Source organism: Pseudomonas sp. LB3P31 (genome assembly GCF_054897945.1).
Genome location: NZ_CM142710.1, coordinates 2,977,277 through 3,092,619, shown reverse-complemented (window position 1 = coordinate 3,092,619; position 115,343 = coordinate 2,977,277). Strand labels below are relative to the sequence as shown.

The 115,343-nt window shown below is 58.6% G+C and carries 102 protein-coding genes, 2 tRNA genes and 2 pseudogenes (2 of these 106 running past the window's edge); 52 read left to right on the top strand and 54 right to left on the bottom strand.

Annotated features, from left to right (window positions below):
* The 6 genes from ACYZTK_RS14005 to ACYZTK_RS13980 form a co-directional block, all read left to right on the top strand.
* On the top strand, positions 1-267 hold the 3' end of the coding sequence (locus tag ACYZTK_RS14005; RefSeq protein WP_462010436.1) for a hypothetical protein. The gene continues 510 nt to the left of window position 1, outside the view; only the last 267 of its 777 coding nucleotides appear in the window; the start codon falls outside the window, past its left edge; the stop codon is at positions 265-267.
* On the top strand, positions 264-869 hold the full coding sequence (locus ACYZTK_RS14000; protein ID WP_462010435.1) for a hypothetical protein: 606 nt from the start codon (positions 264-266) through the stop codon (positions 867-869). Before ACYZTK_RS14005 ends, ACYZTK_RS14000 begins: the two co-directional genes overlap by 4 nt.
* Positions 870-2,182: 1,313 nt before the next feature.
* Complete coding sequence (locus ACYZTK_RS13995) at positions 2,183-3,748, top strand: recombinase family protein (RefSeq protein ID WP_462010434.1); 1,566 nt, start codon at positions 2,183-2,185, stop codon at positions 3,746-3,748.
* Complete coding sequence (locus ACYZTK_RS13990; RefSeq protein WP_462010433.1) at positions 3,745-4,656, top strand: ParB/RepB/Spo0J family partition protein; 912 nt, start codon at positions 3,745-3,747, stop codon at positions 4,654-4,656. Before ACYZTK_RS13995 ends, ACYZTK_RS13990 begins: the two co-directional genes overlap by 4 nt.
* Entirely contained in the window at positions 4,656-5,558 is a 903-nt protein-coding gene (locus ACYZTK_RS13985) for a plasmid partitioning protein RepB C-terminal domain-containing protein (protein ID WP_462010432.1), read from the top strand. The genes ACYZTK_RS13990 and ACYZTK_RS13985 overlap by 1 nt, the downstream gene beginning before the upstream one ends.
* 40 nt (positions 5,559-5,598) lie before the next feature.
* On the top strand, positions 5,599-5,802 hold the full coding sequence (locus tag ACYZTK_RS13980) for a hypothetical protein (protein ID WP_462010431.1): 204 nt from the start codon (positions 5,599-5,601) through the stop codon (positions 5,800-5,802).
* 223 nt (positions 5,803-6,025) lie between these two features.
* Here ACYZTK_RS13980 and ACYZTK_RS13975 read toward each other — a convergent pair whose 3' ends face one another.
* A complete protein-coding gene (locus ACYZTK_RS13975) occupies positions 6,026-8,482 on the bottom strand; it encodes an SIR2 family protein (protein WP_462010430.1) in 2,457 nt (818 codons plus the stop codon).
* A 367-nt stretch (positions 8,483-8,849) separates the two neighbouring features.
* On the opposite strand from ACYZTK_RS13975, the gene ACYZTK_RS13970 reads away from it, so the two are divergent.
* The 3 genes from ACYZTK_RS13970 (at position 8,850) to ACYZTK_RS13960 (ending at position 14,313) form a co-directional block, all read left to right on the top strand.
* Positions 8,850-9,068, top strand: coding sequence for a hypothetical protein (locus ACYZTK_RS13970; protein WP_462010429.1), 219 nt, complete (start codon positions 8,850-8,852; stop codon positions 9,066-9,068).
* 115 nt (positions 9,069-9,183) lie between these two features.
* The gene (locus ACYZTK_RS13965; RefSeq protein WP_462010428.1) at positions 9,184-9,801 is read left to right on the top strand and encodes a recombinase family protein; all 618 of its coding nucleotides are present in this window, start codon (positions 9,184-9,186) and stop codon (positions 9,799-9,801) included.
* Between the two features lie 810 nt (positions 9,802-10,611).
* On the top strand, positions 10,612-14,313 hold the full coding sequence (locus ACYZTK_RS13960; protein ID WP_462010427.1) for an SIR2 family protein: 3,702 nt from the start codon (positions 10,612-10,614) through the stop codon (positions 14,311-14,313).
* Positions 14,314-14,690: 377 nt separating this feature from the next.
* Here the strand turns inward: ACYZTK_RS13960 and ACYZTK_RS13955 are convergent.
* The 7 genes from ACYZTK_RS13955 to ACYZTK_RS13925 all read right to left on the bottom strand — a co-directional run bounded on the left by ACYZTK_RS13955 (position 14,691) and on the right by ACYZTK_RS13925 (position 20,217).
* Positions 14,691-14,766 (bottom strand) — tRNA-Thr (locus tag ACYZTK_RS13955).
* A 77-nt stretch (positions 14,767-14,843) separates the two neighbouring features.
* On the bottom strand, positions 14,844-15,668 hold the full coding sequence (locus ACYZTK_RS13950) for an FkbM family methyltransferase (protein WP_462010426.1): 825 nt from the start codon (positions 15,666-15,668) through the stop codon (positions 14,844-14,846).
* A gap of 345 nt (positions 15,669-16,013) precedes the next feature.
* Positions 16,014-17,243 (bottom strand): methyltransferase, encoded by a 1,230-nt coding sequence (locus tag ACYZTK_RS13945; protein WP_462010425.1) that lies wholly within the window; start codon positions 17,241-17,243, stop codon positions 16,014-16,016.
* Positions 17,224-17,913 carry an ABC transporter permease gene (locus ACYZTK_RS13940; RefSeq protein WP_462010424.1) on the bottom strand — a complete coding sequence of 230 codons (690 nt, stop codon included), beginning with the start codon at positions 17,911-17,913 and terminating at the stop codon, positions 17,224-17,226. The genes ACYZTK_RS13945 and ACYZTK_RS13940 overlap by 20 nt, the downstream gene beginning before the upstream one ends.
* Complete coding sequence (locus ACYZTK_RS13935; protein WP_462010423.1) at positions 17,910-18,605, bottom strand: ABC transporter permease; 696 nt, start codon at positions 18,603-18,605, stop codon at positions 17,910-17,912. Before ACYZTK_RS13935 ends, ACYZTK_RS13940 begins: the two co-directional genes overlap by 4 nt.
* A gap of 78 nt (positions 18,606-18,683) precedes the next feature.
* Positions 18,684-19,430: an ABC transporter substrate-binding protein gene (locus tag ACYZTK_RS13930; protein ID WP_462010422.1), complete on the bottom strand. Its 747-nt coding sequence runs from the start codon at positions 19,428-19,430 to the stop codon at positions 18,684-18,686.
* Positions 19,431-19,443: 13 nt separating this feature from the next.
* Positions 19,444-20,217, bottom strand: coding sequence for an ABC transporter ATP-binding protein (locus ACYZTK_RS13925; RefSeq protein WP_122841427.1), 774 nt, complete (start codon positions 20,215-20,217; stop codon positions 19,444-19,446).
* A gap of 561 nt (positions 20,218-20,778) precedes the next feature.
* On the opposite strand from ACYZTK_RS13925, the gene gabP reads away from it, so the two are divergent.
* The gene (gene gabP / locus ACYZTK_RS13920; RefSeq protein WP_462010421.1) at positions 20,779-22,170 is read left to right on the top strand and encodes a GABA permease; all 1,392 of its coding nucleotides are present in this window, start codon (positions 20,779-20,781) and stop codon (positions 22,168-22,170) included.
* A gap of 73 nt (positions 22,171-22,243) precedes the next feature.
* On the opposite strand, the gene ACYZTK_RS13915 is transcribed toward gabP, so the two are convergent.
* Genes ACYZTK_RS13915 through ACYZTK_RS13905 form a run of 3 tightly spaced genes read right to left on the bottom strand, consistent with a single transcriptional unit; the run spans position 22,244 to position 24,119 of the window.
* On the bottom strand, positions 22,244-22,696 hold the full coding sequence (locus tag ACYZTK_RS13915; RefSeq protein ID WP_462010420.1) for a hypothetical protein: 453 nt from the start codon (positions 22,694-22,696) through the stop codon (positions 22,244-22,246).
* A 6-nt stretch (positions 22,697-22,702) separates the two neighbouring features.
* Positions 22,703-23,119, bottom strand: coding sequence for a hypothetical protein (locus tag ACYZTK_RS13910; RefSeq protein ID WP_462010419.1), 417 nt, complete (start codon positions 23,117-23,119; stop codon positions 22,703-22,705).
* 37 nt (positions 23,120-23,156) lie between these two features.
* On the bottom strand, positions 23,157-24,119 hold the full coding sequence (locus ACYZTK_RS13905; protein ID WP_462010418.1) for an alpha/beta hydrolase family protein: 963 nt from the start codon (positions 24,117-24,119) through the stop codon (positions 23,157-23,159).
* Positions 24,120-24,367: 248 nt separating this feature from the next.
* On the opposite strand from ACYZTK_RS13905, the gene ACYZTK_RS13900 reads away from it, so the two are divergent.
* A complete protein-coding gene (locus ACYZTK_RS13900) occupies positions 24,368-24,817 on the top strand; it encodes a carboxypeptidase regulatory-like domain-containing protein (protein WP_462010417.1) in 450 nt (149 codons plus the stop codon).
* Positions 24,818-24,944: 127 nt separating this feature from the next.
* Here ACYZTK_RS13900 and ACYZTK_RS13895 read toward each other — a convergent pair whose 3' ends face one another.
* The 6 genes from ACYZTK_RS13895 to panM form a co-directional block, all read right to left on the bottom strand.
* Complete coding sequence (locus ACYZTK_RS13895) at positions 24,945-25,382, bottom strand: hypothetical protein (protein WP_462010416.1); 438 nt, start codon at positions 25,380-25,382, stop codon at positions 24,945-24,947.
* A 231-nt stretch (positions 25,383-25,613) separates the two neighbouring features.
* Positions 25,614-25,689, bottom strand: a tRNA-Phe gene (locus ACYZTK_RS13890).
* A 103-nt stretch (positions 25,690-25,792) separates the two neighbouring features.
* On the bottom strand, positions 25,793-26,065 hold the full coding sequence (locus ACYZTK_RS13885; RefSeq protein WP_010464608.1) for an oxidative damage protection protein: 273 nt from the start codon (positions 26,063-26,065) through the stop codon (positions 25,793-25,795).
* Positions 26,062-27,129, bottom strand: a complete 1,068-nt coding sequence (gene mutY, locus ACYZTK_RS13880) for an A/G-specific adenine glycosylase (RefSeq protein WP_462010415.1) — start codon at positions 27,127-27,129, stop codon at positions 26,062-26,064. The genes ACYZTK_RS13885 and mutY overlap by 4 nt, the downstream gene beginning before the upstream one ends.
* Positions 27,126-29,345 carry an AsmA family protein gene (locus ACYZTK_RS13875; RefSeq protein WP_462010414.1) on the bottom strand — a complete coding sequence of 740 codons (2,220 nt, stop codon included), beginning with the start codon at positions 29,343-29,345 and terminating at the stop codon, positions 27,126-27,128. The genes mutY and ACYZTK_RS13875 overlap by 4 nt, the downstream gene beginning before the upstream one ends.
* A gap of 78 nt (positions 29,346-29,423) precedes the next feature.
* The gene (gene panM, locus ACYZTK_RS13870; RefSeq protein WP_462010413.1) at positions 29,424-29,828 is read right to left on the bottom strand and encodes an aspartate 1-decarboxylase autocleavage activator PanM; all 405 of its coding nucleotides are present in this window, start codon (positions 29,826-29,828) and stop codon (positions 29,424-29,426) included.
* A gap of 222 nt (positions 29,829-30,050) precedes the next feature.
* Between panM and ACYZTK_RS13865 the strand changes: the two genes are divergently transcribed.
* The 7 genes from ACYZTK_RS13865 to ACYZTK_RS13835 all read left to right on the top strand — a co-directional run bounded on the left by ACYZTK_RS13865 (position 30,051) and on the right by ACYZTK_RS13835 (position 35,880).
* Positions 30,051-31,712, top strand: coding sequence for an OFA family MFS transporter (locus tag ACYZTK_RS13865; RefSeq protein WP_462010412.1), 1,662 nt, complete (start codon positions 30,051-30,053; stop codon positions 31,710-31,712).
* A 285-nt stretch (positions 31,713-31,997) separates the two neighbouring features.
* Entirely contained in the window at positions 31,998-32,591 is a 594-nt protein-coding gene (gene hisB, locus ACYZTK_RS13860; RefSeq protein WP_007897437.1) for an imidazoleglycerol-phosphate dehydratase HisB, read from the top strand.
* Complete coding sequence (gene hisH / locus ACYZTK_RS13855; RefSeq protein ID WP_462010411.1) at positions 32,591-33,229, top strand: imidazole glycerol phosphate synthase subunit HisH; 639 nt, start codon at positions 32,591-32,593, stop codon at positions 33,227-33,229. Before hisB ends, hisH begins: the two co-directional genes overlap by 1 nt.
* A complete protein-coding gene (locus ACYZTK_RS13850; protein WP_008024930.1) occupies positions 33,230-33,487 on the top strand; it encodes a DUF2164 domain-containing protein in 258 nt (85 codons plus the stop codon). It abuts the gene before it with no gap.
* A gap of 42 nt (positions 33,488-33,529) precedes the next feature.
* On the top strand, positions 33,530-34,267 hold the full coding sequence (gene hisA, locus ACYZTK_RS13845; RefSeq protein WP_462010410.1) for a 1-(5-phosphoribosyl)-5-[(5-phosphoribosylamino)methylideneamino]imidazole-4-carboxamide isomerase: 738 nt from the start codon (positions 33,530-33,532) through the stop codon (positions 34,265-34,267).
* A 9-nt stretch (positions 34,268-34,276) separates the two neighbouring features.
* Positions 34,277-35,047, top strand: a complete 771-nt coding sequence (hisF, locus tag ACYZTK_RS13840) for an imidazole glycerol phosphate synthase subunit HisF (protein WP_007972752.1) — start codon at positions 34,277-34,279, stop codon at positions 35,045-35,047.
* A gap of 77 nt (positions 35,048-35,124) precedes the next feature.
* Entirely contained in the window at positions 35,125-35,880 is a 756-nt protein-coding gene (locus tag ACYZTK_RS13835) for a substrate-binding periplasmic protein (protein ID WP_462010409.1), read from the top strand.
* Here ACYZTK_RS13835 and ACYZTK_RS13830 read toward each other — a convergent pair.
* The 5 genes from ACYZTK_RS13830 to gpmI form a co-directional block, all read right to left on the bottom strand.
* A complete protein-coding gene (locus tag ACYZTK_RS13830; protein ID WP_462010408.1) occupies positions 35,861-37,177 on the bottom strand; it encodes a Vps62-related protein in 1,317 nt (438 codons plus the stop codon). The two genes, ACYZTK_RS13835 and ACYZTK_RS13830, sit on opposite strands and share 20 nt — an antisense overlap.
* Before the next feature lie 115 nt (positions 37,178-37,292).
* On the bottom strand, positions 37,293-38,069 hold the full coding sequence (locus tag ACYZTK_RS13825) for a divergent polysaccharide deacetylase family protein (protein ID WP_462010407.1): 777 nt from the start codon (positions 38,067-38,069) through the stop codon (positions 37,293-37,295).
* Between the two features lies 1 nt (position 38,070).
* Entirely contained in the window at positions 38,071-39,390 is a 1,320-nt protein-coding gene (locus tag ACYZTK_RS13820) for a S41 family peptidase (protein ID WP_462010406.1), read from the bottom strand.
* 31 nt (positions 39,391-39,421) lie between these two features.
* Positions 39,422-40,717: a murein hydrolase activator EnvC family protein gene (locus ACYZTK_RS13815; protein ID WP_462010405.1), complete on the bottom strand. Its 1,296-nt coding sequence runs from the start codon at positions 40,715-40,717 to the stop codon at positions 39,422-39,424.
* Between the two features lie 241 nt (positions 40,718-40,958).
* A complete protein-coding gene (gene gpmI / locus ACYZTK_RS13810; RefSeq protein ID WP_462010404.1) occupies positions 40,959-42,488 on the bottom strand; it encodes a 2,3-bisphosphoglycerate-independent phosphoglycerate mutase in 1,530 nt (509 codons plus the stop codon).
* Positions 42,489-42,641: 153 nt separating this feature from the next.
* Between gpmI and ACYZTK_RS13805 the strand changes: the two genes are divergently transcribed.
* The 3 genes from ACYZTK_RS13805 to secB are packed head-to-tail and all read left to right on the top strand — an operon-like array spanning position 42,642 to position 43,843.
* A complete protein-coding gene (locus ACYZTK_RS13805) occupies positions 42,642-43,055 on the top strand; it encodes a rhodanese-like domain-containing protein (protein ID WP_462010403.1) in 414 nt (137 codons plus the stop codon).
* 1 nt (position 43,056) lies between these two features.
* A complete protein-coding gene (gene grxC / locus ACYZTK_RS13800; RefSeq protein ID WP_462010402.1) occupies positions 43,057-43,311 on the top strand; it encodes a glutaredoxin 3 in 255 nt (84 codons plus the stop codon).
* A 40-nt stretch (positions 43,312-43,351) separates the two neighbouring features.
* Positions 43,352-43,843, top strand: a complete 492-nt coding sequence (gene secB, locus ACYZTK_RS13795; protein WP_027922165.1) for a protein-export chaperone SecB — start codon at positions 43,352-43,354, stop codon at positions 43,841-43,843.
* A gap of 149 nt (positions 43,844-43,992) precedes the next feature.
* Here secB and ACYZTK_RS13790 read toward each other — a convergent pair whose 3' ends face one another.
* Entirely contained in the window at positions 43,993-44,448 is a 456-nt protein-coding gene (locus ACYZTK_RS13790; protein ID WP_150579568.1) for a tRNA (cytidine(34)-2'-O)-methyltransferase, read from the bottom strand.
* On the opposite strand from ACYZTK_RS13790, the gene ACYZTK_RS13785 reads away from it, so the two are divergent.
* On the top strand, positions 44,447-44,887 hold the full coding sequence (locus ACYZTK_RS13785) for a hypothetical protein (RefSeq protein WP_462010401.1): 441 nt from the start codon (positions 44,447-44,449) through the stop codon (positions 44,885-44,887). The two genes, ACYZTK_RS13790 and ACYZTK_RS13785, sit on opposite strands and share 2 nt — an antisense overlap.
* A gap of 553 nt (positions 44,888-45,440) precedes the next feature.
* Here ACYZTK_RS13785 and ntrC read toward each other — a convergent pair.
* The 7 genes from ntrC to glnA form a co-directional block, all read right to left on the bottom strand.
* A complete protein-coding gene (gene ntrC / locus ACYZTK_RS13780; RefSeq protein ID WP_045061995.1) occupies positions 45,441-46,877 on the bottom strand; it encodes a nitrogen regulation protein NR(I) in 1,437 nt (478 codons plus the stop codon).
* Complete coding sequence (gene glnL / locus ACYZTK_RS13775; RefSeq protein WP_462010400.1) at positions 46,874-47,959, bottom strand: nitrogen regulation protein NR(II); 1,086 nt, start codon at positions 47,957-47,959, stop codon at positions 46,874-46,876. The genes ntrC and glnL overlap by 4 nt, the downstream gene beginning before the upstream one ends.
* Positions 47,960-48,189: 230 nt before the next feature.
* Positions 48,190-48,810 carry a DUF4124 domain-containing protein gene (locus ACYZTK_RS13770; protein ID WP_462010399.1) on the bottom strand — a complete coding sequence of 207 codons (621 nt, stop codon included), beginning with the start codon at positions 48,808-48,810 and terminating at the stop codon, positions 48,190-48,192.
* Positions 48,807-49,316: a DUF4124 domain-containing protein gene (locus ACYZTK_RS13765; RefSeq protein ID WP_462010398.1), complete on the bottom strand. Its 510-nt coding sequence runs from the start codon at positions 49,314-49,316 to the stop codon at positions 48,807-48,809. Before ACYZTK_RS13765 ends, ACYZTK_RS13770 begins: the two co-directional genes overlap by 4 nt.
* 24 nt (positions 49,317-49,340) lie before the next feature.
* Complete coding sequence (locus tag ACYZTK_RS13760) at positions 49,341-49,766, bottom strand: cupin domain-containing protein (protein WP_462010397.1); 426 nt, start codon at positions 49,764-49,766, stop codon at positions 49,341-49,343.
* A 161-nt stretch (positions 49,767-49,927) separates the two neighbouring features.
* On the bottom strand, positions 49,928-50,284 hold the full coding sequence (locus ACYZTK_RS13755) for a hypothetical protein (protein ID WP_462010396.1): 357 nt from the start codon (positions 50,282-50,284) through the stop codon (positions 49,928-49,930).
* A 402-nt stretch (positions 50,285-50,686) separates the two neighbouring features.
* Entirely contained in the window at positions 50,687-52,093 is a 1,407-nt protein-coding gene (gene glnA, locus ACYZTK_RS13750; RefSeq protein ID WP_462010395.1) for a type I glutamate--ammonia ligase, read from the bottom strand.
* A gap of 328 nt (positions 52,094-52,421) precedes the next feature.
* On the opposite strand from glnA, the gene thiI reads away from it, so the two are divergent.
* Positions 52,422-53,876, top strand: a complete 1,455-nt coding sequence (gene thiI, locus ACYZTK_RS13745; RefSeq protein WP_462010394.1) for a tRNA uracil 4-sulfurtransferase ThiI — start codon at positions 52,422-52,424, stop codon at positions 53,874-53,876.
* A gap of 139 nt (positions 53,877-54,015) precedes the next feature.
* Positions 54,016-55,836, top strand: a complete 1,821-nt coding sequence (typA, locus tag ACYZTK_RS13740) for a translational GTPase TypA (protein WP_462010393.1) — start codon at positions 54,016-54,018, stop codon at positions 55,834-55,836.
* Positions 55,837-55,994: 158 nt separating this feature from the next.
* On the opposite strand, the gene ACYZTK_RS13735 is transcribed toward typA, so the two are convergent.
* The gene (locus ACYZTK_RS13735; RefSeq protein ID WP_462014904.1) at positions 55,995-56,435 is read right to left on the bottom strand and encodes a YkgJ family cysteine cluster protein; all 441 of its coding nucleotides are present in this window, start codon (positions 56,433-56,435) and stop codon (positions 55,995-55,997) included.
* Positions 56,436-56,694: 259 nt separating this feature from the next.
* Between ACYZTK_RS13735 and ACYZTK_RS13730 the strand changes: the two genes are divergently transcribed.
* The 5 genes from ACYZTK_RS13730 to ACYZTK_RS13710 all read left to right on the top strand — a co-directional run bounded on the left by ACYZTK_RS13730 (position 56,695) and on the right by ACYZTK_RS13710 (position 66,167).
* Positions 56,695-59,145, top strand: a complete 2,451-nt coding sequence (locus tag ACYZTK_RS13730; RefSeq protein ID WP_462010392.1) for a glycogen/starch/alpha-glucan phosphorylase — start codon at positions 56,695-56,697, stop codon at positions 59,143-59,145.
* A 164-nt stretch (positions 59,146-59,309) separates the two neighbouring features.
* Positions 59,310-62,879 (top strand): DUF2339 domain-containing protein, encoded by a 3,570-nt coding sequence (locus ACYZTK_RS13725; protein ID WP_462010391.1) that lies wholly within the window; start codon positions 59,310-59,312, stop codon positions 62,877-62,879.
* The gene (locus ACYZTK_RS13720; RefSeq protein WP_462010390.1) at positions 62,876-64,249 is read left to right on the top strand and encodes a DUF3999 domain-containing protein; all 1,374 of its coding nucleotides are present in this window, start codon (positions 62,876-62,878) and stop codon (positions 64,247-64,249) included. Before ACYZTK_RS13725 ends, ACYZTK_RS13720 begins: the two co-directional genes overlap by 4 nt.
* A 302-nt stretch (positions 64,250-64,551) precedes the next feature.
* Positions 64,552-65,562 (top strand): class 1 fructose-bisphosphatase, encoded by a 1,011-nt coding sequence (locus ACYZTK_RS13715; protein WP_462010389.1) that lies wholly within the window; start codon positions 64,552-64,554, stop codon positions 65,560-65,562.
* A gap of 2 nt (positions 65,563-65,564) precedes the next feature.
* The gene (locus tag ACYZTK_RS13710; protein ID WP_462010388.1) at positions 65,565-66,167 is read left to right on the top strand and encodes a DUF924 family protein; all 603 of its coding nucleotides are present in this window, start codon (positions 65,565-65,567) and stop codon (positions 66,165-66,167) included.
* A gap of 117 nt (positions 66,168-66,284) precedes the next feature.
* Here ACYZTK_RS13710 and ACYZTK_RS13705 read toward each other — a convergent pair whose 3' ends face one another.
* Both ACYZTK_RS13705 and ACYZTK_RS13700 read right to left on the bottom strand, forming a co-directional pair.
* A complete protein-coding gene (locus tag ACYZTK_RS13705; RefSeq protein WP_416236011.1) occupies positions 66,285-67,049 on the bottom strand; it encodes a methyl-accepting chemotaxis protein in 765 nt (254 codons plus the stop codon).
* A 141-nt stretch (positions 67,050-67,190) separates the two neighbouring features.
* Positions 67,191-68,042 (bottom strand): annotated as a pseudogene (locus ACYZTK_RS13700) (cache domain-containing protein); the annotation flags it as partial.
* A 473-nt stretch (positions 68,043-68,515) separates the two neighbouring features.
* On the opposite strand from ACYZTK_RS13700, the gene ACYZTK_RS13695 reads away from it, so the two are divergent.
* Positions 68,516-68,770 (top strand): hypothetical protein, encoded by a 255-nt coding sequence (locus tag ACYZTK_RS13695; RefSeq protein WP_462010387.1) that lies wholly within the window; start codon positions 68,516-68,518, stop codon positions 68,768-68,770.
* Positions 68,771-68,801: 31 nt separating this feature from the next.
* Positions 68,802-69,371 (top strand): lipocalin family protein, encoded by a 570-nt coding sequence (locus ACYZTK_RS13690; RefSeq protein ID WP_462010386.1) that lies wholly within the window; start codon positions 68,802-68,804, stop codon positions 69,369-69,371.
* 132 nt (positions 69,372-69,503) lie between these two features.
* Here ACYZTK_RS13690 and ACYZTK_RS13685 read toward each other — a convergent pair whose 3' ends face one another.
* Positions 69,504-70,868, bottom strand: coding sequence for a formimidoylglutamate deiminase (locus tag ACYZTK_RS13685; protein WP_462010385.1), 1,365 nt, complete (start codon positions 70,866-70,868; stop codon positions 69,504-69,506).
* Positions 70,869-71,056: 188 nt separating this feature from the next.
* On the opposite strand from ACYZTK_RS13685, the gene hutC reads away from it, so the two are divergent.
* The 18 genes from hutC (at position 71,057) to ACYZTK_RS13595 (ending at position 93,654) form a co-directional block, all read left to right on the top strand.
* Positions 71,057-71,725, top strand: coding sequence for a histidine utilization repressor (gene hutC / locus ACYZTK_RS13680; RefSeq protein WP_236713266.1), 669 nt, complete (start codon positions 71,057-71,059; stop codon positions 71,723-71,725).
* 9 nt (positions 71,726-71,734) lie between these two features.
* Entirely contained in the window at positions 71,735-72,304 is a 570-nt protein-coding gene (locus ACYZTK_RS13675) for a HutD/Ves family protein (RefSeq protein WP_462010384.1), read from the top strand.
* Positions 72,305-72,772: 468 nt separating this feature from the next.
* Positions 72,773-74,470 carry a urocanate hydratase gene (gene hutU / locus ACYZTK_RS13670; protein ID WP_462010383.1) on the top strand — a complete coding sequence of 566 codons (1,698 nt, stop codon included), beginning with the start codon at positions 72,773-72,775 and terminating at the stop codon, positions 74,468-74,470.
* Positions 74,471-74,614: 144 nt separating this feature from the next.
* Positions 74,615-76,087 (top strand): purine-cytosine permease family protein, encoded by a 1,473-nt coding sequence (locus ACYZTK_RS13665; RefSeq protein ID WP_462010382.1) that lies wholly within the window; start codon positions 74,615-74,617, stop codon positions 76,085-76,087.
* A gap of 69 nt (positions 76,088-76,156) precedes the next feature.
* Positions 76,157-77,125 carry an ABC transporter substrate-binding protein gene (locus tag ACYZTK_RS13660; RefSeq protein WP_462010381.1) on the top strand — a complete coding sequence of 323 codons (969 nt, stop codon included), beginning with the start codon at positions 76,157-76,159 and terminating at the stop codon, positions 77,123-77,125.
* A gap of 69 nt (positions 77,126-77,194) precedes the next feature.
* Positions 77,195-78,046 carry an ABC transporter permease gene (locus ACYZTK_RS13655; protein WP_053153259.1) on the top strand — a complete coding sequence of 284 codons (852 nt, stop codon included), beginning with the start codon at positions 77,195-77,197 and terminating at the stop codon, positions 78,044-78,046.
* Complete coding sequence (locus ACYZTK_RS13650; RefSeq protein WP_149416766.1) at positions 78,043-78,873, top strand: quaternary amine ABC transporter ATP-binding protein; 831 nt, start codon at positions 78,043-78,045, stop codon at positions 78,871-78,873. Before ACYZTK_RS13655 ends, ACYZTK_RS13650 begins: the two co-directional genes overlap by 4 nt.
* Before the next feature lie 162 nt (positions 78,874-79,035).
* Positions 79,036-80,559, top strand: coding sequence for a histidine ammonia-lyase (gene hutH / locus ACYZTK_RS13645; protein WP_462010380.1), 1,524 nt, complete (start codon positions 79,036-79,038; stop codon positions 80,557-80,559).
* Between the two features lie 117 nt (positions 80,560-80,676).
* A complete protein-coding gene (hutH, locus tag ACYZTK_RS13640) occupies positions 80,677-82,209 on the top strand; it encodes a histidine ammonia-lyase (RefSeq protein WP_462010379.1) in 1,533 nt (510 codons plus the stop codon).
* 159 nt (positions 82,210-82,368) lie between these two features.
* Positions 82,369-83,574 carry an imidazolonepropionase gene (gene hutI / locus ACYZTK_RS13635; protein WP_462010378.1) on the top strand — a complete coding sequence of 402 codons (1,206 nt, stop codon included), beginning with the start codon at positions 82,369-82,371 and terminating at the stop codon, positions 83,572-83,574.
* 10 nt (positions 83,575-83,584) lie between these two features.
* Positions 83,585-84,388 (top strand): N-formylglutamate deformylase, encoded by an 804-nt coding sequence (gene hutG / locus ACYZTK_RS13630; protein ID WP_462010377.1) that lies wholly within the window; start codon positions 83,585-83,587, stop codon positions 84,386-84,388.
* Positions 84,389-84,650: 262 nt separating this feature from the next.
* Positions 84,651-85,622, top strand: a complete 972-nt coding sequence (pip, locus tag ACYZTK_RS13625; protein WP_462010376.1) for a prolyl aminopeptidase — start codon at positions 84,651-84,653, stop codon at positions 85,620-85,622.
* Entirely contained in the window at positions 85,619-86,056 is a 438-nt protein-coding gene (gene dtd, locus ACYZTK_RS13620; RefSeq protein ID WP_462010375.1) for a D-aminoacyl-tRNA deacylase, read from the top strand. Before pip ends, dtd begins: the two co-directional genes overlap by 4 nt.
* 321 nt (positions 86,057-86,377) lie before the next feature.
* Positions 86,378-88,201 carry a glucan biosynthesis protein G gene (locus ACYZTK_RS13615; protein ID WP_462010374.1) on the top strand — a complete coding sequence of 608 codons (1,824 nt, stop codon included), beginning with the start codon at positions 86,378-86,380 and terminating at the stop codon, positions 88,199-88,201.
* Positions 88,194-90,764, top strand: a complete 2,571-nt coding sequence (gene mdoH, locus ACYZTK_RS13610; RefSeq protein ID WP_462010373.1) for a glucans biosynthesis glucosyltransferase MdoH — start codon at positions 88,194-88,196, stop codon at positions 90,762-90,764. The genes ACYZTK_RS13615 and mdoH overlap by 8 nt, the downstream gene beginning before the upstream one ends.
* Positions 90,765-91,022: 258 nt before the next feature.
* The gene (locus ACYZTK_RS13605; protein ID WP_462010372.1) at positions 91,023-91,820 is read left to right on the top strand and encodes a transporter substrate-binding domain-containing protein; all 798 of its coding nucleotides are present in this window, start codon (positions 91,023-91,025) and stop codon (positions 91,818-91,820) included.
* A 147-nt stretch (positions 91,821-91,967) separates the two neighbouring features.
* Positions 91,968-92,927 (top strand): amino acid ABC transporter permease, encoded by a 960-nt coding sequence (locus ACYZTK_RS13600; RefSeq protein WP_462010371.1) that lies wholly within the window; start codon positions 91,968-91,970, stop codon positions 92,925-92,927.
* Positions 92,920-93,654, top strand: coding sequence for an amino acid ABC transporter ATP-binding protein (locus ACYZTK_RS13595; RefSeq protein WP_462010370.1), 735 nt, complete (start codon positions 92,920-92,922; stop codon positions 93,652-93,654). The genes ACYZTK_RS13600 and ACYZTK_RS13595 overlap by 8 nt, the downstream gene beginning before the upstream one ends.
* A gap of 63 nt (positions 93,655-93,717) precedes the next feature.
* Here ACYZTK_RS13595 and ACYZTK_RS13590 read toward each other — a convergent pair whose 3' ends face one another.
* From ACYZTK_RS13590 to ubiE, 12 genes and pseudogenes are all read right to left on the bottom strand, one after another.
* Entirely contained in the window at positions 93,718-96,042 is a 2,325-nt protein-coding gene (locus ACYZTK_RS13590) for a fibronectin type III domain-containing protein (RefSeq protein WP_462010369.1), read from the bottom strand.
* Between the two features lie 482 nt (positions 96,043-96,524).
* Positions 96,525-97,229, bottom strand: a complete 705-nt coding sequence (locus ACYZTK_RS13585) for a methyl-accepting chemotaxis protein (protein WP_462014903.1) — start codon at positions 97,227-97,229, stop codon at positions 96,525-96,527.
* A gap of 198 nt (positions 97,230-97,427) precedes the next feature.
* Positions 97,428-98,312, bottom strand: a pseudogene (locus ACYZTK_RS13580) (methyl-accepting chemotaxis protein); the annotation flags it as partial.
* A 307-nt stretch (positions 98,313-98,619) separates the two neighbouring features.
* On the bottom strand, positions 98,620-99,327 hold the full coding sequence (locus tag ACYZTK_RS13575) for a 16S rRNA (uracil(1498)-N(3))-methyltransferase (protein ID WP_462010368.1): 708 nt from the start codon (positions 99,325-99,327) through the stop codon (positions 98,620-98,622).
* A complete protein-coding gene (gene tatC / locus ACYZTK_RS13570; RefSeq protein ID WP_462010367.1) occupies positions 99,324-100,118 on the bottom strand; it encodes a twin-arginine translocase subunit TatC in 795 nt (264 codons plus the stop codon). Before tatC ends, ACYZTK_RS13575 begins: the two co-directional genes overlap by 4 nt.
* A complete protein-coding gene (tatB, locus tag ACYZTK_RS13565) occupies positions 100,115-100,585 on the bottom strand; it encodes a Sec-independent protein translocase protein TatB (RefSeq protein ID WP_462010366.1) in 471 nt (156 codons plus the stop codon). Before tatB ends, tatC begins: the two co-directional genes overlap by 4 nt.
* Before the next feature lie 10 nt (positions 100,586-100,595).
* A complete protein-coding gene (locus ACYZTK_RS13560) occupies positions 100,596-100,874 on the bottom strand; it encodes a twin-arginine translocase TatA/TatE family subunit (RefSeq protein ID WP_462010365.1) in 279 nt (92 codons plus the stop codon).
* A 25-nt stretch (positions 100,875-100,899) separates the two neighbouring features.
* Entirely contained in the window at positions 100,900-101,232 is a 333-nt protein-coding gene (locus ACYZTK_RS13555) for a phosphoribosyl-ATP diphosphatase (protein ID WP_008047820.1), read from the bottom strand.
* Entirely contained in the window at positions 101,225-101,626 is a 402-nt protein-coding gene (hisI, locus tag ACYZTK_RS13550; protein WP_160390647.1) for a phosphoribosyl-AMP cyclohydrolase, read from the bottom strand. The genes ACYZTK_RS13555 and hisI overlap by 8 nt, the downstream gene beginning before the upstream one ends.
* A gap of 91 nt (positions 101,627-101,717) precedes the next feature.
* Positions 101,718-103,322 (bottom strand): ubiquinone biosynthesis regulatory protein kinase UbiB, encoded by a 1,605-nt coding sequence (gene ubiB / locus ACYZTK_RS13545; protein ID WP_462010364.1) that lies wholly within the window; start codon positions 103,320-103,322, stop codon positions 101,718-101,720.
* On the bottom strand, positions 103,319-103,942 hold the full coding sequence (locus ACYZTK_RS13540; RefSeq protein WP_462010363.1) for a ubiquinone biosynthesis accessory factor UbiJ: 624 nt from the start codon (positions 103,940-103,942) through the stop codon (positions 103,319-103,321). Before ACYZTK_RS13540 ends, ubiB begins: the two co-directional genes overlap by 4 nt.
* Complete coding sequence (gene ubiE, locus ACYZTK_RS13535) at positions 103,942-104,712, bottom strand: bifunctional demethylmenaquinone methyltransferase/2-methoxy-6-polyprenyl-1,4-benzoquinol methylase UbiE (RefSeq protein WP_007948968.1); 771 nt, start codon at positions 104,710-104,712, stop codon at positions 103,942-103,944. Before ubiE ends, ACYZTK_RS13540 begins: the two co-directional genes overlap by 1 nt.
* A gap of 154 nt (positions 104,713-104,866) precedes the next feature.
* On the opposite strand from ubiE, the gene ACYZTK_RS13530 reads away from it, so the two are divergent.
* From ACYZTK_RS13530 to ACYZTK_RS13520, 3 genes are all read left to right on the top strand, one after another.
* Complete coding sequence (locus ACYZTK_RS13530; protein WP_462010362.1) at positions 104,867-105,142, top strand: polyhydroxyalkanoic acid system family protein; 276 nt, start codon at positions 104,867-104,869, stop codon at positions 105,140-105,142.
* A 242-nt stretch (positions 105,143-105,384) separates the two neighbouring features.
* Entirely contained in the window at positions 105,385-105,807 is a 423-nt protein-coding gene (locus ACYZTK_RS13525) for a phasin family protein (RefSeq protein ID WP_462010361.1), read from the top strand.
* Positions 105,808-105,817: 10 nt separating this feature from the next.
* On the top strand, positions 105,818-106,693 hold the full coding sequence (locus tag ACYZTK_RS13520) for a phasin family protein (protein ID WP_462010360.1): 876 nt from the start codon (positions 105,818-105,820) through the stop codon (positions 106,691-106,693).
* Positions 106,694-106,867: 174 nt separating this feature from the next.
* Here the strand turns inward: ACYZTK_RS13520 and ACYZTK_RS13515 are convergent, their stop codons facing one another.
* The 8 genes from ACYZTK_RS13515 to ACYZTK_RS13480 form a co-directional block, all read right to left on the bottom strand.
* Positions 106,868-107,488, bottom strand: a complete 621-nt coding sequence (locus ACYZTK_RS13515) for a TetR/AcrR family transcriptional regulator (protein WP_462010359.1) — start codon at positions 107,486-107,488, stop codon at positions 106,868-106,870.
* A gap of 27 nt (positions 107,489-107,515) precedes the next feature.
* Complete coding sequence (gene phaC, locus ACYZTK_RS13510) at positions 107,516-109,198, bottom strand: class II poly(R)-hydroxyalkanoic acid synthase (protein WP_462010358.1); 1,683 nt, start codon at positions 109,196-109,198, stop codon at positions 107,516-107,518.
* Positions 109,199-109,323: 125 nt separating this feature from the next.
* Positions 109,324-110,178, bottom strand: coding sequence for a poly(3-hydroxyalkanoate) depolymerase (gene phaZ, locus ACYZTK_RS13505; protein ID WP_150713581.1), 855 nt, complete (start codon positions 110,176-110,178; stop codon positions 109,324-109,326).
* A 129-nt stretch (positions 110,179-110,307) separates the two neighbouring features.
* A complete protein-coding gene (phaC, locus tag ACYZTK_RS13500) occupies positions 110,308-111,987 on the bottom strand; it encodes a class II poly(R)-hydroxyalkanoic acid synthase (RefSeq protein WP_462010357.1) in 1,680 nt (559 codons plus the stop codon).
* A 256-nt stretch (positions 111,988-112,243) separates the two neighbouring features.
* A complete protein-coding gene (locus tag ACYZTK_RS13495; protein WP_462010356.1) occupies positions 112,244-112,615 on the bottom strand; it encodes a gamma-butyrobetaine hydroxylase family protein in 372 nt (123 codons plus the stop codon).
* A 154-nt stretch (positions 112,616-112,769) separates the two neighbouring features.
* Positions 112,770-114,110 (bottom strand): ATP-dependent protease ATPase subunit HslU, encoded by a 1,341-nt coding sequence (gene hslU / locus ACYZTK_RS13490; protein ID WP_462010355.1) that lies wholly within the window; start codon positions 114,108-114,110, stop codon positions 112,770-112,772.
* A 55-nt stretch (positions 114,111-114,165) separates the two neighbouring features.
* Complete coding sequence (gene hslV, locus ACYZTK_RS13485; RefSeq protein WP_007948954.1) at positions 114,166-114,696, bottom strand: ATP-dependent protease subunit HslV; 531 nt, start codon at positions 114,694-114,696, stop codon at positions 114,166-114,168.
* 282 nt (positions 114,697-114,978) lie between these two features.
* On the bottom strand, positions 114,979-115,343 hold the 3' portion of the coding sequence (locus ACYZTK_RS13480) for an SPOR domain-containing protein (protein WP_462010354.1). It continues 343 nt past the right edge of the window; only the last 365 of its 708 coding nucleotides appear in the window; its start codon lies off the right edge, out of view; it ends in the stop codon at positions 114,979-114,981.

The window sequence follows — 115,343 nt, the reverse complement described above, 5'->3', positions numbered from 1 at the left end:
GACGCGATCCGCACCAGCCTGGCCTGGGTCAACCGGCCGCAGCGGGTCGAGCAATCTGCCGAGGTCCATGCAGCTGAGGAAATTCAATCGCAGCACACCGTCCTCACTGCTGCTACGGCGTCAAATGCGTGGCGACAGGCTAACGCGGCATACATCAATCATCTGATGAGCTGCTGCGCCTGCCATGCGGCAACGAGCCGTTACTGTGAGGTTGGAGTCGATCTGCGCCAGCGTTATAACAGCACCCCGATGGAGGAGAGCGAATGAGCGATGCCTTGAAGGTAAATTTGTCCCAGGAGGAAACAGAGGAGCAGGTATTCGCGCGCAACTGCTTGACCCCTGAGAACCTGAGTGCAGCAATGCTTGTCAGCGGCAACCTGCTCGGCACGACGCTGGTCACCGATGTTGTCTATGAACTGAAGCGGCAGACGGCTGCAATTAACAGCGGCGACATGACCCGAGCAGAAGACATGCTGGTTGCGCAGGCGCACTCTCTGGACACTCTTTTCGCGCAGCTCGCGAGTCGGGCACTGAGGGCCAAGCACATGGAGGGACTGGAGTCCTATATGCGTCTCGCACTCAAGGCCCAGAACCAAGCCCGGGCTACCTTGCAAACACTGGGCGAACTCAAAACTCCCAAGCAGGTCGCTTTCGTGAAGCAGGCGAACATTGGCAATCAGGTCCAAGTCAACAACGGTATCCAAGAGAAGCCCGCGCGCACGCGGAAATCCAAAAAATCGCAGAACGAACTATTGGAGGTTGAGCATGGCGAATGGCTGGACACCCGAGCGACGGGCGCGGCAGGCGGAGCTGATCCGGCAATGGCGACCATGGGACCGAAGCACCGGACCACGCAGCACCGAGGGTAAAGCGGCTTCATCGCGCAATGCCTGGACTGGCGGGATGAGGCCGCTGCTGCGAGAACTGGCCGAAGAGCTGCGCGAGCAGGACAAGATTCGTCGCGAGATCCTGGATTGAGCGAAACGCCACGGATGGCGATTATCAGGTGCTTATCCGACCGAATTCATTGGCGCGTATCACTTTGAGTTGTCCCGACAAAGTGCAACGAAAAACATCTTTCCTAAGCCCAGAAATCAAGAACCGTCTGCTCCGTTTTGTACGATTCAGTGTTGCACGTGAGGTGCACCTAAAAAAACTACGACGGGGATACGACAGAGCCTCTGATGACGTCGCCCCTTGAGAGAAGTTGCGGTCAAATGAATGGGCAATCTGTAGGCAAAAATTGGCTTGATACTGACATCGTTTACACCTGCCCGGACCAATGCAGCGCCGTATTGCGAGACGTACAACCACACTCCCTTATGCACCCCATCCTGCGTAACTCCTCGCCGCAATCGTGGGGGACCGGACTTGAAGTGGTTCGATTTCACAACCAGTGAAGTGATTCCGTCAAAAGGAGATGAAGAAATCTGAAAGCTTTAGGCAAAAATTTTGATGATTTTCGGACCAATACACGCGCGCATTCGCGCGCGCTAAAAGGTCAATACCAGATCGTTTATCAAGTTAAAAATCCAACCGTCGCCATCTTTTTTTGGGTCGAATAACGCACTGGCGATTTAGCCCTTCGTTAGGAGGCAGCAACCGTCCAAAAGCTGACACTCCGCCGAGCAAAAGCTACGCCGTCCAGCATGCGTTTAGTAATAGAGTGAACTGCTAACGTTAAATTGATAACTTGGAGCCCCCCCCCGACACGAACCTACTGAGCTAGATGACAGTGGTCAGGCAAGAGTCAATTCCCTCAATTACAGCCTGAAGCCTCTGTCTAAGTACAGGGAGCTCCGACACAGTCAGCGCGTGTGGCCTGCCCGCCATGCTCAGAAATGCAGCCAGCGCTAAGTCAGAATGCTTCACCAACGCCACCAAATGCTTACCACTCGGCCCGCTGCTCCCAGCCATCCAGTTTTTCACCGTTTTCTCGTTCGCATTCGTCCAACGCATCAAAGTCTTCGTCGCCTGGTGCGACCCTCCGAGTTCCATATGTAGTGCCCTAGCGATGCCGTCTGCGTACTGTTGTTGAGCCAGAAAAGAATTGCCCGTTTTCGTGAACATTTTTCCCTCCCCGGTCTTCTACCTTGTTTAGAGCCACTTTTTAAAAAACGACGTCACTGATCATGGCTCCGCGTTGCTTTCAGTGGCTGCTGATCTGATTGAGGACATGCCGATGCAAACTCTCATTGGCGCGTACAACACTAGCAATGCCTCAACCGCAGCCATGGCGGCGGCGTATGTGCGCATGTCCACAGAGCACCAGCAGTATTCGACAGAAAATCAGCTCGATACGATCCGCTTATACGCAGCAACCCATGCGCTGGAAATCAACAAGGTTTACACCGACGCGGGCAAAAGCGGCTTGCGCTTGGAAGGTCGTGATGCCCTCAAACAGCTTTTCTTCGATGTAGAGAAAGGGCTGGCCGATTACTCGACAGTCCTGGTCTATGACGTCAGCCGTTGGGGGCGCTTCCAAGATCCTGATGTCAGCGCCAGTTACGAGGTGCGCTGCCGGCAAGCTGGAGTATCGGTTCAGTATTGCGCAGAGCAGTTCACCAACGACGGCTCTCCGGTCTCCAATATCGTCAAAAGCGTTAAGCGCATGATGGCAGGCGAATACAGCCGAGAGCTCTCGGTGAAGGTATTTGCTGGCCAATCGCGCCTGATTGAGCTGGGGTATCGCCAGGGCGGCCCAGCGGGATACGGTTTGCGCCGGCAATTGGTCGACGGTCACGGCTCGCCAAAGAACGAATTGGGTCTTGGAGAACATAAAAGCATCCAAACAGACCGTGTGATTTTAGTTCCTGGCCCTCCAGCCGAAATTGAGATGGTGCATAACATCTACCATCTGTTCGTTGAGGAAGGCAGAAGTGAGCGTGAAATCGCGAACTGGCTGAACTCGCAGGGGGTGCTAAATGATCGCGACAAATCGTGGTCGCGAGGTACGGTTCATCAAGTGCTGATTAATGAAAAGTACATCGGCAACAACGTGTGGAATCACACATCTTTCAAGCTGAAACAAACGCACACGCAGAACCCACCTGATGAATGGATACGAGCGAACGAAGCCTTCTGCCCCATCGTGAGTGTCATTCTCTTCAAGGCTGCTCAGTCAATCATCCAAACGCGCTCCTACCGAATGCCCGACGAGGAAATGTTGCACGCCTTGAAGGCCATTTATCAGCGCACGGGTTATCTGTCGGGAATCGTCATCGACGAGTCTGAAGGGTGTCCGTCGAGCAGTGCCTACCAGCAGAGATTTGGAAGCTTGCTTCGATCTTACTCCCTGATCGGATACTCCCCTGCACGCGACTACCGGTACATCGAAGCCAACAAACGCCTGCGTCAGATGCACCCGCTTCTCCTACAACAAACGACTCAGAAGATTGCGGATGTTGGTGGGAAGGTCACTGTAGATCCATGCACCGACCTCATGGTGGTCAACCAGGAGATTTCGATTTCTCTGGTGCTGAGCCGTTGCCATGTGTCACCTACCGGCAGCAAAAGATGGAACGTCCGATTCGATTATGGATTGAGCTCAGACCTGACAATCGCGGTTCGAATGAAAGAGCAGGAAGAGGCGGCTCTGGATTACTACATTCTGCCAACGATCGACATTGAAACCCCTAGGCTCCGCCTTGCCGAAAGCAACCAGGCGAACCTCGAAATTTACCGGTTCGACACCTTGGAGGTCCTGTCTGAACTGGCACGCCGCAGTGAGTTTAGGAGGGTCGCATGACAGCTATCGAGACCCATCGCAGAGCGCTGATGCACATCGCCGAAGAGACGAACATTCAGCTCATTCCCATTGAAGAAATTCGGGTGCTTAATCCACGGGCACGTAATAAGCAAGTGTTTGCCAGGCTGGTTGAGAACATATCGGCGTTAGGCCTCAAGCGGCCGATCACGGTCGCCCCTACGATGGGCGGCACCGAGCCCTATGAAATCGTCTGTGGCCAAGGTCGCTTCGAAGCGTTGCAGGCACTGGGAGAGAAAAAAATCCCGTGCATCGTGGTAAGCGCCAGCGAAGCGGATCGATATCTGATTGGTTTAGTTGAAAACCTCGCACGTCGAAAACATTCCAATCGAGAGCTTTTGTCCTCAATCCAGCTCCTCTCAGATCGTGGTTATACCTGCCCGCAGATTGCTGAAAAAACCTGTTTGGATGCAGGTTATGTACATGGGATTTTGGTGCTGTTGCGTCAGGGCGAAGAGCGACTGATCGCAGCCGTGGAAAAAGGCTGGTTATCTATAAAATTGGCGATGGAAATTGCCCGTTCGAAGGATGTCGATCTTCAAAAAGCCATGATGGAGGCCTACGAAAGCGGTGTGCTCAAAGGCGAACAACTGATGAGGGTTCGCCGCCTCGTTGATAGGCGCAAAACCTTCGGAAAGCGGTACGGCCAGCAAGCACCTCGCGCCGAGAAACACACGCCCCAAAAGCTTCTAAAGGCTTATCAAATAGAAGTTCGCCGTCAGAAAGTCATGATCAAAAAGTCAGATATCAATGAGCAGCGGCTACTGATCATAGTCACCGCGATGCGCAAATTGCTCGCCGATGATTACTTTAAGACGTTGCTTCGTAACGAAGATATTCCGGATATGCCCAAGCCGCTGGCCGACCGGATCTTTGGAGAGACGCCGTAATGTCAGAGGTCAAGCAGGCATTCGAGAGTCGTGTAATCGCCATCCCCCTAAACCGAATCCTTCCATCGCGGAAGGTCGATCAACTGAAAACTGGCAGCAAAAAGTACGCAAGTATTTTGAGCTCGATTAGAGAGCTGGGCGTCGTTGAACCTTTGGTGGTTCATCCCAAGCCCCTCATCGCAGGTGGAGTATCTTCGTTCATGCTTCTGGACGGACATTTTCGTTTGGAGGCACTCAAGGCGTTAGGGGCGACTGAGGCGCTATGTTTGATTTCTACCGACGATGAAGCGTTTACCTACAATCGGCAAATCAACAGGCTGACGCCGATCCAAGAACACAAAATGGTCGTTACCGCTCTGAAAAAGGGTATTGAAGCTGCTCGGATTGCATCCGTGCTTGGGATCAATGTGGTTCGAGTTCACGAAAGAGAAACCTTGCTGAAAGGCATCGCACCTGAGGTAGCGGAGATGCTGAAGGTTCGCATGGTATCGCAGGACGTGTTTCGCGCTCTTCGACTCATGAAGCCTATCCGTCAAATCGAAACGGTTGAAATGATGATTTCAGCCAACTGCTTCACGCGAAATTATGCGCGGATGGTCTTGGCAGCATCTCGCCCTGAGATGCTGGTCGAAACAAAGAAAAAACCGAGTGACGTCAGTGCCGTCGATATTGCGCGCATGGAGCGCGAAATGGAAAACCTGCAGCATGATTACAAGCAGGTTGAGGACACCTTGGGCGAGACGATGTTGGTTCTGGTTGTGGCCAAAGGTTATCTGGTGCGCATTCTGCGCAATGAAGCGATCGCGGGCTATCTAACTCGCTATTACGCTGATTTGCTGGAAGAGCTCGTGTCCATAATGGAGGCAGTGACTTCTGACGCTAGGCAGCTTGAACGAGAATAGAAACCGCCAGCTACGCTTTCCTGTTCCACGGAGGAATACCATGCCCGACTCTGACCTACGCCCGTCTCTGCTATTCAAGATCAACGAAAACCAGCTCGCCCTGGAAGCCGCCATCATGGAGCTCATGATCTGGGACGAGCAGCGCGGTTCAGTTTTAGTCCGAGCAATGCGCGCGGCTGCAGACGATCGACGAAATGAGGACTTCATCAAGATGACGCTAGCCGTGCTCATGCCCCCCGAATGACTGCAATCGGCCAGAAGCGGACATTCGGCTTGAGTGTCTTTCGGGCAATTCTGACTGCGAGATATGACCGACAGCAACGGGGGGGAAGTTGACAGGGCTAGGTTGGCGGCGTGGGTGGACAGGATATACTGCGTGAGTAACGTACAAATTATCACGTATTAATACGATTGAATGAGTGGCGATAAAATAATACTTCTATCGCCACTCAGACGAACTCATATGCTCACTTGACTTTTCTAAAGTCCTTTATTAATGCGATTGTCTTATTTAGCCTCTCTAATGCTCTGAGCATAAAAGGTGTATTGAAGGTGGTATCACTCAATTCATTGATCAATCGCTCTGCATCAGTAGCCATCCGCTTGCATGCGTGTTCAAATTCCGTTTGATGGCGCTTAGATATTTTTGAATAACAAATATCATAATACTCCGAATACAATCCAAGCTGTCTGAACTTAAAAATATCATTGTCTATCTTGCAAAAAAGCTGATGTCCTTTAGAAAACAATTCAGGAGCTCTACTTAGAGTTGCAGGCTCAAGAGCCATCAGCAGGTACAGTCGGCCTTGCTGAGTATCGTGATGATTGGTGTGATAGTTTAATTTTTTCTTTGCGAGGGCGTAACTTTGATCAATATATTGCTGCGCCTTCTCATACTCTTTAAAAGGAATATGCGCCATCGCGTATTGCAGCCAAAAATGTGGGTCTGACTTCAACCAGTCAACGTTGGTTTTGAGTTTTTCATAGTAGTCGCGTATATTGGATTTCTTGTTAGCGTCTGGCAAAAGCCGTTCAATAAATGAAAATTTTACGAGAGAGCGAAATGCTTCGTTTTCTTCTTGGGATTTCTTGTCGAGCCTTCCATACTTCTGCGCTATTCGTAATAACTGCTCTTTGATATACGTTGATGGGAAATGATTTTTAATGAGGGACATACAAAACAGACTCGATCTTGTTTGCACTCCACCACTTGCTGGCTTGAAAAGCTGTTTGAAGGACTCATTGCTGCGTAACTTATCTGAGTAAATCTCATCGTTTAATGCTATTTCCGAAATAAAGCTATTTGTTGTCTGAAGCCCGATCACTTCTATTAATGCGATAGCGAACGCAGTATCGCGATAACTCTTGTGGACGCTAGAACTTAAATCAGGAAAAAAATTAAGTAGATTCTTAACTCGATCTTTTATTTGCGGTGAATCGAAAAGAGCGAGTAGTGCAAGAGATATCTGTGCATCATTTTCTTGGAGTACATATGAGATTTTTTGCTGCCTCGACATGTAAGCTTTATCGCCCCATGCCCCCAAGTTATCAAATATAGCGATTAGCTGTTCAATCTCCTCGATGGATAGCTCATCAATGCTCAGCTCTTGGTAGGAGAAGTTATGCTGCTTCAACTCATCACGAAGGCGCTCGTGGGCATGGAAGCGGGTTGACGTGATAGTCAGGATGTTCTCCGGCTGAAGAAGTCCAATTGTTTTAATTAGGTCCGGATGATGAGAATAATCGTCGATAATTATTACCGATTTTCGATTGCCTCTGATTTTCTCTATGTCTCCTTCAAAGTCTCCGGAAGGATCAGCTATCGTGTACACGTCATAGCCACGGGTAGACAAGAAAGGAAGTGCTTCCTTTAGCAATAAAGTTTTACCGTTACCGAAAGAACTACTAATCACCGTGTGCCGGTTAGCAAGCAAGAATCTATCTAGAATTTCCAGCTCCTTTCGCTTTATCATATAAGGAACTGGTTGCTGAGTTAATATACTTAAATCGACAAGATCTTGCTCTGTAGATCCATGAAGGATCAAACCGTCCACATCTTTGTCTCTAATTGTTCGCGATGCTTGGCTAGGCTCGTACCGCTCTAGAGCAGACAGTATATCCGGGTCAATAAGTTGCGTGGTTACTTGGCCTGCTATTTGCTCGCCAAAGTAATCCACGCCAACAGGAAGTACTGTTCCGTAATCTTCCAACACAGAAAGACTTTTCTCTGAAGGATCGATTTGAGTAACAAAATAGGTTTTCCGTTTCAGATCGGAGTTTTCATAAAGAATTTTTTGTATTTCTATATCGTACAAAGAATACCCAATAAAAACTAAGGCCGTGCATGTATCAAGGTCCCTTTTGAACTGGTAACTCCAGGGAGAATTTAAAAAGCCATCTGCGCTTATGTATGATGCCGCGCTTAACTTGAACGTCGTATTAAGCGTATCTGGGGTTAGAGAAGACGTTGAGCCGTTTAGATGAATACACAGATTTGATTTTTTAACATAATTGTGTGGAGAGCAGGAAATATCAACTGTCTCGACAAGCTTTGAGGTCTGGAGACCTGCTTGCTCTATTGCGTTATCGTAATTCGTCGTGTATATCCGACGCCAAGGTGCAGCGACAATCGATTCCTGCGCTGGAGTGGTTTTTTTGCACGTAAATGTGGTTTTTAGTAAATTGATTAGCTGCTCAATACTTTTATTTTTCTTTATGTAGTGCTGAGAAGCGTACCGAAGGTCGTCGTCCTCTCCAAATTCCCCGAGAGCACAAATTTTACGAGCAAGCGCAGAAGCTCGGGGCAGTTCTATATTTTCAATATTTATTGTATCGGAGGAAAAACCAGCCCCAGCAAATAGAATGGCTTTTCCAGAATTAATTAAACTAGCTACTTCTGAAATCGTCGTCGCGTGCGTTGACATTTTATCCTCCTGGTTATTTTAATCATGGCTCTATGCCGTCGATCTTTTACCACAGAATTGAGGATTTAGCCGCTGACTGATGGCAATTTGAGAGCATTGCTCTACTATTGCCTTGCGCTTCGGAGGCTTGAAGGGCACGCCTGCAGCGGGAGCGGGCCTCGCCTGAACGTCTGCTTATGGCGGTTCACTGCCGGTCATGATTGCTGAGGGCGCGGGGCAAATCCAGCGCAGATGACTGGCTAGGTTGAATGCAAATGAGTGGTCAAGGCATTGTAAATGCCCAGGTGTCAGCGGATCTGGAGAAGTGGCTAGAGCCAGCAGCGAATTCAGCTAGTCTTGCCGCACCAATTACTCAAGGACGGTACCCATGACGGACAACTCTGAAGCTAACATAGCCACAGCAGACGCACTCACACTGCTCCTGCACAACCAGCACGCCATATGTGCGGCCATGGAGGAAGTAACCAAGTGGCTTTCTGAGAATGGAGTGGGGAGCATTGCCGCTAACGCCATTGCTGCCATGGAAACGCTGGACCGTAACGCTCAAGAGATCACAGGCGCCATCATGCGACTGCGGCAGTTATAGGTATGCTTTAGCTGATACGCGCATCTTTAAATTTATTTGCCCTTTCCGCTTGATAAGTGACACCCATAGTGCAACAGTATTAGTAGAGCACCCTAACTGATACGTGAGGCACATCATGTTCATCCGCGCATATCTCCGAGCATCAACCGAAGAGCAAGACGCCAGCCGCGCCCAGGCCTCGCTTGAACAGTTCGCCAGCGACCGTAACAAGGACATTGCGAGCGTGTATCTGGAGAATGCCAGCGGCGCCTCCGCAGACCGGCCCGAGTTGCTGCGTCTGCTCAAAGATGCGCGCAAGGGTGATGTGCTGCTGGTGGAGTCGATAGACCGGCTTTCTCGCTTGCCGGTGGAGGACTGGCAGAAGCTCAAGACCACGATTGATTCCAAGGGCCTCCGCATCGTCGCGCTCGATCTGCCGACCAGTCACCAGGGAATGCAGGACACGAAGGGAGACGAGTTCACCGGGCGGATGCTGGGCGCTATCAACTCGATGCTGGTGGAAATGATGGCCGCCATTGCCCGCAAGGATTACGAGCAACGCCGCGAGCGCCAAGCCCAGGGTATTGAGAAGGCCAAAGCTGCCGGTAAGTATCAGGGCCGGCCGATCGATGAAGATCTGCACAAGCGCGTTACGGAACTGCTCGGTGCCGGCCTTGGCATCCGTGCAACAGCCAGGCACGCCAACTGCTCGACCACTACAGTCCTTAGGATCAGGGACTTGGCCAGTGCCTGAAAGCACCAATAAAAAGGCTTTACGGCCACTTGTCGGGACTGGAAAGTTAGCACTGCGCTGAGCTTCGATCTGCGTTGGCGATTTGGCAACACAACCAATTGGGTCACCACGAGCAAATCACTCACAATTTTCCAATGCGATGGAACGCCAGTTGGGGAACCCGCGTAGCACTCGCTCCGGAGTGCCTAAGCACCGTCGTGCTGATCACCTTCAAGAAAAAGCATGAGCATGACATGGTTCGAATCCAGAACCATTGAGCTGCTTTCAACAGTCTCTAAAGAAATCGATGATTTCCTAATCCTTAAAAGGCGAGAAAACTTCATAGTTCTTAAACAGTACACGCGTGGATCACTAGGCGGTAAGTTCACGGCGTAGCCAATTGTACGAACCGGCCTATTACCTCGGTGCTGACCATCGTGTACACCCAGGTTGAACCAATGCGCTCCGATAAAGGGACCGGTAGAGAGCAACCGTTGCAGCCCTTTGCGACAGAAAGCGGTTCCGAACGAGCAGCCATATCGAAGAATGCTTAAGTGCCGATACTTTTCATGGTATGAACAAGAGTTACTTGACGACAGGGTCGGCAGGCACTATTGATGCGCGCCAATACTGTGCGCTCGGTATCTGTTGAGCCACTGGCGGAGCAGGCATGTTCGCTGATGCGGCATTAGAATCTATGAACAGCATTGATAAATAGAGCTTATGAGATTCCATTCCGACGGCCCCTCTATACCAGATATCCTCCTACAGCGCTGTGATGCTGGTCGCGTCGTCTTTCTATGCGGCGCTGGGGTTTCGAAGCCATCTGGTATGCCTGATTTCGTCGAACTGACTCAGTACGTCATAGAGTTTTTCGACCCGCCAGCCGACTCAGAAATTATGACCGCATTTCGGCCATGGCTGGACAGTCAATCTGAAGCGAATGTCCCGCTCGACCAAATCTTCAACCTGCTCCATCTTGAATACGGCAAGGATGAAGTTAACGCTTTGGTCACAGAGCGGTTGAGTACTCCTCAACAAACCCAAGTTGTTGGACGCGAGCACGGTCTGATCAAGCGAATTTCTTCGAGTCAGAGCGGCGTGCCACAAATTGTCACGACAAACTTCGATCGATTGTTCGAGACAGGGCTGGGGGGAGAGCATCTGGTTTGGCATGTGCCGCCTGCTTTTCCCGATCTGAACTTTGGATCGAAGATTGAGGGGATCACTTACCTTCACGGACGACTGGTGGGCGCCGCCTCTGAAAATCATCCTTACGTGCTGAGCAGCGCCGACTTCGGGCGTGCCTACCTTTCAGAAGGATGGGCCACCAACTTTATCAGGCTCCTCCTCGAACGATATACAGTCGTTTTAGTCGGTTATCAGGCGGAAGACCCTCCAGTCAAATATCTCCTTCAGGGTCTCAACCATGACGGGCAGTTTGACCGGTCTAGACTCTATGCCTTTGACCGTGGGCTTTCCGAGGAAATTGAAGCTAAATGGAGGGATCGAGGTGTAACAGCAATAGCCTATTCCGATCATTCGGACCTGTGGAATAGCATGGAAGCCTGGGCAAGCCGCACCGACGATCCGCGCAGATGGCGTGCATCCATAATTGCTAAAAGCCAGCATGATCCGAAGGATCTATCACCTCATGAGCGCGGCCAAGTTGCTCATACTCTTCGCACGGTACAGGGGGCGAGATTGTTTTCGGAGACTGATCCAGCACCGCACCCTGAGTGGGTATGTGTGATGGATGCGAATGTCCGATCAGCTAAGCCGAGTAGCGGATATGGCCGTGACATAGAAACCTTCGACCCTCCAGCCGCTTACGGTCTTGATGACGATCTGGGGGATATCTCTGAGGAAGATCGCAGGCAGGGTGTTAGCAATGACAATCTCCTAGTGTGGCGCGAAGAAGACGACAATCCGCATGAATCTCATCGGTTGGGCGGGCGACTTGCAGAAGGTTTCGAAGTGACGCCGATAAGGCTTCGTCACCTTATTACCTGGATCAGCAAGTGCATCGACAGTCCTGTGTTGGCCTGGTGGGCCATTCGACAGAGCGGACTGCATCCACGATTGCTACAACAGCTTGAGTGGCAACTGGAGCAGTCAAAGTCTCTCAACGAGCGTGCTCGTCATATCTGGAACCTTATCCTCGAACACCATCGAGACCCTCGCAATCTTAAGTGGAATGGCGAATGGTTCGACTTGGAGGCGCGGGTTCATGCGGAGGGGTGGACGGCTAGTGTTCTACGAGAATTTCGGAGGGTTGCGACTCCCCGATTGGAGATTAAGCTGCCGCTTGGATTGAAGAAATCCAGACCGCCGTCGGTATCTTGGGAGGAAATTCATCTCGGCGACCTTGGTCAGTACGAAGTCGTGTTCCCTGATCGGCACGACGTAGATTTAGACGTCCCCGATAGTCAATTGCCGCAGGTATTTGGAATTATTGAGGAGCAGCTAACCGTGGCCTCAGGGCTACTGGGCGATATCGAAACCTCCTACTTCCATACCCCGACCTGCTATCCGGGCCGTGATGTCGATGGGGGTGACCGCATCACGGACGCCGCGGAGGTCGTGACTTGGTTCGTACAACTTTTTGACCGGATGGCTGCCAAATGGCCAGAACTGGCAAACGCACATGCAACGACTTGGCCCGCGACAGACCAGTTCTTCTTTCGAAAGCTCAAACTGTATGCGTTTAGTAAAGTAAACGTCTTCGAGGCAGACCACGTTGCTAAGGAAGTCTTGTGCTTAGATCAGGATACATTCTGGGACATCCGTGTGCTTCGAGAGCTTCTTTTCCTATTAGTGGATCGTTGGAGAGAGTTCTCTCAAGAAAACCGAAATCGACTCATCGACCGTATCTTGATAGGCCCCGATCAGCTATCTCATTGGCCTGATGAGGAGTTCCATGGGCTGCGGGATAACTTGGCCGTCAGATATGCTCGGTATCTCGAATTACGAGGATGTGAACTGACGGCAGATCGAAGTGAACGCCTTTCCATTTTGGCTAAAGGCATTCTTGAGTGGAACGACGCTTGGGCAACCTCAATGGTGATCGAGCGCGGTTCTTGCTCGGGGTGGGTTGCTACGGATGAGAAACCCGATGCAGTTTTGGACCTTCCTGTAACCGAGGTAATCTCCCAGGCAAAGGAAGACTTGAAGCGTGATTTTGACAGCCTCACTGAGAAGCGCCCCTTTACTGGTTTGGTAAAAGCCAATCCGCGGAAGGCCTTGTCTGCGCTTACGATTGCAGGAAGGGCTGGCGATTATCCAGAGGCGTTCTGGTCGCCCATGATCAATGAACTTCCCGCAGACGTCGCGCCTAGGCTGAGACGGGTATTCCTGCTCCGATTAACTCGACTTCCAAATGAGGTTATTGAAAAACTGCGCCATACCTTGGGCCAATGGCTCGAAAAGAACTTAGCCGCGGTTCTTGAGTTTGATGATGATCTCGGGTGGGCAGTCTACGATCATATCGTCGATGGCATCTTGAGCGGTGTAGCAGATGCAATGGGTCACGGTCTTGGTGAAGACCGCCAAGGTGGAGAAGTCATTCAACGGTCCCTGCGCACCCTCTACCATGCGAACAGCAGCCCAGTTGGTATGTGTGCTGCAGCCCTTCTCGATGCAGTACCCGGAGAGAAGCAGGAGGCCTTTTCACTGATCCCAGATCACATAAAGTCTCGTGCCGAACGCCTCTTCGCGGCACCAGGCGAGGGTTCTGATCATGCTGTGTCGGTCGTGTGCAAAAAGCTGAACTGGTTGATGTTCGTCGACCCTGCTTGGACTAAGGAACACCTAATTCCAATGCTGGCGTTCGAGCATCCAGCTTCGGAACCTGCATGGAACGGTTTTCTTCATAGCGGGCGGGCGCCTTGGTCGCCGTTGGCAGAGATCATCAAACCGCTCCTGCTTGAACTCTTTCCGCGGATAGAAGGATTTTCTTGGGAGCGTGAACTCTCAATCGTGGCGGCCCAATGGCTAGGCTCTATGCGGGTGTTTCATTCGACTGAGCCGAGCGGTCTTTCACAAAGCCAAATTCGTTCGGTCTTGCGAGCGATGACTGACGATACTCGGAACAGGTTCATTACCTGGCTGGGCCAAGTTGGGCAGGCAAACGAGAACGGCTGGGCCAAATACGTCATCCCCTTAATCAACGAGGACTGGCCGAGAGAGCGCCGATTTAGGACTTCCGCATCGATGAGAGCGTGGATCGGCTTGCTGGGTGGAACTGGCAATAGTTTCGCCGCCGTCTACGAAGCGGTGAAGAAATTCCTCGTGCCAGTGGAGACAAGTGACCACCCATTTTATAGGTTTACCCGAGAGATTAGTGATGAAAAGCCAATAACCGCTCTTTTTCCAGAGTCGACGCTGGATTTGATGAACAGAGCTACACCTCAGGTACTCAACCGCCCGACATCCGAGTTACCAAAAGTGCTAGCACTGATTGCGGAGACCGAGCCTGGCCTGACGTCAGATCCTCGCTATTTGCGCCTAATCGATCTTGTTGAACGAAGCTAGATTCCGGTCATACGTGATCGAACTTCCTAGACGAGCCTAGATCTCCTCTCCCATGGTGGGGGAGCACTTTTCCAGATCCGCTGACACCTAGGTAATTTCATTGGCTGCTTCGAGGGCAAGTCGGTTTCCTCAGTGAAGAGGCAAGGGCGGTAGGAGTTTGGGTCGGTGAATAAGAAGCGAGTGTCGGTTTTGCTGCGGGATATGGAAGTCCTTCCAGCCTGAACAAGCACAAAAGGTTACTCGGCAGGCCAGTCAAAAAGGCTGCAAGCAATTCCAGTCAACTGAGAAGCTGTGACCAAAGCTGTGACCAAATTGGGCATCAAACCTCAGAAACAAAAAAGGCCCACCTTTCGGTGAGCCTAAGTTGTTGATCTATATGGTGCCGGCACCAGGAGTCGAACCCGGGACCTACTGATTACAAGTCAGTTGCTCTACCAACTGAGCTATACCGGCGTGTTGGGCGACGATTATAGCGATTGGATTGGTTCTGTAAACCCCTGAATTCAGACTATTTTTGCGCAGGCCTTGGGTCAGGCGCGGCGCAGGGCTTTCTTGAGTTTGTGCAGGGCTTTCCAGGTGCGGCTGTTCTGGATGGCGTGCAGTTGCGCTTCGGCCTGTTCGGCGCGTTGTAGAGCGGCGGCGAGGTGGGGTTCTGGGTCGTTGAGGGGGTGGCTGAATTTGTGGCCGCGGCAGAGCTGGAAGTTGTCCAGGTTGCACGGCGGGATGTCGAAGGCGGGTTTGAGGTTGAGGTGTTCTTCGGCGAGGTAGTAGGTGTTAAGGCCGTCGAACAGGATGGCGTGGTAGCCGGCGTTGGTGACCAGGGGGTCCCAGGTCTGGTTGCGCTCCCACGGGGTCTCGATGAGGATGATCCAGGGGCGCCACTGGCTGAAGTCCATGCCGCGCAGCACGGTTTCTTCGTGGCCTTCGACGTCGATTTTCAGGAAGTGGATGGGTCGGCCGTGGGCGTGTTGTTCGCAGATGGAGGTCAGGGTGCGCGATTGCACGGTGTGGCTGCGCACGTCCATGCCGGCGTCTTTGTGCTGCTGGGCCACGGTCGGTTCGAGGGTCGACAGGCCGGTGCCGGCGATGCCGTAGAACGTGAGGTCCTGGGCGTTTTCGCCAGCGACGCATTGCAGGTTGGTGTCTTTGGGGCGTTGTTCGCACAGGGCCTGGTAGTAATTGGCCACTGGTTCGACGTTGATGCCGGTCCAGCCGTGATCATAGAACGCCTTGGTGACTGAGTCGTGGGCTGGATGGTTGGCGCCGATGTCGATGTAGAAGCCGTTTTCGACGTTGCGCAGCGCGCGCCACAGGCGGATGTCTTCGAAGTTCTGTGCGTAGGAAATAAACGTCACGGTCACATCCTGTCGTTCGTTTTTATTCTTGATGATGGCCGCGCGGTCGGCGTGCTGTTTGTCTGTATAGCAAGGGTCGCGGGCGGGGTGCAAATGTCTGTTGGTGGGGTCCCGTATTCGGCGGTTATGTCCTTTTCGCCGATTGCTTATGCACAACTCGCGTGGTGGCCGTTAGCATCCATCCGCGATTTTGTGGAGTTGTTCTCATTTGCTCGCAAATGCCTGTTTTTTGGGTTTTTTATTCATGTGTACGAAAAATGAACACAGGTGTTTCAGGCGGGAAACACGTGTAAACATTGGATCCAGGATAATTTCATCAACAGAGTTATCCACAGGCTGCGAGCTCTAGGAACGTTCGCCAAGGATCAGCAGATTACGCGGAGTCAGGGGGCTGTCGCAGAAGGTTCCCAGCTGAACGGTGTAACCCTGCTCGCACAGGAAAAGTGCCCGATCAAGCACCAGCCACAACTCCAGTGGACGTCGGAAAAGTCCGCGCAAGAGCTCCAGATTGCGCACGTTTGCCAGGCGCTGCCAGCCGGCGGCTTCCAGGGCGCGCCAGTCTTGAGGACCGATTGTGGATAAGTCCTTGAGTGCGGCCAAATGATGGCAGTACTCGGCGAACGATTTTTCCAGCCAGGCGGTGGGGAGGGAACGGGTGGGCAGGTATTCGTCGACTCCGCGCAGTTGCCGTTGCAGCAGGTCGAAGCCCAGGCGGCGTGCCATGGAGGTATCCCGCTGGTGGCGCACGCGGGCGCCAGCTGTGACGGTTTCGCTCGCGGGCAGCGCCAGGTCGTCGAGGGAGAGATGCAGGGTGGAGCGCTTGCCCGGGGACGAAATCGCCTCATGGGCGTCAAGGCTGATGCGGTTGTAGCAGCAGGGTGCGATGGCCAGTTGTTTGCACCCCGCAGCGCTGGCGAGCTGGATCAGCCTGACGTGCAGATCACCGCAGGCGTGCAGTGCTACTGGCGTATGGCCGCTGTTCAGCAGGGAAGCGGCTTCGGCGGCGAGTACATCTTGTCCCACGTGTAGCGCGTGCAAGTGATGACGCTGGCTGAGGGCCTGGCCGCTGGCGACCAGGGCCGGGTCGTACTCCAGGCAGGTGAGTTGCTGTCCGGCCTGCAACAAACGTCGGCCCAGGTGTCCCTTGCCAGCGCACCAGTCGAGCCAATGCTTTGGCTGCTGGGTGAATTTCAATCGGCTGGCGAACGCTTCGATCTGTTGCCATTTGCGCCCCGGCACATCGACATTAAGCCGGTGCCCGGCCTCTTCAAGCGTATGGGCCGGCAATTCGCCGATGGCGCTCAATTGCAGTGATTGTTCCGCCAGCGAAGCGAAAGGCTCCGGCGCGTCCAGCAGGGCGGGGTGGTTGTGTGCGAGTTCTGCATCTTCAAGTGAACGGCTGCGTAGCCAAAGCGCCAGTTCCGCGTAGGACGCTTCCCAAGGAAGTTGCAGATGGGTGAACGGTCGCGGCTTCCACAGCGCTTGATGCTCGATCAGAAAAGCATCCAGCGCAGCGAAACGGGCGAGCAGGTCCTCGCCCGTCAGTACGGGGCGATCAACGCCCTTGGCAGGCATCGACGCGCAGCCAGCGTTCCAGCAGCTTGAAGCCGCGCACCAGGACGAAGGCCATGAGCAGGTAGAACATGCCTGCCGCGAAGAAGATCTCCACCGGCAGGTAGGTGCGGGCAATGATGGTGCGGGCCATGCCGGTCAGTTCCAGCAAAGTCACGGTGCTGGCCAGGGCGCTGGCCTTGAGCATCAGGATCACTTCGTTGCTGTAGGCCGGCAGGCCGATGCGCGAGGCGCGGGGCAGGATGATGTAGAACATCGCCTTGGCGCGGGACATGCCCAGCGCCCGCGCAGCCTCGATTTCGCCCTTGGGAATCGCCTGGATCGAACCGCGCAGGATCTCGGCGATGTAGGCCGCGGTGTGCAGGGTCATGGTCGCGGTAGCGCACCAGAACGGATCACGCAGATACGGCCACATTGAACTGTTGCGCACCGCGTCGAACTGCGCCAGGCCGTAGTAGACGAGGAACAATTGAACCAGCAGCGGCGTGCCACGGAAAAAGAAAATGTAGGCGTAGGGGAATGCGCGCACGTACCACAGGCGTGACGAGCGGGCGATGCCCAGCGGAATCGCCAGCAGCAACCCGGCAATCACGGCGATGGCCACCAGTTCCAGGGTCAGGGTTGCGCCCTGGGCCAGCTTCGGCAGCCACTTGATGATGACTTCCCAGTTCATTGGGTGCTCCTTGCGAACCCGCGACTGGCGCGTTTTTCCATGAAATGCATGCCGATCATGGCGAGAATCGTCAGGCCCAGGTACATGAACGCGGCAACCATATAGAAGGTGAACGGTTGCTTGGAGACGGTTACGCCGATTTGCGCATGGCGCATGATTTCTTCCAGGCCGATGACAGACACCAGTGCCGTGTCTTTCATCAGGATCATGAACAGGTTGCCCAGGCCCGGCAGGGCGATGCGCCACATCTGCGGCATGATCAGCTTGGTGAAGATGCGAAATTTCGACAGGCCCAAGGCTACGCCGGCTTCACGGTGGCCCTTGGGAATGGCCAGGATCGCGCCGCGAAATACTTCCGTGGCGTATGCGCCGAAGCACAGGCCAAGGGCAATCACGCCAGCGGCGAAGGCATTGAGTTCCAGGTCGGGGTTACCGAAGAACTCGCCCAGTTCGCGCATCAGGTTGACCGTACCGAAGTAGATCAACAGCACCCAGAGCAGCTCCGGGATGCCACGCACCAGGGTCGAATAAGTGCCGCCAAGCCATTGCAACGGCTTGTACGGGGAAGTCTTGGCCAAGGCGCCGAGCAGACCGAGCACCAGCCCCAGGCACAAGGCCGAGAGTGCCAGTTTTACAGTCATCAGCGCGCCAGCGGCGAGCGCCGGGCCGAATCCGTAGAGATCGATAGTCATGGATTTCTTTTCAAATCGCGGCAGGCAATGCCAGGGGCTGGCGCCGTCAGTGAACGGCACCCGCCAGGCAAGTCAGAATCAATAGATGCTGAAAGGGAAATACTTGTCGTTGATCTTCTTGTAGGTGCCGTCGGCAACGATTTCTTTCAGCGCGACGTTCAGCTTCTCGCGGATCGGGTCGTTTTTACGCACAGCGATACCGATCTTGTCGCTTTCTTCCACTGGGTCACCCTTGAACTCGTAAGGACGGCCGGCGTCGCTTTTCAGCCACTCGTAGTTGACGTACTTGTCCGCCAGGATGCCGTCCAGACGACCGGAGGTCAGGTCCAGGTAAGCGTTTTCCTGGGTGTCGTAGAGTTTGACTTCAACGCCTTCCATGTTGTCTTCCATCCAGGTGCCGGCGAGGGTCGCACGTTGTGCGCCGATCACTTTGCCTTGCAGGGAAGCCTTGTCGGTCTTGAACTCTGCGTCTTTCTTGGCGATGAACTGCAGCTTGTTGGAGTAGTACGGGTCGGTGAAGTCCACTGCCTGCTTGCGCTCGTCGGTGATCGACATCGAGGAGATCAGGAAGTCGAACTTCTTGGCGTTCAGGGCCGGAATGATCCCGTCCCAGTCGGAGGTGACCACCGTGCACTCGACTTTCATCTTGGCGCACAGGGCGTCGCCGATTTCCTTGTCGAAGCCGACCACATTACCGCTGGCATCTTTGTTATTGAACGGCGGATAGGCCGCTTCAATGCCCATCTTCAGGGTTTCGGCCATGGCACCGGCGCTGAACGCCAGGGAAACGGCGGCAGCCAGGAAGACCTTTTTGTAATTCTGCATGCGGGTAGCTCCGTTAGCGGTTGCTGGACATGAATTGTTTGCAGCGCGCCGAAAGCGGGTTTTCGAACACCTGCTGTGGCGATCCTTGCTCTTCTACCAAGCCTTGGTGCAGGAACACCACTTCGCTGGACACCTGGCGGGCGAAACCCATTTCGTGGGTGACCAGCAGCATGGTACGGCCTTCCTCGGCCAATGCGCGGATGACATTAAGTACTTCCTGAACCATTTCCGGGTCAAGGGCGGAGGTGGGCTCGTCGAACAGAATCACCTTGGGCTGCATCGCCAGCGTGCGGGCAATGGCCGCGCGCTGCTGCTGGCCGCCGGACAATTCGGCGGGGTAGGCATGGCGCTTGTCCGCGATGCCGACCTTGGCCAGCAAGGCTTCGGCGACTTCGGTGGCTTCGGCCTTGCTCTGGCCGAGCACCCGGCGCGGCGCTTCGATGATGTTGTCGAGCACGCTCATGTGCGGCCACAGATTAAAGTTTTGAAACACAAAACCAATCTCGCTGCGCAGGCGATTGATCTGCTTGCCGTCGGCAGCGACCAGTTCGCCGTTCTTCGCGGCCTTGAGCTTGAGTTCTTCACCGGCTACCAGAATCTGGCCCTGGTGCGGGTTTTCCAGCAGGTTGATGCAGCGAAGGAACGTGGACTTGCCGGAACCGGAGGAACCCAGGATCGAGATCACATCGCCGTCGCGGGCGGTCAGCGAGATGCCTTTGAGCACCTCAAGCGAACCGTAGCGTTTATGCAAGTTGCGGATTTCAAGCGCGGGCGCGGCCTCAGCCATGTGCGTTCCTCATTAAGTGTTGCTCCTGCTGTTGGCGGCCTTCCTGGCGAGGCGGCCAAGCTAGCATAGCGTCTGAATGGCAGCCAACAGCACTACGGGCAGTAAACGGATGTCATGTGGCAGGTTGTCGCATCGTCAAAGCAGACTGTCGCGCTGCTATCAACCGAACAGGTGTTTGAACACGTCCGTTAAGGAGAAAACGATAGGCCTGCCGCAAAAAAAGGCGCGATGTTGCCAGCTTTGCCGGGGGGTTGGAAGCGTTAACCGGACAAACGTTCCTGATCTGCACTTTTATTGTGCGACTGGCATTTTTTGTTGTGTTTCTGGTGCGGCAAATTGTCCAGAAAGTGAGTCGGAGGGTAACGCTCTGGCGAATTGCCATTAATCTCAAGGACTTGCGATGACCGTCCGGTCAGCATGAGAGCCCCGGAGCCGGGGAGTTCGTAACATTTTGGCGCAATTATTGCGTGCGGAATAAGGAACGCTCCGTTGGTTTCTTTTTACGAGAGAGAGCCAGCGGCGAACTCAATGCTTGCGCTTTTCCTTACAAAGGTAGTTTTAATGAGCAGTACCGCAGATTCCAATGGCCTCGAACAGGGGCTCAAACCGCGTCATGTGACCATGCTGTCGATCGCCGGGGTTATCGGTGCCGGGCTGTTCGTCGGCTCCGGTCATGCCATCGCTGCAGCGGGCCCGGCCGTGCTCCTGGCCTACGCCGCCGCCGGTACCCTGGTGGTATTGGTAATGCGTATGCTGGGTGAGATGGCCGTTGCTTCGCCGGACACCGGCTCGTTTTCAACGTATGCAGATCGGGCGATCGGTCACTGGGCCGGTTTCACTATCGGCTGGCTGTACTGGTGGTTCTGGGTCCTGGTGATCCCGCTGGAGGCCAACGCCGCTGCGACCATCCTGCATGCCTGGTTCCCGAACATCGCGATCTGGGCGTTTACGTTGATCATCACCCTGCTGCTGACAGCGACCAACCTGTTCAGCGTGAAGAATTACGGTGAATTCGAGTTCTGGTTCGCGCTGATCAAGGTCATCGCCATCGTCGGCTTCGTGGTACTCGGCATCATGGCCATTTTCGGCTTCCTGCCGACCAGCCAGGTCAGCGGTGTTTCTCACCTGTTCGATACTCAGGGCTTTATGCCTAACGGGATGGGCGCGGTACTGGCGGCGATCCTGACCACCATGTTCTCGTTCATGGGCACCGAGATCGTGACCATCGCCGCTGCGGAATCGAAGAACCCTGGCCAGCAAATCTCCAAGGCCACCAATTCGGTGATCTGGCGGATCGGCTTGTTCTACCTGGTGTCGATCTTCATTGTGGTTTCCTTGGTGCCGTGGAACGATCCGGTCCTGGCCAGCGTTGGTTCCTACCAGACCGTACTTGAGCGCATGGGCATTCCAAATGCCAAGATGATCGTCGATATCGTGGTGCTGGTTGCGGTCACCAGCTGCCTGAACTCGGCGCTGTACACCGCCTCGCGCATGATGTTCTCCCTGGGCAAGCGTGGCGATGCGCCAGCCGTGTCCAAGCGCACCAACGGCAGCGGCACGCCGTACTGGGCAGTGATGCTGTCGACTGCTGCAGCGTTCCTCGCCGTTTTCGCCAACTACGTCGCGCCTGCGGCGGTGTTCGAATTCCTGCTGGCCAGCTCCGGCGCAATCGCCTTGCTGGTATACCTGGTGATCGCGGTTTCGCAACTGCGCATGCGCAAGCAGCGCGCGATCACCGGCGAGAAAATTGCCTTCCGCATGTGGCTGTTCCCTGGCCTGACCTACGCGGTGATCGTGTTCATCGTTGGCGTGCTGACGATCATGCTGTTCCAGGAAGCCCATCGCGTGGAGATCCTCGCGACCGGTTTCCTCAGTCTGATGGTGGTAGGCGCCGGCTTGTTCGTGGCGCGCCGTCGCAAGCAGCAGAAGCTGGGTGCTGCAGTGCTGAACTGATGTGTAGCGGGTAAAGCAAAACGACCGCTGTCAGTGATGACAGGCGGCCGTTTTTGTTACCGCGGGCGCTGCGTTACTCGAGCTTTTCTTCCTGCGCATCCAGCGCCTGGCCATATTGGTCCAGTGCAGCGCTGAAGTCGGTGATGAACTGTGGCTCGGTTATCCAGGCCTGGGCGGTTTCGCGGTCCATGCCGTCGGCCCACATGCGGTAGTCGATCAGCATGTCGGCGGCCAGGTGGGTCGCGGCCATGCCTTCGTTGTCGGCGTTTTCCATGTCGAGCAGGTCGGGATGCTCGGAAATGATGACAGCCAGCTCGGCCAGCAGGGTCTGCAGCATGTCGCTGCGGCTGACTGCTTCGGCTGCATGCATTTTGCTGAACATGGCCAGGGTGTATTCCGGGATCGGCTCGCCCAGTTCGCCCAGGTCATCGTCCAGCGCGGCGGGTTTGCGGCCGTGGATGTTGATTTGTTTGGCTTTGATTTTTGCGCGCTTGGCGCGTTTTTGCTGCTTGTTCAGGGAGGCCATGAGAACTCAGTTCGGTTTCTGTGGGTTTTGGGCTGCGATGGCTTCGGAGGCCGCCACGTAATCAACCTGGAAGGCTGGGGACTCGATCCACGCCAGCGCACCGGCTTCGTCGGTTTCGGTGGACCATTGGCGAAACTCGATCAGCGCACCAATGATGAAATCGGTCGCGATTTCCTCGCCTTCCTGCTCCAGCACCAGTGCGAGCAACGGGTGCTCGAGGAAGGCCGTGCACATGGCCTGCTGGCTGATTTTCTGGGCGTCGAGCATTTCCTTGAACAGTTCGGTCAGGTCTACCGAGTCAAAGTCGATGCGATCGTCGTTCGGGTCCAGTTCGACCGGCGCGGTGGCCCGCTGGCTGCGGTTCTGCTTGGCCTTGGCTTTGGCACGGGTGGCGCGTTTTTGCTGCTTGTTGGCGGAGGCCATGGGCGTCGTTCCGTATTTCGTTGAGGAGGCGCATCAGTCAGCTGCGTGGCACTAGCCGCCCGGGAGTATCGGGGGCCAGTTCGCCGCTCTGCAGCCAGGTCAATGCAATGGGCCATAGTGTGGCTTGGTATGCGCTGCGAAAAAAGGCGAAATGTCCGACTTCTGCTTGCCCGATGTCTTCGGGGGCGATGCGCAGGTGGGTTTTGCGGCTGTGGGTGAAGTAGCCAAGCAGGCGTTCGATGGCCGGGATGGTGCCGTAGGGATCGTCGCTGACGCTGATGGCCAGCACTTGCGCCCTTACCGCAGAAAAGCTTGTCACATGAATGTCCCGGCCACTCGGGCGCGTTTCATACCGCGCGGTGGGTGTGCTCCAGTCACGGACCACGCCGGCGGGGGTGTCTTCCAGCCAGCCCAGGCGTTTGCCCGGAAAATAACCGCAGAGCATCGTCAGAAATGGCATAACCACGTGCCACTTGCCGAACATCCGCCACCGATGCGCGGGCGCATAGTCGCGCCAGTAAGCGAATTGCGCTCCAACCGTAACCAGGCGTCGAATTACCTGCCCCGAGGCTCCCAGGCCTGCTGCACAGCCTCCAAAGCTGTGAGCCACGACATCGATGGGCTGGCCGGGGAAATCGCGCTGTGCGCGCTTGAGCATCGCCTCGAAATCCAGGGTGCCCCAGTCGGACCATGTCGCCTTGAGACCTTTCAGCGAAGCAGGGCGCGATTCGCCGATCCCGCGGTAGTCGTAAGTGATGACATCGAAGCCATTGGCGTGCAAGAAGTCGGCAAACCGCGAGTAGTGGCGGCAGCGTACGGAGGTGGCAGCGTTGATGATTACCACCGGGCGGGCGCTGTCATGGGAGGCATGACGCCAGGTGAAACCGCCGAGGGTGAAGCCGTCTGCGGCAAGCTCCCTGAACGGTGCGCCGGGAGCGGAGGCGGGCAGCGGCAACTCGATTTGACTGGGGGCCAGTGAAGGCATGTCCTGCAGATTCATCGGCGTCTTACCATTGCGGATAGCTGCCAACGATAGTCTTTGGGAGGGAGTTGGACAATCCACTTGGATGCATCAAAACGGAAATGGGTCCAGCTCAATTCGGGGCGCAGCGCGTTCCAAATTGGGGACGTCGCGAATACAGCATGTAGTCCAATTCGCAGTGGACCCAAGGGCTAATCGTTCTGAAACTTGAGCACCCACCAGCAAATCCAATCTCTACAGGCTTCAACCGAAACCGGGAGTTACCCATGAAATCTGCATTCCTGTTTCCCTTCGCTCTGGTCTCCCTGCTGATGCTGATATCCCCGCTCGTGGCGCAATCCGCCACTGTCGAGCCAGTGGACAGTTCAGGCGTACAGATCCAGCGCGAACAGCAAAACGGCATTGCTTACCTGTCTGGCGGTATCGGGGAGGATGAGGCGAAAGCAATCCAGCAGGCGACGGGCTACAACCTGCACATGACCTTTTCCGTCGGCGCGGAGGGCAAGTACGTACCTGACGTCGATGTAGTCATCCGGAAGGGCGAAGGGCAAACCGTGCTGACTCTGAATCAGGCGGGGCCGCTGGTGTACGTCCAACTTCCGCCGGGCAAGTACACGGTCATCGCGACACGTGGGGGCGAGGAGCGGCGCAATACCACGGATGTGGGCAGTGCTGGCGCGCGAAATCTGGTGTTCAACTGGAATGGCAGTGAGTAGCTGTGCTGTCAGCTGGGGGCAATCCGCAAACAGCGGGTTCAGAGCTGTCTGCGGCCGCACCGCGCCCAGGTTATAGGTTTGCCAGGGCGCGATGGATGGTTTGCTGAAGAATCACCTGGGGAATGACTTAGCGGATGCTGCGAATGTTGCCCTTGTTGCCAGTGACCGTGACGGAAACGGTCTTGAAGAGGAAATAGTTTTCTTCGTTCACTTCATAGCGAGGAGCAACGATCAGGTCAGCTCCTGAGGATTTCACCGCTTTATAGGCCGCTGCGGATTTGACCGCGCTTACAGGATCCAGACCCAGGCCGCTGAGGCCACCGCTCTGACCGCCGTAGCTGACGCCTTCGGCAAACTGCGAGTCGCCGCCGAACTTGAACAAGCCGAACAGGACCTTGACCGAAGATTGACCGGAGATGGTATCGCCAACAGCGATGTCTGCTTTCAGGTCTGCCTTGACGGTGCTGTCGATTGGCGAGGATGGCTGGCTGTTGTTGTAGCTGACGCAGCCGCTGGCGGTGGCGATGAGAGTCGACAGAGCGATGAACTTCACGATCGTATTCAAGAATGCTTCCCTTATTTTGAAACCTTAAATGCGGGCAGATTTGCCGCTGCAATAGTTTCGCTTTGTAAGGAGAGCCCACACTATAAGACCGGTCCTCAAACCCTGTATGAAAAGGGGGGTAGGACTCGAAGAAAAGGGCGTGGCAGGCGTAGGAAATTTCATCGATGCCCGGCGGGTCAAATCCCGGGCATAAAAAAACCCTGAATCTTGCGATTCAGGGTTTTCGGTATTTGGTGCCCAGAGACGGAATCGAACCGCCGACACGGGGATTTTCAATCCCCTGCTCTACCGACTGAGCTATCTGGGCAACGGGGCGCATTAAACTGGTTTTTCAGGGGGTCGTCAAGCAAGTTTTCAAAAAATATTTAATTATTACCGTCGCTTACGATCCGACCCCCGGGAAATCGGGATTATTCAGCCGGCGGAACGTAGCCGTCAGCCTTGGCGTATTCTTCGCCGGAGAAGTACTTGTCCATTTCGCCCTGAAGATACTTGCGGTCTTCGGCGTTCATCATGTTCAGGCGTTTTTCGTTGATCAGCAGGGTCTGGTGTTTCTGCCAGTCCGCCCAGGCCTTGGCCGAGACGTGGTCAAAAATGTCCTGGCCTTTGGCGCCGGGGAACGGAGCGCGCTCCAGGGCGGGCAATTCTTCTTTGTACTTGCGGCACATGATGGTGCGGGTCATGACGACTCTCCTGCGTTCAATACGGCGGCCGCGCGTTCGAGCAAGGTTTTGACCGGGGCGGCAAGGCCCAGGCGCGGCGGGGTGGCGAGGTTATACCAGAGCCAGTCGGCCTCGGCCACGTGATGGCCGGCCTCCTGGACCTGAACCAGCCAGGGTTCGATGGATAACTGGAAGTGACTGAAAGTGTGCAGCAGGCTGGGCAGGGCTTGTTGCTGGCCCAGCTCCAGCGAGTGTTGAGTCGCCAGATGTTGCAGGTCGCTCAGGTGGTCGAGCTCTGGAAGGCTCCACAAACCGCCCCACAAGCCCGTGGATGGGCGACGGTAAAGCAATATCGCGCCTTCGCCGTTGGCCAGCATCGGCATCAGCGTGCGTCGCTGTGGCACGGCTTTGCGCGGCTTGGGGATCGGGTAGCGGGTTTCCAGGCCGAGCATGTGCGCTTCGCAGCCCTTTTCCAGCGGGCACAGCAGGCAGCTCGGTTTGCTGCGGGTACAGAGCGTGGCGCCCAGGTCCATCATGGCCTGGGTGTAGGCGTTGACCCGGTCATGGGGCGTGAAGCGCTCTGCGTTGGCCCACAGCTGCTTGGCCACCTTCGGCTCCCCCGGATACCCTTCCTGGGCGGTAAAGCGCGCCAAAACGCGTTTGACGTTGCCGTCGAGGATCGGCGCGCGCATGCCCATGCTCAGGCTGGCGATGGCACCGGCGGTGGACAGGCCGATGCCTGGCAGGTCGACCAGTTTTTCAACGTCCCGGGGAAATTCGCCGGCGTATTCGGCGACGATGATCTTCGCGGTCTTTTGCAGATTGCGCGCCCGGGTGTAGTAACCCAGGCCGGTCCACAGGTGCAGCACTTCGTCTTCCGGCGCCGCGGCCAGGGCTTCCACCGTCGGCAACGAAGCCATGAAGCGGTCGAAGTAGTTCAGCACTGTGCTGACCTGAGTCTGCTGCAACATGATTTCCGAGACCCACACCCGATACGGCGTAATGCCCTGCTGCCAGGGCAAATCGTGGCGCCCGTGGCGGTCGTACCAATCCAGCACCGCCGCCGAAAACTGCTCGGATCTCATCGCTTGAACAGCCCCTTCAGTGCGTTTTTCAGTTCAGGACTGACTTTGTCGCCAAGTTTTTCGTCGATCTTTTCGCTGAGCTTGTCACCGGCAAGCCGGGTGGCGACCTGGCCCATGCGTTCGTTGTCGAGGCGGCAGGCTTTGGCGCCAAGTTCCAGAGGGCCACGGCAGCGCAATGGCCACTCGATGCCGACGAACTTCTCGCCGACCTGGCAGGCCGGGTCGGGCATATCGCTCTTGTCGCCTTCGACAACGATGCCGACCCGGTAATCCATGCCCAGCACTCGCAGATCGACGTCGCCGTCGCCATTGACGGTCATGCCCGGGATGCGCACTTTCAGGTCGGGATTGCTGGCGACGCCGTTACGGAAGGTCAGGTTGCCCTTGAGTTCCTGGAATGGCGTGTCCTTGCCTCGCGGCTCGCCGCTAAGGGTTTTGCGGTTGAGCGTGGCGATGCCTTTGCACAACTGCTGTTCGAGGTTGGCATTGAGCAGCACGCCATTGTTGATCACGAAACTGGCGGTGCCGTTGAGCGTGTCGATCAGCGCTTTCTGGCTGTTGCCGCTGCCAGTCAGGTTGCTGTTGAGGGTGACCAGCCCTTTGACCGGCGGATTTTTACCCTGGCTTTCGAGGATTTTCTCTACCGGCACCTTGCTGATCTGCGTCTGCAGGTTCAGCGCCGGCACCTGCTGGCGTACATCGAGCGTACCCTTGGCTTCGAAGTTGCCTTGGTACAGATCACCGCGCAGATTTTCCAGGGTCAGCAGGCCGTTTTGGCCGGTAGCCTTGAGGGCCGCGTTGTTGATCGGCAGCTTGTCGAGGGTGAGCTGGCCAAACGTCAGGTCGGCATCGATATCCAGTTTGCTCAGGCGCTCAACCGGTAGCAGGCGGTCGTTGCTCCAGGCAGTCTTGGTCGGCGCATCCGGCAGTGGCGTGCTGCCTGCACCGGCCATGGCGCTGGCTTCGGTACTGGCCACTTCGGCCTGGCGGACCTGAGTGGTGCTATTGGCTTCGGCGGATTTCGGCTTCAGGTAGCGGTCGACGTTGAAGGTGTCGGCCTTGAGCACTGCGCGCAGCGACTGCTTGGCGAAGTCCTCGACGGCGATGCGGCCGCTGAAGCTGCTGTCATCGACTTTCAGGTTGATGTTGTCGAAGGCCACGCTGGTCGGAGTGCCGGCGATGCGGCTGACCAGTTCGACTTTGCTCAGGCTGCCCTCGGCCATGGCGGGTAACGTCTGGCCAATACTGTCGACGAACTTCGCCAGATCGAACTGGGCGACCGACAGCGCACCATTGATCTGTGGAGTCTTGTCGAGGTCGTTTACCTTCAGCTCGCCGAGTGCGCGCATTTGGTTGGCAGAGATCTTGATGCCGGTCCATTCGGCGACGTTCGCCGCTTTATCCAGCAGAAGCTGGCCTTGCGCTGCGAAGGTCATGGTCTTGCCTTGCAGCGGATCGCCAGCAACTTCCCCGGAGAGTTTCATGTCTTCGAATTTGTAACGCTGCAGCGCGCGCTCGAAGCGCAGTTCGCCGTTGAGCTCGGTACGAACTCGCAGCACCGGCTGATTGGTGCCGAGGAATGCGGTGAGCTTGACCGGGATATTCGTCGAGTCATGCACGGCACCGGTGCTGAGCTGGATGCTTTCGGCGCTGAACTGCTTGCCGGTCTTCTCGTCGTTATATTCCACACGTGCGTTGTTGACGGTCAGGCTGTCGATGTCCAGGCGGATCGGCTGGGCAGGTTTTTCCGCCTGGGCCGTAGTTTCGCTGGCAGGTTCGCCGGGGGTGGCAGTGGGTGCGGTCGTTGCAGCGGGGACCTTGCCTATGTCTTCCCAGTTGCCGTGGCCGTCCTTGTCGCGGTTCAGGCGCAGGTTCAGGCCTTCGACACGCACGTCGCTCATCTGAACTTCGCGACGCAGCAGCGGCAGCACGCGCACGGACAGGCCGAGCATCTGCAGGTCGGCGAAGGGTTCGGTGGGTTTGGCCAGGGTCGCGACACTGGCTTCGTGCAGTTCCAGGCCGAGCCATGGGAACAGGCTCCAGCCGATATCGCCATTGAGCGTCAGCTCGATGTGGGCCTTGTCGCGGGCGATCTGGCGAATCTCGTCTTTGTAGTCATTGGGATCAAAGAGGTGGGTCAGGGCAAAACCCAGGGCCACAATGATCAGCAATAGCCCGAGAAGTACCAGACCCAGGATTTTGCCGAACGCTTTCATGGGCGAGTCCTTGTAGTTAGTCAAATTCGAAATTCAGCCGGGGAGTATAGCGCCCCGGGGAGGACGATCGGTCGGCGATCACACTGTCAGTTCATCCAGCGCCAGTTTCAGCTTGGCAGCAAGTGCCCGGGCTTCAAGATGCCCGGCGGGAGCCAGCAGGCGCAAGGTTGCGCCGGCGTCAGTGGCCATTCTGCGTGCCTCGTCCACCAGGCGTTCGGCCACGCCGCGTCGACGGGTGATCTTGCGCACGCATAATTGCGACAGGTGCCAGACGTCCTGCTGCCGTTGCAGGCGAGCCGCGCCCAGCAGTCGATCATTGAAGCGCCCGGCGATCAGCGAGCCATCGTTCAGGCAGGCTTCGATCAATTGCAGATCCGAGCCAAAAGGGGCGAACAGCCAGGTCGGCGCATCCCGATAAATTTTCTGCAGGTCTTGCTGATCCTGATACGTGGCTTCTTTCAGCGGCTCGACAACGATCGGCATGGCGGCTCCAGCGGGGAAGAGAGCAGATGACTTGCAAAAGGTGATATCAGATTGATTTTTCTGTCACGCGCAGATGTTAACCTCTGCTGGTACGCCCGTCCTTCTGCGACTTGTCGTCGCATCTAAAATGGAGCTTCACCTGACAAGACAGTCATGCCTGCGTGCATAAAGGCTGGGGTGAGGAGTGGCTGGCGCACAATACTAATAATTGGGGGATACACAATGACCACGAGCATCACGGCTGACGGCTATGCCGACCAGCCTGCGTTCCTGTCCAAGGAACGCATCATCGCCAAGCCCGGTTTCAACCGCTGGCTGGTACCGCCCGCCGCACTGGCGATCCACCTCTGCATCGGCATGGCCTACGGCTTTTCGGTGTTCTGGCTACCGTTGTCCAAAGCGCTGGGTGTGACCGCGCCAGTGGCCTGCGCGCCGGACATGAGCTTCATTTCGCAAGTTTTCTCGTCCCAGTGCGACTGGCCGATCTCGATGCTCGGCTGGATCTACACGTTGTTCTTCATTTTCCTCGGTTGCTCGGCAGCCATCTGGGGTGGCTGGCTGGAACACGCCGGGCCGCGCAAGGCCGGCGTGGTGTCGGCACTGTGCTGGTGCGGTGGCCTGCTGATCTCGGCGCTGGGGATTTATACCCACCAGATCTGGTTGATGTGGATCGGTTCCGGAGTGATTGGCGGTATCGGTCTTGGCCTGGGTTACATCTCGCCGGTCTCGACCCTGATCAAGTGGTTCCCGGACAAGCGCGGCATGGCCACCGGCATGGCGATCATGGGCTTTGGCGGCGGCGCGATGGTCGGTGCTCCACTCGCTGCAGCGCTGATGAGCCATTTCGCCTCGCCAACGGGCGTGGGTGTTTGGCAGAGCTTTCTGGTCATGGCCGCGATCTACTTCGTGTTCATGATCGGCGGCGCACTGTCCTACCGCGTCCCGCCAACTGGCTGGAAGCCTGAAGGCTGGACCGCCCCGGCCAAGAAGGCCGCGAACGCGATGATCACCCATCGTCACGTGCACGTGAATGTGGCGTGGAAAACCCCGCAGTTCCGTCTGGTGTGGCTGGTACTGTGCCTGAACGTGTCCGCCGGTATCGGCATCCTGGGCATGGCGTCGCCGCTGTTGCAGGAAGTTTTTGGCGGCAAATTGATTGGAGTTGACCTGCCATTCGGCCAGCTGAACGCCGGGCAACTGGCTTCCATTGCTGCGATTGCCGCAGGTTTCACCGGTTTGTTGAGCCTGTTCAACATTGGTGGCAGATTCTTCTGGGCCTCGTTCTCCGATTACCTGGGGCGCAAGAACACCTATTTCGTGTTCTTCGCCCTGGGTTTCGCGCTGTATGCGCTGATCCCGAATCTGGGCCACCTGGGCAACGTCTCGCTGTTCGTGGCGGCCTTCTGCATCATCCTGTCGATGTACGGCGGTGGTTTTGCGACTGTTCCGGCTTACCTGGCTGACCTGTTCGGTACGCAGATGGTGGGTGCGATTCACGGTCGCCTGTTGACCGCATGGGCCGCGGCGGGCGTATTGGGCCCGGTGCTGGTGAACTATCTGCGTGAGTATCAACTGAGCATCGGCGTAGAGCGGGCCGCAGCGTACGACATTACCCTGTACATCCTGGCCGGCCTGCTGGTGTTGGGTTTCCTGTGCAATCTGCTGGTGCGTCCGGTGGCTGACAAGTACTTCATGACCGATGCTGAACTGGCTGCCGAACAGGCGCTGGGTCATGACAAGGGTGCAGACAGCACTACCGTGCTGGAGTGGAAGGCGGACCCGGGGACCAAGCCGTTGGCAGTTGCTGCCTGGCTGGTGGTGGGGATTCCGTTGGCGTGGGGTGTTTGGGTGACTCTGCAGAAAACCGCAGTCCTGTTCCACTAAGCAACTGGCCTGAAAACCTCTGGCTCAACGCCGAACCCTGTGGGAGCGGGCTTGCTCGCGAAAGCGATGTGTCAGTCGACCGAGATGTTGACTGACCCACCGCCTTCGCGAGCAAGCCCGCTCCCACATTTGGTTTGTGTGTGTTCACAAATGGCTTGTATGGACATGTCTACCCGCAACACCCCCGAATTCACTCCGTCAGCCATATCACCTCTCATGTTTCTGTTTCCCGTCCGCGCCCCTATAATGATTGCCTTTTTCGCCCAATGATTTGCGGAGCTGGTGATGGCCGAACGTATGGCGTCAGTCGAGCGCGACACTCTGGAAACCCAGATTAAAGCCTCGATCAACCTGGATGGCACCGGAAAGGCCCGATTTGATATCGGTGTACCTTTTCTTGAGCACATGCTGGACCAGATCGCCCGTCACGGGCTGATCGACCTGGATATCGTCAGCAAGGGCGACCTGCATATCGACGACCACCACACGGTGGAAGACGTCGGTATCACCCTGGGCCAAGCCTTTGCCAAAGCCATCGGCGACAAGAAAGGCATCCGTCGCTACGGCCACGCCTACGTGCCGCTGGATGAGGCGCTGTCGCGTGTGGTTATCGACTTCTCCGGCCGTCCCGGCCTGCAGATGCACGTGCCTTACACCCGCGCCACCGTGGGTGGCTTCGATGTCGACCTGTTCCAGGAATTCTTCCAGGGCTTCGTCAATCATGCCCTGGTCAGCTTGCACATCGACAACCTGCGTGGCACCAACACCCACCACCAGATCGAAACCGTGTTCAAGGCTTTCGGCCGCGCATTGCGCATGGCCGTAGAGCTGGATGACCGCATGGCCGGCCAGATGCCGTCGACCAAAGGCGTTCTGTAATGCAGACGGTCGCGGTTATCGATTACGGCATGGGCAACCTGCACTCGGTGGCCAAGGCCCTCGAGCACGTCGGTGCCGGCAAGGTCCTGATCACCAGCGATGCCAATGTGATTCGCGAAGCCGACCGGGTGGTATTCCCCGGCGTCGGCGCGATTCGCGACTGCATGGCGGAGATCCGTCGCCTGGGCTTCGATTCGCTGGTGCGTGAAGTCAGCCAGGACCGTCCGTTTCTCGGCATCTGTGTCGGCATGCAAGCCTTGCTCGACAGCAGCGAAGAGAACGACGGCGTCGAATGCATCGGCCTGTTTCCCGGCGCGGTGAAGTTCTTCGGCAAGGACCTGCATGAAGATGGCGAACACCTGAAAGTCCCGCACATGGGCTGGAACCAAGTGAAGCAGACGGTGAATCACCCGCTGTGGCACGACATTCCGGACCTGGCACGTTTCTACTTCGTGCACAGCTATTACATCGCCGCCGCAAACGCGCGTCAGGTGGTGGGTGGCGGTCACTACGGAGTCGATTTCGCCGCAGCGCTGGCCGAAGGCTCGCGTTTCGCCGTGCAGTTCCACCCGGAGAAGAGCCATACCCATGGCCTGCAGTTGCTGCAGAACTTCGCTGCGTGGGACGGTCGCTGGTAAATGGCAGTCAAGAAAAAGCCGCCGATCCTGACCCTCACTCCCGAGCAGGAGAACGAGGCCAATCACAAGATCAAGCGCTTCATGGAAGATCGCTTCGAACTGGACCTGGGTTCGTTCGAAGCGGCTGAAATCCTTGAGCTGTTTACTCGTGAAATTGCTCCGCACTATTACAACAGGGCGATTTTCGATGTGCAGACGCACCTTAAAGAAAGGTTCGAGAGCATCGAAAGCGACTTGTGGGCGCTCGAGAAAAACTGATTTCCGAGCGAAGCTGAACACTCGAATTTGAAGGTTTGCCAGATGCTGATTATCCCCGCTATCGATCTTAAAGACGGTGCCTGTGTTCGTCTGCGCCAGGGCCGCATGGAAGATTCCACGGTGTTCTCCGATGACCCGGTGAGCATGGCTGCCAAGTGGGTGGATGGCGGTTGCCGCCGTCTGCATCTGGTTGACCTGAATGGCGCCTTCGAAGGTCAGCCGGTGAATGGCGAGGTGGTCACAGCGATCGCCAGGCGCTACCCGAACCTGCCGATCCAGATCGGTGGCGGTATCCGCTCCCTGGAAACCATCGAGCACTACGTGAAAGCGGGCGTGAGCTACGTGATTATCGGCACCAAGGCCGTGAAAGATCCGGCCTTCGTCGCCGAAGCCTGCCGCGCGTTCCCGGGCAAGGTGATAGTCGGCCTGGATGCCAAGGACGGTTTTGTCGCGACCGATGGCTGGGCTGAAATCAGCACAGTGAATGTCATCGACCTGGCCAAGCAATTCGAATCCGACGGCGTGTCCGCAATCGTTTATACCGACATCGCCAAAGACGGCATGATGCAGGGTTGCAACGTGTCGTACACCGCTGCACTGGCAGCAGCCACGCGCATTCCGGTGATCGCTTCCGGCGGCATCCACAACCTGGGTGACATCAAGTCGCTGCTCGACGCCAAGGCGCCGGGCATCATCGGCGCAATCACCGGCCGGGCGATCTACGAAGGCACCCTCGACGTCGCTGAAGCGCAAGCTTTCTGCGATTCGTACAAAGGCTGAGGACTGACCATGGCGCTGGCCAAACGCATCATCCCTTGCCTGGACGTGGACAACGGCCGGGTCGTCAAAGGTGTGAAGTTCGAGAATATCCGCGACGCCGGTGACCCGGTGGAAATCGCCCGTCGCTACGACGAGCAGGGTGCCGACGAGATTACCTTTCTCGACATCACCGCCAGCGTCGATGGCCGCGACACCACGTTGCACACCGTCGAACGCATGGCCAGCCAGGTGTTTATCCCGCTGACCGTAGGTGGCGGCGTGCGTACCGTGCAGGATATTCGCAACCTGCTCAATGCCGGTGCGGACAAGGTCTCGATCAACACCGCGGCCGTGTTCAATCCGGAATTTGTCGGCGAAGCTGCCCAGCACTTCGGTTCACAGTGCATCGTCGTCGCCATCGACGCGAAGAAGGTCTCCGGCCCTGGTGAAACCCCGCGCTGGGAAATCTTCACCCACGGCGGGCGCAAACCTACCGGGCTCGACGCCGTGGAATGGGCGAAGAAGATGGAAGGCCTGGGCGCCGGTGAAATCCTCCTGACCAGCATGGACCAGGACGGCATGAAAAACGGCTTCGACCTCGGCGTTACCCGCGCGATCAGCGATGCACTGGGCATCCCGGTGATCGCCTCGGGTGGTGTCGGCAACCTGCAACATCTGGCCGACGGCATCATCGAAGGCCACGCCAGTGCAGTGCTGGCGGCGAGCATCTTCCACTTCGGCGAATACACTGTGCAGGAAGCCAAGGCCTACATGGCCCATCGCGGCATCGTGATGCGCTAAACAAACGGTACAGGCCAGTGGACATCATGGCGGCCTCAAGGCACTCTTGGGTACGCCATGGATCCCGGTAGCCAGACATGCTGAAACGTTTTCTTCTTGTCCTCGCCAGCGCTTCGCTGTTACTCCTGAGTGGGGCGCAAGCGGCTGAAGGTCCCGCCACCGACCTGGTGCTGCTGACCGAGAACTTCCCGCCTTATAACATGGCGAAGAACGGCAAGAACTTCGCTCAGGACGAGAACATCAATGGCATTGCCACGGACATCGTTCGCGAGATGTTCAAGCGCGCTGACATCACCTACAGCCTGACACTGCGTTTCCCTTGGGAGCGGGTGTACAAACTTGCCCTGGAAAAACCGGGTTACGGTGTGTTCGTGATGGCGCGGCTGCCGGACCGGGAAAATCTCTTCAAGTGGGTCGGCCCGATCGGTCCTGATGACTGGATCATGCTGGCCAAGGCGGACAGCAAGATCAGTCTGGAAACGCTGGATGAGGCGCGCAAATACCGGATCGGTGCCTACAAGGGTGACGCAATTGCCGAGACGCTGACCAAGCAGGGGCTCAAGCCGATCGTGGTACTGCGCGATCAGGACAATGCGAAGAAGCTGATCAATGGCCAGATCGACCTGTGGGCCACCGGTGACCCTGCCGGGCGCTATCTGGCGCGCCAGGACGGGGTCAATGGACTGAAGACCGTGCTGCGGTTCAACAGCGCCGAGTTGTACCTGGCGCTAAACAAGGAAGTGCCGGATGCCACGGTCGCCAAGCTGCAGGCTGCGCTGGATCAAATGCGCAAGGACGGTTTGGTCGACGAGATTATGAGTCGGTATTTGTAGGTGTCGGCAGGTCTGTAGCCGGCAGCGTGACTTCGACTTCGCCGGTGGTTTCAGAGGGGTATTCGGTCAGGTGTAAGCTGTTGTTATCGGAGTACCCGAAATTGATGGCTACCTGAGAACCGTCGTTACGCACTAGATCAAAGTGGCTCTGCAGCTGATACACCGCCAGGATTTTGCTTGCCGGAATAACAGCGACGACTTCCACGTTTGTCGGCGTAAGCCATTCGCGAGTTGAATTTTCAGTGTGGCTGAATTTCTTGTCCAGTCGGGCAGAGAATTGTATAGGTTCGATTGGGTCCGTAGTCGCGGCCGGCCAAGCGGGTCCCATTTGAACAGACGTGATGCGAGTGAATATCTCGAGTATCTTGGCGTTCTGCAGTCGAGGCGCTCTCAATTTGAAGAATTCCCCCTTGTTGCTAGTGTTATGGCCATAGCCGACAGGGGCATAAACGTCGCTCCGCTCCAATCGGTAATACGGTGTTGTGGTTAATTTTTCGACAGCGGACAGACCGTCGTCTTTGACTGCGAACCACGGAATGTAAGCGATCTGGGTAGCTTCCTCCGACTCATCATCTGGGGGCACTTCATAGCCGGAAAGTGTGGGACCTTCAGGTGCGGGTTTGATCCGCAGCGCAATCTTCATCCGCAACGAATAAGCACAAGGGTGTGTCGTGGGCTTGATGAGGCTGTTCGCTCCGACAAAGGTTCCTGGTGCGAAGTGAATCTCTCCCGCTGCTGCGGGCGGAGGAGCGATACTCCAGGCGCCGAAATCAGGGCTGGCGCCACTGCCGCTGTTGTCCCAGATGCCCGCGCCGACGCGCGAGGCGACCACCAGATCCGTCCGGACGCAACGTACCGAATTGGGCGAGGGCTTTACTGCGTCGCTCGTGCACACCAACCCCAGAGCCTGATAACCATCAGGGGGGATTGGCCGCCATACCGTGCACTCCGGAGTGCCCGCAGGGCTGGTGATAGCCGAGATCTTTTGAAAATCATCAGGTCGTGCGAGTGCTTTACCCAGCTCCGGGTCTGCGCTTGGCAAGTCCGCCTCGCAAACAACTGCTGCCACTCGCTTTTCGTTGATATTGTCATGTCCCCCAACAACGACATCACCCAGCGGAAAAAATCCGGGCAACAAATCGGCGGCAGGGGCGGGGCGCCAGAAACCAGCAGGTTTGGAGTTTGATCCCCTGACATCGCAGACCCGATGGAACTCGGTTGTGAAGTTAATCAGCAGGTTGTCGACTTTGATCGATTCCATCGGTATTGCGATGGATGTCTCGTTTTCGTTAGTCATGTTCAATCCAGATAGTTGAGAAGGCGACGTGGCAGTCGCGACCTGTTGCAGGCTTCACTATCCGGAATGGTGGAGGGTATCTGGCGGTAACTATTTACCGCGTTTGAGCCGGTTATTACCGATAAATGCCGTCTTTACCATGTGCAACCGTGGCGCGATTGCCGCGCACGCTGATCATCTGCCTGATATCAATCCATTCAATTCCGTGCGCCTTGAGCTTGGGCAACTCGCGTTCCAGCACCGCCAGAGTCTGCGGATACGGATGCCCGATCATCACCGCCGACCCTTGCTTGCGCGCCAGGCTGATTGCCGTTTGCAGCTGCGCGAAGATCGCCTCTTCGGTGCGCTCGTCGTCCAGGAACACATCCCGTGAAACACTGGCCAGAGAGGTCTTCTGCGCCTGCTGCGCCGCCACCGTCTGGGCGCTGGTGCGGCTGTCGACAAAGAACTTGTGGCGCCGTTGCAAGTCGGCCATCAACCAGGCCATGGCGGCGGGTTGGGCGGTCATGCGACTGCCCATATGGTTATTGATGCCGGCGGCGTAGGGCACCATTTTGAATGCGGCATTCAGGCGTTTTTCGAGTTCTTCGATGGGCAACTCGGGCTGCCAGGCGAATGGTCCGGTGGCAGGGTCCATGGGCATGTGCAGGATCACGATCTTGCCCGCCCGATGAGCTTCGCGGGCAAACTCGGTAGCGTGAGGGGTGTCGGGCATGATCGCCGCAGTGACGGGGCCGGGCAGGGCGAGGACACGACGATCCCGGGGCAGGTTCTGCCCCAGGTCATCGATGATCAGGCTTATGTAAGCTTTGTGTGGAGTGGGTGTGGCGGGCGCCGCGTGAGCAACACCCGCCAGGCAACACAGCAGAGCCAGAACCAGCCGCAAGCACATCTCAGCGGCCAGAGGTGATGCTCAACCCTTTGAGCAGGCTCAGCGCCTGGGCCAACTGGTAATCATCATCCTGCGGCATTGCCTTGGCTTTGCTGCCCGATCCGGTCGGCTTGTCTTCGCCGCCGTTGCCGTTGCCCAGGTGACCCTGCAGATCGGCTTCCTTGAAGTAATCGCCGTCCTGCTCGCTGGTGATCTTCGCCTTGCGCACTTCGATGTCCGGGACGATGCCCTGGGCCTGGATCGAGCGGCCGTTTGGCGTGTAGTACAGCGCCGTGGTGATCTTCAGGGCGCGGTCGTTGTTCAGCGGCAGCACGGTTTGCACCGAGCCTTTGCCGAAACTGGTGGTGCCCATGACCACTGCGCGTTTCTGATCCTGCAGGGCGCCGGCGACAATTTCCGAGGCCGAGGCGCTGCCGCCGTTGATCAATACGACCATTGGCACGGCCTCGCTTTCATCCTTGCCCGTCGCCGAGAAACGTAGCTCGGAGTTGGCGATGCGGCCTTTGGTGTAGACGATCAGGCCCTTGGTGATGAAGTGGTCGACCACTTCCACCGCCGCCTGCAGCACGCCGCCGGGGTTGTTACGCAGGTCGAGGATGACCCCCTTGAGTTTCTTGCCATTGTCCTTGCGCAACTTGGCCAGGGCCTTGGAGACTTCCTCGCCGGTCTTGACCTGGAACTGGGTGATGCGGATGTAGCCGTAGCCCGACTCCAGCAGCTGCGCCTTGACGCTCTTCACCTGAATGATCGCGCGCGCCAGGGTCACGTCGAACGGAGTGCCGCCGTCGCGCACCAGGGTCAGGGTGATCTTCTGGCCGAGCTTGCCGCGCATCTTGTCCACGGCTTCGGTCATGCTCTGGCCGCGGGTTGGCTGGCCGTTGATCTTGACGATGAAGTCGCCAGCCTGAATGCCAGCCTTGGACGCCGGGGTGTCATCGATCGGCGAAACCACCTTGATGAACCCGTCTTCGGCGCCAACTTCGATGCCCAGGCCGCCGAATTCGCCGCTGGTGCTTTCCTGCAACTCGGCGAAATCTTCCGGGCCCAGGTAGGCGGAGTGCGGATCGAGGTTGCTGAGCATGCCCTTGATGGCATTTTCCAGCAGGGTCTTGTCGTCCACTGGTTCGACATACGCGGCCTTGATCCGGTCCATGACCTCGGCAAAGGTGCGCAACTCTTCCAGCGGCAATGGTGCCTTGGTGGTTGCAGCAGTGCCCGCAGGCGCGACCGCCGGGGCCGGTTGAGCAGCAAACGCCAGGGGCGCGCCAATCACCAGGGCGATCGTCAGGGCCAGCGAGGTAAGGCGGGACAGATGCAGCATGTCGAACGAACTCCTGAATTAGGTCGCGTGCTTATCCTTGCGCGCGACACCATTGCGCTGGATCACTCGGGTGACCCTGCTGACGAATAGCAAAATACAACGCTGGCGTATCCTGCCCGCCACTGCTGCCGACAGTGGAGATGGATTCGCCGGCTTTAACCACGTCACCCGCAGACTTCAGCAACGTCTGGTTGTGACCATAAAGACTGAGGAAGCCGTTGCCGTGGTCAAGGATCACCAACAGCCCCGCACCGCGCAACCAATCGGCAAATACCACACGACCGCCATGTACGGCGTGCACCTGGCTGCCTGCGGAGGCGCTGATCATCACGCCGTCCCACTTGGTGCGAGCGTCATCGCCACGGGTTTCGCCAAAGCGTGCCAGCAGTCGACCATCAACAGGCCAAGGAAGTTTTCCCCGAGTGACAGCAAAAGCTCCGCCGAAGGTTTCGCCTGAACTTGAAACCAGTGCGCCGGGTGTCGATTTGGCAGGTTTGCGTGGGGCGTCAGAGTTGTTTTCTGCTGCTGCCTGGGCCTCACGTAAACGCTTTTTTTCGGCTTCCTGCTGGGCGATCAGCGCTTTTTGCCGCGCTTCTTCTGCCTCGCGGGCCTGGCGTGCCAGGGTTTCCTCGATGGTTTTAAGGACTTTAGACAGGTCTGCCTGATCCTGCTCGCGGGCTGCCAGTTTCTGGTCGCGAGCCTTTACGTCGACGTTGAGCTTGGCCAGCACTTGCTGGCGCTCCTGACGAACTTTTTCGAGCTCGTCACGCTGGCTGTCGAGGCTGCTTTTTTGCACCAGCAATTGCGCCTGCTGCATGTCGATGTCTTTTTCGACATTGGCCAGCTGGCGCAGGGTTTCGTTGAAATTCTTCAGCTGCTCCAGGCGGGCCTGGCTCAGGTAGTCGTAATAGGTGAGGGTGCGGGCGAATTTTTCCGGATTCTGCTGGTTGAGCAGCAGTTTCAGGTATTCCTGACGGCCGTTCTGATAGGCCGCCCGTGCCTGGATGGCGATCAGTCGCTGCTGTTCAATGCGCGCGCTCTGGAGTTTTTTTTTCTCGGCATCGAGTCGCTGCAGCTCGGATTCGCTTTTCTTCAGCTCTTTCTGCAGGGCATCGACCTGCTTCTCGAGCTTGCCCATCTCGGTCTCGGTGCCTTTGAGGTCCTTCTGCACTCCGGATTTTTCTTCCTGGAGTTTGCCCAGTAGCTTCTTCAGCTCGGCAATGTCCTGACGCGTAGCGTCCAACTGCTGTTGGGTTTGCGCGCGCTCGTCAGCAAAGGCCGGTTGGAGCAGGCAAGTCAGGGCAAGGGCTATCAGGACGCGAAGCATAGAGGCGGGCGACACCAGGGAAAGGGACGGCCTAGTATGCCCGCCAAGCGCTGCAAAAAAAACGCCCAATTGGGGCTGTGTGATAACCGGGGCAGGTTCGGGGGTGAAAACACCGCAAAACCAGTGTGGGAGCGGGCTTGCTCGCGAATGCGGTGTGTCAGTCGACATCAATGGTGACTGATACACCGCATTCGCGAGCAAGCCCGCTCCCACAGGGGGAAAGTGTTGTTGGGGAGGCCGATTACACCAGAATCGAAGTACCCGTCATCTCAGCCGGTTTTTCCATCCCCAGCAACATCAGCATGGTCGGCGCCACATCCGCCAGCACGCCGCCGTCACGCACTTTCAAGTCACGCTTGCCGACATAGATGAACGGCACCGGCTCAGTGGTGTGCGCGGTGTGAGCCTGGTGGGTTTCTTCGTCGGCCATTTTCTCGACGTTGCCATGGTCAGCAGTAATCAGCGCTTCGCCGCCGACTTTTTCCAGCGCGTCGACGATGCGGCCGACGCACAGGTCCAGGCATTCAACGGCTTTTACAGCGGCGTCGAACACTCCGCTGTGGCCGACCATATCGCCGTTGGCGTAGTTGACCACGATCACGTCATAACGCTGGTTTTCAATGGCATCGACGATCCGGTCAGTCACTTGCGGCGCACTCATTTCCGGCTGCAGGTCATAGGTGGCGACCTTCGGCGACGGAATCAGGATGCGTTCTTCGCCCGGGAACGGTTCTTCGCGGCCGCCAGAGAAGAAGAAGGTCACGTGCGCGTATTTCTCGGTTTCAGCGATGCGCAGCTGGGTTTTGCCGTTCTTCGCCAGATAATCGCCCAACACATTTTCCAGGCTGCCAGCGGCGAAGGCCGATGGCGCAGGGATGCTGGCGGCATATTGGGTCAGCATGACAAAACCGCCCAGCTTCGGCTGGCGCGCGCGCTCGAATTCCTTGAAATCGTCCTCGACGAACACGCGGGTCAGTTCCCGGGCACGGTCGGCACGGAAATTCATGAACACTACGGCGTCGCCGTCTTCGACTTTCACCGGCTCGCCGATGGAGGTGGCTTTGACGAATTCGTCGCTCTCACCACGCTCATAGGCAGCTTGCAAGCCGTCCTGGGCGGTGGCGGAGTTAAATTGGCCATTGCCGTCGACGATCAGGTTGTAGGCCTGCGCCACGCGGTCCCAGCGATTGTCGCGATCCATGGCGAAGTAACGGCCGATGATGCTGGCGATGCGGCCCTTGCCCAGCGACTGGAACGTGGCATCGAGCAGTTCGATGGACGACTCGGCGCTCTTCGGGGGAGTGTCCCGACCGTCGAGGAAGGCATGCAAGTAGATTTTTTCGGCGCCACGCTTGTAGGCCAGTTCGGCCATGGCGACCAGGTGGTCCTGGTGGCTGTGAACGCCGCCATCGGACAGCAGGCCCATGAAGTGCACGGCTTTGCCCGCGGCAACGGCTTTATCGACTGCTGCGCAGATGGTTGGATTCTCGAAGAACTCGCCGTCGCGGATCGATTTGGTCACCCGGGTAAAGTCTTGATACACCACGCGGCCGGCACCGAGGTTCATGTGGCCAACTTCGGAGTTGCCCATCTGGCCGTCCGGCAGGCCGACATCCATACCGCTGCCCGAGATCAGTCCGTTCGGTACGGAGGCGGTCAAGCGGTCCAGCACCGGCTTCTTCGCGGCGAATACGGCGTTGGATTCAGGGCTCTCACTGTGACCGAAGCCGTCGAGGATGATCAGGACCAAAGGTTTAGGCGTGGTGTTCATGGATTCCACTCGTGGCTGAGTTAAAAGAGGGCAATGGAAAAGGGAGTGGCAGTTTAAAGGTAAGTTCCTGCTGCGTCACCGCCGGACGGGGTTTGGCCCACCATAGGGGCTGTGTATACTGGCCGACATTTTAACGCCCTGGAACCTCCTTCAATGGTTGATCACCTGATTGCATTTGCCACCACCCACTATCTGCTCGTCGGTATCTTCGCCGTTCTGCTGGCTCTGCTGATCGCCCATGAGATGAAGGGCGGCGGTCGTAGCCTGAGCACCGGTGAACTGACCGGGCTGGTCAACAAGGACGCGGGCGTGGTGATCGACATTCGTCCGGCCAAGGACTTCGCCGCCGGTCACATTGTTGGCGCGCTGAACATTCCTCACGACAAACTGACCGCTCGCGTCGGCGAACTGGAAAAGCACAAGGCCAAGACCATCATCCTGGTCGACGCCATGGGGCAGACCGCTGGTACTCATGCCCGCGAGCTGATGAAATCCGGCTACACCGCAGCCAAGCTGTCCGGCGGGATCTCCAGTTGGAAAGGCGACAACCTGCCGCTGGTGAAGTGATATGAGCAACGTCGTCGTCTATTCCAGCGATTACTGCCCTTACTGCTCGCGAGCCAAGTACCTGCTCGAGAACAAAGGCGTGGCCTTCGAAGAGATCAAGGTCGATGGCAAGCCGCAGGTGCGCGCCGCCATGGCCCAGAAAGCCGGACGGACATCCGTTCCGCAAATCTGGATCGGCGAGCGCCACATCGGTGGCTGTGATGATTTGTTTGCCCTTGAGCGCGCCGGCGAGCTCGACGCCCTGCTCAAGGCCTGAATGCCTTCCCTATAAGACCCAAGATCAGAAAGGATCTGAGATGACTGACCAACAGAACACTGCAGCTAGCGAAGAAGAAACCGCACCGCAATTCTCCTTGCAGCGCATCTACGTACGTGACTTGTCCTTCGAAGCCCCGAAAAGCCCGGCAATCTTCCGCCAGCAGTGGGAGCCGAGCGTCGGTCTGGATCTGAACACCCGTCAGAAGGCCCTGGAAGGTGACTTCCACGAAGTCGTGCTGACCCTGTCGGTTACCGTGAAGAACGGTGAGAACGGCGAAGTGGCATTCATCGCTGAAGTGCAACAGGCCGGGATCTTCCTGATCAAGAACCTGGACGACGCTTCGATGAGCCACACCCTCGGCGCGTTCTGCCCGAACATCCTGTTCCCGTACGCTCGCGAAACCCTGGACAGCCTGGTGACCCGCGGCTCGTTCCCGGCCCTGATGCTGGCTCCGGTGAACTTCGACGCACTGTACGCACAAGAACTGCAACGCATGCAGGCGGCTGGCGAGACTCCGACCGTTCAATAAGAGCTTGTTTGCCAGATGAAAAAAGCGCCTGCAGAGGCGCTTTTTTATGGGGCAAACGAAAAATGTAGGAGCTGCCGAAGGCTGCGATCTTTTGATTTTCAAGATCAAAAGATCGCAGCCTTCGGCAGCTCCTACATGGGCTCGTGGTGTTACTTGAAGCCCAGCTGGCGCCAGCCTTCGTACACCGCGACGGCCACGGTGTTTGACAGGTTAAGGCTGCGGCAACCTTCACGCATCGGCAGGCGCAGGCGTTGTTCGCCTGGCAGGGCGTCCAGCACTTCGGCTGGCAAGCCCCGGCTTTCCGGGCCGAACAGGAACGCGTCGCCTTCGGCGAAGCTCGCATCGTGGAACGGCCGCGAGCCCTTGGTGGTGAAGGCGAACAGGCGTGGATGGCCGAGGCTGTCCAGGCAGCTGGCGAGGTCGGCGTGACGTTGCAGGGTGGCGTACTCGTGGTAATCGAGCCCAGCACGGCGCAGGCGCTTGTCGTCCATCTCGAAGCCCAGCGGCTCGATCAAATGCAGGTGGCAGCCACTGTTGGCGCACAGCCTGATAACGTTGCCGGTATTCGGCGGAATTTCTGGTTGGAAGAGGATGACGTGAAACATGCACGGCTCCGAAGGTAAAGATGACCGGCATTCTACGCCGCCAGCGGATCGACGTTCGAAACTATTACCGCGAGTAATGGGTTCTTTGGCGATTGTCGGGGTCATGGTCGGTTTGATGATCGGCCGCCTGACCACCCCGGACCCCAGCGAATTGCAGCAAGTCGAGGTGACCGGCGACGGTTTGGTGGTGTGGTTCAACAACGAACCCAAGACCCATGGCGAGTTCGTCGACGGCAGCCTGGCGTTGCTGTTCGCGGCCGAAGGCAAGGCGCAGAAAGGGCAGCTCAAGCTCCATGATAAAAGCGCGAACTGGCGAGTGCGTATGAGTGATGGGGGGTTGTTGCTGACGGTTGTGGCGGCGCGGCCTTTACAGGGAGAGTGGGCCGGTAGCGAGGTCGATGACCGCTGGCGGCTGGAGATCCATCTCCGGGAGCAATAAAAGAGGGAATCCCCGGCCTGCCTGTACCAAGGTTCCCGAAACGGAAGGGCTCGCGCATGGCGGCGTGAGCCCGGTGTAAAGAAGGAACCCCTGACCTGCCTGTATCAAGGGCCCCAAAACTGGGGAGGCTCGTCGCAAGTGCGGTGTGAGCCTGGTGTAAAGAGGGGAATCCCCGGCCTGCCTGTACCAAGGTCCCCGAAACCGGGTAGTGAACTGATTCACTGAATGGACTGTTGCAGGGGGCGTGCCAGGTTTTAACGAGTTGATACAGAAAGCTGCTTTGGAAAGCTGAAAGCCCCGGGATTCGGGGCTTTCGTGTTTTTTCGGTAGAGGTTCGATTGTGAAAGTCATCGGGGTTTTGAAGGGGTTTTTGTGCGCGATTGCGGTTCACGGTGCATTCAGTCGGTGCACTGTGGCCCCAAAAGCATCGCGAGCAGGCTCGCTCCCACAGGGTTCAACGGTGTTCACTCGATCGTGATAACACTGGAAATCCACTGTGGGAGCGAGCCTGCTCGCGATTGGATGTAACTGTCAGCGAAGATCTACAGGCTGCTTAACCCTCTTCCCCCTCATCATCATCCCCACCATCAACCTTCATCCCCAATTCCTTGATCTTGCGAGTCAGGGTATTGCGCCCCCAGCCCAGCAACACCGCCGCATCACGCCGACGGCCAGCGGTATGCTTGAGGGCGGTCTCGATCATGATCCGTTCAAACGCCGGCACCGCGCTGTCGAGCAGGCTCGACTGGCCACGAGCCAGGGCCTGGTCGGCCCACTGGCGCAGCGCCTGCTCCCAGTTGGTCACTGGCGCCGAGTCCTGTGGCAGGTTCAACAGCTCTGGTGGCAGGTCGCTGATGTGCACCTCGCGACCGGACGCCATCACCGTGATCCAGCGGCAGGTGTTCTCCAGCTGGCGCACGTTGCCGCCCCACGGCAGGTTCTTCAGGTATTCCTCGGTCTCGCTCTTCAGCAGCTTGGGCTCCACCGCCAGCTCCTGTGCGGCGCGGGCGAGGAAGTGCTTGGCCAGGGTCGGGATGTCTTCGCGACGGTCCGACAGGCGTGGAATGTGAATGCGGATGACGTTGAGGCGGTGGAACAAGTCCTCGCGGAATTTACCCGCGTGCACCAGGGTTTCGAGGTTCTGGTGAGTCGCAGCGATGATGCGCACATCGACCTTGACCGGCGTATGACCGCCCACCCGATAAAACTCACCGTCAGCCAGAACCCGCAGCAGACGGGTCTGGGTGTCCGCCGGCATGTCGCCGATTTCATCGAGGAACAGCGTGCCGCCATCTGCCTGCTCGAAACGCCCGCGGCGCAGGTTGGCCGCGCCGGTGAAGGCGCCTTTCTCATGGCCGAACAGCTCGGACTCCATCAGGTCTTTGGGAATCGCCGCCATGTTCAGCGCGATGAACGGCGAGGCCGCCCGTGGGCTGTGGCGATGCAGGGCGTGGGCCACCAGTTCTTTGCCGGTGCCGGACTCGCCGTTGATCAGCACGGTGATGTTGGAGTGGCTCAAGCGCCCGATGGCGCGAAACACTTCCTGCATCGCCGGCGCTTCGCCGATGATTTCCGGGGTGCGGGTCAGCGTCGGGACGACTTCCAGGCCTTGCTGTTCCTGGGCGTGCTGGTTTGCACGCTTGACCAGCGAGACGGCTTCGTCGACGTCGAACGGTTTTGGCAGGTACTCGAATGCGCCGCCCTGATAGGACGCGACAGCGCTGTCCAGATCGGAGTGAGCGGTCATGATGATCACTGGCAGCCGTGGGTGCTGTTCGCGAATCCGTGCCAGAAGGTCCAGGCCGCTGGCGCCGGGCATGCGAATGTCGGAGATGATCACGTCCGGCTGCTGGCGCGCCAGGCGGCTCATCACGCCATCGGCGCTGTCGAAGCTCTGCGTGGTCATGCCTTCCTGCTGCAAGGCTTTTTCCAGGACCCAACGGATAGAACGGTCGTCATCGACGATCCACACGGTTTCACTACGGCTCATGTCGATGTGGCTCCTTGTTCCAGTGGCAGAAAGATCGAGAAAGTGGTGTGGCCTGGATGGCTGTCACATTCGATCAGGCCCTGGTGCTGGCTGATGATGTTCTGGGTAATGGCCAGGCCCAGCCCGGTACCGTCCGGACGGCCGCTGACCATGGGGAAAAAGATGGTTTCCTGAAGTTCCGCAGGGATGCCGGGACCGTTGTCGATGATTTCGATCTTGGTCACCAGGCGATGGCGCACGTGGCCGATGGTGAACTGGCGCATGGCGCGGGTGCGCAGGCTGATGCGGCCCAGGCGCAGCTCGTTCTGGCTGCTGATGGCCTGCATGGCGTTGCGCACGATGTTCAGCACCGCTTGAATCATCTGTTCACGATCGATCAGCACGTCGGGAATGCTTGGGTCGTAGTCGCGCACCAGGTTGATGCAACCCTGGCTCTCGGCTTCCACCAACTGGCAGACGCGCTCCAGCACTTCGTGAATGTTGCACATGGCCAGCGATGGCAGCTTGTTCGAACCAAGCATGCGATCGACCAGGTTTCGCAGGCGGTCGGCCTCTTCGATGATCACGTTGGTGTAGTCGCGCAGGCTCTCTTCCGGCAGTTCACGGGCCAGCAGCTGCGCGGCGCCACGGATCCCGCCCAACGGGTTCTTGATCTCGTGGGCGAGGCCGCGCACCAGCATCTTGCTGGTTTCCTGTTTCGACAGCTGCGCCTCTTCCTTGGTGATGCGCAACAGGCGATCCCGCGGGTGCACTTCGAGCAACAGCATGGTGTCGCCATCGGCCAGGATCGGCGTGACGGCGTAGTCAACGGTCAGGGTCTGGCCGGTGAGGGCGGTGAGCATCGCTTCGCGCTTGGTAAAGGGGTGCGCTTGTTCGACTGCCTGGCGCAGGGAGTTCAGCGCTTCCGGAGATTCGGTAAACAATTCACTGATGAATTGGCCGTGACTGCGCTGCCCGCTGACAGCCAGAAGCATCTCTGCCGCCGGGTTCATGTACTCCAGGCGCAACTGGGCGTCGAGCAGGATGGTGGCGGTGGTCAGGTTGTCGAGCAGCAAGCGGTGCAGTGCGTCGCTAATGGTCATCAGGACCTCTTTTGGAGCAGGGCGTGCGCAAGAAAAAAGCGTTTGTTACTGGAAAATGCAAAAACCAAACCAAGGCTCTGAAAAGAAGCGTCGATCGCCTGAAACAGGCGTTTGACGCTCGTTTGCGTGGCGTTATGCCAGCGTCTGCGGGTAGTTTCGAACCAAAATGGGATGGGCAGTGGGAAGATTACAACTATACGCACCAATATAGTGCGCTCAGCAAGTCCGCGTTAAAACAACCGCAAGAAAGGGTTTATTTCTTCCTTGGGTTTGTCCTTGAGCGGACATTCCGGACGTTGGCCGTAATCGGCCAGTACGCAGGGTTTGACCTGGCGTTTCTGTGCCAGTGAAATGCGCAGCATGTGGAAAGGTTGATTGGCGGTGCGCTCGACGGTGCGCCCTTGCTGGTCGAGAATTTCCACCGACAGGTTGTGACTGCCGCGATCGACGTTGGTTAGGGCAAACACCGGGCTCAGGCCTGGTTCGGCAGTGGGCTTGCCGTCCAGCAGCAGACGGAAGCGATGGCCACGCTGCAGGCCGGGTTCGCTGGTCACGCTGACGATCAGTTCACCGGCGCTGCTGCGCAGGGTTGCATCGGGTTCGGGGATTAGCACTCGGAGCATGTCGTAGCGAAACCGTGGAGGTGCCTCACTCTGCTTGCCAGCAATCACGGGTTTGGCGCCGGTAGGGTTAGCGGTCATGCGATTGGCTGGTGGCAGCGGCACGCGCTTGGCATTGCCGTTGCCGGGTTGGTCGGTGAAGACTCGATTGCCTTGGGCGTCGATGTAGGTGAAGACTTCCGCCGACGCGGGCAGCGCGATCAGGCAGGTGACCAATACCCAAACCTTCACTGCTTGTGCACCCGTTGCACGGTAAAGGTCACGGTCGGGCTTTGTTGAATGACACTGTCGCCGCTGATCACCTGCACTGCCAGGCTGTGGGTGCCACGATCGATGTTCACCAGTTGCAGGCTCGGCACGTTGCTTGGCTGGCCATAAGGCTGGTCATCCAGCAACAGCCTGAACAAATGTGGGCCTTGCAGGCGCGGTTTGATCAGCACGCCGACGGTGAAAGTACCGTTGTTGGCACGCAGCGCTTCGCTGGTGGGGAGGCTGGTCAAATCCAGCACCTCGTACGCGCTGCGCGGCTGTTCCGCAGTGGCGGGTTCCACAGGCGGCGCAGTGGGAGCTTGAGGCTCGACGCTGTTGAGCGGTGGCAACTCGACTGGCTGCGCCACCACGCCATTGGGAGGTTGGTTGCTGTAGGCGGTATTGCCTTCGGCGTCGATGTACTTGTAGATCCCGGCCATCGCAGGAGCGGCCGAGGCCAGAAGCACGAGCATTAACAGTGGTCGCATTCAGACTCCCTGTGGACCGCGAGGTTACTCCGACAGTGGAATTCCCTGGCTGCCAGCATAGAACACAATGAGTTCCACCGGCTTGTCACCGGTTTTGCCGCGGTGGGTGACATCAACCATCTCGGCCAGTGCTTCGCCCTGTTTGAATAGTCGAATCTGGCCATTGTCCCTGCTTTCCACTGTCAGCTCTCCAGAGAGAATGTACGCCGCGTTGGGTATGGGATGCGTGTGCCAGTTAAGTTCGGTATTGGCCGGTATCTTGAGTTTGAGCAGCGACAGCTCAGGCGCGGCATCGGGATAACGAAGATACGGGGTGCTGTCCCAGGACGTGCTGCTCTGCAACAGGACTTTGCGTTCAATGCCGGCCGGTGCTGATGCGGGGCTGCAGCCCGGCAGGGTAACGACGGCCATAGTTGCGATGAGCAGGTGAGCGATTAGGCAGGTTTTCATCGTTCCATCCTTTAAGGGTCGGTAAGTCGATGAAGGCTACGAACAACACAAAAAAACTGATGCCGGACGATGCTGGTAAAGTCCTAGGAAAACGCGGTGTTTCTTGTCGGAAATCGGCTACGGAACGGGCTTTCCGTAGGAAGCCTGTTCCGATTACTCGGTTACAGGCACGGTCCGGTAACCTTGCGCAAACCGCTGTCATCCGCTGGCAACACAAACTCTGCAATCAGCGGGGCATTACTTGCGTGGGGAGGCAGGGTCAGCGTCACGAGTTGTCCATCTGCGGATCCGCCAAGCCAGTAAAGCAACTCAGGTTTGTTGATGTTCATGCCCAGCTCGAACACCCAACTATTGCCTGGCAGGCTCCTGACGGATCCCCAGCCGTTGACCGGGAGGCTCAGTGGCGCGCGCTTGCCGGTGACCAGGCGCAATGGTCCGTGAGTGGTCGCACTCGGGCCTTCATAATCGTCGGCATTAAAGCCAAGGCGCGTTGGCGGGATGACCAAGGACATATTCATCGAGCTGCCTGGATAACAGCTGACCGCTAATAGTGCTTCGCCCGTCCCGGTGCCGTGGCGCGAATTTCCCCTGAGAAGGGCGGTTTGAAGCTGGGGTTCGTCAGGGGACGGTTCGACCTGCCAGTGCTTGGTCGGGTCGGGTACCGGGCCGCTGGAAGTGGCGGCGCTGACGGTAGTCAGCGCCCCGCCGCATAACGCTAGCGAACAAAAAAAGCTCAATGCTGGGTGCATATTCTGATCCTCCTGGAAAGAGTCGCAATTGTAGAGCAACGCCCCTGGGCGGGCTTCACTGAACTGTTTTCAAGAAACTGCAAAGCCGTCCGCTGTGAAATCCCAGGAATAAAAAAAGGCCTCCCGAAGGAGGCCTCTCTTAGTCACGCCGCTAACGCAGGCGCTACCGGATCAGCAGCTGTAGTACAGCTCGTATTCCAGTGGGTGTACGAAGGTGCGAACCTTGATTTCTTCTTCGCTTTTCAGAGCGATGTAAGCGTCGATGAAATCGTCGGAGAACACGCCGCCTTTGGTCAGGAACGCACGACCTTTGTCCAGCTCTTCCAGGGCTTCTTTCAGGCTTCCGCAAACTTGTGGGATCTCTTTCGCCTCTTCAGGCGGCAGGTCGTACAGGTTTTTGTCAGCTGCGTCGCCAGGGTGAGTCTTGTTCTGGATACCGTCCAGGCCAGCCATTACCAGGGCAGCGAAAGCCAGGTACGGGTTAGCTGCCGGATCCGGGAAGCGAGCTTCGATACGGCGAGCGCGTGGGCTCGACACGTAAGGAATACGGATCGAAGCGGAGCGGTTGCGAGCCGAGTAGGCCAGCATTACTGGAGCTTCGAAACCTGGGACCAGACGCTTGTAGGAGTTGGTCGACGGGTTGGTGAAGCCGTTCAGGGCCTTACCGTGCTTGATGATGCCGCCGATGAAGTACAGGGCGGTGTCGGACAGGCCGGCATAACCTTCGCCAGCGAAGGTGTTCTTGCCATCTTTGGCGATGGACAGGTGAACGTGCATACCCGAACCGTTATCGCCGTACAGAGGCTTAGGCATGAAGGTCGCGGTGCGGCCGTAAGCGACGGCAACGTTGTGCACGCAGTACTTCAGGGTCTGAACTTCGTCAGCCTTGGCGACCAGGGTGTTGAACTTCACACCGATTTCGTTTTGGCCGGCAGTTGCCACTTCGTGGTGGTGAACTTCGATAACCAGGCCCATTTCTTCCATGGCGTTGCACATGGAGGTACGGATTTCGTGGTCGTGGTCAAACGGTGGAACCGGGAAGTAGCCGCCTTTGATGCCTGGACGGTGGCCATGGTTGCCGCCTTCGATGTCCTGGTCGGACATCCACGAGCCTTGCTCGGAGAAAATCTTGAACATCGAGCCGGAGATGTCGGACTTGAACTTCACTTGGTCGAAGATGAAGAACTCTGGCTCCGGGCCAACGAATACGGTGTCGCCGATACCGGTCGACTTCAGGTATTCCTCGGCACGCTTGGCGATCGCACGTGGGTCGCGGTCGTAGCCCTGCATGGTCGAAGGCTCGATCACGTCGCAGACGATGATCAGCGTTGGGTCTTCGGTGAACGGGTCGAGAACGGCAGTGCTGTCGTCTGGCAGCAGGATCATGTCCGAGGCTTCGATGCCTTTCCAGCCTTCGATGGAGGAACCGTCGAACATTTTGCCTTCTTCGAAGAAAGCGTCATCCAGCGCGTCGCGAGCCGGCATGGTCACGTGGTGCTGAGTGCCTTTGGTGTCCGTGAAGCGCAGATCAATCCACTTGACGTCATGATCTTTGATGAGTTGAACCGACTTCGACATAGTGTCCTCCGGGTGGAATAGGGCTGGTAGTGGATGCCCTTAAATGTTTGTGATGCCGGCGCGCATACTCGGCCAAGGCAACCTGCCTCACAAGGGAGCAAATTGCATGCCAGTGCCCCACCATGGGTTTTTTGCCCCAAATTCATCCTTATATAGATGTTTCGGTCGGCAAAATTGAAAACCGCGCCCTGTTATGTGGCGCATAATCCCACAAACGACCCGTTTTGGTGCGCGCGAAACCTTCTGCATATTAACTGGTTAAACCTTGAGCAATTTCCGCTATAATCCGCGCCCCCCTTTTTCGGCTGGCCCAGCGCGCGCTGTTTTCATGAAACTAATCGTAAAAGTCTTTCCCGAGATCACCATCAAGAGCCGCCCGGTACGGATGCGTTTCATCCGCCAGTTGGCCAAGAACATTCGCACCGTGCTCCGCGACCTGGACCCGGCCGTGGTGGTGAACGGTGTGTGGGACAATCTCGAGCTGGAAACCCGCGTGAGCGAGCCCAAGGCCCTGAAGGATATGACCGAGCGCCTGAGCTGCATGCCGGGCATCGCGCATTTCCTGCAGGTCGACGAATACCCGCTGGGGGACTTCGACGACATCGTTGCCAAGTGCAAACTGCACTTCGGCGAGTCCCTGGCCGGGAAGATTTTTTCGGTGCGCTGCAAGCGTGCCGGCAAGCATGAATTCACCTCGATGGACGTCGAGAAATACGTCGGCAGCCAGCTGCGTCGTCAGTGCGGCGCCGCCGGAATCTCGCTTAAAGAGCCGCAAATCGAAGTTCGCATCGAAATTCGCGACAAACGGTTGTTCGTGATCCACAACCAGCACAACAGCATTGGCGGTTATCCGCTGGGTGCCCTGGAACAGACACTTGTGCTGATGTCCGGTGGCTTCGATTCCACCGTTGCCGCGTACCAGATCATGCGCCGCGGCCTGATGAGCCATTTCTGCTTCTTCAACCTGGGCGGACGGGCCCATGAACTGGGCGTGATGGAAGTCGCGCACTTCATCTGGAAGAAGTACGGCAGCTCCCAACGCGTGTTATTTGTCAGTGTGCCGTTCGAGGAAGTACTGGGAGAAATTCTCGGGAAAGTCGATAACAGTCATATGGGCGTAGTTTTGAAGCGTATGATGTTGCGCGCTGCTTCCCGTATTGCCGATCGGCTGGAGATCGAGGCGCTGGTCACCGGTGAAGCGATTTCCCAGGTGTCGAGCCAGACGCTGCCGAACCTGTCCGTGATCGACTGCGTGACTGACAAGCTGGTCTTGCGACCGCTGATTGCCAGCCACAAGCAGGACATCATCGATCTGGCGAACGAAATCGGCACTGCCGATTTCGCCAAGCACATGCCGGAATACTGCGGGGTCATCTCGGTGAACCCCAAGACCCACGCCAAGCGTCCGCGTGTGGAGCACGAAGAGAAAGAATTCGACATGGCGGTTCTCGAGCGTGCGCTCGAGAACGCCAAGCTGGTACCGATCGATCGCGTGATCGACGAATTGGGCCAGGACTTGCAGATCGAAGAAGTCAGCGAAGCACTGGCGGGCCAGATCGTCATCGACATCCGTCATCCGGATGCCGCTGAAGACGACCCGATGGCGCTCGCTGGCATTGAGGTACAGACGATGCCGTTTTATGCACTGAACGCTCGTTTCAAGGAACTGGACCCTACTCGCCAGTACCTGCTGTATTGCGACAAAGGCGTGATGAGTCGCCTGCATGCCCACCATTTGCTCAGTGAGGGGCATGCCAATGTGCGCGTTTATCGACCGAGCTAAGAGCCCGGGGCTGTTTGCCTGTGGCCTGCGTCACCGGCCCCCCGACTCTGCCGTCAAGCTGTAACGGCTAGGCCTGACTCTACTGTTAATCGCTGCCAAGACTTGTCAGCACACCGAATCCTCTGATCGAGATACACAAGTGATCGAAAATCTACGCAACATCGCCATCATTGCTCACGTTGACCATGGTAAAACCACCCTGGTAGACAAACTCTTGCGTCAATCCGGCACCCTGGAGCGCAACGAGCTCAACGACGAGCGCGTGATGGACTCCAACGACCAGGAGAAAGAGCGCGGTATTACCATTCTGGCGAAAAACACCGCCATCAACTGGAACGGCTACCACATCAACATCGTGGACACCCCGGGCCACGCCGACTTCGGCGGCGAAGTTGAACGTGTAATGTCGATGGTTGACTCCGTTCTGTTGCTGGTTGACGCTCAAGACGGCCCTATGCCGCAAACCCGTTTCGTGACCAAGAAGGCTTTCGAAGCCGGCCTGCGTCCGATCGTGGTGATCAACAAGGTCGACCGTCCAGGCGCGCGTCCGGACTGGGTTCTGGACCAGATCTTCGACCTGTTCGACAACCTCGGTGCTACCGAAGAACAGCTGGACTTCAAAGTCGTCTACGCCTCGGCCCTGAACGGCATTGCCGGTCTGGAACACACCGACATGGCTGAAGACATGACCCCGCTGTACCAGTCGATCGTCGACAACGTACCGGCACCGCAAGTTGACCGTGACGGCCCGTTCCAGATGCAAATCTCGGCACTGGACTACAACAGCTTCCTGGGCATCATCGGCGTTGGCCGTATCGCTCGTGGTCGCGTCAAGCCGAACACCCAGGTTGTTGCGATCGACGCCGACGGCAAGCGCCGCAACGGCCGTATCCTGAAGCTGATGGGTCACCACGGTCTGCACCGCATCGACGTTGAAGAAGCAGCTGCCGGCGACATCGTCTGCATCAGCGGCTTCGAGTCGCTGTTCATCTCCGACACTCTGTGTGACCCACAGAACGTTGAAGCGATGAAGCCGCTGACCGTTGACGAACCAACCGTTTCGATGACCTTCCAGGTTAACGACTCGCCGTTCTGCGGCCGTGAAGGCAAGTTCGTCACCAGCCGTAACATCAAGGAACGTCTGGACAAAGAGCTGCTCTACAACGTTGCCCTGCGCGTTGAAGAAGGCGACACCGCCGACAAGTTCAAAGTGTCTGGCCGTGGTGAGCTGCACTTGTCCGTACTGATCGAAACCATGCGTCGCGAAGGCTTCGAAATGGGTGTTGGTCGTCCGGAAGTGATCATCCGCATGGTTGACGGCGTCAAGCACGAACCGTACGAAAACGTGACCATCGACCTGCCAGAAGAATCGCAAGGTTCGATCATGGAACAGATCGGTATCCGTAAAGGCGACCTGACCAACATGGTTCCGGATGGCAAGGGCCGTGTGCGCCTTGAGTACAACATCCCGGCTCGTGGCCTGATCGGTTTCCGTAACGAGTTCCTGACCCTGACCTCCGGTGCAGGCATCCTGACCTCGATCTTCGACCGTTACGACGTGATGAAGTCCGGCGACATGTCCGGCCGTCAGAACGGCGTGCTGGTTTCGGTTGCTACCGGTAAGGCTCTGACTTACTCGCTGGAAACCCTGCAAGCTCGCGGCAAACTGTTCCTCGGTCACGGTGAAGACGTGTACGAAGGTCAAATCGTCGGCATCAACAGCCGCGACAACGACCTGGGCGTCAACCCAACCAAAGGCAAGAAGCTCGACAACATGCGTGCCTCGGGTAAAGACGAAACCATCGCTCTGGTTCCGCCTATCCGTTTCACCCTGGAGCAGGCTCTGGAATTCGTTCAAGAAGACGAATTGTGCGAAGTCACTCCTAAGTCCATCCGTCTTCGCAAGAAGATCCTGGGCGAAAGCGAGCGTACCCGCGCTGCCAAGAAGTCCGGTAACTAAGTCATTTAGTTAGCAGACAAAAAAACGCCCCCGATCGCGAGATCGGGGGCGTTTTTGTTTGTCTGGATAAAAAATCAAAAGATCGCAGCCTTCGGCAGCTCCTACAGAGTTATGTGAACACCTGTAGGAGCTGCCGAAGGCTGCGATCTTTTTGGGGTTTAGAACTTCTCGAGGGTACGGCGGCTGCTACTGGTCTCGCGCACCACTTCTTTCGGCTTGTACGCGCAATACCCCGGCCGCGGGCCGATCTTCGGGTGATTGCGGCAAGTATCCGGGCGCTTTTCATAAATAGTGCACAGACGGCTCTTACGATCCAGGTACAGGCAATCGTTGTTGCTCATGCGCTGCAAGGTGAAGATCTCGGTCTTTTGGCTGTAACGCTCGACGATCCCTTCCTTCTGCAGGCGCTTGGCAATGTTTTTTGCCGGGTCGCCGCGCTCGAATTCATCGACGATGCCGATACGGATCAGGTCCTTGATCTTGACCTCGACCGGCAGGGTGCAGCAGCTGGACACACAAGATCCGCACATAGGCGCAGAATACTTGGCCCAGGTATCGAGGCGATCGATCTCCGCAGCGGCGATCAGGTTGGGTTTCATCATCGGTTGTTACCAGCGCGTGCATCAGGGCGCGCGATCATACCGGGACTGGTGGATTTTTGAACAACCTTTCGCCAGATTTTTTCATGCGTGGCTCAGCGGTCCCGGGAATCCGGCACGAGCCCTGCATTCTTTCCAGCACACGACAGGGTAATGTCGACCTATCTCGCTCTAACGGGAAATACTGCCGAACCAGATTCTCCACGGCCTGTCAGACCGTCTAGGCTCAACTACTTCACGCTCGCTCGAGGTCTAATCGATGACTCAAGAACCACTTGTTCGCGAAGCAGAGGTGGCCGCATTTCGCGACGCCGTCTTGACCAAACTCACCTACGCGGTGGGCAAAGACCCGGATCACGCCTTTGACCACGACTGGTTCGAAGCCATTGCCCTGGCGGCGCGCGATCATATGGTCGAGCACTGGATGGACCACACCCGGCAGATCTACCGCAAAGGCCAGAAGCGCGTTTATTACCTCTCCCTGGAATTCCTCATCGGCCGCCTGCTCTACGACAGCTTGAGCAACCTCGGCCTGCTCGACGTTGCTCGTGAAGCCCTGACCGAGCTGGGCGTCGACCTTGAGCGCATTCGCCTACTGGAACCCGATGCGGCACTGGGCAACGGTGGCCTCGGGCGTCTGGCGGCGTGCTTCATGGAAAGCATGTCGACCCTCGGCATCGCCGGCCATGGCTACGGAATTCGTTACGAGCACGGATTGTTCCGCCAGGCCATTGTCGACGGCTGGCAGCAGGAGCAGACCGAGCACTGGCTGGACTTCGGCAACCCGTGGGAATTCGAGCGGCCGGAAGTGGTGTACCCGATTGGTTTCGGCGGCAGTGTCGAGACCGTCACTGACGAGAACGGCAAGTCCAAGCAAGTCTGGACGCCAGTGGAAACCGTGCGCGCGATTGCCTACGACACCCCGGTAGTCGGCTGGCGCGGGGCAAGCGTCAACACACTGCGCCTGTGGCGTGCCCGCGCCATGGAAGACCTGCACCTGGAGCGCTTCAACGCCGGTGACCACTTGGGCGCCGTCGCTGAAGTTGCCCGGGCCGAAAGCATTTCCCGGGTCCTGTACCCGGCAGACAGCACTGAGGCCGGCCAGGAACTGCGCTTGCGTCAGGAGTATTTCTTCGTCGCGGCCTCGTTGCAGGATCTGCTGCGGCGCCATCGCAACATGCACACCTCGGTACTGACCCTGGGCGATCATGCGGCGATCCAGCTCAACGATACGCACCCTTCGATCGCCGTGGCTGAACTGATGCGCCAGCTGGTCGATGTCTATGACGTGGCATGGGATGCTGCGTGGCAGGTTACGGTCGATACGCTGTCGTACACCAACCACACGCTGCTGCCCGAAGCGCTGGAAACCTGGCCGGTCGGCCTGATGGAGCGCATGTTGCCGCGGCACATGCAGATCATCTACCTGATCAACGCCCAGCACATCGACTCGCTGCGGGCCAAAGGCATCCACGACTTCGACGTGTTGCGCGCGGTGTCGCTGATCGAGGAAGACAACGGCCGTCGCGTGCGCATGGGCAACCTCGCGTTCCTTGGATCCCACAGCGTCAATGGCGTGTCGGGCTTGCACACCCAGCTGATGCGCGAAACCGTGTTCTCCGAACTGCACAAGCTCTACCCGGAGCGAATCAACAACAAGACCAACGGCATCACTTTCCGCCGCTGGCTCTATCAGGCCAACTCCGAACTGACTTCGATGCTGGTGGATGCCCTGGGTCCGAACCTGCTGGATAACATCGAAGAACGCTTGGTCGAACTGGAGCCGTTCGCCGAGAAGCCAGCGTTCCGCAAGGCCTTCGCTGAACAACGACTGCACAGCAAGAAAGCCCTGGCCTACATCATTCACGAGCGACTGGGCATCGCGGTCAACCCGGCGGCGATGTTTGACGTACAGGTCAAGCGCATCCACGAATACAAGCGCCAGTTGCTCAACCTGCTGCACACCGTCGCCCTGTATCAGGCTATTCGTGCCGAGCCGGAGATCGATTGGGTACCCCGGGTGAAAATTTTCGCCGGCAAGGCCGCTGCCAGTTATCACCAGGCCAAGCTGATCATCAAGCTGACCAACGACATCGCCCGGGTGGTCAACAATGACCCGACCGTGCGCGGGCTGCTCAAGGTGGTGTTCCTGCCCAACTACAACGTCAGCCTGGCGGAGAGCATCATTCCGGCCGCGGATTTGTCGGAGCAGATTTCCACTGCCGGCTTCGAGGCGTCGGGTACCAGCAACATGAAGTTCGGCCTGAACGGCGCGCTGACCATCGGCACCCTCGACGGCGCCAACGTGGAAATGTGCGAGCGCATCGGTGCCGAGCACATGTTCATCTTCGGCCTCAGCGCCCAGCAGGTTGAAGCGCGCAAGCAGAACCACGAGTTCAATGCGACGCCGGATATCGCCGCGTCCCACCGCCTCAACGATGTGTTGCAGGCGATTCGCGGAGGGGTGTTCTCGCCGGATGATCCGTCCCGTTACGCGGGCTTGATCGATTCGCTGATCGACTACGACCGCTTCCTGGTCTGCGCCGATTTCAACTCCTACTGGGATGCGCAGATGCGCGTTGAGGCGCACTGGCATGATTCCAATGAATGGTGGCGTTCGGCGGTGTTGAATACTTCGCGGATGGGCTGGTTCTCATCCGACCGGACGATCCGCGAGTACGCCACGGATATCTGGAAAGCGTTGGAGTAAGTTTTCCAGCAGCTCGATATACTGGCTTGCCGGAAAAGATCGCAGCCTGCGGCAGCTCCTACAGGGAACATTGAGCCCCGTAGGAGCTGCCGCAGGCTGCGATCTTTTCATGTCGGGCTGCGCTAATCTTTCCGGGTTGGCTACTGCGCTTAGGGATATCGACCATGCAATGGATTTTCATGCTCATCGGGCTGGTGCTCGGCTGGATGCTCGACGAGTCGTTCAGCGATGCGCTGTTGGGCGCGTTGCTCGGCCTGGGCGTCGGTCATGCCATGCGTATTGGCCGTCTGGACTCGCAAGCCGCAGCGCAGCAGCTTGTGCTGCAGAAGACGCTAGTCGACCTGAGCGCGCTGCAGCAACGTCTGGCATCGCTCGAAACCCTTGGTATCCAGACACCCAATACAACCGCAGAGCTCGCGCCCGAATTCATTCTCGAAGACATCCCTGTCGAAGCGCCCGACCTGGTCTGGGAACTTCCGCCCGAACTCCAGCCGAATACCGCGGCAGCCGCTGAGGGCAGTCGCCCGCAGCCCGTCGATGCCTGGAGAGCCCAACCGGCCGCCCGTGAGCCACAGGAACCGGCGATCCCTCGCGGCCCCAACTTTATCGAACGTGCCATCAGCGGCGCCCGTGCCTGGTTGTTCGGCGGCAACACTGTGCTGCGAGTTGGCGTGGTGCTGTTGTTTTTCGGGCTGGCGTTCCTGCTGCGTTATGCCACCGAAGGCATGGTGGTGCCAATCGAACTGCGTTACGCCGGGGTGGCAGCGGCTGCGTTGGGTCTGCTCGGGCTGGGTTGGTGGCTGCGTTCGCGTAACAACCAATATGCGCTGATGTTGCAAGGCACCGGGATCGCGGTGCTGTACCTCACCGTGTTCGCCGCGATGCGCCTGCATCCACTGCTTGATCCCACAGCAGCCCTGGGCTTGCTGGTGGCGGTGACGGTGTTCTCGGCGATTCTCGCCATTACCCAGGATTCCCTGGGCCTGGCCGCCGCTGCGGCCCTGGGCGGATTCGCGGCGCCGATTCTGACGTCTACTGGTGCTGGGAGCCACGTCGCGCTGTTCAGCTACTTTGCGCTGCTCAATGCCGGCATCCTGGCCATCGCCTGGTTCAAGGCCTGGCGGTTGCTGAACCTGATCGGCTTCGTTGGCACCTTTGGCATCGGCTTCGCCTGGGGCTTGCGTTCTTATACGCCGGAACTGCTGTGGAGCACCGAGCCGTTCCTGATCCTGTTCTTCCTGATGTACCTGATCATCGGCCTGCTGTTCACCCGCCGGAAATTGCTGGAGATGAGCGACGCCCCCGAGGACGACAGTCGCGACGCTTTGCTGCGCTGGTCGGCGCGCAAGGGTGATTACGTTGATGGCACCATGCTGTTCGGCCCGCCGCTGGTGGGCTTCGGCTTGCAGTTCGCGCTGGTGCAGCATCTGGAGTTCGCCGCGGCGTTCAGTGCCTTGGCACTGGGCATGATCTACATGGGCCTGGCCCGTTGGCTGATGGGGGGCCGGGCGTTGCTGCTGGCGGAAACCTGCCTGGCACTTGGGGTGATCTTCGCCAGCCTGGCGATTCCCTTGGGTCTGGATGCGCGCTGGACGTCTGCTGCATGGGCCGTGGAGGGAGCAGGTATCTTCTGGCTCGGCCTGCGTCAGCAACGACCGTTGGCTCGTGCCTTTGCTTTGCTGCTGCAACTGGGCTCGTCGTTGGTGTTCCTCAGCGAGCTGCGTCCGGGTGACAGCAGTTTGCTCGCGGGCGCACCGCTGGGCGCGCTAATGCTGGGTGTGGCGTTACTGTTCAGCTTCTATCAACTGCGTGCAGCCTCGCCGGCACACACTTCGCTATGGGAACGCAAGGGGCTGCCAGTGCTTGCGTGTCTGGGTCTGACTTTCCTGTATCTGTTGGCGCCGCTGTTCTTCCTGACCCAGGGCACGGCGATCAGCTGGGCGGTGGCCGGTCTGGCTACCTTGTTTGTCGGCCTGCGCCTGCAGTCAAGAACCTTCCTTTTCACGGCGTTTGCCGTGCAGTTGCTGGGCGGTGGATTGTTCCTGCTGCGACTGCAAGGTTCGAGTGGCGATTCGGCGGCCGTATTCAGTGCCGGTTGGAGCGGCTTGCTCATTGCTTCGCTGATCGGCCTGGCACTAATTGCCGGCATGTTGCTGGCGGCACGTGACGAGATGGTGCGGCGCGACGCCCGACTGTTGCGTGGCTTGTCCGTGATATTGCTGGCCGGTCTGGTGTTGATCAACCTGGCAGTGTTGTTCGTCCTGCCATGGCAGACGGCGAGCGCTGTGTGGGCGGCCAGTGGTCTGCTTATCATCTGGCTGAGCTTGTACCTGACCCAGCGTGTGAGCTTTATCTTCGGCCTGCTGTTGCAGGTGATTGGCGGCGCTGCGTTTGTGCTGTCGGGTCCGGAATTGTTCGGGCAGTTGACCAGCGAGGGTTTGCGTCCACTGGCACACGGTGGTTTCTGGACGCCGCTGGTACTGAGCCTGGTGGCGTTTGCTGGCGCCTGGCGCCTGCAACTCGGTAGCCACGCCGCGGCATTCGCCGCGTTCAGCCTGCAGCGCTTGTCCGAGGTATTGCTGGTGTGGGGTGCGGGCTGGTGGGCTTTGGCCTGGGGCATGGAAATATTACGTTTCGCGGCGGTCGACCTGCGGGCGACATTGTTGCTGGCTGTGCTGGCAGCGAGCGTTGCATTGTCGACCGTACTTGCGTTGCGCCTGCGATGGGTTGCGCTGGGTTTGCTCTGCCTGTCGTTGATACCTGTGGCCGGCCTGGTGCTGTTGGACGCGTTGTACGGGCGTTTTAACCCGGCTGCGAATTTCGGCTGGCTGGTGTGGGCCGCCGTTTTTGTCGTGCATTTCATTTCACTGAGGCATTTGCCGGTGCTGGTGCCCAAGCGCGCCCTCAGCGCCGCCCATGTGCTCGGCTGCTGGCTGCTGATCGGCGTCCTGGCCCTGGAATTGCGTTACGCCTTGCTGCTGTTGTCCGAGCAGTACAACGCCTGGCGCTGGCTGGGTTGGGCGATTCTGCCGAGTCTGTATCTGGTCCTGATGGCGGCGCCGCGCAACTGGCCATGGCCAGTGTCGGCCTATTCTCGCGAGTACCGCGTCTATGCCGCTGCACCTTTGGCATTGCTGATGCTCGGCTGGTTCTGGCTGGCGAATAGCGTCAGTGACGGCAGCGCCGATCCGTTGCCGTATGTGCCATTGATCAATCCGCTGGAGTTGGGCCTGCTGTTCGCCCTGTTCGGGGTGTTCATCTGGTCGCGTTATGCAGTGGCGCAACTGGCTATCCGCCAGCGTTATTTCGACCGGGCCGCGCAGTTGGTCCTCGGTGTTTCACTGTTCGCCTTCTTCACCGTCCTGGTAATGCGCACCGCCCACCATTGGGCGGGCGTGCCGTACGAGCTGGATGCGTTGGTGCAGTCGATGCTGGTACAGGCCGGGCTGTCGATCGTCTGGACCTTGATGGCCCTGAGCCTGATGATTGGCGGCCACCTGCGCCATCGTCGTGACGTCTGGGTAATCGGCGCAGTGCTGATCGGCGTCGTAGTTGCGAAGCTGGTCTTTGTCGAACTGAGTAACCGTGGCGGGCTGGCGCGGATCGTCTCGTTTATCGGAGTCGGGGTGTTGCTGCTGGTGGTGGGTTATTTCGCCCCGATGCCGCCCAAGCGCGCCGCAGCTGAACCGGAGGCGGATGAGCCGGCCCCGCAAACCGAAGGAGTGTCGTCTTGAGTCAGAAGCTGAGCCTGGAGTGGTTGGGTGCTGTTGCGTTAGTGGTGACACTGTCGGCTGGCGCCCAGGATAAACCGGCGGATTTCAGCACGCAGCAGCCGTTGTCGGTCAGCGGCCAGGGGCCGTGGTACCGCCTTGAGTTGCCCCTCAATGTGCAACTGAATGCACGGCAAACCGATCTTGGCGATGTGCGGGTATTCAACGCAGCGGGCGAGCCCCAGGCCTATGCCCTGGCTCGGGAATCGGCGCAGACCAGCGAGAAACGTGCGCTGACCGACGTCAAATGGTTCCCGCTTTACGTTTCTGCCGATTCCACCGATCGCGCCCCGAGCGTGAGGGTGCAATCGAGCGCCAACGGCACGCTGGTGGAAGTGCAGCCGTCAAGCCAGCTGGAAGCGGGCGAAGAAGTGTTGCGTGGCTGGTTGCTGGATGCCAGCAGCATCAAGGCGCCCCTGCAGCAGTTGATTCTCGACTGGACCAGCGAGCGCGACGGCTTTCAGCGTTTCAGTATTGAAGCCAGCGACGACTTGCAGCATTGGCAATCCTGGGGCGAAGGGCAGGTGGCGCGCCTGACTTTTGCCGACGAACGGGTGGAGCAACATGAAGTCGGGTTGCCGGGGCAATCGGCGCGATACCTGCGCCTGCTGTGGAACGCTCCGCAGTCGGCACCGACCCTGACCTCGGCACAACTTGAAAGCGCCAGCCGGCGCAGTTTGCCGCTGCCGTTGCTGTGGTCGCAGCCATTGGGCGGTAGCAGCGCCAAGGCCGGTGAATACACTTGGCAATTGCCCATGGGGCTGAATGTGGAGCGCATTCAGGTCGAACTGGATCAAGCCAACAGCCTGGCGCCGGTGACCTTGTCCGGGCGTCGGGAAAGCAGCTTGCCGTGGCAGCCATTGGGTGGCGGCTTGTTGTACCGCCTGACCCAGAATGGCCAGGACGTGGTGCAGAACGAATTGCAGCTTTCGGGTCAGACGGTGCAACAGTTGAAGTTGACGGTGGACGAGCGCGGTGGCGGTCTGGGGGCGCAGGCGCCAACCCTGAAATTTGCCGTGCGCGCCACGCAGCTGGTGTTCCTGGCGCGTGGTGCCGGTCCTTATACGCTGGCGCTGGGGAGTGCGACGGCGAAGGCGGCGAACCTGCCGCTGTCGACGCTGATTCCGGATTACAGCGCAGAAAAGTATGCGGCGCTGGGCAAGGCGACGGTCGATGGCGGGGCGGTAGTTGCGTCGACTGCGGCGGTCTCCACGACCGCCACGGCTGATACCAATTGGAAGAAGTTCGGGTTGTGGGCGGTGTTGCTGCTGAGTGTGCTGTTTCTGGCGGCGATGGCGTTCAGTCTGTTGCGCAAGCCGCCAGCCAACTCCTGAGTATGGCCGGCGCTGCGCACCGGATCGCGAGCAAGCTTTGCTCCCACAGGAGAAAGTGAGTCCTTGGGGATATGGGCAAGGATTACTCCCGCAACGAGATTTGAATCCTGTGGGAGCAAGGCTTGCCCGCGATGGCGTTCGCCGGCTCGGCAAAAAACTTCCCCCAAACCCCGTCTGTTTCGAACTACGCTGAAGCCGGTGCATGAACTCTATTCGGCATCTCACGTCTGATAGGAGGAAATGCGCCCCGACTCGCGTTAAACTGCGCGGGTTTTTAGCCCCCCATTCCACCGGAGCCTTCCATGTCCCGCGTTACCCTGAGTCGCTATTTGATTGAGCAGACCCGTAGCAACAACACCCCTGCCGATCTGCGTTTCCTGATCGAAGTGGTGGCGCGTGCTTGCAAGGAAATCAGCCACGCCGTCTCCAAGGGCGCCCTGGGCGGTGTTCTGGGCAGCATGGGCACTGAAAACGTCCAAGGCGAAGTGCAGAAGAAACTCGACGTGATCTCCAACGAGATCCTGCTCGAAGCCAACGAATGGGGCGGTCACCTGGCCGGCATGGCGTCGGAGGAAATGGACAATGCTTACCAGATCCCGGGCAAATACCCGAAAGGCGCCTACCTGCTGGTATTCGACCCACTGGACGGTTCGTCCAACATCGATATCAACGCACCTGTCGGCACCATCTTCTCGGTACTGCGTTGCCCGACCGAATACCTGAGCCAGAACGAAGCCCTGAACGAAAAGGCCTTCCTGCAGCCAGGTACCCAGCAGGTTGCCGCCGGTTACGCTATCTACGGCCCGCAAACCATGCTGGTGCTGACCCTGGGTGATGGCGTCAAGGGCTTTACCCTGGACCGTGAAATGGGCAGCTTCGTGCTGACCCACGAAGACATCACCATTCCTGAAACCACTCAGGAATTCGCCGTCAACATGTCCAACTCGCGTCACTGGGAAGCTCCGGTACAACGCTACGTTGGCGAATTGCTGGCGGGCGAAGAAGGTCCGCTGAAAAAGAACTACAACATGCGCTGGGTTGCCGCGATGGTCGCCGACGTGCACCGCATCCTGACCCGTGGCGGTTTGTTCATGTACCCACGCGACAGCCGCGAACCGTCCAAGCCGGGCAAACTGCGCCTGATGTACGAAGCCAACCCGATGTCGTTCCTGGTTGAACAGGCTGGCGGCGCATCCACCGATGGCCATCAGCGCATTCTCGACATCCAGCCTGAAGGCCTGCACCAGCGCGTAGCGGTGTTCCTCGGCTCGAAAGAAGAAGTCGCCCGCGCCACGGCGTACCACAAGGAGTAAACATGACCGCGCCCTGGCAGCCGTTGCTTGAATGGTGGTTCGGAACTTCCGAATCGCCGCAAGCAGTAGTGGCTGCCAAGGGCCGGTTATGGTTCGGCAAGCACGACAGCCAGGACCTGGAGGCGCAGACGCGTTTCGGGGACTGGGTCGAGCAGGCACTGGCCGACGGATTGACTGACTGGGCGCAACGCCCTGACGGTTGGCTGGCTCTGGTGCTGCTGCTCGATCAGCTGCCGCGAATGATCTATCGCGACTCTCCCAAATCCTTTTCCGGTGATCTCAGGGCGCAGGCTCTGGTGGCTCAAGGCATTGCTGCGGATTTTGATCGGCAGTTGCAGCCGATCCAGCGGGTGTTCATCTATCTGGTGTTTGAGCACTGCGAGAATCTGGCGGTGCAGAACGAGGCGGTTTCCAGGTACATCGAGCTGCTGGCGCAACAGCCCGAGGCAGATCGGGCGCTGTTTGCCGATTATCTGGAGTATGCCGAGAAGCATCAGCGGGTGATTGCGCGGTTTGGGCGGTTTACGCACAGGAATGCGGTGTTGGGGCGGGAGTCTACGGCTGAGGAATTGGCGTTTCTGTCGGGACCTGGTTCAAGGTTCTAAATCTTCATCGCGGCTGATGCCGCCTTCGCGAGCAAGCCCGCTCCCACAGGTGATTTGTGAACGATACAGATCCAGTGTGGGAGCGGGCTTGCTCGCGAAGGGGCCCGTAATAACAGCTTAAATCCTGAAGCTACCCACCAACTGCTTCAACCGCGCCGCCTGCTGCTCCAGATCCGAGCAAGCGCGCAACGTCGACTGCAAATTCTCCACCCCTTCCTGATTCAGCATATTGATCTCGGTAATGTCGACATTGATCGACTCCACCACCGCCGTCTGCTCCTCGGTCGCTGTCGCCACCGACTGGTTCATGCCGTCGATCTCGCCGATGCGCTGGGTCACGCTGCCAAGTCGCTCACCGGCCTGGTTGGCAATCCCGACGCTGCTTTCACTCTGACGCTGGCTGTCGGTCATGGTGCTGACCGCTTCCCGGGCGCCGACCTGCAGTTCCTCGATCATCTTCTGCACTTGCTGCGCCGAATCCTGAGTGCGGTGTGCCAGGTTGCGCACCTCGTCGGCGACCACGGCAAAACCGCGCCCGGCTTCACCGGCACGGGCCGCTTCGATGGCGGCGTTCAGCGCCAGCAGATTGGTCTGCTGGGAGATGCTGGTGATCACTTCCAGAATCTGCCCGATGTTCACCGTATTGCTGTTGAGCGTTTCGATGTTGCCGCAGGAATCGCTGATCTTCGCCGACAGTTGCTGCATCGCGGCGATAGTCTTGTCGACCACCTGCTGGCCATCTTCGGCCAAGGCGCGGGCATCGCTGGAATGCTGCGAGGCGAGGGCGGCGTTCTGGGCGATTTCCTGGGCGGCAGCCCCCAGCTCGTTGATCGCGGCAGCCACGCTGCTGGTGCGTGAAGCCTGCTGGTCGGAGTTGAACATCGACGAGTTCGACGCGGCGACTACGCGCAGCGCGACTTCGTTGACCTGGCCGGTGGCCGATGCCACTTCGCTGATCGATGTGTGGATACGCTCCACGAAACGGTTGAACGAGGTGCCCAGGGCGCCGAATTCATCATGGCCGTGGATGGTCAGGCGCCGGGTCAGGTCGCCTTCACCTTCGGCAATGTCATGCATGGCGCGGCCCATGGTCAGCAGCGGCTGCATCAGGAAGCTGATCAGCATGCCCAGCAACGCAATGATGATCACCACCGCAATCACCATGGCAATGATCGCCGAGGTGCGGAATTCGCTGAGCATCGCGAACGCGGTTTCCTGGTCGAGCACCAGCGCCACGTACCAGTTTGCCGACGGCACGCCATTGACGTGGGTGAAGGAGATGAACTGGCGCTTGCCGTCGATCTCGACTTCTTTCATCCCCGGGCTCACGGTTGGTGCGCCACTCGGGTAGGCGTCGGCCAGGGTCTTGAGGACAAATTTGCTGTCCGGGTGGATCAGGATCTTGCCGTCGGCGCTAACGATGAATGCGTGGCCGTGGCCGCCGAAGTTCAGCGAGTTGATGATCGCGCTGACGCTGGACAGGTCGATGTCCGCGCCGGCAACGCCAATCATCGCACCCTGGCGCTGCACGGGGGTGGCAACCGTGATCACCAGCTTGCCCGAGGACGCAGCGATGTAGGGTTCGGTGACGACAGTCTGTTGCGCGCTATTGGCGGCCTTGTACCAGCCACGGGCGCGGGGATCGTAGTCGGCGGCACGATTGCCGGCCGGGACCGAGAACATCACGCCGTCGCTGCCGCCAAAATAGCTCAGCTGGAAATTGCTGGTATAGGCGGGCAGGTCGATGGCGCGCTTGAGGCTGGCCGGCGCGTTGCCGTCCGCGGCAATCTGCTGGGACATCGACTGCAGCAACTGGATGCGGCTTTCCAGCCAGGTCTGGATGTTGCTGGTGGTCAGGCTGCCCAGTTCCTGCATCGAGGCTTCGGTACTGCTGCGCAGAGTCTGGCGCTGGCGGTAGTCGTTGAACAGGATGAAACAGGCGAATGCGACGGCCACCACGAGGGCGGCAGCCAGCAGGATCTTGTGGCTGAACTTCATGTTTCTGGTCATTAAGTGAGCTACCGCGGAGGGGGCTGGTGTGGTGGCGACCTGCTCGTGCGAGGGACTTTGACGATCGCGTGCAGTTAATTGACCCGCATTATCGTTGGCGTCCATCGCGAGCGAGCTCGCTCCTACAGGATGTGTCGACCGGGGCGCGCCAAAGATTAGTCGTCTTTAGGGAAAATCGATGAAATGCGGGATGGGACCGCAAAGTGGCTGATTTTTCGGCATATGCCAGACGAGTGACCTGATAAATAGGCCTTTGGCCAGGGAACCAGATAGGGGTTTTCTCTTCTAAGCTTCTGCTTGGCAGCCATGCCAACCCCCTTCGCCCCAGGAGCAACACCATGTCGCTGCGATCTCTCGCCCTGCTTTCGTTCTGTGTGCTGTTGGCCGCATGCAGCAAGGTCAATCAGGAAAACTATTCGAAGCTGTCCGCCGGCATGCCCAAGGCCGAGGTTGAATCCTTGCTGGGTAAACCCGCCGATTGCTCGGGCGCGCTCGGCATGTCCAGTTGCACCTGGGGCGACAAGAACAGCTTTATCAGCGTGCAGTACGCCGGTGACAAAGTGTTGATGTTTTCTGGCCAAGGCCTGAAGTAAACCGGGGCTTCGCGCCCACGGGAGAAAAATAATGAAGCGGTTATTATTTGTACTTTTGGCCGGCCTGGTATTGGCCGGCTGCGCCACTTCTGGCGATGATCAACTGGCGCCGAAAACCGTCAGTAGCGTCAACCTGAAGAAGTATCAGGGCACCTGGTATGAGCTGGCTCGCCTGCCGATGTACTTCCAGCGCAACTGCGCGCAGTCCGAAGCCCATTACACGCTCAAGCCTGACGGCAACATACTGGTGCTGAACCGCTGCCTGACGTCGGATTGGCAATGGGAGGAAGCCAAGGGCACGGCTTATCCGCAGGTGCCCGGCAAGACTGACAAGCTGTGGGTGGAGTTCGACAACTGGTTCTCGCGCCTGCTGCCGGGTGTGGCCAAGGGCGCGTACTGGGTGCTGTACGTCAGCGATGACTACAAGACCGCGATTGTTGGCGATCCGAGCCGACGGTATCTGTGGTTGTTGTCACGAACCCCGACAGTCAATGGAGTTGTGCGTGAAGAGCTGCTGAGCAAGGCGCGGCAGCAGGGGTACGACACCACACGATTGATCTGGCGCGCTTCGGATACGCAGATGGCCAAGACCTCGAACTAACGGTGCGGCTGAAAAAAAGATCGCAGCCTCCGGCAGCTCCTACATTGATTCGGTTGAGCGCATAATGCGGCTCAACCCGGCCCCTGTAGGAGCTGCCGAAGGCTCGGGCCGCGATCGGACGATCTTTTGCTTTTAACCGAGTAAATCGCGCAGGACCTGGGTAAACGCACGGCTGCTTTCTTCCTCGCCCGCATGCCGCCCGTCACGCACGACCCACTGGCCGTTGACCAGCACGTCGCGCACCTGGCGATCGCCGCCAGCGAACAACCAGCGGTTCAAAATCCCGTCGCCGCTGGCCGTAGCCAGGTACGGATCGTTGCCGTCCAACACCAGCCAATCCGCGCGCTTGCCCACTTCCAGCCGGCCAATCGGCTGTCCCAACGCCTGCGCTCCGCCATCGAGCGCCGCGTCGTACAAAGTGCGGCCCACCATCGGTTGATCGACGCCATACAAGCGGTTGCGTCGCTGGTCACGCAGGCGCTGGCCGTATTCCAGCCAGCGCAGTTCTTCCACCACGCTCAGCGAGACATGACTATCGGAACCAATACCCATGCGCCCACCTTGAGCGAGGAAGTCTACTGCCGGAAAAATCCCATCGCCGAGGTTGGCTTCGGTGGTCAGGCACAGGCCGGCGATGGCCCGGCTGCGGGCCATCAAACTGACCTCTTCCGGATTGGCGTGGGTCGCGTGGACCAGGCACCAGCGCTGGTCGACTTCGGTGTTTTCGTACAACCACTGCAGCGGACGGCGAGCGCTCCAGGCCAGGCAGTCATCGACTTCCTTCTGCTGTTCGGCGATGTGGATGTGCACCGGGCATTGCTTGTCGCTGGCGGCCAATACTTCGCTGATCTGCTGCGGAGTGACAGCGCGCAACGAGTGGAAACACAGACCTGAAGACTGCGCCGATTGCTGCGCCAGCATCGGCTGCAGGCGCGACTGCAACCTGAGATAGTTTTCAGTGCTGTTGATAAAGCGTCGCTGGCCGTCATTCGGGGCCTGGCCGCCGAAACCAGAGTAGCTGTAGAGCACCGGCAGCAAGGTCAGGCCGATACCGGCAGAAGCGGCGGCCTGGCTGATGCGCGACGCCAGCTCGGCAGGGTCGGCGTACGCCTGGCCGTTGGTGTCATGGTGCACGTAGTGAAACTCGGCGACCGAGGTATAGCCCGCCTTGAGCATTTCTATGTACAGCTGACGAGCGATCACCCCGAGCTGGTCCGGGCTGATTTTTCCGACGAGGCGGTACATCAGGTCCCGCCAGGTCCAGAAGCTGTCGTTCGGATTACCCGCCACTTCTGCCAGCCCGGCCATCGCCCGCTGGAACGCGTGGGAATGTAGATTCGGCATGCCCGGCAGCAGCGGCCCCTTTATCCGTTCGGCGCCATCTGCATGAGAATCGGCCTGGACATGGGTCAGCACGCCATCGGCGCTGACCTCAAGACGTACATCATTGGCCCATCCATTAGGCAGCAGCGCGCGTTCGGCAAAGAAGGCGGACATGGTTCAGCACCCCATCGTGTGTTATTTGTATATACATATACAGACGTTTGCCTGCCCGGTAAACTCCGGCAAGCTAGCAATCTTATCCAGACGATCAAGGATTAACCGTGCCGACTCCGCCTGCAGTCTCTCCGTTGGCAGCGAACCTGGGCGACAGTCCGGCGCCCTTGTACGCCCGCGTCAAACAGATGATTACCCAGCAAATCGACAGCGGTAACTGGCCGCCGCATTACCGAGTGCCGTCGGAAAGCGAGCTGGTCAACCAGTTGGGTTTCAGCCGCATGACCATCAACCGCGCCCTGCGCGAGATGACGGCCGACGGCCTGTTGGTGCGCATGCAAGGGGTCGGTACCTTTGTCGCCGAACCAAAAAGCCAGTCGGCCTTGTTTGAAGTGCACAACATTGCCGACGAAATCGCCTCTCGCGGCCATCGTCATACCTGCAAAGTGATCACCCTCGAAGAAGAAGCTGCCGGTTCCGAGCGCGCGTTGGCGCTGGATATGCGCGAAGGCCAGAAGGTCTTCCACTCGCTGATCGTGCACTTTGAAAACGATATCCCGGTGCAGATCGAAGACCGGTTCGTCAACGCGCTGGTGGCCCCCGATTACCTCAAGCAGGACTTTACCCTGCAGACGCCTTACGCCTACCTGAACCAGGTCGCGCCGCTGACTGAAGGCGAACACGTGGTCGAAGCGATCCTGGCGGAAGCCAGCGAATGCAAACTGCTGCAAATTGAAAAGGGCGAGCCTTGCTTGCTGATTCGTCGCCGCACTTGGTCGGGTCGTCAGCCGGTGACCGCTGCTCGCCTGATCCACCCTGGTTCCCGTCATCGTCTGGAAGGCCGCTTTCACAAGTAAGGAATATTGATGAGTCAATTGAAGGTATTCCGCGCAGCCGATTACCCACGCATGCCGTGGAAAAACGGCCGTGGCAGCACTGAAGAGATCACTCGCGACGCGGGTGATGGGCTTGATGGCTTTGGCTGGCGCCTGTCGATTGCCGACATCGGCGAGTCTGGCGGGTTTTCCACCTTCGCCGGTTATCAGCGGGTGATTACCGTGCTGCAGGGTGACGGTATGACGTTGCGGGTTGATGGCCAGGATACCCGGGCGTTGTTACCGCTGGACCCGCATGCCTTCAGCGGTGAGAGCCAGGTGTCCTGCACATTGCTCGGCGGCCCGATCCGCGACTTCAACCTGATTTATGCGCCGCAGCGGTATAGCGCGCGGTTGCAGTGGCTGGAGGGGGAGCAGCGGTTCTTCAGTTCGGCGGGGACTGTGTTGCTGTTCAGTGTGTCTGATGCGTTGGAAGTGACGGTCGGTAACAGTGCCCAGCAATTGGGTCGCCATGATTGCTTGCAACTTGTCGGTAGCACCGGCTTGGTGGAGGTCTCCTGTAAAGGCCCATGCTGCGTGATCGAACTGACTGCACGCTGAATCCAGACACCAAAAAGATCGCAGCCTTCGGCAGCTCCTACATTGATCGTGTTCGCCTCCGATATTGCGGATGGACGCAACCCCTGTAGGAGCTGCCGCAGGCTGCGATCTTTTGCTTTTCAGCGTTCCCCCACGCGCACCAATTTGTTACCGAACGCCCCAGCCTGGCGCAAAACCGCTCCCCAGTAACAAGCTATCGCCCCCCACAAAATCTCCTCGAAAAATTTCATCTCCTTCAGAACCGTTGATCTACAAGCCTCCCAGCCCATCATGAATTTTTCTTGAACACCCATCCAACAAGTTGGCCGTTCGATTGCATATGCTTGTATGTACAAGTAAAGACGTATGCGTATGAGTCGACCGAGACTCCCCGCAGCGTCCACTGATTCGCTTGTGGCGCAACGACGCGCACAAGCTGCTTGCCCATTGCCAGGGTTGGTTTGAATTGATCGCTGAGGAGTCTTTTTCGTGACTGACAACAAAACCACTACCGCTACTTATACAAAGAGCCGTGACGTCGAAATCCGTGCCGCCCGCGGTAACAAGCTGACCGCCAAAAGCTGGCTGACTGAAGCGCCGCTGCGCATGTTGATGAACAACCTCGACCCGGAAGTGGCCGAAAACCCTAAGGAGCTGGTGGTTTACGGTGGCATCGGTCGCGCTGCGCGCAACTGGGAGTGCTACGACAAGATCGTCGAGAGCCTGACCAACCTGAATGACGACGAGACCCTGCTGGTGCAATCCGGCAAGCCGGTCGGCGTGTTCAAGACCCACAGCAACGCCCCGCGCGTATTGATCGCCAACTCCAACCTGGTGCCACACTGGGCGAGTTGGGAACACTTCAACGAACTCGACGCCAAGGGCCTGGCCATGTACGGCCAGATGACCGCAGGCAGCTGGATCTACATCGGCAGCCAGGGCATCGTTCAGGGCACCTACGAAACCTTCGTCGAAGCCGGTCGCCAGCACTACAATGATGACCTGAAAGGTCGTTGGGTCCTGACCGCAGGCCTGGGCGGCATGGGTGGCGCCCAGCCTCTGGCCGCAACCCTGGCCGGCGCCTGCTCGCTGAACATCGAATGCCAACAGGTGAGCATCGATTTCCGCCTGAACAGCCGCTACGTCGACGAGCAAGCCAAAGACCTTGACGACGCTCTGGCGCGTATCGACAAGTACACCAAGGAAGGCAAAGCGATTTCCATCGCTCTGCTGGGCAACGCGGCGGAGATCCTGCCGGAACTGGTCAAGCGTGGCGTGCGCCCGGACATGGTCACCGACCAGACCAGCGCCCACGACCCTCTGAACGGCTACTTGCCAGCCGGCTGGACCTGGGAAGAGTACCGCGCTCGCGCCAAGACCGAGCCTGCTGCCGTGGTCAAAGCCGCCAAGCAATCGATGGCCGTACACGTAAAAGCAATGCTCGAATTCCAGAAAATGGGCATTCCGACCTTCGACTACGGCAACAACATTCGGCAGATGGCGCAAGAAGAGGGCGTGGAGAACGCTTTCGACTTCCCGGGCTTTGTACCGGCCTACATTCGTCCGCTGTTCTGCCGTGGCATCGGCCCGTTCCGTTGGGCAGCACTGTCGGGCAACGCCGAAGACATCTACAAGACCGACGCCAAGGTCAAGGAACTGATTCCGGACGACGCCCACCTGCACAACTGGCTGGACATGGCGCGCGAGCGCATCAGCTTCCAGGGTCTGCCGGCGCGTATCTGCTGGGTTGGCCTGGGCCTGCGCGCCAAGCTCGGCCTGGCGTTCAACGAAATGGTGCGCAGCGGCGAATTGTCCGCGCCAATCGTGATCGGTCGTGACCACCTGGACTCCGGTTCCGTGGCCAGCCCGAACCGCGAAACCGAATCGATGCAGGACGGTTCCGACGCTGTGTCCGACTGGCCATTGCTCAACGCGCTTTTGAACACCGCGAGCGGCGCGACCTGGGTTTCCCTGCACCATGGCGGCGGCGTTGGCATGGGCTTCTCTCAGCACTCGGGCATGGTGATTGTCTGCGACGGTACGGATGAAGCGGCCGAGCGTATTGCTCGCGTGCTGCACAACGATCCGGCGACTGGTGTGATGCGCCATGCCGATGCGGGTTATCAGATCGCGATTGATTGCGCGAAGGAGCAGGGGCTGAACCTGCCGATGATTACCGGTAAGTAATGCTTACCCCTGTAGGAGCTGCCGCAGGCTGCGATCTTTTGATCTTGATCTTCTGAAATGCAAAAGATCGCAGCCTCGTTTCACTCGACAGCTCCTACAGGTGCAAAAACAACAATAACCAGAACAATCCACAGAGGTTGAATCATGGCTGTAAACAATGATCGTGCAGGCAGTAAACCGTTGATCGAAAGGCGTTCGATCGACTACATCCCGGAAGCGGAAAGACACGGTCGTCTGTTGAGCCAGTTCACCCTGTGGATGGGTGCCAACCTGCAAATCACCGCGATTGTCACCGGAGCCCTGGCCGTGGTGTTGGGCGGTGATGTGTTCTGGTCGTTGATCGGTCTGCTAATTGGTCAACTGCTGGGCGGCGGGGTTATGGCGCTGCATGCGGCGCAAGGGCCCAAGCTGGGCCTGCCGCAGATGATTTCCAGCCGGGTACAGTTCGGCGTATATGGCGCGGCCATCCCGATCGTGCTGGTGTGCCTGATGTATCTGGGCTTCACCGCCACCGGTACGGTACTTTCCGGCCAGGCGCTGGGCCAGTTGTTTGGCGTCAGCGACAGCGTTGGTATCCTGATCTTCGCCAGTGTCATTGTGCTGGTCACGGTGCTCGGTTATCGGGTGATCCACTGGATTGGCCGTGTTGCCAGCGTCATTGGGGTGATCGCCTTCGTTTATCTGTTCTACCGTCTGATGAGCCAGACTGACGTTGGCGCACTTCTGGAAATACGCCACTTCAGCTGGAGCAGTTTCCTGTTGGCGGTGTCGCTCGCGGCATCCTGGCAGATCGCTTTCGGCCCTTATGTGGCTGACTATTCTCGCTACTTGCCAAGCAGCACGTCTTCGGTAAAGACCTTTTTTGCTGCTGGCGCGGGTTCGGTGATTGGCGCACAGGTGGCGATGATTCTCGGCGTGTTTGCTGCGGCCTCGGCCAACGGCCAATTTGCCGGACACGAAGTGGCTTACATCGTTGGTCTGGGCGGTACGGGTGCCACCGCTGCGTTGTTGTATTTCAGCATCGCGTTCGGCAAGGTCACCATCTCTACCCTGAACTCCTACGGCAGCTTCATGTGCATTGCGACCATCATCAGCGGTTTCCGTGGTCACCTGCAGGTTTCGCGCTTGCAGCGTCTGGTCTTTGTGCTGGTGATTGTCGGCACGGCGACCCTGATCGCGTTGCTCGGCCAGCATTCGTTCCTCGGTGCGTTCAAGTCTTTCATCCTGTTCCTGCTGGCGTTCTTCACGCCTTGGAGCGCGATCAACCTGGTGGACTACTACTGCATCACCCGCGAGCGTTATGACGTGCCGGCGCTGGCCGATCCGAAAGGTCGCTACGGCCGCTGGAACCTGCTGGGGATCAGCGTCTATGTGTTCGGTGTGCTGGTGCAGTTGCCGTTCATCTCCACCAAGTTCTACACCGGTCCGCTAGTGGCGGCGCTGGGTGACGTGGATATCTCCTGGATCATCGGCCTGTTGCTGCCCGCTGCCGTGTATTACGTGTGTGCCAAGAAATGGCATGGTTCCGTACCCGATCACCTGATCCTGCCGGTCGAGCAGGACAGCGTTGTACCAACAAAAGCTAGCGGGGCCGGTCGCGCTGCGGCGCAGGCCTGATTGGACGTGGACAGGGCTGGATGCCTCTTGACTGCCGTAAGCCCATTCATGATTAGGAGCGTCACGACAATGAAATCGAACAAGACCCTGCTGACCACATTACTTTCCATGGGCCTGCTCGCCAGTGCCGGCGCCACTCAGGCAGCCGGCTGGTGCGAGTCGGGCAAACCGGTGAAATTCGCCGGCCTGAACTGGGAAAGCGGCATGTTGCTGACTGACGTGCTGCAAGTTGTGCTGGAGAAAGGCTACGACTGTAAGACCGACAGCCTGCCGGGTAACTCCATCACCATGGAAAACGCCCTGAGCAGCAACGACATCCAGATCTTTGCCGAAGAATGGGTCGGCCGCAGCGAGGTCTGGAACAAGGCCGAGAAGGCCGGCAAGGTCGTCGGCGTCGGCGCTCCGGTGACTGGCGCTATCGAAGGCTGGTACGTGCCGCGCTACGTGATCGAAGGTGACGCCAGCCGCAAGCTGGAAGCCAAGGCCCCGGACCTGAAGAACATCGCCGACCTGGCCAAGTACGCTGCTGTGTTCAAGGACCAGGAAGAGCCGTCCAAAGGCCGTTTCTACAACTGCCCGGCCGGCTGGACCTGCGAGCTGGACAACAGCGAAATGCTCAAGAGCTACGGCCTGGAAAGCACCTACACCAACTTCCGCCCGGGCACCGGCCCAGCGCTGGATGCGGCGGTGCTCTCGAGCTACAAGCGTGGCGAGCCGATCCTGTTCTACTACTGGTCGCCGACTCCGCTGATGGGCCAGGTCGACCTGGTCAAGCTGGAAGAGAAGCCTGGCGTGGACAAGAGCGTGACCATCAAGGTCGGCCTGTCCAAGACCTTCCACGACGAAGCTCCGGAGCTGGTAGCGGTGCTGGAAAAGGTCAACCTGCCGATCGATCTGCTGAACCAGAACCTCGGGCGCATGGCCAAGGAGCGGATCGCTTCGCCGAAGCTGGCGAAAATCTTCCTCAAGGAACATCCTGAGGTCTGGCATGCATGGGTGAGCGAAGACGCAGCCAAGAAAATCGACGCGGCCTTGTAGGTCCAGCTGTCCCACTGCCGACCACGGCAGTCGGGCGCTGCATCGCAACCCCTTGATTGAGAGTCCCTTATGTTTCCCGAAAGCTTTACCTTTTCCATCGCCGACTGGGTCAACGGTTGGGTTGATTCGCTGGTGACCAACTACGGCGACGTGTTCCGCAGCATTTCCGACACCCTGCTGTGGGCCATCGTCAATCTGGAAGGCCTGCTGCGTGCCGCGCCCTGGTGGCTGATGCTGGCGATCGTGGCGGGCGTTGCCTGGCACGCCACGCGCAAGGTCGTGACCACTGCCGTCATCGTCGGCCTGTTGTTCCTGGTAGGTGCGGTTGGCCTCTGGGACAAGCTGATGCAGACCCTCGCGCTGATGATGGTCGCGACGGTCATCTCGGTGCTGATCGGCATTCCGCTGGGCATTCTCTCGGCGCGCAGCAATCGCCTGCGTTCGGTGCTGATGCCGCTGCTGGACATCATGCAAACCATGCCCAGCTTCGTGTACCTGATCCCGGTGCTGATGCTGTTCGGCCTGGGCAAGGTGCCGGCGATTTTTGCCACCGTCATCTACGCCGCGCCACCGCTGATCCGTCTGACCGACCTGGGCATCCGCCAGGTCGATGGTGAGGTGATGGAAGCTATCAATGCTTTCGGCGCCAACCGCTGGCAACAACTGTTCGGCGTGCAACTGCCACTGGCCCTGCCGAGCATCATGGCCGGGATCAACCAGACCACCATGATGGCGTTGTCGATGGTCGTGATTGCCTCGATGATCGGCGCCCGTGGCCTCGGTGAAGACGTGCTGGTGGGGATTCAGACCCTCAATGTCGGACGTGGCCTTGAAGCTGGTCTGGCGATCGTGATTCTGGCAGTGGTCATCGACCGCATTACTCAGGCGTATGGTCGGCCACGGCATGAGGTGAGCAAATGAACGACGCAACCGTGAGCAAAATCGAAGTCAAAAACGTCTTCAAGATTTTCGGCAACCGCTCCAAGGATGCACTGGCCATGATCGGCCAGGGTAAAACCAAGGACCAGGTCCTGTCCGAAACCGGCTGCGTGGTCGGGGTCAACGACCTGTCGTTGAGCATCGGCACTGGTGAGATCTTCGTAATCATGGGTTTGTCCGGCTCCGGCAAGTCGACGCTGGTGCGCCACTTCAATCGCCTGATCGATCCCACCAGCGGCGCGATTCTGGTGGACGGCGTGGACATCCTGCAATACGACATGGAAGCCCTGCGCGAATTTCGCCGGCACAAGATCAGCATGGTGTTCCAGAGCTTCGGCCTGCTGCCGCACAAGACCGTCCTGGACAACGTCGCCTACGGCCTGAAAGTGCGCGGCGAGAGCAAGCAGATGTGCTCCGAACGCGCGCTGCACTGGATCAACACCGTGGGCCTCAAGGGTTACGAAAACAAGTACCCGCACCAGCTCTCCGGCGGCATGCGCCAGCGCGTGGGTTTGGCGCGGGCATTGGCGGCAGACACCGACATCATCCTGATGGACGAAGCGTTCAGCGCCCTCGACCCGTTGATCCGCGCGGAGATGCAGGACCAGTTGCTGGAGCTGCAGAAGACTCTGCACAAGACCATCGTGTTCATCACTCACGACCTCGATGAGGCGGTGCGAATTGGTAACCGCATTGCGATTCTCAAGGATGGGCGGTTGATTCAGGTGGGGACGCCGCGGGAGATCCTGCATTCGCCGGCGGATGAGTATGTCGATCGGTTTGTGCAGCGGCGGGCTGCGGTGGTGTAAAGATTTGCAGTGCTTGTGCTGGCCCCTTCGCGAGCAAGCCCGCTCCCACATTGGATTTTTGGTGTATCTGAAATTTGTGTTCGACATAGATCCAGTGTGGGAGCGGGCTTGCTCGCGAAGAGGCCGGTAAAGCTGCATCAATATCCCTGATAGAGGTCAAAGATGTCCCAGGCTGAAAAAATCGTTATCGCCGACTCCCCATTGCGTTGGCAGGATGTGGTCGCGGTAGCCCGTCATGGCGCGCAGCTCGAGCTGTCGCCACAGACCTGGGCACGAATCGAAAACGCCCAGGCGATCGTCCAGCGCATCGTCGCCAGCGGCGAACGCGCCTATGGCGTCAACACCGGCCTGGGTGCGCTGTGCAATGTGTCGCTTAAAGACGAACAACTCAGCCAGCTGTCGCGCAACACCCTGCTCAGTCACGCCTGTGGCGTCGGTGCCGCGCTGGCCGACGAACAGACCCGCGCGATCATGTGCGCGGCGATCCGCATTTACAGCCACGGCAAATCCGGCATTCATCGTCAAGTAGTCGAAGCGCTGCTGGCGCTGCTCAATCGCGGCATTACTCCGCAAGTGCCGTCCCAGGGTTCGGTGGGTTACCTGACCCACATGGCGCACGTCGGCATCGCGCTGCTGGGCGTTGGCAATGTGAGCTATCGCGGGCAGATCGTTTCCGCGCAGCAAGCCCTGGCCGAAGAAGGTCTGCAACCGGTCCAACTGGGTGCCAAGGATGGTTTGTGCCTGGTCAACGGCACGCCGTGCATGACTGGCCTAAGCTGCCTGGCAATCGCTGATGCCACGCGCCTGGTGCGATGGGCCGACGTGATCGGGGCGATGAGCTTTGAGGCCCAGCGTGGGCAGATCGCGGCGTTTGATGCCGAGATCATCGCGCTCAAGCCGCACCCGGGTATGCAGCAGGTCGGCATCAATCTGCGGGCATTGCTCGACGGCAGCGAAGTGATCGCTTCGAGCAAAGGCATTCGCACCCAGGATGCGCTGAGCATCCGCTCGATCCCGCAGGTCCACGGCGCCGCCCGCGACCAGCTGGAGCATGCGACCAGGCAGATCGAAACCGAGCTCAACTCGGTCACCGATAACCCGATGCTGTTGGGTACACCGGACGATTTTCGCATCATGTCCCAGGCCAATCCGCACGGTCAGTCAGTGGCCCTGGCTGCTGATCTGCTGGCTATCGCCATGGCGGAAATCGGCTCGATCGCCGAGCGTCGTCTTGATCGTCTGATCAATCCGCATGTCAGCGGTCTGCCGGCCTTTCTGGTGGCTAATCCGGGGGTCAATTCCGGAATGATGATCGTCCAGTACGTCGCCGCTTCGTTGTGCGCGGAAAATCGCCAGCTGGCGCAACCGGCTGTGCTGGATAACTACGTCACTTCGGGTCTGCAGGAAGATCACCTGAGCATGGGCACCAATGCCGCGCTGAAGCTGCATCGTGCGCTGGAAAACTGCACGCAGATCCTGGCGATCGAGTATCTGCTGGCGGCCCAGGCGTTTGAATTTCTCAAGGACCAGCGCTTTGGCGCGGGCACCGACATCGCGTGGCGACTGCTGCGCGAGCAGGTCCCGGCCTACGATCAGGATCGTTGGCTGGCGCCGGACATTGCCGCCGCTGCTGGCGTGCTGAAAGACCCGCACCGTCTGCACAACGTATTACCGAATTTGCACTGACAAGTACCCATACCAGCGTGCCAAGGCGCGGATCGTCTAAAAGACGAGAGGCGACGGATAACGGAATGCTCCGGAGCGACTGGTAGTTAATAACAATGCCTCAAAAGGAGCATTTGAATGACTGCGCTAAACCTGATTCCCGGCCAACTGAGCCTTGCCCAACTGCGTGATATCTATCAGCAGCCGGTCAAAATCACCCTCGACAACAGCGCCTCGGCGCAGATTGAAGCCAGTGTCGCCTGCGTGGAGCAGATCCTCGCCGAGAACCGCACTGCCTACGGCATCAACACCGGTTTTGGCCTGCTGGCCTCGACCCGCATCGCCAGCGAAGACCTGGAAAACCTGCAGCGCTCGCTGGTGCTGTCGCATGCCGCCGGCGTCGGCGAGCCGATCAGCGACGCGCTGGTGCGCCTGGTCATGGTGCTCAAGGTCAACAGCCTGAGCCGCGGTTTTTCCGGCATTCGCCGGGTGGTGATCGACGCACTGATTGCGCTGATCAACGCCGAGGTTTATCCGCACATTCCACTCAAAGGTTCGGTTGGCGCTTCCGGTGACCTGGCGCCATTGGCCCATATGTCCCTGGTGCTGCTGGGCGAAGGCAAGGCTCGCTACAAAGGCGAGTGGATGGAAGCGACTGAAGCGCTGAAAGTCGCCGGTCTGACCCCGCTGACTTTGGCTGCCAAGGAAGGCCTGGCGCTGCTCAACGGCACCCAGGTATCCACCGCCTACGCATTGCGCGGTCTGTTCGAGGGTGAAGACCTGTTCGCTGGCGCCGTGGCGCTGGGGGCCCTGACGGTAGAAGCGGTACTCGGCTCGCGCTCGCCATTCGACGCGCGCATCCACGCTGCTCGCGGACAGAAAGGCCAGATCGACGCCGCTGCGGCTTACCGTGACCTTCTTGGCGAACGCAGTGAAGTGTCAGACTCGCATCAGAATTGCGACAAGGTCCAGGACCCGTACTCCCTGCGCTGCCAGCCGCAGGTCATGGGCGCCTGCCTGACCCAGTTCCGCCAGGCCGCCGAAGTGCTGGCCGTCGAAGCCAACGCAGTGTCAGATAACCCGCTGGTATTCGCCGCCGAAGGCGATGTGATCTCCGGCGGTAACTTCCACGCTGAGCCGGTGGCCATGGCCGCCGACAACATGGCCCTGGCCATCGCTGAAATCGGCTCACTGAGCGAGCGCCGAATTTCGCTGATGATGGACAAGCATATGTCGCAACTGCCGCCGTTCCTGGTGGCGAATGGCGGCGTCAACTCCGGCTTTATGATTGCCCAGGTGACCGCTGCCGCACTGGCCAGCGAGAACAAGGCGCTGGCCCATCCGCATTCGGTGGACAGCTTGCCGACTTCGGCGAACCAGGAAGATCACGTGTCGATGGCGCCGGCTGCGGGCAAGCGCCTGTGGGAAATGGCCGAGAACACTCGTGGAGTGCTGGCGGTTGAATGGTTGGCAGCGTGCCAGGGCCTGGATTTGCGTGAAGGCCTGAAGACTTCGCCGAAGCTGGAAAAAGCGCGCGGGATTTTGCGGGCCGAAGTGCCGTTTTATGAGAAAGACCGGTTTTTTGCACCGGACATTAATGCGGCGACGGAATTGTTGGCGACGCGTTGCCTGAATGAGCTCATCACCGGGAAAATTTTGCCTAGCCTGTGATGGCCCCATCGCGAGCAAGCCCGCTCCCACAGGGATTGTGTGAACATTGAAAATCCAGTGTGGGAGGCCTTCCCTCAGAGGGATTGTGTGAACACTGCAAATCCAATGTGGGAGCGGGCTTGCTCGCGAATCGATTTTGAACAAGACGAGGAACTCGGGATGAAAACTCTCTGGCAACACTGCCACGTCGCAACCATGGCGCAAGGCGTCTACTCGATCATCGAGGATGCGGCCATCGTGACGTCCGGTGCGCTCATTGAGTGGATTGGCCCACGTGCCGACCTGCCGGCGGGCGAGTACCCGGCGGTCAACGATTTGAACGGGGCCTGGGTCACTCCGGGCCTGATCGACTGCCACACCCATACGGTGTTCGGCGGTAATCGCAGCGGCGAATTCGAGCAGCGCCTGCAAGGTGTCAGCTACGCGGAAATTGCCGCCAATGGTGGCGGCATCGCCAGCACCGTGCGCGCCACCCGCGCCGCCAGTGAAGATGAGCTGTTCGTCAGCGCCGTCAAGCGCCTCAAGAGCCTGATGCGCGATGGCGTGACCACCGTCGAGATGAAGTCCGGCTATGGTTTGGACCTGGACAGCGAACGCAAGATCCTGCGGGTGATCCGTCGCCTCGGCAGTGAGTTGCCGATCAGCGTGCGCAGCACCTGCCTGGCCGCTCACGCATTGCCACCGGAATACACTGATCGCGCCGATGCCTACATCGAGCACATCTGCGCCGAAATGCTCCCGGCCCTGGCCGCCGAAGGCTTGGTGGATGCGGTGGATGCGTTCTGCGAATACCTGGCGTTCTCGCCCGCCCAGGTCGAGCGCGTATTTGTCACTGCACAGGAGCTCGGCGTGCCAGTGAAGCTGCATGCCGAGCAGTTGTCGTCGCTACACGGGTCGAGCCTGGCTGCGCGTTACCACGCACTGTCGGCCGATCACCTGGAGTTCATGGACGAAGACGACGCTATCGCCATGGCCACGGCCGGCACCGTCGCTGTGTTGTTGCCCGGAGCGTTCTACTTCCTGCGCGAAACCCAGTTGCCGCCGATGGACGCCTTGCGCAAACACGGGGTGAAAATCGCCATTGCCAGCGACCTCAACCCCGGCACTTCACCCGCGCTGTCGTTGCGCCTGATGCTGAACATGGCCTGCACCTGTTTCCGCATGACTCCGGAAGAAGCCCTCGCAGGTGCGACCATCCATGCCGCTACTGCGCTGGGTATGGCCGCTACCCACGGTTCGCTGGAAGCCGGCAAGGTCGCCGACTTTGTCGCCTGGCAGATTGATCGTCCCGCCGACCTGTCGTACTGGCTGGGCGGCGACCTGGAAAAACGCATCGTGCGTCACGGCGTCGAAACGCACGTTTAGGAGAGCAGTTGTGGATAAGGTTCTGAATTTCAAACAAGGCCGCGTACCGCTGCTGATCAGCATGCCCCATGCCGGCCTGCACCTGACTCCTGCGGTCGAGGCCGGGTTGATCCCCGCCGCCCGCAGCCTGCCGGATACCGACTGGCACATTCCGCAGTTGTACGAGTTTGCTGCCGAAGTGGGCGCCAGTACCCTGGCTGCCGAGTACTCACGGTTTGTCATCGACCTGAATCGCCCGGCCGACGACAAACCGTTGTACGCCGGGGCGACCACCGGTTTGTATCCGGCCACGCTGTTCGACGGCATCCCTTTGTTTCAAGAGGGCATGGAACCGTCCGCCGCAGAGCGTGCGACGTATCTGGAGCAAATCTGGACGCCGTATCACAGCACCCTGCAGAGTGAACTGGCGCGACTCAAGGCCGAGTTTGGCTATGCCTTGCTGTTCGATGCGCACTCGATTCGCTCGATTATCCCGCACCTGTTCGACGGCAAGCTGCCGGACTTCAACCTCGGCACCTTCAACGGCGCCAGTTGCGATCCACAGCTGGCCACCCAGCTGGAAGCGATCTGCGCCCGCCACACCGACTACAGCCATGTGCTGAACGGACGTTTCAAGGGCGGCCACATCACCCGCCATTACGGCAACCCGGCGCACAATATTCATGCGGTGCAACTGGAGTTGGGCCAGTGCACGTATATGGAAGAGTTCGAGCCGTTCCGCTACAGGCCGGACCTGGCCGCGCCGACGCAGGTGGTGCTCAGGGAGTTGTTGCAAGGGTTGTTGGCGTGGGGCGAACAACGCTACAACGCATAAAAAACCTTACAACGCCCAACGCGATCCCGTAGGAGCTGCCGCAGGCTGCGATCTTTTGATTTTGTTTTTAAGATCAAAAGATCGCAGCCTGCGGCAGCTCCTACGGGGATCGGGATTAGCAGTTGGAAAGGTGAAATGTCTCTTGTGGAGACAACCACCGTTGCCGGGACATGCTCAATCACGTAATTCGGGTTTATGATGCCAGACGGCAGAATAATAGAAGTCCCTACAGGGATGACCTCGACCCCTTACGGAGCGTGCAATGCAGACTTTGTACCCGCAGATCAAACCCTACGCCCGGCACGATCTGGCCGTCGATGAAACCCACACGCTGTATGTCGACGAAAGCGGTACGCCGCAAGGTTTGCCAGTGGTGTTTATCCACGGTGGCCCGGGGGCCGGGTGCGATGCCCAGAGCCGTCGGTATTTCGACCCGAATCTGTATCGCATTGTCACCTTCGATCAGCGCGGCTGTGGCCGCTCCACGCCCCACGCCAGCCTGGAAAACAACACTACTTGGGACCTGGTCGCAGACCTCGAGCGGATTCGCAAACACCTGGGCATCGACAAGTGGGTGCTGTTCGGCGGCTCCTGGGGCTCGACCCTGGCGCTGGCCTACGCACAAACCCACCCGGAACGTGTGCACGGCCTGATCCTGCGCGGGATTTTTCTCTGCCGTCCGCAGGAAATCGAATGGTTCTATCAGGCGGGCGCCAGCCGACTGTTCCCGGATTACTGGCAGGATTACATTGCGCCGATCCCGCTGGACGAGCGTGATGACCTGCTTGGTGCTTTCCACCGGCGGCTGACCGGCAACGACCAGATCGCCCAGATGCACGCGGCCAAGGCCTGGTCGACCTGGGAAGGGCGGACCGCGACCCTGCGCCCTAACCCGTTGGTCGTCGACCGGTTCTCCGAACCCCAGCGCGCCTTGTCGATCGCCCGCATCGAGTGCCATTATTTTACTAACGACGCCTTCCTCGAACCGAATCAACTAATCCGTGACATGGGCAAGATTGCCCATCTGCCGGGCGTGATCGTGCATGGTCGTTACGACGTGATCTGCCCGCTGGACAACGCCTGGGAATTGCACCAGAACTGGCCAAACAGCGAATTGCAGGTGATCCGCGACGCCGGCCATGCCGCCTCCGAACCCGGCATCACCGATGCGCTGGTACGCGCCGCTGATCAGATGGCCCGGCGCATGCTCGACCTGTCGCCTGAAGAAGCATGAAGGCTCTGCTGCAACGGGTGAGCAGTGCGCGAGTCGAGGTGGCCGGCGAGGTGGTCGGCGCGATCGATCAGGGTTTGCTGGTGCTGGTGGCAGTCGAACCCGACGATACCCGGGCCAGCGCCGACAAACTTCTGCATAAACTGCTTAACTATCGGGTATTCAGTGACGCCGAGGGCAAGATGAACCTGTCCTTGGTGGATGTAAGCGGTGGGTTGCTGCTGGTCTCTCAGTTCACCCTGGCCGCTGATACCAAAAGCGGGTTGCGCCCGAGTTTCTCGACCGCTGCCCCTCCGGCACTGGGCGAGGAGCTTTTCGACTATATATTAGGCAAAGCGAAACAAATGCATGGCACAGTGACATCAGGTAGATTCGGCGCGGACATGCAGGTGCACCTGGTCAATGATGGCCCGGTTACCTTCCTGTTACAGGCCTGAAAGCGCTTGAAACATCTTTTTAAGCGCTTTTCGACCGAAAACAGGGGTTTTCCTCGATAAATACTTTGTTACCCCTGATGCGTTGTAACGCGGCCTACTAGATAATCGCGCGCTGCGGGGATCAGCGTTCGTTGGTCCGTTTTGACTTAGGTAGAGACTTGTCCTGGACCTGTTGGGGAATCATTTCGCCCCATGGGAGTCGGAACAATGCTCGCCAACTTGGCAAGAGTGGTCTGCAGGGTCGGTTTTTTCATACCGCACACCTCCCAGGCACTTTAACTGGCCGTTGGTTTTTTGATCTGTTTTCGGCGAGGGTTGCTCGTGATTGTTAGTCCCTGTATTGCACCAAAATTGTCTGCCAAACGGCTACGAAGCGCTCTGGTAGCGGGCTCTGCACTGCTTTGCCTGCTCAGCGCCGGCCAGCTTTGGGCATTCAGTCTGGATGATGTGTCGGCCAAGGCAAAAGAGCTGGCCGGGCAGAAATACGAAGCCCCGCGCAGTAATCTGCCAAACGAATTCCGCGAAATGAAATTCGCGGACTATCAAAAAATTCGTTTCCGCACCGAAAAAGCCGAATGGGCCGATCAGAAGACCCCGTTCAAACTGTCGTTCTATCACCAGGGCATGCACTTCGATACTCCGGTGAAAATCAACGAAATCACGGCTAACACCGTCGAAGAGATCAAATACGACCCAAGTCGTTTCGATTTCGGCGATGTGAAGTTTGATCCGAAGGCCACTGAGCAACTGGGTTATGCCGGTTTCCGTGTGCTGTACCCGATCAACAAGGCCGACAAACAAGACGAGATCATGACCATGCTGGGCGCGAGCTATTTCCGCGTCGTCGGCAAGGGTCACACCTATGGCTTGTCCGCTCGCGGCATGGCCATCGATACCGCGTTGCCGTCCGGCGAAGAATTCCCGCGTTTCACCGAATTCTGGATTCAACAGCCAAAACCGGGTGACAAGCACCTGGTGATCTTTGCGCTGCTGGACTCGCCACGTGCCACCGGTGCCTACCGCCTGACCCTGCGTCCGGGCAGCGATACCATCGTCGACGTCAAGTCGCAGATGTACCTGCGCGACAAGGTCACCAAGCTGGGCATCGCGCCACTGACGAGCATGTTCCTGTTCGGCGCCAACCAGCCATCGAAAGTGCTCAACTATCGTCGCGAACTGCACGATTCCAGCGGCCTGGCGATCCATGCCGGCAACGGCGAGTGGATCTGGCGTCCGCTGAACAACCCTAAACACCTGGCTGTGAGCAACTTCGCAGTCGAGAACCCGCGTGGTTTCGGTCTGCTGCAACGTGGCCGTGACTTCAGCCATTACGAAGACCTCGACGACCGCTACGACAAGCGCCCAAGCGCCTGGATCGAGCCACAAGGCGACTGGGGCAAGGGTTCCGTCGACCTGGTGGAAATCCCGACTGCCGATGAGACAAACGACAACATCGTTGCTTTCTGGAGCCCGGAAAAACTGCCTGAGCCTGGTCAGCCGCTCGATGTTGCCTATCGCATGCACTGGACAATCGACGAAGCCGCCCTGCACGCACCGGACAGCGCCTGGGTCAGCCAGACCCTGCGTTCCACCGGCGACGTCAAGCAGTCCAACCTGATCCGTCAGCCGGATGGCAGCGTGGCTTACCTGGTTGATTTCGAAGGCCCGTCCCTGGCGGCCCTGTCGCCGGATACGGACGTTCGCAGCCAGGTCAGCGTCGGCGACAACGCCGAGCTGGTTGAGAATAGCGTGCGTTACAACCCTGAAACCAAGGGCTGGCGCCTGACCTTGCGGATGAAGATCAAGGATCCGGGTAAATCCACCGAGATGCGCGCAGCACTGGTGCAGAACATCGTGCCTGCGGATCTGGCGAAGACTTCGCTGCCTGTTTCCAACTCATCTGTGGCCAAGGCCGACAAGGTTGCCGCCAAGCAGCAGGAGAAAGTGGACAAGGAAGCCAAGGAAGCCAAGCAGGCAGAGGCCAAACAGGCTGAAGCCAAGCCAGCGGCGCAAACCTCCACCAAGGACAACAAAGACGCCAAGCAGCCTGTAGCTGCGGACGCGGCCCCAGCCACACCGGAATCGGCACCGACTGAAGAAGTCCTGACCGAGACCTGGAGCTACCAGTTGCCTGCCGATGAGTAATTCTCAAGTACAGCCAGAGACTCTTGCCGAGTATCTGGCGCATCTGCCGATGACCGACCAGCAGCGCGCGGAACTCGCGGGCTGCCAGTCTTTCAGCGAGCTGCACCAGCGTCTGTCGTCCTCGACGTTCGACGCCCCGAGTGAGGCCGCCCAGGCCTCGGTCGGCAAGCGCTTGACGCTGAGCACCGCCGAAGAATTGCAGGACGCGGAAATGCTGGCGCTCGACGCCAGCGGCCGGGTTTGCCTGAAGGCGACCCCGCCGATCCGGCGGACCAAGGTTGTACCGGAGCCATGGCGTACCAATATCCTGGTGCGCGGCTGGCGCCGGATGACCGGTCGCACCAATCCGCCGGCTCCGCCGAAGGATGAACGGGTGCTGCCGGCTGCTCGCTGGCGCACGGTAGGTTCGATCCGTCGTTACATCCTGCTGGTGCTGATGCTCGGCCAGACAATTGTCGCCGGCTGGTACATGAAAGGCATCATGCCGTATCAGGGCTGGTCGTTCGTCGACCTCAACGAAGTCCTGCACCAACCTTTGCTGCAGACGGCCACGCAAGTGCTGCCGTATGCGCTGCAAACCAGCATCCTGATTCTGTTCGGGATCCTGTTCTGCTGGGTGTCTGCCGGTTTCTGGACGGCGCTGATGGGCTTCCTCGAGCTGCTCACCGGGCATGACAAATACCGTATTTCCGGTAAAAGCGCGGGCAATGAGCCTATCGCCAAGGACGCGCGCACCGCACTGGTGATGCCGATCTGCAACGAAGACGTGCCTCGGGTATTTGCCGGGTTGCGGGCGACCTTCGAGTCGGTAGCGGCCACCGGTGACCTGGATCGTTTCGACTTCTTCGTCCTCAGCGACAGTAACGACGCCGATATCTGCGTGGCTGAACAGCAGGCCTGGCTGGACGTCTGCCGTGAGGCCAAGGGCTTCGGTAAGATCTTCTATCGCCGCCGTCGCCGTCGGGTCAAACGCAAGAGCGGCAACCTCGACGACTTCTGCCGTCGCTGGGGTGGTGACTACAAGTACATGGTGGTGCTCGACGCGGATTCCGTGATGAGCGGCGAATGCCTGACCAGTCTGGTACGCCTGATGGAAGCCACACCGGACGCCGGGATCATCCAGACCGCGCCGCGGGCATCGGGCATGGACACCCTGTATGCACGCATGCAGCAGTTCGCGACCCGGGTATACGGGCCGCTGTTCACTGCCGGCCTGCACTTCTGGCAGTTGGGCGAATCCCACTACTGGGGCCACAACGCGATCATTCGCATGAAGCCGTTCATCGAGCACTGCGCCCTGGCGCCGCTGCCGGGTAAAGGCGCATTTGCCGGTGCGATTCTGTCCCACGACTTCGTCGAAGCGGCGCTGATGCGCCGTGCCGGCTGGGGTGTGTGGATTGCCTACGATTTGCCGGGCAGCTACGAAGAATTACCGCCGAACCTGCTGGACGAACTCAAGCGTGACCGTCGCTGGTGCCACGGCAACCTGATGAACTTCCGCCTGTTCCTGGTCAAGGGCATGCACCCGGTTCACCGGGCGGTGTTCCTGACGGGCGTGATGTCCTATCTGTCTGCGCCGTTGTGGTTCTTCTTCCTCGTGCTGTCGACGGCGCTGCTGGCGGTCAACACGCTGATGGAACCGCAGTACTTCATGGAGCCGAGACAGTTGTATCCGCTGTGGCCGCAATGGCACCCGGACAAGGCGGTCGCGCTATTCTCGACCACCATCGTGCTGCTGTTCCTGCCGAAGCTGCTGAGCATCATCCTGATCTGGGCCAAGGGCGCGAAAGAGTTCGGTGGCAAGTTCAAGGTAACCCTGTCGATGCTGCTGGAGATGTTGTTCTCCGTGCTGCTGGCGCCGGTGCGGATGATCTTCCACACCCGCTTCGTGCTTGCCGCATTCCTCGGCTGGGCCGCGACCTGGAACTCGCCGCAGCGTGACGATGACTCCACGCCATGGAGCGAGGCGGTCAAGCGTCACGGTCCACAGACGCTGCTGGGCTTTTTCTGGGCTTTGCTGGTGATCTGGTTGAACCCGAGCTTCCTGTGGTGGCTGGTGCCGATCGTCGGTTCGTTGATGTTGTCGATCCCGGTGTCGGTAATTTCCAGCCGGGTCGGCCTGGGCCTCAAGTCCCGTGACGAGAGCCTGTTTCTGATCCCTGAGGAATACAATCCGCCGCAGGCGTTGCTGGCAACGGACAAGTACACCCACGAGAACCGTTATCACGCGCTGAACGACGGGTTTGTCCGGTCGGTGGTGGACCCGCAACAGAACGCCCTGGCGTGCTCGCTGGCGACCTCCCGTCACGGTCAGGCCGAGCCGATCGAGTGGCTGCGGATCGAGCGAGTGCGGCACGCGTTGAAAGTCGGGCCGGATGGCTTGAACAACAACGAGCGCGTGCAACTGCTCAGTGATCCGGTGGCATTGGCACGTCTGCACGAGCAGATCTGGAACGAAGGTCATCCTGAGTGGCTGGAGGCGTGGCGCAAATCGGTGAAAGCCGATCCGCATGCGCCGTTGTTGCCGCTGCAACCGCTGAGTGCGCAGCCTCAGTTGACTTGATGATTGTCCCCGCCTGGCTTACCGGCGGGGGCTCAAAAAAAGATCGCAGCCTTCGGCAGCTCCTACAGGGTGTTCGTCCGTAGGAGCTGCCGAAGGCTGCGATCTTTTGCTTTTGCGTCTAACAAATCTCCCAAGGCTGCGATAGCATCCGTCCCCGAATTGGTGCGCCCGGACAACTTTCTGTTCGTATCTGCCGGTTTCCCAAGGGAAACCCGTCGTTTGCGCGCCTCATACCGCAACGGTTTTGGGGACTTGATGATGAAGAAGTATCTTTCGATGCTGCTGGTCGGCGTCACGGCATTGGTTGCAGTCAACGCGGCGCAGGCCGGTGCCATCGATGAAGCGGTCAAGCGCGGCACACTGAAAGTCGGGATGGACCCGACCTACATGCCCTTCGAAATGACCAACAAACGCGGCGAGATCATCGGCTTCGAAGTCGACCTCCTCAAGGCCATGACCAAGGCCATGGGCGTCAAGCTGGAGCTGGTGTCCACCGGCTACGACGGCATCATCCCGGCGCTGATGACCGACAAGTTCGACATGATCGGCAGCGGCATGACCCTGACCCAGGAACGCAACCTGCGCCTCAACTTCAGCGACCCGTTCATCGTGGTGGGCCAGACGCTGCTGATCCGTAAGGAGCTGGAAGGCACCATCAAGTCCTACAAAGACTTGAACACCGCCGACTACCGCATCACCTCCAAGCTCGGCACCACCGGTGAGATGGTCGCCAAGAAGCTGATCTCCAAGGCCAAGTACCACGGCTATGACAACGAGCAGGAAGCTGTGCTCGACGTGGTCAACGGCAAGGCTGACGCTTTCATCTATGACGCGCCGTACAACGTGGTAGCCGTGAACAAGGTCGGTGCCGGCAAGCTGGTGTTCCTCGACAAGCCGTTCACCTACGAGCCGCTGGCCTTTGGTCTGAAGAAAGGTGACTACGACAGCCTCAACTTCATCAACAACTTCCTGCACCAGATACACGAAGACGGCACCTACGATCGCATCCATGACAAGTGGTTCAAGGACACTGCTTGGCAGAAGGATATGGAGTAACACTTGGTCAGATAGACCGAGTCGTTCCCTTCGCGAGCAAGCCCGCTCCCACACTGATTCCGTGACCGACACAGTTCCAGTGTGGGAGCGGGCTTGCTCGCGAAGACGGCCTCCCCGGCGACATAGTATTTGGAACTCGCAAACCCAATGAAACAGAGAAAAGCCCAATGGCCCTGGCACGTCCTCACCGTGCTGGTGCTTATCGGCCTGGCCGGCGCCTTGTACTACGCCACCTCGCTGATGTCCTACGAATGGCGCTGGAACCGTGTGCCACAATACTTTGCCTACCACGCCGAAGAGTCCCAGCGTGCAGCCGACATCTCCACCGTCAGCGAACTGGTGCGCAAAGGCGACAAGGCTGAAGTCACCCTGCGCAACGACTCGGGTGACGAGCAACACGTGATCGTCGATGGCAACAGCCTGCAAGTCGCCCAGGGCGATGACGTGGCAGAAGGCGATGTCGTTGGTGTGACTCGCCATTGGGCTGCAGGGCCACTGTTGTGGGGCTTGTGGACGACGTTGTGGTTATCGGTGGTCTCGGGTGTACTCGGCCTGGTGATCGGCCTGGCCACCGGCCTGTGCCGGCTGTCGAGCAACCCCACCCTGCGTGACCTCTCGACCATCTACGTCGAACTGGTGCGCGGCACCCCACTGCTGGTGCAGATATTCATTTTCTACTTCTTCATTGGCACCGTGATGAACCTGTCGCGGGAATTCGCCGGGATCGCCGCGCTGTCGTTGTTCACCGGCGCCTATGTCGCAGAAATCATCCGTTCCGGCGTGCAGTCGATCGCTCGCGGCCAAAACGAAGCTGCCCGGTCATTGGGTCTGAGCGCCGGCCAGTCGATGCGTCACGTGGTCCTGCCGCAGGCGTTCAAGCGCGTATTGCCGCCGTTGGCCGGGCAGTTCATCAGCCTGGTCAAGGACACGTCGCTGGTGTCGGTGATTGCGATTACCGAACTGCTCAAAAGCGGTCGGGAAGTCATCACCACGTCGTTCTCGCCGTTCGAAATCCTGTTCTGCGTCGCCGGCCTGTACTTGTTGATCAACCTGCCGCTGTCGAAAATCGCCAGCCGGCTAGAGCGGAGGCTCGCGCAAAGTGATTGAAATCCGCGATCTGGTAAAAGTCTTCGATACCCGCGGCCAGGTGGTGCGCGCGGTGGATAACGTCACCACGCAAGTAGCCAGGGGCGAAGTGCTGGTGGTGATCGGCCCGTCCGGTTCCGGCAAGTCGACCTTCCTGCGCTGCCTCAACGGCCTGGAGGAGTTTGATTCCGGCTCGGTGAGCATTGACGGCCTGCAGCTGGCCGATCCGAAAACCGACGTGAATGCTTACCGTCGTGAAGTCGGCATGGTGTTCCAGCATTTCAACCTGTTCCCGCACATGACGGTGCTGGAGAACCTGTGCCTGGCACAGAAAGTCGTGCGCAAGCGCGGCAAAAAGGAGCGTGAGGCCAAAGCGCTGGCATTGCTGGAAAAGGTCGGAATAGCGCAGAAAGCCAATGAGTTCCCGTCACGCTTGTCCGGCGGTCAGCAACAGCGGGTGGCAATCGCCCGCGCGCTGGCGATGGAGCCGAAGGTGATGTTGTTCGATGAGCCTACCTCGGCACTCGATCCGGAAATGGTCGGTGAAGTGCTGGATGTGATGAAGACCCTGGCCGTGGAAGGCATGACCATGGTCTGCGTGACCCACGAGATGGGCTTTGCCCGGGAAGTGGCGGATCGGGTGCTGTTCTTTGATCACGGCAAGCTGCTGGAAGACGCCTCGCCAGCCGAATTCTTCGATGCGCCGAAGGATCCGCGGGCCAAGGCGTTTTTGCGGCAAGTATTGTAAGTTGGTATCGAGCCGCTGTGCGAAACACTCCGGTGCTTGGCACAGCGGTAAGTTTAAAACACCTTATGTCGATATAGAAGCGAGCAGTGGGTAGGACTTGCCGGAACTGTTGTAGGCAGTAATCGCAATGCGATAAGTTTTATTTAGAAGTGTAGACGGCGTCAGAGTTGGTTCGGTAGTGTGGTAATAGAGTACTTGGCCTCCAGGTCCGGTAACGCCTACTTCATAACCAATCAAATCTGCAGGATCAGCCGGGGCGCGCCATGTGAATTTCGCAGGCCATCCGACCGATCCGGAAAAGTGTCTCGGTACGCTTGGTAAAAGATCGCTGATTGAGTTAAACCAGGCGTGGGCTGGTATGGAGAGCTTTCCACCATTATCTATGGCCTTAATTTCAATTGAATGCCACGTTGCCTCTGAAAGTTCGATAAAGCTATACATAGTATCCTCCACCGTATCCGGATCAGCATCATCTAAAGAAATGGTGTACCCGACCACCGTACCCCCGGCAACATCAGATGATGCTGTCCAGCTTACTAGCATTGAAGTGGATGATGTTTTTACGACTACGGGGTCGCCTGGTTCGCTGGGGGGTAGGTTCCCCCAGCTCAAAAAAATAACAGAGGCCGGGAGAGAAAGATTTCCTGCGCCATCCTGTGCCTGGATTTTTATGATGTAGAAGGTAAGTTCTTCTAAGTCGAGGATGTAACTAGTATCAGTGACCGTAATTGTTCTTTCATCATTCACAGTCAGCACGTATCCCGTTACAGCCACGTTGTCGGGTGCTGCATTCCAGAGAATCTTTGCCTGGGAAGCAGATAGAAAGAAGAAGATTGCATTGGTAGGCTTCCCCGGAGGGGTAATATCGCCGATCTTGAAACTAAGGGATGCCGGCAGAGAAAGATTGCCGGCGGCGTCCTTGGATTTTACTTCGATAACGTAAGACGTTGCGTCCGCCAGGCCGTTGAATGTGTGACTGGTTCCGGTAACTGTGATGGGCGGGTTGTTATTTAGAGTCAGCAAATAACCTCTAACCACGTTGTTGTCGATTGACGCTTCCCAAGTCACGGTCACGGAGGTATTCGTCAAGTTGGTGATGGTAAAAGCGTCCGGTGTCGTGGGAGGCATAGTGTCTGGTAATGCTCCCCTTATACGGTTAATTTTAATGCAGTTGTCAACTACGTAGGTATTTTGGAAAAAGTCTACGTTGATTATGTTTCCTTTGAAATTAACCCCAGGGGCAGGGGTGTACAAAGGAGCGAACAAATCAATAAAAAGTTTATCTTCGGCAGGAATTCGTACGGGACCAGTAAGCAAACCAAATGCAGTTACTGAAAGTGACCACAGCTGTTGAATGGGTGGGTTCTGCATAACTGAATTAACCCATCTGTTTAGCTCGCCCGTGTCAATGGTATTTTGGCCGCTCCATTTATGCGGAATTTTCGGCCAATGAGACACGTAAGGAACTGGGTCGCAGCAAAGTGCTACACGCCGACGTGACGAATGCGCGTGAATCTCATTGATTGTCATGTTTATTGCGTCGCGTCGGAGCACTCGGTCGCCCAGCCCAAAATTCATCTGAGAACCAAAACTGGCATAGTTAAATGAGGCGGTATTCTGAAACTCATGAAAATCTAATATTATGATTTCTTGAGGATGTCTATCAAGGAAGGCCTCGACCTTGTTGATCAGATCCGAAAGAACATGCCATGAGTGGAAGCTGCCATGCCTGAATTGGAAGTAACCATTAGCAGGATCGATGTCCCTGACTCTGCAATCAAAAACTCGAATGCCATGTTCTAATTGATAATCAAAGGTGTAATCCTGGCATGCACCCCAAAATTCAGCCGGAAAATCAGAGTTGTCTTGATCCACTCCGGCATTGTGCGCACCTGGCAGGAGCAGTTCTCGAAGGAGCATATGTCCAATTTCAGGAGAAATGTCGGTCATCCAATTGTTTCGAGCAACAAAAGGCTCAAGTCGCACAGGTGGGGTCTGGTAAAAATTAACAAAATGGGTGGATGATGTGCACTCGTTTGGAGTTTCGTCAATCCCGCTCTTTATGGAGAGCGTGAAAATGAGTGAGCTGTTGTTTGCCAGCTGCGATAGGTATCCGATCTGTAGTTCGGCTTCTAAGGTTTTTGGCTCGCTCGCGAAGTTTGTGATCGTGCTTTCCAATATGTCGAGTCTGATATCCTGCCCAGAACGGTTTGTCCCTTGGCAGTAGAGGGAAATGGAGTATTGTTTACTGGTCTCGGCGCTGTAGGAGAAACTGATTGTTGGAGCAGTTTTTAGAGTGCTGAATATTAATGCATTGTCTTCAAGTAGTGAGATTCGTGGTTTGCTAATTTTGTATGGTCGGTGGGTGCTGGATTTAGCTGAGGTCATGATTAAGGGCTCTGTCTGAATTAATTCATAGTCGAGCCACACCTCTGGCGCTGTTTTTCATCCGGCCCGTCATTGCCAGGGAGTGGGTTGGAGAACAGTTAAAATGAATTTACTGGAATCGGTAACTGTTATAAATGACAGTTTCGACGAGCGGTAAGAGAGGGGCGTGGGCAGGTAAGCTGTACATAAATGACTTGCACGGAGGAAGCAGCGTCTGCGGACCGCTTCTGCGAGCATTGCAAAGTGTTAGCCAATGCTTCGCCGGCGGGGTTCTCTGATGCTCCGAAGGATCCGCGGGTGCAGGCTTTCTTGCGGTAGGTTCTATTGCTTCAGCGCTATTTAGATGGTAATTGCGGGCAAGCCCGCTCCCACAGGTTCAGGTGTGAACACGAATCTTGTGTACGCCGCTAAAACTTGTGGGAGCGGGCTTGCCCGCGATTGCATCACCTCTGTCCAGAGCGAACCGAGGTCAATGAATCACCTCAAACCCTGAACCTGCCCACCAGCATCTGTAAATGCGTCCCCAAGCGCGCCAACTCAACACTCGACGCCGCAGTCTCTTCACTGGCCGCCGAGGTCTGCTCGGACACGTCACGCACATTCAGCACGCTGCGATTGATCTCTTCCGCTACCGCACTCTGTTGCTCGGCGGCTGCGGCGATCTGCTGGTTCATCGACTGGATCGCTGAAACTGTACGGGTAATGCTTTCCAGCGAACCACCAGCACGACGGGTCAGTTCGACGCTACTGTCGGTCAGGCTGCGGCTGTTGTCCATGATGGTCGCCACCTGCTGGGTGCCGGCTTGCAGGCCGATGATCAGCTGTTCGATTTCCTCGGTGGACTTCTGGGTGCGCTGGGCCAGGCTGCGGACTTCGTCGGCAACCACGGCAAAACCGCGACCTGCTTCACCGGCACGGGCGGCTTCAATAGCCGCGTTGAGCGCCAGCAGGTTGGTTTGTTGGGCCACGGACTTGATGACGTCGAGCACGCTGCCGATCTTGTCGCTCTCGCGCTTGAGATGACCCATGGCTTCGGTGGAGTGGCCCACTTCCAGGGCCAGGCGTTCGATCTGGGCGATGGCTTCACCGACCACCTTGTCACCTTCGCGGGCCTGCTGGTCAGCTGCGACAGCCGCTTCCGAGGCTTCTTCGGCGTTGCGTGCGACTTCCTGTACCGTTGCGGTCATCTCGTTCATGGCGGTCGCGACCTGATCGGTCTCGACCTTCTGGCTGTTGACCCCGGCGCTGGTTTGCTCGGTGACGGCCGACAGTTCCTCGGCAGCGCTGGCGATCTGCGTCACGCCGTCGCTGATGCCGCCGATCAGTTCGCGCAGGCCCTGGGTCATGCTCTGGATAGCGCGCTGCAGTTGGCCCAGTTCGTCCTGACGACGGGACACCAGGTTGTGGGTAAGGTCGCCGGCGGCGATGCGCTCGGCGACTTTGAGCGTCTGATTCAGCGGGATGACGATCTGGCGGGTGATGGCCCATGCTGCCAACAGGCCGAACGCCAGGGCGAGCAGGGTCGCCAGCAACAACATGTTCTTGGCGTGCGCGGCATCGGTGTCACGGACGATGGTCTGCGACGCCGTCAGCTTCTTGCTCAGATCGATCAGGATCTCGCCCTGGGCGCTCATGCGTTTGAGCGCTGCGGCATTCGCCACCTGGGAGTCGCGGAACTGGCTGACCGCAGCGCGATAGGCCTTCAGCGACGCGGTGGCCTGCTGCAGGTTGGCCAGATGCAGCTCAGGTAGTTTGGCGGGCAGGCTGTCGAGGCTTTTCAGGGCGTTGTCGATGGCGTCCAGTGCCGGTTGTTCGGCTTCGGCCTTGCCGCTGTAGGTGTAGCCGCGGACCTGGTAGCGCGCTTGCTGGAGCAACTTGCTTAGCTCGATGACCTGGCTGTAGTCGGCCACGCTGTCGCCTTGCAGCATGGATTTTTCGACTGTGCTGATTTGCGCTACGGCGTTGTCGGCGGTTGCTCCGAGTTTGCTGCGGGCATCTTCACGTGCGGAGGTGGCCTGGGTCATGTCGGCAAAGGCGCGCTTGTATTCGGCGACGGCCATCAGCTGCTGATCGACCATCGCGGCATCGGCAGGCTGTTCGATCAGGCTGCGGGCGGTTTTCAGGCCGGTTTCCAGCTGATTAAGCAGGTCGTTGACTGCGCCGGGGCCTTGCTCGCCACGACGCATGTCGTAGTCGAGGCGGGCGATGCGCAGGTCTTTGCTTAGCTCGATCAGGCTGGAGATGAAGCCGAGCTTGTCGCCACGACTCATCACGCCGCTCAGGCCGGTCCAGCCGGTGAAGGTAATCAACGAGGTCAGCAGCAACACCAATCCGAAACCGACTCCCAGTTTGCGATTGACGCTGACGTTCCCCAGTTTATCGGCTAGCGATTGGTACATGCTGCAACTCCCTCGAACCACACTTAGGTTTTATGAGAGTTATATCGGCAGGTGTCCACGAATCTGTAGGAGCTGCCGAAGGCTGCGATCTTTTGAATTTGATCTTTGGCGTACTCACTTGCGCGAAAATCAAAAGATCGCAGCCTGCGGCAGCTCCTACGGGGAATCGTACGAAATTTTAGAACAGTCGGGCAAGGAGGGCAGTGACGGCGGTTTCGACTCGCAGGATGCGATCGCCAAGTTGGACCGGTTGCAGGCCGGATTTGCCCAGCAGCTCGATTTCGTAGGGGATCCAGCCGCCTTCCGGGCCGATCGCCAGGGTTACCGGCTCGTCCAGGCCGCGAGGGCAGGGCGGGTAATTGCCGGGGTGGCCCACCAGGCCGAGTGTGCCGTCGGTAATCGCCGGCAGGCGGTCTTCGACGAAAGGCTTGAAGCGCTTTTCAATGATGATGTCGGGCAGCACGGTATCGCGCGCCTGTTCGAGGCCGAGAATCAATTGCTCGCGAATCGCTTCCGGCTCCAGGAACGGCGTTTGCCAGAAGCTCTTCTCGACGCGGTAGCTGTTCACCAGGACGATCCGTGGCACACCCATGGCCGCAACGGTCTGAAACACCCTGCGGAGCATCTTCGGGCGTGGCAGGGCCAACACCATGGTCAGGGGCAGCTTGGCCGGAGGTGGCTGGTCGAGGGAGACCCGGAGCTCGGCTTCGGCGGTATCCAGGCGCAGCAATTCGGCTGAGCCCATCAAGCCGCCGATCCGGCCGACCCGCAGGCTGTCACCGACTTGCGAGCGGTGGACTTCCTGCATGTGGGTCAGGCGGCGATCCCGCAGGATTACCCGGTCGGGCGTAATGAAATCGGCCTCTTCGAGCAGCAGCAGGTTCACGGTTGGGTCGCTGGCGGCTGGTCGTTGTGATCGTCAACCGGCTGGTCGTCCGGATGTTCACCGCGTTTGCTGATCAGGCTGCCGAAGATGATGCCGATTTCAAACAGCAGCCACATCGGTACAGCCAGCAGGGTCTGCGAGAAGATGTCCGGTGGCGTCAGGATCATCCCGACCACGAAGCAGCCGATGATCACGTATGGGCGGATTTTCTTCAGGTATTTGACGTCGACCACGCCAATCCACACCAGCAGGACCACGGCCACAGGGATTTCGAAGGCCACGCCAAAGGCGAAGAACAAGGTCATGACGAAATCGAGGTAGCTGGTGATGTCGGTCATCATTTCCACACCGGCCGGAGTGGCGGCGGCGAAGAATTTGAAGATCAGCGGGAACACCAGGTAATAGGCGAACGCCATGCCGGTGTAGAACAACAGGATGCTGGACATCAGCAGGGGTACCGCAATGCGCTTCTCGTGCTTGTACAGGCCGGGCGCAATGAAACCCCAGATCTGATGCAGGATCACCGGGATCGACAGGAACAACGAAACCATCATCGTCAGCTTCAGCGGCGTCAGGAACGGCGACGACACGTCGGTGGCGATCATTGTCGCGCCTTCTGGCAAATACTGGCGCAGTGGCGTGGAGACGAAGGTATAGATCTGCTGGGTGAACGCGAACAACCCGGCGAAGACGATGAAGATCGCGGCTACACAGCGCAGCAGGCGGGTACGCAGCTCGGTGAGGTGCGAAACCAGCGGCATGTGCTGGTCATTTTCTGGGAGATCGCTCATGGGGCTCGCGGCGGCAGTGTTGGGTCATGTGGGGCCGGCGCAACAGGCGCAGCTGCGGGTGTTGCAGGTACAACCGGCGGTTCAGCCAGCGGCTGGACCGGGGTCTGGACTGCGGGTGCGACAGAGGGCACAGGTTCAGCGCCAACAACAGGCTCGACGACCGGCGTCGGGGCATGAATCGTCGGCTCCACCACGGGCTGCACCGGAGTTGGCTCTTGCTGAGTCGGCGAAAAAATCTTCCGCGCCTCCTGCTCCAAAGACAGGATGTGTTCGTTGTGCAGCTGCCGACGAATCTCGTCGGCACCGATTTCACGCTCAACTTCCTGTTTGATCGCGTTGAAGCTGCGCTTCAGACGGCCGACCCACAGGCCGGCAGTGCGCGCAGCGCCCGGCAGACGCTCGGGGCCCAGCACCAGCAGGGCGACGAGGCCGACGAGCAGCAGTTCAGAGAAGCTGATACCAAACATTAGTCAGTGCTCACACGTCTTTGCGGATCGGCTCTTCGACTTTTTGCGCCTGCACGTCGATGGTGTGCGGCTGGTTCACAGACTGCGTGGTCGTTGGCTGAGCCGGCGGCACCGGTTGCGCCGGGGTCACGCTTGGGTCGGCAGGTTTTTCGTCATCGTTCATGGCTTTGCGGAAGCCCTTGATCGACTCGCCAACGTCGGTGCCGAGGTTTTTCAGTTTCTTGGTACCGAATACCAGCACGACAACCACCAGGATCACTACCCAGTGTTTCCAGTCAAAAATGCCCATGTTGCTGCTCCTCTCTAATAGTTGTTCAGGCGGACGGGCGCGAGGCTTTCTCGGCGTGTCCGGACAGACCGAAACGACGGTCCAGTTCATCGAGTACAGCCTGTGGATGCTGCCCCAGTTGAGCGAGCATGACCATGCTGTGGAACCACAGGTCGGCGGTCTCGTAGATCACGTCGCTGCAGTCGCCGCTGATGGCGGCGTCCTTGGCGGCAATAATGGTCTCGACCGATTCTTCGCCGACTTTTTCCAGAATCTTGTTCAGGCCCTTATGGTACAGGCTGGCGACATACGAGCTGTCGGCGGCGGCGCCTTTGCGCTCTTCCAGCACTTCGGCCAGGCGAGTCAGAGTGTCACTCATGTTTGTGTCCTGCGGAATAGATGGCGTGCGGATCTTTGAGAACTGGGTCGACGGTTGTCCAGTCGCCGTTCTCGTAAACGCGGTAGAAGCAGCTCTGGCGGCCGGTATGGCAGGCGATGTCGCCGATCTGCTCGACCATCAGAATGATCACGTCGGCGTCACAGTCCAGGCGCATCTCGTGCAGGGTCTGCACATGCCCGGACTCCTCGCCCTTGCGCCACAATTTGCCGCGCGAACGTGACCAGTAAATGGCGCGGTTTTCGGCGGCAGTCAGCTGCAGCGCTTCACGGTTCATCCAGGCCATCATCAGGACGCGCCCGGTCTTGTGATCCTGGGCAATCGCGGGCACCAGGCCATCGGCGTCCCACTTGATTTCGTCCAGCCAGTTTTTCATCTTCGACTCCGATGCAGGCGCACACTTCAATTGATCGTGGCCTACGTGAAATTCAGCGTTCAACCAGTGTGCCAGTGGATCACCCAACTGGCTATCGACGAACGACCAGATACAAACCAACGGCCATCATGATTCCCGCCGGCCAATAAGCCAGTTCGTTCATCGGCCCGCCCATCGCGAACACTGCTCCGCCTGCCAGGTGGGCAGTGCCGAGCAGGCGCAGGAACCAGTCGTCACGACGTCGATGCCAGGGCGGCGGCGGGTCGTAGGCGTGGGGTTGGGACATGCGTTCGAGCAGGTCGCGGGCCATGTTGGCCAGGTGCGGCAGCTGCTCGAACTGGCTCTGCACGTTGCCGAGCAAGGCTTTGGGGCTGACGCGCTCGCGCATCCAGCGTTCGAGGAACGGCTGGGCGGTGTTCCACAGGTCGAGATCCGGGTACAGCTGCCGGCCCAGGCCTTCGATGTTCAGCAAGGTTTTTTGCAGCAGCACGAGCTGTGGCTGCACTTCCATGTTGAAGCGTCGAGCGGTCTGGAACAGGCGCATCAGCACCTGGCCGAATGAAATATCTTTTAACGGTTTTTCGAAGATCGGCTCGCAGACTGTACGGATGGCCGCTTCGAATTCGTTAAGTTTGGTTTCCGCCGGCACCCAGCCCGAATCGATGTGCAATTGCGCCACGCGCCGGTAGTCGCGCTTGAAGAACGCAAACAGGTTGCGCGCCAGATAGTCCTGGTCTTCCGGGGTCAGGCTGCCGACGATGCCGCAGTCGATCGCAATGTACTGCGGGCTCCACGGGGTGACGGTGCTGACGAAGATGTTGCCCGGGTGCATGTCGGCGTGGAAGAAACTGTCGCGGAACACCTGGGTGAAGAAGATTTCCACGCCGCGTTCGGCGAGCATCTTCATGTCGGTGCGCTGGTCGGCGAGGGTCGCCAGGTCAGTGACCTGGATGCCGTAGATGCGCTCCATCACCAACACTTTCGGCCGGCACCAGTCCCAATAGACTTGCGGCACGTAGAGCAGCGGCGAGCCCTCAAAGTTGCGCTTGAGCTGGCTGGCATTCGCCGCTTCGCGCAGCAGGTCGAGCTCGTCGTAGATGGTTTTTTCGTAGTCCAGGACCACGTCCACCGGGTGCAGCAGGCGCGCATCGGCGGAGAGTTTTTCCGCCGCGCGAGCAAGGATGAACAGCCACGCCAGGTCCTGGGCAATGATCGGCTTGAGGCCCGGGCGGATCACCTTGACCACCACTTCCTCACCGGTTTTCAGCTGCGCGGCATGCACCTGCGCGACCGAGGCCGAGGCCAGCGGCTCGACGTCGAAACGGCTGAAAACTTCGCTGATTTTTTTGCCGAGCTGCTCTTCAATCAGCTTGATCGACACTTGCGAGTCGAATGGCGGCACACGGTCCTGCAGCTTCATCAGTTCGTCGGCAATGTCTTCCGGCAGCAGGTCGCGACGGGTGGACAGGATCTGCCCGAACTTGATGAAGATCGGTCCCAGGTCTTGCAGCGCGAGGCGCAAGCGTGCGCCGCGGCTCAGTTCCAGGGTCTTGCGCGGGAACCAGCGCCACGGCAATGCATAGCGCAGCGCCAGCAGAAACCAGGGCAACGGCAGGGCGAACAGCAGGTCATCGAGGCGGTAGCGAATCACAACGCGCTGGATGCGCAACAAACGGCGGACGGCAAGCAGCTTCATGCGTTATCGCTTGGGTCGAGGGATCGGGAAAGGCGCTCGAAACGCGCCTCAAGACGTTCCAGATCGAGCTTGATCTGGTCCAGTTCACTGAAACGGGCTTCGGCTTCGCGCTGGCCCACGAGGGTGCGCGATTCTTCGGCCAGGTATTCGCCCAGGTTCTGGCCCAGGCTGACAAATCCTTGCTGGTACCAGCGCGCGCGACTGCGCAGGTGCCCGCCCACCAACTGGGTGGCGACCGGTCCGAGCCAGCGCGAGAGCTCGTACTCCCAGTCCAGCTCGAGGTCCTGGAGGATTGCCGCCAGATCCAGCAGCACGCCGCTGTCACCGTCGAGCTCGACTTCAGGGCCATGCAGCACTGCAGTCTTGTCCTTGCTCATCGCCAGTTTCAGCAGGCTGGAGGCCGGGGCACGCAAGGTGCAATCGGCGCCCGTTTCCCACTGGGAAGCAAGCATCAGGCCTTCGTCGCTGGGCAGGATGAACAGCTGGAATGCCGGGCTGCGGCAATCGATGGCGATCACCCGGCCACTCAAATGCGCCAGGCGCGGCAGTGCCGTGCTGTCGAGGCGCAGCACCCGGTTAAGACCGAGTTCAACGCTGGCGAGCAGACCGGCCAGCAGCATCAGGGCTTGATGCCGCGGTGCAGGGCGACGATGCCAGCAGTCATGTTGTGATAGGTCACGCGGTCGAAACCAGCCTCGACCATCATCGACTTCAGGGTTTCCTGATTCGGGTGCATGCGGATCGATTCGGCCAGGTAGCGATAGCTTTCCGAGTCGTTGGTGATCAGCTTGCCCATCAGCGGCATGAAGGCGAACGAGTAGGCGTCGTAGGCTTTGGACATCAGCGCGTTGGTTGGTTTAGAGAATTCCAGCACCAGCAGGCGGCCGCCCGGCTTGAGTACGCGCAGCATCGAACGCAGGGCGTCTTCTTTGTGCGTCACGTTGCGCAGGCCGAAGGCGATGGTCACGCAGTCGAAATGGTTGTCCGGGAACGGCAGCTTTTCCGCGTCGGCCTGGACGAATTCGACGTTGCCGGCCACACCCAGGTCCAGCAGGCGGTCGCGACCGACCTTGAGCATGGATTCATTGATGTCCGCCAACACCACCTGGCCGGTAGGGCCTACCAGGTGCGAGAATTTTTTGGTCAGGTCGCCGGTGCCGCCAGCAATGTCCAGCACCCGGTTACCCGTGCGCACTCCCGACAGTTCGATCGCGAAACGCTTCCACAGACGGTGCATGCCGCCCGACAGGAGGTCGTTCATCAAGTCGTACTTGGCAGCTACCGAGTGGAAAACCTCAGCGACTTTTTCCGCTTTTTGGCTTTCCGGAACGTTTTTGAAACCGAAGTGAGTGGTGGGTTCGGCATCGCTGCCTTTGCGCTGATCAGTCATATCGCTGTCACCAGAAGAGAATGCGGGACATTCTAATCCCGGTGGCCTGCTTTGTCTTGGAGTGGCTAAAGGTAAGATAGGCAATCACCGGGACGTTTTGCCGCAGCAGCGGTCAAGATGCTCCAGGAAGCATTCATAAAGCAGGAGTCATTTGATGGCCCGTATTAGTGTTGAACGTGCCCACGCCCTGGGTAAGGAAGCGGCCCGCGAGAAGGCTGACGTGCTGGCGCAGAAACTGTCCGAGCAGTATGGCCTGGAGCCACAGTGGGCCGGAGATACCCTGAACCTCAAGCGCTCGGGGGTGAAGGGGGCGGTGCATGTGGGTGAGGATTCGATCCGGGTGGATGTCGAGCTGGGGCTGTTGATGTCGGCCATGAGTGGCACGATCAAGTCGGAAATCGAGAAGGCGCTGGATAAAGCCCTGGTGTGATTTTCGCGTGACATGCGACCCCTGTAGGAGTGAGCCTGCTCGCGATAGCGGTCTGTCAGTCGACATCGATTTGGGCTGATAGGCCGCTATCGCGAGCAGGCTCACTCCTACATTTGTTTAAGGTGCGCCCGAGGTTTCATGTCAGTTGTTAGGGTGCCGTTTCTAATTATTCTCACTACTTTGTGCCTGAGCCCGACTCTTTCGCGGGCAGTTCCTCAAACCTTCTGCGCGTGAGGTGCACCATGGCCAAAGTTATTCTGAAGAAAAAAATCGACGCATCGACCACTGCTCTGGGCGACGTCAAATCCTATGCCCGCAAGATCTGGCTGGCAGGCCTGGGGGCCTACACCAAGGTCGGCCAAGAGGGCAGCGAGTACTTTCAAGAGTTGATCAAAGAAGGTCAAACTGTTGAAAAGAAAGGCAAAAAGGTAGTTGCGGAAAAACTTGAAGCCGCCAACTCCGAGATCGATGAAGCGAAGAGTGAAGTCAGTAGTTTCAAAGGCAAAGTAGAACTGCAACTGGACAAGGTCGAGAAGGCTTTTGACTCGCGTGTTGCAAGTGCCTTGAATCGTATCGGCATTCCGTCTAAACATGACGTTGAGACACTCTCTGCTAAGCTCGATGAGCTGACGGCATTGCTCGAACGCGTCGCGCGTAAATCTTAAGGAGAACGGGATGGCTGGTAAAAAGAACACCGAAAAAGAAGGCAGCTCGTGGATCGGGAAAGTTGAAGACTACTCCCGCAAAATCTGGCTGGCCGGTTTAGGCGTGTACTCGAAGATCGACACTGACGGCAGCAAGCTCTTCGATACATTGGTCAAAGACGGCGAGAAAGCCGAGAAGCTCGCCAAGAACGTTGTCGGCGATAAAGTTGATGCCGCCAAGGACTCCGCCACGTCGGCCAAGTCGCGCATCTCCGGTGTGAAGGATCGTGCACTGGGCAAGTGGGATGAGCTGGAAGGTGCTTTTGACAAGCGCCTCAATAGCGCCATTTCGCGTCTGGGCGTGCCGAGCCGCAATGAAGTCAAGGCACTGCACAGCAAGGTCGATACCCTGACCAAGCAGATCGAAAAACTCACCGGGGCCAAGGTCGCGCCTGCTGCAGCGAAAACCGCAGCGGCCAAACCTGCTGCGAAATCGACTGCCAAGCCACTGGCCAAGGCTGTTGCCAAACCGGTTGCCAAGACTGCAGCGAAAGCCGCGTCCGCCGCCAAGTCGGTGGCCAAGACTGCCGCAGCCAAACCGGCTGCAGCCAAGGCCGCGGTCAAGTCGGTGGCTGCCAAAGCGACCGATAAACCAGCTGCCAAGCCGGCGGCAAAACCAGCGGCCAAGACTGCCGCAGCCAAACCTGCGGCAAAACCTGCCGCAGCGAAGAAGCCTGCAGTGAAAAAACCGGCAGCGCCGAAAACCGCTGCAGCCAAGCCGGCAGCAGCGCCGGCCGCCAAGCCAACCCCGGCCCCGGCCAGCGCATCGAACTCGGCCGCCGCGCCGACGCCTGCTGCTACCTCGACTGCCGCGCCAGCTCCATCGACGCCAACCAGTCAGTCCTGATTCCGGGACTCAACAAAACGCCCGGCCTGCGAAGGTCGGGCGTTTTTATTTGGGCGCAGCATTACCCCTGTAGGAGCTGCCGAGTGAAACGAGGCTGCGATCTTTTGATTTTAAAGATCAAAAGATCGCAGCCTCGTTTCACTCGGCAGCTCCTACGGTGGCAGGGGGTGACTTTTAATCGTGTTCTTCGAGGTACTGCATCGCCAGATGCTCCGTCGCCACCTTGATCGGCGGCAGCAGATGCGGGGCCACCAGCATCATGATCTGGTACACCACCAACCGCACCTCGCCCTCGCGATCAAGGATGCGCTGGTAGTCCAGTGAGAACAGCAGCGTCATGGTGATCTGTTCCACCAGCTGCCCAAGCGCTTGCGTGTCACTGACCAGCTGCCCCTGAGCTTTAAGGCGCGCCAGCAGGGACGCCAGCGTGCGCTTCAGGGCGTTCAGCAGGTTGCGGATGCCCTTGGCCAGTTTCGGCAGGCGACCCGCCAGATTCGACAGGTCCTGGAACAGGAACCGATAGTGCGCCAGTCGCTCGACAATCAGGTGCAGGAACAGCCAGTAATCTTCCGGTGCCAGCTCCGCGTCCGACGGCGGGTCGAGCAACGGTGAAAGTTCGCTCTGGAAGCGTTCGAACAAACCGAGGATCAGCGGTTCCTTGCCATGAAAATGGTAGTAGAGGTTGCCCGGGCTGATCCCCATTTCGTTGGCAACTTCCATGGTTGAAACGTTCGGTTCGCCCTTCTGGTTGAACAACTGCAAGGCACATTCGAGAATCCGGTCGCGGGTCTTCATCCAGTCTTCTTAATGGTTCGTTGAGCGTCAGCGCACTCGCACATAGGTGCCGGGTGCCGCTTCCATCGGTGGATAATTCTGATTGCCGAGGGCCATGTGCGTTTCCTTTTGCGCGCCTGACCGTTCCTGCACCCAGCTCAGCCATTGGGGCCACCAGCTGCCGTCGACTTGCTTGGCGTCGTAATACCAGGCCCGCGGATCGCTGCTGAGTTTTGCGCCTTCGATGTAATTGGCTTTCGGGTTGTTCGGTGGGTTGAGGATGCTCTGCACGTGGCCGCTGTTGGACAGCACGAAGCGCCGGTCCCCGCCTAGCAGCAGGGTCGAGCGATACACCGCGTCCCAGGGAGTGATGTGGTCATTGATGCCGGCCACGCTGAAGCTGTCGACCGTGACTTTCTGCAGGTCGATCGGCGTGCCACACACTTCGAGTCCACCGGGATGGCTCAACGGATTGTGCTTGAAGAAGTCCAGCAGATCACCGTGCAGTGCCGCTGGCAGGCGGGTGTTGTCGTTGTTCCAGTAGAGAATGTCGAACGCCGGCGGCTCCTTGCCCAACAGGTAATTGTTGACGAAGTAGCTCCAGATCAAATCGTTGGGGCGCATCCAGGCGAACACCTTGGCCATGTCGCGACCGTCCAGCACGCCTTTCTGGTACGAGCGACGCTTGGCCGCCTCCAGTGTCTGTTCATCGGCGAAGAGGGTGGCGGGGGAGTCCATCTGGCTGTCGAGCAGGCTGACCAGGTAGGTCGCGCTGGAGACCCGTCGCAGTTGCCGTTTTGCCTGCAAATGTCCCTGCAGGGCGGCAATGGTCAGGCCGCCAGCGCAGGCGCCCATCAGGTTGACCTCGCGCGCGCCGGTAATCGCCCGGCACACGTTCATCGCTTCTTCCACGGCTTCGACGTAGGTCGACAGGCCCCATTCGCGGTGACGCACATCGGGGTTGCGCCAGCTGATCATGAACGTCTGCAGGCCGTTTTTCAGGGCGAATTGGACAAAGCTGTTGGCGGGGCTCAGGTCGAAGATGTAGTACTTGTTAATCTGCGGCGGCACCACCAGCAAGGGTTTGGAATATTGCTTTTCACTCATCGGCCGGTACTGGATCAACTCCAGCAGTTCATTGCGAAACACCACTGAACCCGTGGTGGTGGCGACGGTTTTGCCGACCTCGAAGGCCTGCTTGGTGACCTGCCGGGGCAGGCCGTCGTTGTGCAGGAAGTCGTCGACCAGGTGGCTGACCCCGCGCACCAGGCTGTTGCCACCGGAGTTAAAGATTTCCTTGATCGCCAGCGGATTGAGCAGTGAGTTGGAGGGGGCTACGGCGTCGTTGAGCAAGGCAAAGGCGAAATGCGCGCGAGCACGATCGTCGGGGCTCATGCCACTTTCATCGATCCAGCTTTTGACCTGCTTCTGCCAGCTCAGGTACGCCTGCAGGCTGCGTCGATAAAATGGATTGAGGCTCCATGCTGGGTCGGCGAAGCGACTGTCCAGAGGATTGGTCGGGTGCAGGGTTTCACCCAATAGCACCCGACCCAGCTGGCCGCCGAACTTCAACGCGTGCCGGGCACTGTGCAGCGGATTGCGCAGTCCGTGAGCGGCCACGCTGCGCAGGGTCGACAGCATGTCGCGGCCACGCAAGCCGGTGATCGCACTTTGCGCGTTGATGAACGCGGCGGGCGTGGGTAGGGAATCCCGCACTGGTTTGTCGCGCATGACTCAACACTCCTTCGTCTTCAGGCCAAAAACAAACACACCGAACCAGAACACCATAGACGCACTAACGGGTTGTTGCGCGGTGCGGCGTCCTGCCGAACCCTTTTAGTCAGTGCTGGGGTCAGTTAACCGCCCAATGGCGCCGGATGCGGGTGCATCACTGCGCGCTGCCGTTCTTCTTCAAGGAATTTCATGATGATTGGCGCCACAGCTTCGGCGCGGGTGATCAGGAACAGATGACCGTCATCGATGATGTGCAACTGGGCATTGGGAATCCGCCAGGCCAGCAGGCGCATGTTGATGAGCGGGATCAGCGGGTCGTCGTCGCCGGCCAGTACCAGGGTCGGCTGGTGGATCTTGTGCAGCCAGTGAATGCTAGTCCAGCCAAGCCCCGCGAACAGCTGCCAGTAGTAACCGAGCTTGCCTGCCGAACGGACTTTCGCCGCATGGCTGGCTGCCAGGGTCGGATCCCGGCGAAACGAGCCGCCGTAGATCATCGGCGCAATACGGATCACATGGGATGGCTGGATGTAGCGCCTGGGGCTGGCCATCATCCACAGCACTTTCGGTTTGCCCGGCACCATCACAGCACCGGCCGCAGTGGCGGCCAGCACCAGTTTCTTGCAGCGCTCGGGGTAGTCGTAGGCAAACTGCTGGGCCAGGGCGCCGCCCCATGACACGCCGATCACGTTGACCCGGCCGTAGTCGAGATAGTCGAGCATCCGTGCCGTGAGTTTTGCCAGGCCCGGAAAGCGGTAGGGTCGGTTTGGTGTCGACGAGCCGCCGACCCCGGGTACGTCGAAGGCGATGACTTCGAGGTCAGGGTCCAGCGCCGCGACGAACGGAAACACCAGCTCCAGGTTGGCGCCGATGCCGTTGAAGATCAGCAGGGGCGTCAAATGAGGCTTGCCTGGGCGTACCGCGGTCCGGAGGGTTTGGCCATCCAGGTCGACGGTACGAAAAATAAACGGTTGCGGCATGCTTCAGGCCCTGTGGGTGAATTATCCCCGATCCTCGTAGGAGCTGCCGCAGGCTGCGATCTTTTGATCTTCCGTCAACATCAAAAGATCGCAGCCTGCGGCAGCTCCTACGGGCCGGGGGTGTGTCAGTTACCGCTCGTGTACGTATGTGCCCGGCGCTGCCTCGCCGGCGGAGTAGGTCTTGTTGCCCAGGCTTGTAGGCGACTTCTTCAGCTTGCCCGAACGCTCGGCCTGCCACGCCTGCCAGTGCAGCCACCAGGAATCAGTGTGCTTGGTGGAGTTCTCCTGCCATTCCTCGGCGTTCGCCGCCATTTCGCTGCTGGTCATGTAACGAGACTTCGGATTGCCAGGCGGGTTCAGAATGCTTTGGATGTGGCCGCTGCTCGAAAGGACGAACTCGACCTTGCCGCCAAACAGTTGCGCCGACTTGTAGCAGGACTTCCAGGGCGTGATGTGGTCGTTGGTGCCGGCCAGGGAAAAGATGTCGGCAGTCACCTGCTTCAGATCGATCGCCGTGCCGCACACTTCCAGTGCATTAGGGCGGATCAGTGGGTTACTTTTGAACATCTCGATCAGGTCGCCGTGGAAAGCGGCGGGCAGGCGCGTGGTGTCGTTGTTCCAGAACAGGATGTCGAACACCGGCGGCTCGTTGCCCAGCAGGTAGTTGTTGACCCAGTAGTTCCAGATCAGGTCATTGGGGCGCATCCAGGCAAACACTTTCGCCATGTCGCGGCCTTCCAGCACACCGGCCTGATAGGAGTGACGCTTGGCCGCTTCGAGAGTTTGCTCGTCAACGAACAAGGCCACGTCGCTGTCCAGGGTGGTGTCCAGCACGCTCACCAGTAGCGTCAGGGCGTTGACCTTCTTCTCGCCGATTGCCGCGTAATGGCCCAGCAGCGCGGTGCAGGTAATCCCGCCGGAACAGGCGCCGAGCATGTTCACGTCTTTGCTGCCGGTAATCGCGGTGACCACGTCGACCGCTTCCTTGAGCGCCTCGATGTAGGTCGACAGGCCCCACTCGCGCTGCTCCTTGGTCGGGTTGCGCCAACTGACGATAAAGGTCTGCACGTTGTTGCGCAGGCAAAACCGCGCCAGGCTTTTGTCCGGGCTCAGGTCGAAGACGTAGAACTTGTTGATTTGCGGCGGCACCACCAGCAATGGACGCTCGTGCACCTGCTCGGTGATCGGCCGGTACTGGATCAGCTCCAGCACGTCGTTGCGAAACACCACCGCGCCCTCGGTCACGCCCAGGCTCTTGCCCACCTCAAACGCACCCATGTTGACCTGGCTCGGCATACCGCCGTTGTGCACCAGGTCCTTGGCCAGATGCGAGAGGCCGTCGAGCAGGCTCTTGCCGCCAGTTTCAAAGAAGCGCTTGACTGCCGCCGGGTTGACCGCACTGTTGGTCGGGGCCATGGCTTCGGTCATGAGGTTGATGACGAAATGCCCGCGGGCGACGTCCTTGGGTGACAGGCTGCTGTCGTCGATCCAGGAGTGGAGTTCCTTGCGCCACGCCAGGTAGGTTTGCAGATAACGTTTATACAGCGGGTTCTGGCTCCAGGCCGGATCGGCGAAGCGACGGTCATCGCCGGCAGGCTGAAGTTCGGATTTGCCAAACAGCACGTTCTTCAATTCGAGACCGAAATGGGCGACGTGCTTGACGCTGTGAATCGGTTGCCTGATGGCTTGAGTCAACACCATTCGAGCTGAGCCCAGCAGATCCTTTCTACGTAGTCCAACGACAGGATTCAGCCCCAAGGTATTTTCCGAGGCCTGAAATTTCAGGTCATCGTTATTCTTGTTACTCATCTACGACGCTCCATTGTCCTGAGACGAGTACCTGAGTCCAGCTGTGTAGTGACACAGCAAATGTCAGGTACTACTGCCCGGGTGACCGATAGTTCTGCACCACTGCTTTTATGCAGAGAGCACTGCAGGGAACTTGCCAGCTCCATTGGTTACCCGAGTTTAATTTTTTTCGCAAGCGGGCGAATCGTCGGCCCTGAAGCGGAGCATTCAAACAGATGGAATTAGAAAATGCCTTCTAATGAGCAAGAGGTGCGGACTAGAGCATCAGCCTGACGACAGATTGGCTCGGGTCGCGGGTTTTGCCAGCAGCCTTGAGCTCGGCAAGATAATCGTTCCAGAGATCGTCCTGACGCACGCCCAGCTGGTACAGATATTCCCAGGTGAACAGGCCGCTGTCGTGGCCGTCATCAAAGGTCAATTTCAGTGCGTACTGACCGGCCGGTTCGACCTTGGTCAGGCCTACGGCGATCTTGCCAAATTGCAGGATAGGTTTGCCGTGGCCCTGGACCTCGGCGGAAGGGGAGTGCACTCGCAGGAATTCTGCGGGCAGGTGATGCTCCTCGCCGGACGCGTATTTCAGCGACAGGGTTTTCGAGGCTTTGTGCAGCTTGATGTCGGTGGGGATCATGGCGGGTCATCCGTTTGCGTGGGGGACCTCGGTTCAAATGTGGGAGCGGGCTTGCTCGCGAAGGGGCCATGGCATTCAACATCAATGTTGAATGCCAGACCGCTTTCGCGAGCAAGCCCGCTCCCACAGGGTCCGCTACTACAGTAAGTATGTCTTACAGGATATAACGGGACAGGTCTTCGTTCTCCGCCAATTCGCCCAGGTGGCTGTTGACGTATTCAGCGTCGATCATGATCACCTTGTCGTCGTGGGCGCTGGCCAGGTCGCCGGCGCTGAACGACACTTCTTCGAGCAGGCGCTCAAGCAGTGTGTGCAGGCGACGAGCACCGATGTTCTCGGTCTTTTCGTTGACCTGCCAGGCGATCTCGGCGATGCGCTTGATGCCGTCCGGCTGGAACTCGATGCCCAAACCTTCGGTTTTCAACAGCGCGCAATATTGCTCGGTCAGGGATGCGTGCGGCTCGCTGAGGATGCGCTCGAAGTCTTCCGGCGTCAGTGCCTTGAGTTCGACCCGGATCGGCAGGCGACCTTGCAGCTCGGGCACCAGGTCGCTCGGTTTGCTCAGGTGGAACGCGCCGGAGGCGATGAACAGGATGTGGTCGGTCTTGACCATACCCAGCTTGGTGTTGACCGTGCAGCCTTCGATCAGCGGCAGCAAGTCACGCTGAACGCCTTCGCGGGACACATCAACACCGCCGGAGTTGCCGCGCTTGGCGACCTTGTCGATTTCGTCGATGAACACGATGCCGTGCTGCTCGACCGCTTCCAGGGCCTTGGCCTTGAGCTCTTCGTCGTTGACCAGGCGCCCTGCTTCTTCGTCGCGCACCAGTTTCAGCGCTTCCTTGATCTTGAGCTTGCGAGACTTCTTCTTGCCCTTGCCCATGTTGGCAAACAGGCTCTGCAGCTGGTTGGTCATTTCTTCCATGCCCGGTGGCGCGGAGATATCGACGCCGGCCACTTCGGCGACTTCGATTTCGATCTCCTTGTCATCCAGCTGACCTTCACGCAGGCGCTTGCGGAACAGCTGGCGGGTGTTGGAATCTGCCGATGGAGTCGCCTCGTCACTGTTGAAGCCGGTGCGAGCCGGTGGCAGCAAGGCGTCGAGGATGCGCTCTTCTGCGGCGTCTTCGGCGCGGTGGCGAACCTTGGTCATCTCCTGTTCGCGCAGCAGTTTGATTGCCGCGTCAGCCAGGTCACGAATGATCGATTCGACGTCGCGACCGACATAGCCGACTTCGGTGAACTTGGTCGCTTCGACCTTGATGAACGGCGCGTTGGCCAGCTTGGCCAGGCGACGGGCGATTTCGGTCTTGCCGACACCGGTCGGGCCGATCATCAGGATGTTCTTGGGGGTTACTTCGACGCGCAGCTCTTCAGGCAGCTGCATCCGACGCCAGCGATTGCGCAGGGCAATGGCGACGGCGCGTTTGGCATCGTCCTGGCCGATGATATGGCGATTGAGTTCGTGGACGATTTCACGGGGAGTCATGGACATAATAATTGGCGGACCTCAGGCAAGAATGAGCCGTGGCGCAAAGGCCGAAACAGGCTTATTCGGCGCAGTCCTGCTCCTCAATGGTCTGGGTGTGGTTGGTGAATACACAGATGTCGCCGGCGATGCCGAGGGCGGTTTCGACGATTTCCCGGGCGGACAGATCGGTCTTCTTCAACAGCGCGCTAGCGGCGGCCTGGGCGTAACCGCCGCCGGAACCCATGGCGATCAGGCCTTCTTCAGGTTCGACCACGTCGCCGTTGCCGGTGATGATCAGCGAAGCGTCTTTGTTGGCGACTGCCAGCATGGCTTCGAGACGGCTCAGGGTGCGGTCGGTACGCCATTCTTTGGCGAGTTCGACAGCAGCGCGAACCAGGTGACCCTGATGTTTCTCAAGCTGGCCTTCAAACCGCTCGAAGAGGGTGAAAGCGTCAGCCGTGGCCCCGGCAAAACCGGCGATAACCTGACCGTGGTACAGGCGACGAACTTTCTTCGCGTTGCCTTTCATCACGGTATTGCCGAGAGAAACCTGGCCGTCGCCGCCCATGACGACTTTGCCGTGGCGGCGAACTGAAACGATGGTGGTCAAGGGAAGAGTCTCCACGCAGCGGGGCGAAAATGCCTTATGCAAACTCATATGGGGGTGGTGACGGGTTTTTCAACTGTGTGGCGGGAGAGAGGACGAATGGTGGACGATTCGCGGGTGGTGTTGCCTGCACGAATGCCATCGCGGGCAAGCCTTGCTCCCACAGGTCTGTGCGCGCTTGTGGGAACAATGCAGCGGGGGCAAGCCATTTCCCCGTAGATCGATGAGACCCTGTGGGAGCAAGGCTTGCCCGCGATGAACGATAACGCGGTTGTGCTGACGACCTCAGCGGCTCTGGCGTTGTTGTAACAACAGGTTGCTGAAACCGCTGCCTGCCAGTTGTTTCTGCGCCGTAGTCAGCTGCTCACGGTTGCTGAACGGCCCAACCAGCACCCGATACCAGGTCTCGTCCTTCACAGTGCCAGACTCAACCGCCACCGCCTGGCCGAGCAGGATAATCTGCGCGCGAACCTTGTCGGCGTCAGCTTCCTTGCGGAACGATCCGGCCTGCAGGAAGAACTTGGTCACCGGCGCCGCTTTGCTGACCGGCGGCGCTGGTGGCGGGGTAATTCCGGCCAGTGCTGCCTGCGCCCGCGCAGTGTCGATCTTCGCCGCTTGCTCCGGGGTCACCGGAGTGGTCGGAATAGCCG

Coding starts and splice junctions, on each gene's coding strand:
- ACYZTK_RS14000 (WP_462010435.1), top strand. CDS start 264: ATGAGCGATGCCTTGAAGGTAAATTTGTCCCAGGAGGAAACAGAGGAG.
- ACYZTK_RS13995 (WP_462010434.1), top strand. CDS start 2,183: ATGCAAACTCTCATTGGCGCGTACAACACTAGCAATGCCTCAACCGCA.
- ACYZTK_RS13990 (WP_462010433.1), top strand. CDS start 3,745: ATGACAGCTATCGAGACCCATCGCAGAGCGCTGATGCACATCGCCGAA.
- ACYZTK_RS13985 (WP_462010432.1), top strand. CDS start 4,656: ATGTCAGAGGTCAAGCAGGCATTCGAGAGTCGTGTAATCGCCATCCCC.
- ACYZTK_RS13980 (WP_462010431.1), top strand. CDS start 5,599: ATGCCCGACTCTGACCTACGCCCGTCTCTGCTATTCAAGATCAACGAA.
- ACYZTK_RS13975 (WP_462010430.1), bottom strand. CDS start 8,482: ATGTCAACGCACGCGACGACGATTTCAGAAGTAGCTAGTTTAATTAAT.
- ACYZTK_RS13970 (WP_462010429.1), top strand. CDS start 8,850: ATGACGGACAACTCTGAAGCTAACATAGCCACAGCAGACGCACTCACA.
- ACYZTK_RS13965 (WP_462010428.1), top strand. CDS start 9,184: ATGTTCATCCGCGCATATCTCCGAGCATCAACCGAAGAGCAAGACGCC.
- ACYZTK_RS13960 (WP_462010427.1), top strand. CDS start 10,612: ATGCCTGATTTCGTCGAACTGACTCAGTACGTCATAGAGTTTTTCGAC.
- ACYZTK_RS13945 (WP_462010425.1), bottom strand. CDS start 17,243: ATGCCTGCCAAGGGCGTTGATCGCCCCGTACTGACGGGCGAGGACCTG.
- ACYZTK_RS13940 (WP_462010424.1), bottom strand. CDS start 17,913: ATGAACTGGGAAGTCATCATCAAGTGGCTGCCGAAGCTGGCCCAGGGC.
- ACYZTK_RS13935 (WP_462010423.1), bottom strand. CDS start 18,605: ATGACTATCGATCTCTACGGATTCGGCCCGGCGCTCGCCGCTGGCGCG.
- ACYZTK_RS13930 (WP_462010422.1), bottom strand. CDS start 19,430: ATGCAGAATTACAAAAAGGTCTTCCTGGCTGCCGCCGTTTCCCTGGCG.
- ACYZTK_RS13925 (WP_122841427.1), bottom strand. CDS start 20,217: ATGGCTGAGGCCGCGCCCGCGCTTGAAATCCGCAACTTGCATAAACGC.
- gabP (WP_462010421.1), top strand. CDS start 20,779: ATGAGCAGTACCGCAGATTCCAATGGCCTCGAACAGGGGCTCAAACCG.
- ACYZTK_RS13915 (WP_462010420.1), bottom strand. CDS start 22,696: ATGGCCTCCCTGAACAAGCAGCAAAAACGCGCCAAGCGCGCAAAAATC.
- ACYZTK_RS13910 (WP_462010419.1), bottom strand. CDS start 23,119: ATGGCCTCCGCCAACAAGCAGCAAAAACGCGCCACCCGTGCCAAAGCC.
- ACYZTK_RS13905 (WP_462010418.1), bottom strand. CDS start 24,119: ATGAATCTGCAGGACATGCCTTCACTGGCCCCCAGTCAAATCGAGTTG.
- ACYZTK_RS13900 (WP_462010417.1), top strand. CDS start 24,368: ATGAAATCTGCATTCCTGTTTCCCTTCGCTCTGGTCTCCCTGCTGATG.
- ACYZTK_RS13885 (WP_010464608.1), bottom strand. CDS start 26,065: ATGACCCGCACCATCATGTGCCGCAAGTACAAAGAAGAATTGCCCGCC.
- mutY (WP_462010415.1), bottom strand. CDS start 27,129: ATGAGATCCGAGCAGTTTTCGGCGGCGGTGCTGGATTGGTACGACCGC.
- ACYZTK_RS13875 (WP_462010414.1), bottom strand. CDS start 29,345: ATGAAAGCGTTCGGCAAAATCCTGGGTCTGGTACTTCTCGGGCTATTG.
- panM (WP_462010413.1), bottom strand. CDS start 29,828: ATGCCGATCGTTGTCGAGCCGCTGAAAGAAGCCACGTATCAGGATCAG.
- ACYZTK_RS13865 (WP_462010412.1), top strand. CDS start 30,051: ATGACCACGAGCATCACGGCTGACGGCTATGCCGACCAGCCTGCGTTC.
- hisB (WP_007897437.1), top strand. CDS start 31,998: ATGGCCGAACGTATGGCGTCAGTCGAGCGCGACACTCTGGAAACCCAG.
- hisH (WP_462010411.1), top strand. CDS start 32,591: ATGCAGACGGTCGCGGTTATCGATTACGGCATGGGCAACCTGCACTCG.
- ACYZTK_RS13850 (WP_008024930.1), top strand. CDS start 33,230: ATGGCAGTCAAGAAAAAGCCGCCGATCCTGACCCTCACTCCCGAGCAG.
- hisA (WP_462010410.1), top strand. CDS start 33,530: ATGCTGATTATCCCCGCTATCGATCTTAAAGACGGTGCCTGTGTTCGT.
- hisF (WP_007972752.1), top strand. CDS start 34,277: ATGGCGCTGGCCAAACGCATCATCCCTTGCCTGGACGTGGACAACGGC.
- ACYZTK_RS13835 (WP_462010409.1), top strand. CDS start 35,125: ATGCTGAAACGTTTTCTTCTTGTCCTCGCCAGCGCTTCGCTGTTACTC.
- ACYZTK_RS13830 (WP_462010408.1), bottom strand. CDS start 37,177: ATGACTAACGAAAACGAGACATCCATCGCAATACCGATGGAATCGATC.
- ACYZTK_RS13825 (WP_462010407.1), bottom strand. CDS start 38,069: ATGTGCTTGCGGCTGGTTCTGGCTCTGCTGTGTTGCCTGGCGGGTGTT.
- ACYZTK_RS13820 (WP_462010406.1), bottom strand. CDS start 39,390: ATGCTGCATCTGTCCCGCCTTACCTCGCTGGCCCTGACGATCGCCCTG.
- ACYZTK_RS13815 (WP_462010405.1), bottom strand. CDS start 40,717: ATGCTTCGCGTCCTGATAGCCCTTGCCCTGACTTGCCTGCTCCAACCG.
- gpmI (WP_462010404.1), bottom strand. CDS start 42,488: ATGAACACCACGCCTAAACCTTTGGTCCTGATCATCCTCGACGGCTTC.
- ACYZTK_RS13805 (WP_462010403.1), top strand. CDS start 42,642: ATGGTTGATCACCTGATTGCATTTGCCACCACCCACTATCTGCTCGTC.
- grxC (WP_462010402.1), top strand. CDS start 43,057: ATGAGCAACGTCGTCGTCTATTCCAGCGATTACTGCCCTTACTGCTCG.
- secB (WP_027922165.1), top strand. CDS start 43,352: ATGACTGACCAACAGAACACTGCAGCTAGCGAAGAAGAAACCGCACCG.
- ACYZTK_RS13785 (WP_462010401.1), top strand. CDS start 44,447: ATGCACGGCTCCGAAGGTAAAGATGACCGGCATTCTACGCCGCCAGCG.
- ACYZTK_RS13790 (WP_150579568.1), bottom strand. CDS start 44,448: ATGTTTCACGTCATCCTCTTCCAACCAGAAATTCCGCCGAATACCGGC.
- ntrC (WP_045061995.1), bottom strand. CDS start 46,877: ATGAGCCGTAGTGAAACCGTGTGGATCGTCGATGACGACCGTTCTATC.
- glnL (WP_462010400.1), bottom strand. CDS start 47,959: ATGACCATTAGCGACGCACTGCACCGCTTGCTGCTCGACAACCTGACC.
- ACYZTK_RS13765 (WP_462010398.1), bottom strand. CDS start 49,316: ATGCGACCACTGTTAATGCTCGTGCTTCTGGCCTCGGCCGCTCCTGCG.
- ACYZTK_RS13760 (WP_462010397.1), bottom strand. CDS start 49,766: ATGAAAACCTGCCTAATCGCTCACCTGCTCATCGCAACTATGGCCGTC.
- ACYZTK_RS13755 (WP_462010396.1), bottom strand. CDS start 50,284: ATGAATATGTCCTTGGTCATCCCGCCAACGCGCCTTGGCTTTAATGCC.
- glnA (WP_462010395.1), bottom strand. CDS start 52,093: ATGTCGAAGTCGGTTCAACTCATCAAAGATCATGACGTCAAGTGGATT.
- thiI (WP_462010394.1), top strand. CDS start 52,422: ATGAAACTAATCGTAAAAGTCTTTCCCGAGATCACCATCAAGAGCCGC.
- ACYZTK_RS13735 (WP_462014904.1), bottom strand. CDS start 56,435: ATGAAACCCAACCTGATCGCCGCTGCGGAGATCGATCGCCTCGATACC.
- ACYZTK_RS13730 (WP_462010392.1), top strand. CDS start 56,695: ATGACTCAAGAACCACTTGTTCGCGAAGCAGAGGTGGCCGCATTTCGC.
- ACYZTK_RS13725 (WP_462010391.1), top strand. CDS start 59,310: ATGCAATGGATTTTCATGCTCATCGGGCTGGTGCTCGGCTGGATGCTC.
- ACYZTK_RS13715 (WP_462010389.1), top strand. CDS start 64,552: ATGTCCCGCGTTACCCTGAGTCGCTATTTGATTGAGCAGACCCGTAGC.
- ACYZTK_RS13710 (WP_462010388.1), top strand. CDS start 65,565: ATGACCGCGCCCTGGCAGCCGTTGCTTGAATGGTGGTTCGGAACTTCC.
- ACYZTK_RS13705 (WP_416236011.1), bottom strand. CDS start 67,049: ATGTTCAACTCCGACCAGCAGGCTTCACGCACCAGCAGCGTGGCTGCC.
- ACYZTK_RS13695 (WP_462010387.1), top strand. CDS start 68,516: ATGTCGCTGCGATCTCTCGCCCTGCTTTCGTTCTGTGTGCTGTTGGCC.
- ACYZTK_RS13690 (WP_462010386.1), top strand. CDS start 68,802: ATGAAGCGGTTATTATTTGTACTTTTGGCCGGCCTGGTATTGGCCGGC.
- ACYZTK_RS13685 (WP_462010385.1), bottom strand. CDS start 70,868: ATGTCCGCCTTCTTTGCCGAACGCGCGCTGCTGCCTAATGGATGGGCC.
- hutC (WP_236713266.1), top strand. CDS start 71,057: ATGATTACCCAGCAAATCGACAGCGGTAACTGGCCGCCGCATTACCGA.
- ACYZTK_RS13675 (WP_462010384.1), top strand. CDS start 71,735: ATGAGTCAATTGAAGGTATTCCGCGCAGCCGATTACCCACGCATGCCG.
- ACYZTK_RS13665 (WP_462010382.1), top strand. CDS start 74,615: ATGGCTGTAAACAATGATCGTGCAGGCAGTAAACCGTTGATCGAAAGG.
- ACYZTK_RS13660 (WP_462010381.1), top strand. CDS start 76,157: ATGAAATCGAACAAGACCCTGCTGACCACATTACTTTCCATGGGCCTG.
- ACYZTK_RS13655 (WP_053153259.1), top strand. CDS start 77,195: ATGTTTCCCGAAAGCTTTACCTTTTCCATCGCCGACTGGGTCAACGGT.
- ACYZTK_RS13650 (WP_149416766.1), top strand. CDS start 78,043: ATGAACGACGCAACCGTGAGCAAAATCGAAGTCAAAAACGTCTTCAAG.
- hutH (WP_462010380.1), top strand. CDS start 79,036: ATGTCCCAGGCTGAAAAAATCGTTATCGCCGACTCCCCATTGCGTTGG.
- hutH (WP_462010379.1), top strand. CDS start 80,677: ATGACTGCGCTAAACCTGATTCCCGGCCAACTGAGCCTTGCCCAACTG.
- hutI (WP_462010378.1), top strand. CDS start 82,369: ATGAAAACTCTCTGGCAACACTGCCACGTCGCAACCATGGCGCAAGGC.
- pip (WP_462010376.1), top strand. CDS start 84,651: ATGCAGACTTTGTACCCGCAGATCAAACCCTACGCCCGGCACGATCTG.
- dtd (WP_462010375.1), top strand. CDS start 85,619: ATGAAGGCTCTGCTGCAACGGGTGAGCAGTGCGCGAGTCGAGGTGGCC.
- mdoH (WP_462010373.1), top strand. CDS start 88,194: ATGAGTAATTCTCAAGTACAGCCAGAGACTCTTGCCGAGTATCTGGCG.
- ACYZTK_RS13605 (WP_462010372.1), top strand. CDS start 91,023: ATGAAGAAGTATCTTTCGATGCTGCTGGTCGGCGTCACGGCATTGGTT.
- ACYZTK_RS13600 (WP_462010371.1), top strand. CDS start 91,968: ATGAAACAGAGAAAAGCCCAATGGCCCTGGCACGTCCTCACCGTGCTG.
- ACYZTK_RS13590 (WP_462010369.1), bottom strand. CDS start 96,042: ATGACCTCAGCTAAATCCAGCACCCACCGACCATACAAAATTAGCAAA.
- ACYZTK_RS13585 (WP_462014903.1), bottom strand. CDS start 97,229: ATGACCGCAACGGTACAGGAAGTCGCACGCAACGCCGAAGAAGCCTCG.
- tatC (WP_462010367.1), bottom strand. CDS start 100,118: ATGAGCGATCTCCCAGAAAATGACCAGCACATGCCGCTGGTTTCGCAC.
- tatB (WP_462010366.1), bottom strand. CDS start 100,585: ATGTTTGGTATCAGCTTCTCTGAACTGCTGCTCGTCGGCCTCGTCGCC.
- ACYZTK_RS13560 (WP_462010365.1), bottom strand. CDS start 100,874: ATGGGCATTTTTGACTGGAAACACTGGGTAGTGATCCTGGTGGTTGTC.
- ACYZTK_RS13555 (WP_008047820.1), bottom strand. CDS start 101,232: ATGAGTGACACTCTGACTCGCCTGGCCGAAGTGCTGGAAGAGCGCAAA.
- hisI (WP_160390647.1), bottom strand. CDS start 101,626: ATGAAAAACTGGCTGGACGAAATCAAGTGGGACGCCGATGGCCTGGTG.
- ubiB (WP_462010364.1), bottom strand. CDS start 103,322: ATGAAGCTGCTTGCCGTCCGCCGTTTGTTGCGCATCCAGCGCGTTGTG.
- ACYZTK_RS13540 (WP_462010363.1), bottom strand. CDS start 103,942: ATGCTGCTGGCCGGTCTGCTCGCCAGCGTTGAACTCGGTCTTAACCGG.
- ubiE (WP_007948968.1), bottom strand. CDS start 104,712: ATGACTGATCAGCGCAAAGGCAGCGATGCCGAACCCACCACTCACTTC.
- ACYZTK_RS13530 (WP_462010362.1), top strand. CDS start 104,867: ATGGCCCGTATTAGTGTTGAACGTGCCCACGCCCTGGGTAAGGAAGCG.
- ACYZTK_RS13525 (WP_462010361.1), top strand. CDS start 105,385: ATGGCCAAAGTTATTCTGAAGAAAAAAATCGACGCATCGACCACTGCT.
- ACYZTK_RS13520 (WP_462010360.1), top strand. CDS start 105,818: ATGGCTGGTAAAAAGAACACCGAAAAAGAAGGCAGCTCGTGGATCGGG.
- ACYZTK_RS13515 (WP_462010359.1), bottom strand. CDS start 107,488: ATGAAGACCCGCGACCGGATTCTCGAATGTGCCTTGCAGTTGTTCAAC.
- phaC (WP_462010358.1), bottom strand. CDS start 109,198: ATGCGCGACAAACCAGTGCGGGATTCCCTACCCACGCCCGCCGCGTTC.
- phaZ (WP_150713581.1), bottom strand. CDS start 110,178: ATGCCGCAACCGTTTATTTTTCGTACCGTCGACCTGGATGGCCAAACC.
- phaC (WP_462010357.1), bottom strand. CDS start 111,987: ATGAGTAACAAGAATAACGATGACCTGAAATTTCAGGCCTCGGAAAAT.
- ACYZTK_RS13495 (WP_462010356.1), bottom strand. CDS start 112,615: ATGATCCCCACCGACATCAAGCTGCACAAAGCCTCGAAAACCCTGTCG.
- hslU (WP_462010355.1), bottom strand. CDS start 114,110: ATGTCCATGACTCCCCGTGAAATCGTCCACGAACTCAATCGCCATATC.